This is a genomic window from Allobosea sp. Root670 (assembly GCF_001429415.1).
Classification (GTDB): Bacteria; Pseudomonadota; Alphaproteobacteria; order Rhizobiales; family Beijerinckiaceae; genus Allobosea; species Allobosea robiniae.
On record NZ_LMJU01000021.1, the window covers coordinates 55,165 to 168,900 of the forward strand.

The 113,736-nt window shown below is 67.5% G+C and carries 102 protein-coding genes, 2 tRNA genes and 2 pseudogenes (2 of these 106 cut by a window edge); 56 read left to right on the forward strand and 50 right to left on the reverse strand.

The window, feature by feature from the left end; all coding sequences use genetic code 11:
• On the reverse strand, positions 1-849 hold the 5' portion of the coding sequence (locus ASE61_RS25195) for a leucyl aminopeptidase family protein (protein ID WP_061971681.1). It extends 522 nt beyond the left edge of the window; the window shows 849 of its 1,371 coding nt (coding positions 1-849); the start codon lies at positions 847-849; the stop codon falls past the left edge of the window.
• Positions 850-1,025: 176 nt separating this feature from the next.
• Here ASE61_RS25195 and ASE61_RS25200 point away from each other — a divergent pair, with 176 nt between their 5' ends.
• Complete coding sequence (locus ASE61_RS25200; protein WP_061971682.1) at positions 1,026-1,913, forward strand: tetratricopeptide repeat protein; 888 nt, start codon at positions 1,026-1,028, stop codon at positions 1,911-1,913.
• A 290-nt stretch (positions 1,914-2,203) separates the two neighbouring features.
• Here the strand turns inward: ASE61_RS25200 and ASE61_RS25205 are convergent, their stop codons facing one another.
• Both ASE61_RS25205 and ASE61_RS25210 read right to left on the reverse strand, forming a co-directional pair.
• Positions 2,204-2,845: an NrsF family protein gene (locus ASE61_RS25205; RefSeq protein WP_061971684.1), complete on the reverse strand. Its 642-nt coding sequence runs from the start codon at positions 2,843-2,845 to the stop codon at positions 2,204-2,206.
• An 87-nt stretch (positions 2,846-2,932) separates the two neighbouring features.
• Entirely contained in the window at positions 2,933-3,505 is a 573-nt protein-coding gene (locus tag ASE61_RS25210; protein ID WP_061971685.1) for a sigma-70 family RNA polymerase sigma factor, read from the reverse strand.
• 154 nt (positions 3,506-3,659) lie between these two features.
• Here ASE61_RS25210 and ASE61_RS25215 point away from each other — a divergent pair, with 154 nt between their 5' ends.
• The 6 genes from ASE61_RS25215 to ASE61_RS25240 all read left to right on the forward strand — a co-directional run bounded on the left by ASE61_RS25215 (position 3,660) and on the right by ASE61_RS25240 (position 9,907).
• The gene (locus tag ASE61_RS25215; RefSeq protein WP_061971687.1) at positions 3,660-4,538 is read left to right on the forward strand and encodes an alpha/beta hydrolase family esterase; all 879 of its coding nucleotides are present in this window, start codon (positions 3,660-3,662) and stop codon (positions 4,536-4,538) included.
• A 96-nt stretch (positions 4,539-4,634) separates the two neighbouring features.
• Entirely contained in the window at positions 4,635-6,263 is a 1,629-nt protein-coding gene (locus tag ASE61_RS25220) for a thiamine pyrophosphate-binding protein (RefSeq protein ID WP_244493025.1), read from the forward strand.
• Positions 6,263-7,459, forward strand: a complete 1,197-nt coding sequence (locus ASE61_RS25225) for an OpgC family protein (RefSeq protein ID WP_061971689.1) — start codon at positions 6,263-6,265, stop codon at positions 7,457-7,459. The genes ASE61_RS25220 and ASE61_RS25225 overlap by 1 nt, the downstream gene beginning before the upstream one ends.
• A gap of 70 nt (positions 7,460-7,529) precedes the next feature.
• Positions 7,530-8,927, forward strand: a complete 1,398-nt coding sequence (locus tag ASE61_RS25230; RefSeq protein WP_061971690.1) for a tetratricopeptide repeat protein — start codon at positions 7,530-7,532, stop codon at positions 8,925-8,927.
• A gap of 19 nt (positions 8,928-8,946) precedes the next feature.
• Positions 8,947-9,432, forward strand: a complete 486-nt coding sequence (locus tag ASE61_RS25235) for a DUF6789 family protein (RefSeq protein ID WP_061971692.1) — start codon at positions 8,947-8,949, stop codon at positions 9,430-9,432.
• Between the two features lie 4 nt (positions 9,433-9,436).
• The gene (locus ASE61_RS25240; RefSeq protein WP_061971694.1) at positions 9,437-9,907 is read left to right on the forward strand and encodes a YHS domain-containing (seleno)protein; all 471 of its coding nucleotides are present in this window, start codon (positions 9,437-9,439) and stop codon (positions 9,905-9,907) included.
• A 205-nt stretch (positions 9,908-10,112) separates the two neighbouring features.
• On the opposite strand, the gene ASE61_RS25245 is transcribed toward ASE61_RS25240, so the two are convergent.
• The 9 genes from ASE61_RS25245 to ASE61_RS25285 form a co-directional block, all read right to left on the reverse strand.
• The gene (locus ASE61_RS25245; RefSeq protein WP_061971695.1) at positions 10,113-11,090 is read right to left on the reverse strand and encodes a type II secretion system F family protein; all 978 of its coding nucleotides are present in this window, start codon (positions 11,088-11,090) and stop codon (positions 10,113-10,115) included.
• Between the two features lie 8 nt (positions 11,091-11,098).
• Entirely contained in the window at positions 11,099-12,076 is a 978-nt protein-coding gene (locus tag ASE61_RS25250) for a type II secretion system F family protein (protein WP_061971697.1), read from the reverse strand.
• Positions 12,077-12,103: 27 nt separating this feature from the next.
• Positions 12,104-13,555 carry a CpaF family protein gene (locus tag ASE61_RS25255; RefSeq protein WP_061971699.1) on the reverse strand — a complete coding sequence of 484 codons (1,452 nt, stop codon included), beginning with the start codon at positions 13,553-13,555 and terminating at the stop codon, positions 12,104-12,106.
• A gap of 80 nt (positions 13,556-13,635) precedes the next feature.
• Entirely contained in the window at positions 13,636-14,901 is a 1,266-nt protein-coding gene (locus ASE61_RS25260; RefSeq protein ID WP_061971700.1) for an AAA family ATPase, read from the reverse strand.
• On the reverse strand, positions 14,901-15,647 hold the full coding sequence (locus ASE61_RS25265) for a CpaD family pilus assembly protein (RefSeq protein ID WP_061971874.1): 747 nt from the start codon (positions 15,645-15,647) through the stop codon (positions 14,901-14,903). The genes ASE61_RS25260 and ASE61_RS25265 overlap by 1 nt, the downstream gene beginning before the upstream one ends.
• Before the next feature lie 34 nt (positions 15,648-15,681).
• Entirely contained in the window at positions 15,682-17,121 is a 1,440-nt protein-coding gene (locus tag ASE61_RS25270) for a type II and III secretion system protein family protein (RefSeq protein ID WP_061971702.1), read from the reverse strand.
• Positions 17,118-17,891, reverse strand: a complete 774-nt coding sequence (gene cpaB, locus ASE61_RS25275) for a Flp pilus assembly protein CpaB (protein ID WP_061971703.1) — start codon at positions 17,889-17,891, stop codon at positions 17,118-17,120. Before cpaB ends, ASE61_RS25270 begins: the two co-directional genes overlap by 4 nt.
• Before the next feature lie 124 nt (positions 17,892-18,015).
• Positions 18,016-18,528: a prepilin peptidase gene (locus ASE61_RS25280; RefSeq protein WP_061971706.1), complete on the reverse strand. Its 513-nt coding sequence runs from the start codon at positions 18,526-18,528 to the stop codon at positions 18,016-18,018.
• Positions 18,529-18,668: 140 nt separating this feature from the next.
• Positions 18,669-18,848 (reverse strand): Flp family type IVb pilin, encoded by a 180-nt coding sequence (locus ASE61_RS25285; RefSeq protein ID WP_061971708.1) that lies wholly within the window; start codon positions 18,846-18,848, stop codon positions 18,669-18,671.
• Positions 18,849-19,263: 415 nt separating this feature from the next.
• Here ASE61_RS25285 and ASE61_RS25290 point away from each other — a divergent pair, with 415 nt between their 5' ends.
• From ASE61_RS25290 to ASE61_RS25300, 3 genes are all read left to right on the forward strand, one after another.
• A complete protein-coding gene (locus ASE61_RS25290) occupies positions 19,264-19,767 on the forward strand; it encodes a pilus assembly protein N-terminal domain-containing protein (protein WP_082617747.1) in 504 nt (167 codons plus the stop codon).
• A gap of 217 nt (positions 19,768-19,984) precedes the next feature.
• Positions 19,985-20,629, forward strand: a complete 645-nt coding sequence (locus ASE61_RS25295) for a TadE/TadG family type IV pilus assembly protein (RefSeq protein ID WP_061971711.1) — start codon at positions 19,985-19,987, stop codon at positions 20,627-20,629.
• A gap of 15 nt (positions 20,630-20,644) precedes the next feature.
• Positions 20,645-21,241, forward strand: a complete 597-nt coding sequence (locus tag ASE61_RS25300) for a TadE/TadG family type IV pilus assembly protein (protein WP_162260155.1) — start codon at positions 20,645-20,647, stop codon at positions 21,239-21,241.
• 121 nt (positions 21,242-21,362) lie between these two features.
• Here ASE61_RS25300 and ASE61_RS25305 read toward each other — a convergent pair whose 3' ends face one another.
• From ASE61_RS25305 to ASE61_RS25315, 3 genes are all read right to left on the reverse strand, one after another.
• Positions 21,363-21,890 (reverse strand): TIGR02281 family clan AA aspartic protease, encoded by a 528-nt coding sequence (locus ASE61_RS25305; protein ID WP_061971714.1) that lies wholly within the window; start codon positions 21,888-21,890, stop codon positions 21,363-21,365.
• Between the two features lie 133 nt (positions 21,891-22,023).
• Positions 22,024-22,944: a ribokinase gene (locus ASE61_RS25310; protein WP_061971716.1), complete on the reverse strand. Its 921-nt coding sequence runs from the start codon at positions 22,942-22,944 to the stop codon at positions 22,024-22,026.
• Positions 22,941-23,837 (reverse strand): 2-dehydro-3-deoxygalactonokinase, encoded by an 897-nt coding sequence (locus tag ASE61_RS25315; protein WP_162260156.1) that lies wholly within the window; start codon positions 23,835-23,837, stop codon positions 22,941-22,943. Before ASE61_RS25315 ends, ASE61_RS25310 begins: the two co-directional genes overlap by 4 nt.
• A gap of 231 nt (positions 23,838-24,068) precedes the next feature.
• Here ASE61_RS25315 and ASE61_RS25320 point away from each other — a divergent pair, with 231 nt between their 5' ends.
• Positions 24,069-24,953, forward strand: coding sequence for a hypothetical protein (locus ASE61_RS25320; RefSeq protein ID WP_061971719.1), 885 nt, complete (start codon positions 24,069-24,071; stop codon positions 24,951-24,953).
• Between the two features lie 3 nt (positions 24,954-24,956).
• On the opposite strand, the gene ASE61_RS26960 is transcribed toward ASE61_RS25320, so the two are convergent.
• The 6 genes from ASE61_RS26960 to trpA form a co-directional block, all read right to left on the reverse strand.
• Positions 24,957-25,652, reverse strand: a complete 696-nt coding sequence (locus ASE61_RS26960; protein ID WP_082617748.1) for a L,D-transpeptidase — start codon at positions 25,650-25,652, stop codon at positions 24,957-24,959.
• A gap of 133 nt (positions 25,653-25,785) precedes the next feature.
• A complete protein-coding gene (locus ASE61_RS25330) occupies positions 25,786-26,628 on the reverse strand; it encodes an aldo/keto reductase (protein WP_061971720.1) in 843 nt (280 codons plus the stop codon).
• Positions 26,629-26,642: 14 nt separating this feature from the next.
• Entirely contained in the window at positions 26,643-27,065 is a 423-nt protein-coding gene (locus ASE61_RS25335) for a hypothetical protein (protein ID WP_061971722.1), read from the reverse strand.
• 41 nt (positions 27,066-27,106) lie between these two features.
• Positions 27,107-28,429, reverse strand: coding sequence for a bifunctional folylpolyglutamate synthase/dihydrofolate synthase (locus ASE61_RS25340; RefSeq protein ID WP_061971724.1), 1,323 nt, complete (start codon positions 28,427-28,429; stop codon positions 27,107-27,109).
• Between the two features lie 39 nt (positions 28,430-28,468).
• Entirely contained in the window at positions 28,469-29,365 is an 897-nt protein-coding gene (gene accD, locus ASE61_RS25345) for an acetyl-CoA carboxylase, carboxyltransferase subunit beta (protein WP_061971725.1), read from the reverse strand.
• 103 nt (positions 29,366-29,468) lie between these two features.
• Positions 29,469-30,314 (reverse strand): tryptophan synthase subunit alpha, encoded by an 846-nt coding sequence (gene trpA / locus ASE61_RS25350; protein WP_061971727.1) that lies wholly within the window; start codon positions 30,312-30,314, stop codon positions 29,469-29,471.
• A 78-nt stretch (positions 30,315-30,392) separates the two neighbouring features.
• On the opposite strand from trpA, the gene hrpB reads away from it, so the two are divergent.
• Entirely contained in the window at positions 30,393-32,897 is a 2,505-nt protein-coding gene (hrpB, locus tag ASE61_RS25355) for an ATP-dependent helicase HrpB (RefSeq protein WP_061971729.1), read from the forward strand.
• Positions 32,898-32,899: 2 nt separating this feature from the next.
• Here hrpB and ASE61_RS25360 read toward each other — a convergent pair whose 3' ends face one another.
• The 3 genes from ASE61_RS25360 to aroA form a co-directional block, all read right to left on the reverse strand.
• Positions 32,900-33,706: a DUF1194 domain-containing protein gene (locus ASE61_RS25360; RefSeq protein WP_061971876.1), complete on the reverse strand. Its 807-nt coding sequence runs from the start codon at positions 33,704-33,706 to the stop codon at positions 32,900-32,902.
• Between the two features lie 116 nt (positions 33,707-33,822).
• Positions 33,823-34,476, reverse strand: coding sequence for a (d)CMP kinase (cmk, locus tag ASE61_RS25365; protein ID WP_061971732.1), 654 nt, complete (start codon positions 34,474-34,476; stop codon positions 33,823-33,825).
• Positions 34,473-35,816 carry a 3-phosphoshikimate 1-carboxyvinyltransferase gene (gene aroA, locus ASE61_RS25370; RefSeq protein ID WP_061971734.1) on the reverse strand — a complete coding sequence of 448 codons (1,344 nt, stop codon included), beginning with the start codon at positions 35,814-35,816 and terminating at the stop codon, positions 34,473-34,475. The genes cmk and aroA overlap by 4 nt, the downstream gene beginning before the upstream one ends.
• Before the next feature lie 216 nt (positions 35,817-36,032).
• On the opposite strand from aroA, the gene ASE61_RS25375 reads away from it, so the two are divergent.
• From ASE61_RS25375 to ASE61_RS25390, 4 genes are all read left to right on the forward strand, one after another.
• Complete coding sequence (locus ASE61_RS25375; RefSeq protein WP_061971736.1) at positions 36,033-36,431, forward strand: TIGR02300 family protein; 399 nt, start codon at positions 36,033-36,035, stop codon at positions 36,429-36,431.
• Between the two features lie 165 nt (positions 36,432-36,596).
• A tRNA-Ala gene (locus tag ASE61_RS25380) sits at positions 36,597-36,672 on the forward strand.
• A 317-nt stretch (positions 36,673-36,989) separates the two neighbouring features.
• Positions 36,990-37,271, forward strand: a complete 282-nt coding sequence (locus tag ASE61_RS25385) for a hypothetical protein (RefSeq protein WP_061971738.1) — start codon at positions 36,990-36,992, stop codon at positions 37,269-37,271.
• Positions 37,268-38,272 carry a pyridoxal-phosphate dependent enzyme gene (locus tag ASE61_RS25390; RefSeq protein ID WP_244493026.1) on the forward strand — a complete coding sequence of 335 codons (1,005 nt, stop codon included), beginning with the start codon at positions 37,268-37,270 and terminating at the stop codon, positions 38,270-38,272. Before ASE61_RS25385 ends, ASE61_RS25390 begins: the two co-directional genes overlap by 4 nt.
• Before the next feature lie 24 nt (positions 38,273-38,296).
• Here ASE61_RS25390 and ASE61_RS25395 read toward each other — a convergent pair whose 3' ends face one another.
• The 9 genes and pseudogenes from ASE61_RS25395 to ASE61_RS25430 form a co-directional block, all read right to left on the reverse strand.
• Positions 38,297-39,442: a Gfo/Idh/MocA family protein gene (locus ASE61_RS25395; RefSeq protein ID WP_061971740.1), complete on the reverse strand. Its 1,146-nt coding sequence runs from the start codon at positions 39,440-39,442 to the stop codon at positions 38,297-38,299.
• Between the two features lie 84 nt (positions 39,443-39,526).
• Entirely contained in the window at positions 39,527-40,507 is a 981-nt protein-coding gene (gene rocF, locus ASE61_RS25400; RefSeq protein ID WP_061971742.1) for an arginase, read from the reverse strand.
• A gap of 107 nt (positions 40,508-40,614) precedes the next feature.
• Positions 40,615-41,439 (reverse strand): iron uptake system protein EfeO, encoded by an 825-nt coding sequence (efeO, locus tag ASE61_RS25405; RefSeq protein WP_061971744.1) that lies wholly within the window; start codon positions 41,437-41,439, stop codon positions 40,615-40,617.
• A gap of 1 nt (position 41,440) precedes the next feature.
• Positions 41,441-42,760: an iron uptake transporter deferrochelatase/peroxidase subunit gene (gene efeB, locus ASE61_RS25410; RefSeq protein WP_061971746.1), complete on the reverse strand. Its 1,320-nt coding sequence runs from the start codon at positions 42,758-42,760 to the stop codon at positions 41,441-41,443.
• The gene (locus ASE61_RS26965; protein WP_244493034.1) at positions 42,757-43,698 is read right to left on the reverse strand and encodes a cupredoxin domain-containing protein; all 942 of its coding nucleotides are present in this window, start codon (positions 43,696-43,698) and stop codon (positions 42,757-42,759) included. The genes efeB and ASE61_RS26965 overlap by 4 nt, the downstream gene beginning before the upstream one ends.
• 57 nt (positions 43,699-43,755) lie before the next feature.
• Positions 43,756-44,571: pseudogene (efeU, locus tag ASE61_RS27335) on the reverse strand (iron uptake transporter permease EfeU); the annotation flags it as partial.
• Positions 44,572-44,869: 298 nt separating this feature from the next.
• Entirely contained in the window at positions 44,870-46,252 is a 1,383-nt protein-coding gene (locus tag ASE61_RS25420) for an aldehyde dehydrogenase family protein (protein WP_061971748.1), read from the reverse strand.
• A 35-nt stretch (positions 46,253-46,287) separates the two neighbouring features.
• Positions 46,288-47,943: an acetolactate synthase large subunit gene (locus ASE61_RS25425; protein ID WP_061971750.1), complete on the reverse strand. Its 1,656-nt coding sequence runs from the start codon at positions 47,941-47,943 to the stop codon at positions 46,288-46,290.
• A 142-nt stretch (positions 47,944-48,085) separates the two neighbouring features.
• On the reverse strand, positions 48,086-48,874 hold the full coding sequence (locus ASE61_RS25430) for a class II glutamine amidotransferase (protein WP_061971752.1): 789 nt from the start codon (positions 48,872-48,874) through the stop codon (positions 48,086-48,088).
• A gap of 261 nt (positions 48,875-49,135) precedes the next feature.
• On the opposite strand from ASE61_RS25430, the gene ASE61_RS25435 reads away from it, so the two are divergent.
• From ASE61_RS25435 to ASE61_RS25445, 3 genes are all read left to right on the forward strand, one after another.
• Positions 49,136-49,735, forward strand: coding sequence for a TRAP transporter small permease subunit (locus ASE61_RS25435; protein WP_061971754.1), 600 nt, complete (start codon positions 49,136-49,138; stop codon positions 49,733-49,735).
• A gap of 158 nt (positions 49,736-49,893) precedes the next feature.
• Complete coding sequence (locus ASE61_RS25440) at positions 49,894-51,567, forward strand: TRAP transporter large permease (RefSeq protein ID WP_082617760.1); 1,674 nt, start codon at positions 49,894-49,896, stop codon at positions 51,565-51,567.
• A gap of 14 nt (positions 51,568-51,581) precedes the next feature.
• Positions 51,582-53,003, forward strand: a complete 1,422-nt coding sequence (locus ASE61_RS25445; RefSeq protein WP_061971756.1) for a sodium:proton antiporter — start codon at positions 51,582-51,584, stop codon at positions 53,001-53,003.
• A 181-nt stretch (positions 53,004-53,184) separates the two neighbouring features.
• Here the strand turns inward: ASE61_RS25445 and ASE61_RS25450 are convergent, their stop codons facing one another.
• The 3 genes from ASE61_RS25450 to ASE61_RS25460 form a co-directional block, all read right to left on the reverse strand.
• The gene (locus tag ASE61_RS25450) at positions 53,185-54,195 is read right to left on the reverse strand and encodes a DUF4105 domain-containing protein (RefSeq protein WP_061971758.1); all 1,011 of its coding nucleotides are present in this window, start codon (positions 54,193-54,195) and stop codon (positions 53,185-53,187) included.
• Positions 54,196-54,231: 36 nt separating this feature from the next.
• The gene (locus ASE61_RS25455; protein WP_113586318.1) at positions 54,232-55,842 is read right to left on the reverse strand and encodes a phosphoenolpyruvate carboxykinase; all 1,611 of its coding nucleotides are present in this window, start codon (positions 55,840-55,842) and stop codon (positions 54,232-54,234) included.
• 255 nt (positions 55,843-56,097) lie between these two features.
• Entirely contained in the window at positions 56,098-56,859 is a 762-nt protein-coding gene (locus ASE61_RS25460; protein WP_061971762.1) for a HugZ family protein, read from the reverse strand.
• A gap of 141 nt (positions 56,860-57,000) precedes the next feature.
• Here ASE61_RS25460 and ASE61_RS25465 point away from each other — a divergent pair, with 141 nt between their 5' ends.
• The 13 genes from ASE61_RS25465 (at position 57,001) to trxA (ending at position 75,406) form a co-directional block, all read left to right on the forward strand.
• A complete protein-coding gene (locus ASE61_RS25465) occupies positions 57,001-57,702 on the forward strand; it encodes a response regulator transcription factor (protein ID WP_061971764.1) in 702 nt (233 codons plus the stop codon).
• Between the two features lie 67 nt (positions 57,703-57,769).
• Positions 57,770-59,569 (forward strand): stimulus-sensing domain-containing protein, encoded by a 1,800-nt coding sequence (locus ASE61_RS25470; protein WP_082617750.1) that lies wholly within the window; start codon positions 57,770-57,772, stop codon positions 59,567-59,569.
• A 7-nt stretch (positions 59,570-59,576) separates the two neighbouring features.
• Complete coding sequence (locus ASE61_RS25475) at positions 59,577-60,041, forward strand: HPr kinase/phosphorylase (RefSeq protein WP_082617751.1); 465 nt, start codon at positions 59,577-59,579, stop codon at positions 60,039-60,041.
• Between the two features lie 109 nt (positions 60,042-60,150).
• A complete protein-coding gene (locus tag ASE61_RS25480) occupies positions 60,151-60,552 on the forward strand; it encodes a PTS sugar transporter subunit IIA (protein WP_061971766.1) in 402 nt (133 codons plus the stop codon).
• Positions 60,553-60,570: 18 nt separating this feature from the next.
• Complete coding sequence (locus ASE61_RS25485) at positions 60,571-60,885, forward strand: HPr family phosphocarrier protein (RefSeq protein WP_061971768.1); 315 nt, start codon at positions 60,571-60,573, stop codon at positions 60,883-60,885.
• A gap of 222 nt (positions 60,886-61,107) precedes the next feature.
• Positions 61,108-62,514, forward strand: coding sequence for an adenosylhomocysteinase (gene ahcY, locus ASE61_RS25490; RefSeq protein WP_413813555.1), 1,407 nt, complete (start codon positions 61,108-61,110; stop codon positions 62,512-62,514).
• Between the two features lie 402 nt (positions 62,515-62,916).
• The gene (locus tag ASE61_RS25495; protein WP_061971772.1) at positions 62,917-65,397 is read left to right on the forward strand and encodes a sensor histidine kinase; all 2,481 of its coding nucleotides are present in this window, start codon (positions 62,917-62,919) and stop codon (positions 65,395-65,397) included.
• On the forward strand, positions 65,394-66,950 hold the full coding sequence (gene tsaE / locus ASE61_RS25500; RefSeq protein WP_061971774.1) for a tRNA (adenosine(37)-N6)-threonylcarbamoyltransferase complex ATPase subunit type 1 TsaE: 1,557 nt from the start codon (positions 65,394-65,396) through the stop codon (positions 66,948-66,950). Before ASE61_RS25495 ends, tsaE begins: the two co-directional genes overlap by 4 nt.
• Before the next feature lie 28 nt (positions 66,951-66,978).
• Positions 66,979-67,722: a nucleotidyltransferase family protein gene (locus ASE61_RS25505; protein WP_413813556.1), complete on the forward strand. Its 744-nt coding sequence runs from the start codon at positions 66,979-66,981 to the stop codon at positions 67,720-67,722.
• Positions 67,715-70,822: a double-strand break repair protein AddB gene (gene addB / locus ASE61_RS25510; RefSeq protein ID WP_061971776.1), complete on the forward strand. Its 3,108-nt coding sequence runs from the start codon at positions 67,715-67,717 to the stop codon at positions 70,820-70,822. The genes ASE61_RS25505 and addB overlap by 8 nt, the downstream gene beginning before the upstream one ends.
• Positions 70,819-74,313: a double-strand break repair helicase AddA gene (addA, locus tag ASE61_RS25515; RefSeq protein WP_061971778.1), complete on the forward strand. Its 3,495-nt coding sequence runs from the start codon at positions 70,819-70,821 to the stop codon at positions 74,311-74,313. Before addB ends, addA begins: the two co-directional genes overlap by 4 nt.
• Positions 74,310-74,969 (forward strand): DUF1345 domain-containing protein, encoded by a 660-nt coding sequence (locus ASE61_RS25520; protein WP_061971780.1) that lies wholly within the window; start codon positions 74,310-74,312, stop codon positions 74,967-74,969. The genes addA and ASE61_RS25520 overlap by 4 nt, the downstream gene beginning before the upstream one ends.
• Before the next feature lie 116 nt (positions 74,970-75,085).
• The gene (trxA, locus tag ASE61_RS25525) at positions 75,086-75,406 is read left to right on the forward strand and encodes a thioredoxin (protein WP_061971781.1); all 321 of its coding nucleotides are present in this window, start codon (positions 75,086-75,088) and stop codon (positions 75,404-75,406) included.
• 77 nt (positions 75,407-75,483) lie between these two features.
• Here the strand turns inward: trxA and ASE61_RS25530 are convergent, their stop codons facing one another.
• On the reverse strand, positions 75,484-75,870 hold the full coding sequence (locus ASE61_RS25530) for a DoxX family protein (protein WP_061971783.1): 387 nt from the start codon (positions 75,868-75,870) through the stop codon (positions 75,484-75,486).
• Positions 75,871-76,128: 258 nt separating this feature from the next.
• On the opposite strand from ASE61_RS25530, the gene ASE61_RS25535 reads away from it, so the two are divergent.
• Positions 76,129-78,291, forward strand: coding sequence for a transglycosylase domain-containing protein (locus tag ASE61_RS25535; RefSeq protein WP_061971785.1), 2,163 nt, complete (start codon positions 76,129-76,131; stop codon positions 78,289-78,291).
• A gap of 64 nt (positions 78,292-78,355) precedes the next feature.
• Here the strand turns inward: ASE61_RS25535 and ASE61_RS25540 are convergent, their stop codons facing one another.
• From ASE61_RS25540 to ASE61_RS25550, 3 genes are read right to left on the reverse strand one after another with little or no spacing between them, the layout of a single operon-like run.
• Positions 78,356-79,552: a multidrug effflux MFS transporter gene (locus ASE61_RS25540; protein ID WP_061971787.1), complete on the reverse strand. Its 1,197-nt coding sequence runs from the start codon at positions 79,550-79,552 to the stop codon at positions 78,356-78,358.
• A 56-nt stretch (positions 79,553-79,608) separates the two neighbouring features.
• A complete protein-coding gene (locus ASE61_RS25545) occupies positions 79,609-80,253 on the reverse strand; it encodes a glutathione S-transferase family protein (RefSeq protein WP_061971884.1) in 645 nt (214 codons plus the stop codon).
• A 20-nt stretch (positions 80,254-80,273) separates the two neighbouring features.
• Positions 80,274-81,458, reverse strand: coding sequence for a diaminopropionate ammonia-lyase (locus ASE61_RS25550; protein ID WP_061971789.1), 1,185 nt, complete (start codon positions 81,456-81,458; stop codon positions 80,274-80,276).
• A 104-nt stretch (positions 81,459-81,562) separates the two neighbouring features.
• Between ASE61_RS25550 and ASE61_RS25555 the strand changes: the two genes are divergently transcribed.
• Both ASE61_RS25555 and ASE61_RS25560 read left to right on the forward strand, forming a co-directional pair.
• Positions 81,563-82,042 (forward strand): Lrp/AsnC family transcriptional regulator, encoded by a 480-nt coding sequence (locus tag ASE61_RS25555; RefSeq protein ID WP_061971791.1) that lies wholly within the window; start codon positions 81,563-81,565, stop codon positions 82,040-82,042.
• Between the two features lie 115 nt (positions 82,043-82,157).
• A complete protein-coding gene (locus ASE61_RS25560) occupies positions 82,158-83,948 on the forward strand; it encodes a chloride channel protein (RefSeq protein ID WP_061971886.1) in 1,791 nt (596 codons plus the stop codon).
• 9 nt (positions 83,949-83,957) lie between these two features.
• Here the strand turns inward: ASE61_RS25560 and ASE61_RS25565 are convergent, their stop codons facing one another.
• Complete coding sequence (locus ASE61_RS25565; protein WP_061971793.1) at positions 83,958-84,473, reverse strand: hypothetical protein; 516 nt, start codon at positions 84,471-84,473, stop codon at positions 83,958-83,960.
• A gap of 123 nt (positions 84,474-84,596) precedes the next feature.
• Between ASE61_RS25565 and ASE61_RS25570 the strand changes: the two genes are divergently transcribed.
• The 12 genes from ASE61_RS25570 (at position 84,597) to ASE61_RS25625 (ending at position 95,319) form a co-directional block, all read left to right on the forward strand.
• Positions 84,597-85,712: an ABC transporter ATP-binding protein gene (locus tag ASE61_RS25570; protein WP_200959691.1), complete on the forward strand. Its 1,116-nt coding sequence runs from the start codon at positions 84,597-84,599 to the stop codon at positions 85,710-85,712.
• 15 nt (positions 85,713-85,727) lie between these two features.
• Entirely contained in the window at positions 85,728-86,858 is a 1,131-nt protein-coding gene (locus tag ASE61_RS25575) for an extracellular solute-binding protein (protein ID WP_061971795.1), read from the forward strand.
• A 140-nt stretch (positions 86,859-86,998) separates the two neighbouring features.
• On the forward strand, positions 86,999-87,835 hold the full coding sequence (locus ASE61_RS25580; protein ID WP_061971797.1) for an ABC transporter permease: 837 nt from the start codon (positions 86,999-87,001) through the stop codon (positions 87,833-87,835).
• Positions 87,832-88,647, forward strand: a complete 816-nt coding sequence (locus tag ASE61_RS25585) for an ABC transporter permease (protein ID WP_061971798.1) — start codon at positions 87,832-87,834, stop codon at positions 88,645-88,647. Before ASE61_RS25580 ends, ASE61_RS25585 begins: the two co-directional genes overlap by 4 nt.
• Before the next feature lie 178 nt (positions 88,648-88,825).
• Positions 88,826-89,566 (forward strand): GntR family transcriptional regulator, encoded by a 741-nt coding sequence (locus ASE61_RS25590; RefSeq protein ID WP_082617761.1) that lies wholly within the window; start codon positions 88,826-88,828, stop codon positions 89,564-89,566.
• A complete protein-coding gene (gene kduI, locus ASE61_RS25595) occupies positions 89,563-90,399 on the forward strand; it encodes a 5-dehydro-4-deoxy-D-glucuronate isomerase (RefSeq protein ID WP_061971801.1) in 837 nt (278 codons plus the stop codon). Before ASE61_RS25590 ends, kduI begins: the two co-directional genes overlap by 4 nt.
• A complete protein-coding gene (gene kduD, locus ASE61_RS25600) occupies positions 90,399-91,169 on the forward strand; it encodes a 2-dehydro-3-deoxy-D-gluconate 5-dehydrogenase KduD (protein WP_061971802.1) in 771 nt (256 codons plus the stop codon). Before kduI ends, kduD begins: the two co-directional genes overlap by 1 nt.
• 16 nt (positions 91,170-91,185) lie before the next feature.
• The gene (locus tag ASE61_RS25605) at positions 91,186-91,869 is read left to right on the forward strand and encodes an amino acid ABC transporter permease (RefSeq protein ID WP_061971804.1); all 684 of its coding nucleotides are present in this window, start codon (positions 91,186-91,188) and stop codon (positions 91,867-91,869) included.
• A gap of 7 nt (positions 91,870-91,876) precedes the next feature.
• Positions 91,877-92,536: an amino acid ABC transporter permease gene (locus ASE61_RS25610; RefSeq protein ID WP_061971806.1), complete on the forward strand. Its 660-nt coding sequence runs from the start codon at positions 91,877-91,879 to the stop codon at positions 92,534-92,536.
• Positions 92,511-93,239: an amino acid ABC transporter ATP-binding protein gene (locus tag ASE61_RS25615; RefSeq protein ID WP_061971808.1), complete on the forward strand. Its 729-nt coding sequence runs from the start codon at positions 92,511-92,513 to the stop codon at positions 93,237-93,239. Before ASE61_RS25610 ends, ASE61_RS25615 begins: the two co-directional genes overlap by 26 nt.
• Positions 93,240-93,298: 59 nt before the next feature.
• Positions 93,299-94,102, forward strand: coding sequence for a transporter substrate-binding domain-containing protein (locus ASE61_RS25620; protein ID WP_061971810.1), 804 nt, complete (start codon positions 93,299-93,301; stop codon positions 94,100-94,102).
• A 182-nt stretch (positions 94,103-94,284) separates the two neighbouring features.
• Positions 94,285-95,319, forward strand: a complete 1,035-nt coding sequence (locus ASE61_RS25625; protein ID WP_061971812.1) for an aldo/keto reductase — start codon at positions 94,285-94,287, stop codon at positions 95,317-95,319.
• Between the two features lie 3 nt (positions 95,320-95,322).
• Here ASE61_RS25625 and ASE61_RS25630 read toward each other — a convergent pair whose 3' ends face one another.
• From ASE61_RS25630 to ASE61_RS25665, 8 genes are all read right to left on the reverse strand, one after another.
• On the reverse strand, positions 95,323-96,597 hold the full coding sequence (locus tag ASE61_RS25630; protein ID WP_061971813.1) for a M20/M25/M40 family metallo-hydrolase: 1,275 nt from the start codon (positions 96,595-96,597) through the stop codon (positions 95,323-95,325).
• A gap of 43 nt (positions 96,598-96,640) precedes the next feature.
• Positions 96,641-97,573, reverse strand: a complete 933-nt coding sequence (locus ASE61_RS25635) for an acetamidase/formamidase family protein (protein ID WP_061971815.1) — start codon at positions 97,571-97,573, stop codon at positions 96,641-96,643.
• Positions 97,574-97,959: 386 nt separating this feature from the next.
• Positions 97,960-98,472, reverse strand: a complete 513-nt coding sequence (gene msrA, locus ASE61_RS25640) for a peptide-methionine (S)-S-oxide reductase MsrA (RefSeq protein WP_061971817.1) — start codon at positions 98,470-98,472, stop codon at positions 97,960-97,962.
• Positions 98,472-98,918, reverse strand: a complete 447-nt coding sequence (gene msrB, locus ASE61_RS25645; RefSeq protein ID WP_061971819.1) for a peptide-methionine (R)-S-oxide reductase MsrB — start codon at positions 98,916-98,918, stop codon at positions 98,472-98,474. The genes msrA and msrB overlap by 1 nt, the downstream gene beginning before the upstream one ends.
• 173 nt (positions 98,919-99,091) lie before the next feature.
• Positions 99,092-99,907, reverse strand: a complete 816-nt coding sequence (locus tag ASE61_RS25650) for an NAD-dependent epimerase/dehydratase family protein (RefSeq protein WP_061971821.1) — start codon at positions 99,905-99,907, stop codon at positions 99,092-99,094.
• Positions 99,908-100,048: 141 nt separating this feature from the next.
• Positions 100,049-101,758 carry a hydantoinase B/oxoprolinase family protein gene (locus tag ASE61_RS25655; protein WP_200959692.1) on the reverse strand — a complete coding sequence of 570 codons (1,710 nt, stop codon included), beginning with the start codon at positions 101,756-101,758 and terminating at the stop codon, positions 100,049-100,051.
• Positions 101,751-103,877, reverse strand: a complete 2,127-nt coding sequence (locus ASE61_RS25660) for a hydantoinase/oxoprolinase family protein (RefSeq protein WP_061971823.1) — start codon at positions 103,875-103,877, stop codon at positions 101,751-101,753. The genes ASE61_RS25655 and ASE61_RS25660 overlap by 8 nt, the downstream gene beginning before the upstream one ends.
• Before the next feature lie 97 nt (positions 103,878-103,974).
• Entirely contained in the window at positions 103,975-104,910 is a 936-nt protein-coding gene (locus ASE61_RS25665; RefSeq protein ID WP_061971826.1) for a LysR family transcriptional regulator, read from the reverse strand.
• A gap of 203 nt (positions 104,911-105,113) precedes the next feature.
• On the opposite strand from ASE61_RS25665, the gene ASE61_RS25670 reads away from it, so the two are divergent.
• From ASE61_RS25670 to ASE61_RS25680, 3 genes are read left to right on the forward strand one after another with little or no spacing between them, the layout of a single operon-like run.
• Positions 105,114-106,100 carry a TRAP transporter substrate-binding protein gene (locus ASE61_RS25670; RefSeq protein ID WP_061971828.1) on the forward strand — a complete coding sequence of 329 codons (987 nt, stop codon included), beginning with the start codon at positions 105,114-105,116 and terminating at the stop codon, positions 106,098-106,100.
• A 52-nt stretch (positions 106,101-106,152) separates the two neighbouring features.
• Positions 106,153-106,674: a TRAP transporter small permease gene (locus ASE61_RS25675; protein WP_061971830.1), complete on the forward strand. Its 522-nt coding sequence runs from the start codon at positions 106,153-106,155 to the stop codon at positions 106,672-106,674.
• Between the two features lie 9 nt (positions 106,675-106,683).
• On the forward strand, positions 106,684-107,988 hold the full coding sequence (locus ASE61_RS25680; RefSeq protein ID WP_061971832.1) for a TRAP transporter large permease: 1,305 nt from the start codon (positions 106,684-106,686) through the stop codon (positions 107,986-107,988).
• Between the two features lie 305 nt (positions 107,989-108,293).
• Here ASE61_RS25680 and ASE61_RS25685 read toward each other — a convergent pair.
• Positions 108,294-108,383 (reverse strand) — tRNA-Ser (locus ASE61_RS25685).
• A 180-nt stretch (positions 108,384-108,563) separates the two neighbouring features.
• On the opposite strand from ASE61_RS25685, the gene ASE61_RS25690 reads away from it, so the two are divergent.
• The 6 genes and pseudogenes from ASE61_RS25690 to ASE61_RS25705 all read left to right on the forward strand — a co-directional run.
• The gene (locus ASE61_RS25690; RefSeq protein WP_413813557.1) at positions 108,564-108,884 is read left to right on the forward strand and encodes a hypothetical protein; all 321 of its coding nucleotides are present in this window, start codon (positions 108,564-108,566) and stop codon (positions 108,882-108,884) included.
• 93 nt (positions 108,885-108,977) lie between these two features.
• A pseudogene (locus ASE61_RS26745) lies at positions 108,978-109,061 on the forward strand (peptide-methionine (S)-S-oxide reductase); the annotation flags it as partial.
• 115 nt (positions 109,062-109,176) lie between these two features.
• Positions 109,177-110,715 carry a YifB family Mg chelatase-like AAA ATPase gene (locus ASE61_RS25695; protein WP_061971836.1) on the forward strand — a complete coding sequence of 513 codons (1,539 nt, stop codon included), beginning with the start codon at positions 109,177-109,179 and terminating at the stop codon, positions 110,713-110,715.
• Positions 110,716-110,808: 93 nt separating this feature from the next.
• Positions 110,809-112,902 carry an ATP-binding protein gene (locus tag ASE61_RS25700; RefSeq protein WP_061971838.1) on the forward strand — a complete coding sequence of 698 codons (2,094 nt, stop codon included), beginning with the start codon at positions 110,809-110,811 and terminating at the stop codon, positions 112,900-112,902.
• Complete coding sequence (locus ASE61_RS27340; RefSeq protein ID WP_244493030.1) at positions 112,899-113,120, forward strand: hypothetical protein; 222 nt, start codon at positions 112,899-112,901, stop codon at positions 113,118-113,120. The genes ASE61_RS25700 and ASE61_RS27340 overlap by 4 nt, the downstream gene beginning before the upstream one ends.
• Positions 113,104-113,736: the 5' portion of a GNAT family N-acetyltransferase gene (locus tag ASE61_RS25705; RefSeq protein ID WP_244493031.1), read on the forward strand. The gene runs 219 nt beyond the window's last position; the window shows 633 of its 852 coding nt (coding positions 1-633); the start codon lies at positions 113,104-113,106; its stop codon lies beyond the right edge, outside the window. The genes ASE61_RS27340 and ASE61_RS25705 overlap by 17 nt, the downstream gene beginning before the upstream one ends.

Sequence of the window (113,736 nt, forward strand, 5' to 3'; positions counted from 1 at the left end):
GGACACGGAATTCTCGACGGCCGGCACCAGCAGCCGCAGCCGCACGGGCAGCTTCGCCAGCATGATCATCCGCGCCGCCGCGATCGCCGCGGCCGCGCCGCCCATGTCCTTCTTCATCAGCAGCATCGAGGCGTCGGGCTTGAGGTTGAGCCCGCCCGTGTCGAAGGCGACCCCCTTGCCGACGAGCGTGACCTTCGGATGGGCAGGGCCGCCCCAGACCAGGTCGACGAGCCGCGGCGCGCGTGTCGAGGCGCGGCCGACGGCGTGGATCATCGGGAAATTGCGGGCGATCAGGTCGTCGCCGACGATGCTGGCGACCGTCGCGCCGCATTCGGCCGCGAGTCCGCGGATCGCCGCTTCGATTTCGCCCGGCCCGAGTTCGTTGGCCGGCGTGTTGACGAGGTCGCGCGCCAGCATCGCGGATTCGGCGATCAGGCTGATTTCCTCGCCGTCGACGCCGTCGGGTACGACCAGCCGGGCGCGGGCCGGGTTCGGCTTGCGGTAGCGATCGAAGCGGTAGCCCTGCAGCAGCCAGCCCAGCGTCGCCAGTGCCGGATCGTCGATAGCGCCGGACAGCGTGTAGTCGCCGGCCGGCAGCAATGCGGCGAGGCGGCCCGGCGCGAACGGATCGGGTCGGCGCCCGGTGGTGTCGACGCCGAGCAGGACGGTCGCGATGGCCCCTTGCGGATCCGGCAGCAGGCAATGCTGGCCGGCACGGCCGGCGAAACCCTGGGCGAGGGCAAAGCTGCGGTTGGCCGGCGACAACTGGTCCAGACGGGCGGGCCATGTGCCGGTCGAGACGGCGTGAACGGGAATGCCTGCGGCGGTCGAGGTCAGGAGGCTGTGCACGAGCGGTGTTCGATTTCGAGCGGGAGCATCGGGGCGGCGATTAAGAATGCATTAGGGTTAACGCTTTATCACCGGACCGACCAGACAAACCCATCCAGACGACCCGTGTTCGGGAGGCGATCCGGCCCATGTCTTCTTCAGCCCGGCCCCATTCCTCAGTCCGCCTTGCAGCCTCGATGCAGCCCCTGTCCGCTCCCGTGGCCCATCGCGGCTCGCGGGCCGGCCTCGGCCTCGCGGTCTGCCTTGCGGCGCTCGTCCTGGCGGGCTGCCAGGGGCGCGGCGGCCCGGGCGACATCACCGGCTCGATCGGCCGCAGCCAGGCGAGCCAGCCGCGCACGGCGTCGGACTGGCAGGCTGACCGCGAAACCTGGGCGAAGCGCTACGACGCCAATCCGAAGGACCGGGACGCCGCCTTCTACTATGCGCGCGCGCTGCGTAGCCTCGACCAGAACGCACAGGCCCTGGCCGTGCTTCAGGGCGCCGTCCTGATCCACCAGAACGATCGCGAGCTGCTGGGCGCCTATGGCCGTTCGCTCGCCGATAACGGGCGCCTGCGGGAGGCGGACGACGTTCTCTCGCGGGCGCATTCGCCCGAGCGCCCCGACTGGCGCATCCTGTCGGCGCAAGGCACGGTCGCGGACCAGCTGGGCGACCACACCCGCGCCCAGCAGATCTACCAGTCCGCGCTGAAGCTTGCTCCCAACGAGCCGACGATCATGTCGAATTACGGGCTGTCGCTCGCCCTCTCGCGCAACCTGCCGGAGGCCGAGCGCGTCCTGGCCGAGGCCGCGGCCTCCGAGCGCGCCGATGCCCGCGTCCGTCAGAACCTCGTCCTGGTCCTCGGCCTGCAGGGCCGCTTCGGGGAGGCGGAGACCTGGGCGCGGCGCGACCAGAGCCCGGCCGAAGCCGCCCAGACGATCGCCTATCTCAAGCGCAGCGTCAGCCAGCGCAACAGCTGGGAGATGCTGAAGGGTGGCAAGAATGGCCAGTCCCAGTCGCCCGCCAGGCAGCCGCCGCCGGCGCGGGGAGCAGGTTCCCCGCCGGCCGCAACCCCGTCCGCCTGAACTGCCATTTCCAGGGGTCGGCGGGCTCAAAAAAAAAAGCCCGGCGCTGGTATCCGGGCCGTCTCGAAGACGCTGTCGAGACATGCTGAAACTGGCGATCGGAGCTTGGTGAGGCACGAAGCAGCGCTGCGAACGGTTGTTGCCCAGATGGCAGGCCTGTAAGGAAACAGGGCTGCACCGCGCCATAAGCAGACGCAGTTCTTCCGCACGCGTGCAGGGCCCTCCGTACCAGCGGCGACGACAATTGCTGGAAGTCAGAGCATCGTTTTGACGCACGGTGCGGATTTGCGTCACCAGCGCAGGAAACGTGGCAGGATGAGCGCGCCGAGCGTGGTCATGATCGCGGTCGCGATCGTGTACCAGGTCGCCAGGAAGGGCGCGGTATCGTCCGGGCAGTGCAGGCTGTAGGCGATCGTGGCGAGCCCGGCCGAGGCGAGGCCGGCGCAGGCCCCCGTCAAGACGCTGTCGACCGGAGCGCCGCGGCGAGCCAGCAGCAGAAGCACGACGAGCGGAAGCAGCGCGTAGAGCGGTACCGCAATGAGGCAGGCTCGCCAGTAGCGGCCGAAGATCAAGGCATGCCATTGCTCGGCCGGCGCCTGCGCCAGCGTCAGGAGGGCCCAGCCAGCAGCAGCCAGCAGCGGGAGCGCAACGAGCGGCAGGCGCCGCGCCGGCTTCAGGCCGGGGCGCAGGCTGCTCTGGAACAGCACGAGCGCAATGGCCGCGACGCTGGCGCCGAATGCGGCCTTGGCGATGACCGGCAGCGTCGTCCAGGCGCTCGCGAGGTCGGGCCTGGTTCCGAGCGTCAGCAGGACAAGCCCGGCCGTTGCCGCGAGCGCCGCGAATGCCGAGAGCCAGGTCGTGCGGCGCAGCCAGCCGGTATCGACCGGCCGGCTGTCCACGCTCATCAGGGAGATCAAATCGTCGGTCTGCATGTCCGATCTTCGAAGATGGTCCGGTTCAAGGGGAGTTCGCGCGGAGCCGGCGAAAGGTTACGGCGCGTCGATGCCTGATGCACATCGTCATGGTTGTTTCCTCCGTTTCGAGAGGAATTGTGCCATGGCCTGAAGGCCGCGATGGATCGCGACCTTGGCCGCCGTTTCCGTCATCCCGGCAGCGGTGGCGGCGTCGGCGACGCTGGTGCCCTGGAGCTTGACCTGATCGATCAGGCGCCGTGTGCGCTCCGGCAAAGCTTCCATCGCGCGTGCCAGATCGAGCCTTGCGTCGACCGCGGCACTCTCCGGAGGGCCTGCGAGCTGATGGGCTTCGTCCTCAAGCGGCAGGGCTCCGACATGGCGGCCGGAGCGGCGCAGATGATCCACCAGCTTGTAGCGCGCGATCGCATGCGCCCAGGCCGTCACCGGGCTCGCGGCGTCGTAGGTGTGGCGCGACAGGTGCAGCGCCAGCAGGGTTTCCTGCAGCACGTCCTCGGCCTCGCTCGCCTCGGTTCGACCGGCACGGGCCAGCATCTGGCGGAGATAGCCGCGCAGCCGCAAGCTGATCGTGTCGAGGAACAGGCGATAGGCCGCGGCATCGCCGGCAAGGGCCGCGAGGAAGATCGGTCGGAGCTGGGTTTCGAGCTCTTGCAGCGACACGTCTTGCGCTTGTTCGCAGGGGGATTCGCAACGCAAGTCCGTTGCATGGCCAGGGCCGGCTCACAAGCCCGCGATGGCCGGGTGAAGCGCCGGCGCGCTCCGGCTACGCTCGCGCGCAAGGGCAGGCTTCAGCGAAGCAGCGGAGAGATCGCAAATGGCATCGAGGCTAGGGCTCGTCGGTGCGCTGGCCGGCTTCGTCCTGATGGCGTCGGCCGCGGCGCAGACGTTCGCCCCGGTCCAGTCTCGCGATGCCTGCCCTGCGGATGCAGGCTGCAGCGTGGCGAGCGGCCGCTACCGCATCGTTCTGCCGTCGCAGGCGTCGGCAGGGCAGAAGGTCGGCGCGATCATGTACTTCCACGGCTATCAGGGTTCGGCCGACGAGGTGATCGCCGATGCCGGCCTCGTCGCTGTTACCCGACGTCTTGGCGTCGCGCTGATCGCACCAGACGGCGCCGGGCGCTCATGGTCCTATCCTGGCTCGCCTGCTCGTCATCGCGATGAGTTCGTCTTCGTCGGACAGGTGCTCGACGATGTCGCCGCGCGCTTTCCCATCGATCCCGGCCGCATCCTTGCGAGCGGTTTTTCGCAGGGCGGTTCGATGGTCTGGTATCTCGGCTGCCGGATGCCCGAGCGCTTTGCTGCCTTCGCGCCGATCGCGGGGGCTTTCTGGGAGCCGGTGCTGGAAAGCTGCGCAGGTCCGCGCCCGCCGCTGATCCATGTCCATGGCATGAGCGACACGACCGTGCCGCTCGCCGGCCGCACCCTGCGCCAGGGCTCCCGGCAGGCCGATGTCTTCAAGAGCCTCTCGGTCTTCGCGCCGGGCGGCTGTACCGCAGGCTGGGCGGAAGCTGCTCGCGCCGCTCTCAAGCCGGAAGGCTTGACCTGCCGCGTGGCGACCGGTTGTGGCGGCCCGGCGCGGCTGGAGCTCTGCCTGCATGGCGGTGGCCATGTCGCAGACGCTGCCTGGGTCGAACGCGCCTGGCGCCTGACGATGCGGCCGCCTGCCTCGGCTGCCGGTCTCACGTCTCCGTGATCGTGTAACCAAACCGGGCTCCCGCGCGATCTCTCCCGCAGAGCCGCTTTTGCGGCAAGGCGGAGAGAGACGATGCGTCACGAACGGATAGCGGCCGTGGAACCGACTGGAGCCGATCCGGAAGAATTCGTGACCGGCGCCAATCTCCTGGCGGCCCAGTTGGCGGCGGCCGGCGCGACCCATGCCTTCGGCATCCCCGGCGGCGAAGTGCTGGCGCTGGTCGATGCGCTTGAACGCGCTGGAATCCGCTTTCAGCTCGCGCGGCACGAGAACGCGGCCGGCTTCATGGCGGAAGGGCTTTGGCATGCGACCGGCGCGCTGCCCGTGCTGGTCGCGACGCTGGGTCCTGGCGTCGCCAATGCGGTCAATGTCGTCGCCAATGCCCAGCAGGACCGCGTGCCCCTGATCGTCGTGACCGGCTGCGTCGACCAGGCTCTGGCCGAGAGCTACACGCATCAGGTCTTCGATCATCAGGCCGTGCTGCGCCCGCTGGTGAAGGCGAGCTTCCGTATCGCGCCGGGCACCGAGGACCTTGTCGTGGCCAAGGCCGTCGCCACGGCCCGGCGCGGGCGGCCGGGACCGGTCCATATCGACCTGCCGATCTCGGTCGCGGAAGCCCGTACCACCAGGCGTACGGCGCCAGCCGTGCTCTCCGTGGCGCCTTCCGTCCCGGCCGATCTTCGGCCTGCGCAAGCGCTGATCGCCACCGCGCAGCGTTCTCTGGTGATCGCGGGACTCGATCTTGTCGGCCAGGACGGCGCAGCGGCTGCGCTCGACGAGTTCCTGACCCGCACCGGCGCGCCGCTGCTCACCACTTACAAGGCCAAGGGGCTGGTGCCGGAGGATGACCCGCGCGTGATCGGAGCCGTCGGCCTTTCGCCAAGGGCCGACGCAATCGTCCGCCCGCTGATCGAGGCCGCCGACCTGATCGTGCTCGCCGGCTATGACCCGATCGAGATGCGCCAGGGCTGGCGAAACCCCTGGCCGGCCGGCACGCCCGTTATCGATATCGTTGCGGAGGCGATCCAGCACGGCATGCATCATTCCAGCCTGTTGCTCGAAGGCGATGTCGGCATGACGCTGACGAGGCTCTCGGAAGAGCGGGTGGCGAAGGCAAGCTGGCCGGACGGCGAGCCTGCCGCGATCCGTAGGGCCTTCCGCGCCGCCTTCGCCGCTCCCGACGGATGGGGGCCGCATGCGGTCTTCGAGACGCTGCGCCGGGCTGCGCCGGCCGGCATCATCGCGACCGCCGACTCGGGGGCGCACCGCATCCTGCTCAGCCAGATGTGGGGCTGCGACGGCCCGCGCCGCCTGCTGCAATCGAGCGGATTCTGCACCATGGGCTGCGCCCTGCCGCTGGCGATAGGCGCGGCGCTGGGCTCCGGCCGGCCGATATTGTGCTTCGTCGGGGATGCCGGGCTCGAAATGGTGCTGGGCGAGCTGGCGACGCTGCGCGATCTCGGCCTGCCGGTGATCGTCGTCGCGCTCGTCGATCGGGCGCTCGGGCTGATCGCTCTGAAGCAGCGCCAGCTCGGCCTGGTCCGCGCCGGCGTCGATATCGGCGAGACAGATTTCGCCGCCATCGCCCGCGCAATGGGCGGGCACGGCGCCACGATCGACGACCGCGAAACGCTGGCGCGCGAGGCGGAGGCGGCCCTCCGCCGCGACCGCTTCACTGTGCTCGCCTGCCGCATCGACGCTTCCAGCTACGAGGGAGCGTTCTGATGGCCGCAGCCTCCACCGCTCCCGCGAAGCGGCCTCGCGACGAGCGACTCGACCTCTTTCGCGGCTTGACCATGCTGATCATCTTCGTCGCGCATCTGCCGGAGAACAGCTGGAACGGCTGGATTCCCGCGCGCTTCGGCTTTTCCTCCGGCGCCGAGCTCTTCGTCTTCTGCTCCGGCATCGCCAGCGCGCTCGCCTTCGGCAGCGTCTTCACGCGTCGCGGGTGGTGGCTGGGTACGGCGCGCATCGCCTACAGGATCTGGCAGGTCTACTGGGCGCAGATCGGCCTCGTGCTGGCGCTGATCGCGCTCGCCGCCGCGCTGGACCGGTTCCTCGGTCTCGCCGTGGTCGCGCAACAGTTCCAGCCGCTGCTCGCCGATCCCGAGAACGCTCTGCTCGGCCTTGCCACGCTCTCCTGGCAGCCGGACTATCTCGACATCCTGCCGATGTATCTCGTCATCCTGGCGCTCGTGCCCGTGATGATGCTCGGGCGTCGGCTCCATGCCGCCCTGCCGTTCCTGATCGCGGCAACCCTCTATGCCGCGGTTTGGGCGACCGGCTTCAATCTCTCCGGCAATCCGTGGAACGGCGCCGGCTGGTTCCTCAATCCGTTCGCCTGGCAGTTCATCTTCTTCATCGGCTTCTTCATCGCGATGAAATGGCTGCCGATGCCCCCGTTTGGTGACCGGCGATTGATGCTGGCGGCCGCGCTCTTCCTCCTGCTCTCGGTGCCGCTGTCCTTCTGGGGCATCCTGGAACACTGGCCGTTGGCGCAAGCGGCTCGCGATCTCGTCATCCCGGCCAGCGAGAAGAGCGACCTGCATATCCTGCGCGTGCTGCATTTCCTGGCGCTGGCTTATCTCGTGCTGAGCCTGATCGAGCCCTGGCGGGACCGGCTCGATCGCGGCGCAGGCCATCTGCTCATCCTGATCGGGCGGCAATCGCTCGCGTGTTTCCTGGCAAGCGTCGTGCTGGCGCGGCTGCTGGGCACGATCGCTGATATGGCCGGGCGCAGCGAGCCTGTCGTGGCGGCGCTCAATCTCACTGGCTTCGCGCTGATCCTCGCCACTGCGCTCGCGGTCGGCTGGTTCAAGAGTGCGCCATGGGCCGGCCCGGGGCGCAGGCCACTCGCCGGGCCGCGGAGCGAACCGGCCGCGCAGGTCCCGCTGACAACACGGGTCCGTGAAGCGAGTTGAACGCCGCTTGATCGCGCCGCTGCGAACTCCCTGACGAGCGCCCTTCACCGGCGCGGCAATGGAGCAGCCCATGTCTTATGCCGTTCATCACGACCTCTCCGGCGATCGCATCACCGTCTTCAACGACGCCGCGCGCCTCGCCTGGAACGACATGCTCGAAGCGCTGATGGCCCATGCCGCCGCGACGCCCGAGCATCTCGCCCGGGCGCTCGCCGCCGACCCGGATTTCGCGCTGGCCCATGCCGCCAAAGGGCTGATGCTGCTCTCGCTGGCCCGTGCCGAGCTCGTCGCCCCGGCCCGCGAGTGCCTGGCCAGAGCGCGCGCGGCGGCGCTGTTGCGGCCGGTGACGCGGCGCGAAACGATGATCGTCGAGGCCCTGGCGTTCTGGCTCGACGATCAGCCGCGCCGGGCGGCCGAACGGCTGGAAGCGATCCTCCTCGCCCATCCCTTCGACGTTCTGGCGCTCAAGCTCTCGCATGGGCTGCGCTTCATGCTCGGCGACCAGGGCGAGATGCTCGCGACGCTCAACCGTTTCGCGCCAGGCTTCGGCGAGAGCCATCCGCTCGCCGGCTTCGTCCATGGCTGCCATGCCTTCGCGCTGGAGGAGCGCGGCTTCTATGCGCAGGCCGAGCGTATCGGTCGCCGTGCCGTCGCCTTGAGCCCGCGCGACGCCTGGGGTCGCCACGCTGTCGCCCATGTGCTGGAGATGACGGGGCGCACCGACGAGGGCATCGTCTGGCTCGGCGACGGGCGCGAGGTTGCCCACGCCAACAACCTGCGCTTCCACATCTTCTGGCATCTCGCGCTGTTCCGTCTGGAACGCGGCGAGACCGCCGAGGTGCTGCGGCTCTATGACGATGAGATCCGGGCCGAGCCGACCGACGATTACCGCGACATCGCCAACGGCGCCTCGCTGCTCGCCCGGCTCGACTATGCCGGCGTCGATATCGGCGATCGCTGGGAAGAATTGGCCGCCAAGGCCGAGGGGCGCATCCATGACGGCCGCCTCGTCTTTGCCGATCTGCACTATGCGCTGTCCCTGCTCGGCGCCGGCCAGGCCAACGGGGCCGAGAGCATCGCCCGCAGCCTGATCGAGGATGCGGAAGCGCATCCCAGCAGCGAGCGGCGCGATGCTGCCCGTCATGGCGGGCTGGCTGCCTTCGGGCTGATCGCCTTCCATGAGGGCGATTATGACGAGGCCGCCCGTCTGCTCGGCTCAGCCCGCAACGGCTTGATCGCGATCGGCGGCAGCCATGCCCAGCGTGACCTGTTCGAGCAGGCCTATGCCGAGAGCCTGATCCGCGCCGACGAGCACGAGCGTGCCGCCGAAATCCTCACTGAGCGCCTCAGGCGCCGCGGCGGCTCCAATCTCTTCGCCGCCCGCCGCTTGGCGCAGTTGCACGGCAGCAGAGCCGGGCGGCTCGCAGGCCTCGCCATCGCTTCCACCCCGCTTGCCATCGCCCACTGACACCGGAAAGGACCCTGCCATGACCACCGCGACCATGACCCGCAGCTTCGCGCTGCCCTCGACCCGCACCGTCATCAACCTGGCTCTCGGCGGTTTTGCCGGCCTCGGCTTCTGGGAACTGTTCTCGGCCGTGCCGACCGCCTGGTTCGCCGAATTTCCGCTGGAACCGCCGGAGCTGGTGAAGTCGCTCTTCTATCATCAGCTCGGCCTGACGATCTCGACGCCGACGGCCAAGCTGCTGCACTTCGTCACCGGCTTCCTGTTCTATCCCCTCGGCTACTGGATCCTGACGCGCCGGGTGAAGAGCTTCGGTATGCCGGCCGATGGCTGGATCTGGGGCGTGATCACCTACTTCATCGCGCTCGCCTTCTTTGCGCCGTTGGCCGGGCAGCATTTCCTGCTGAACGACGTGCCGCGCCTCTCCTTCATGAGCCTCATCGGCCACGCGCTCTACGGCTATCTCGCGGCCTATGTCTTCGAGGCTCTGGAAGCGCGCGAGAGGTGACGCCATGCTCGACAGACGCGCCTTCATCGGTCTCGCCGCGGCGACGCTCGCTGCCGGCGGCGAGGTCCGCGCCGAGGCTCGACGCCCGGTCAACACGCTCGGCTCGCCGGATGGCGTCGCGATCCGCGGCTACGATCCCGTCGCCTATTTTCGCGACGGAGGTCCGCGGCTCGGCAAGCCGGAATTCGCGGCCCGTTATGGCGGTGCGACCTGGCGTTTCGTCAGCGCCGAGCACAAGGCACTATTCGAGGCCGATCCACAGCGCTACCTGCCGGCCTATGGCGGCTTCTGCGCCTATGGGACTTCGCGGGGGTATCTCGTGAAGATCGAGCCGGAAGCCTGGTCGATCGTCGATGGACGGCTCTACCTCAACTACGACCTGAGCGTACGGAAGACCTGGCTGGGGCGGACCAGGACCTATATCGCCCGCGCTGACGGCAGCTGGCCGCGCTTGACGACGAAGGATATCCGTTAGGTTGCATGAGAGCTGCGCGCCAGAAATCTCCTTCAAGACCTGATGCGTTTGAAATCAGGTCAACAACTGTAATTGCGGGAGTTTTTGGCGTGTACTAGCCGCATGTCGGTCTCACCCGCGTGAGATTCGCGCATGCTCCAGTCTCACCGTGAGCGAGACAGTCTCATCTTGAATGAGATCCGACAGGCATGGCGGTCGATCGACCTCACTTCCACTTGAAGACCTGAATCAGCGCGGGCGTCATGATGATGACGAACAGCACCGGCAGGAAGAACAGGATCATCGGCACCGTGAGTTTCGGCGGCAGCGCGGCCGCCTTCTTCTCGGCCGCGTTCATGCGCTGGTCACGGCTTTCCTGTGCGAGCGTGCGCAGTGCGGTTCCCAGCGGCGTGCCGTAGCGCTCGGCCTGGATCAGGGCCGTCGAGACCGACCGGACGCTTTCGAGGCCGGTGCGGAGCGCGAGGTTCTCGTAGGCGATGCGGCGGTCGGAGAGATAGGAGAGCTCGGCGGTGCATAGCGCGAATTCCTCCGCCAGCGGAACCGACTGGTTGCCGATCTCGCCCGAGACCTTCCGGAAGGCATGCTCGATCGACATGCCGGCTTCCACGCAGATCAGCAGCAGGTCGAGCGCATCCGGAAAGGCCTGGCGCATCGACGCCTGCCGCTTGCCGGCCTGGTTCGTCAGGAAGACCTCCGGCGCCTTGATGCCGATATAGGCGCCGGCGATGGCCATGGCGATCTTGACCGCGAAGGGCTGGCCGAAACCGTTGATGGCGAAGACGTAGAACAGTGTCAGCAGGAACAGCCCGACCGGCACGGCGAGACGGAAGAAAAGGAAGGTGATCTCGGCCTGGGGGCCGCGATAGCCGGCCATGGCGAGCTGCTTCTTGGCGTTTTCGGTGCCGAGCCAGTCGCCCAGCTTGAACCGCTCCACGATGCGCCGCATGTAGGCTTTCGGCTCCTGCCGCAGCGAGACCTTCTCGTTCTGCCGGTTGAGCCGTTCACGTTCGCGGGCGCGGATCTTTTCGCGTTCCGTCGCGACGTTCTTCATCCGCTTCTGGAGGCTGTTGCCCTCGGTCAGCGGAATCGCGATCGTCAGCACGGTCGCGGCTGCCGCGATGGCCGCCAGCAGGCCCATCATGAACTGCGGATTGGTGACGGCGCTGGCGATCTGGGAAATCATCGTCCGCCTCAGATCTCGAAATTGATCATCTTGCGCATGACCAGGATGCCGATCAGCATCCACAGGCCGCTCGCGACCAGCGCGACCTTGCCGGAATTGGTGATCCAGAGAAGCTCGATATATTTCGGGGTGGTGAGCCAGACGAGGAATGCCACGATCGGGGGCAGCGATCCGATGATCGCCGCCGAGGCCTTCGCCTCCGTCGACACGGCCTGGATCTTGTCGCGCATCTTGCGGCGTTCGCGCAGCACGCGCGAGAGATTCCCGAGCGTTTCGGACAGGTTGCCACCGGTCTTCTGCTGGATGGCGATGACAATTCCGAAGAAATTGGCCTCGGCACAGGGCATCCGCTCGAACAGCTTGACCGTGGCCTCCGACAGCGGCAGGCCCAGCGCCTGTCCCTCGATGATCATTCTGAACTCGCTCTTCACCGGCTCCACCGCCTCGTTGGCGATGATGCGCAGGCAGTCGTTGACGGGCAGGCCCGCCTTGATGCCACGCACGATGACGTCGAGCGCGTTGGGGAATTCGGCCCCGAACTTCTTCAGTCGCTTGATCTTGCAGCGTTTCAGGAACCAGGCGGGGATGCCGAAGCCGCCGATGAAGAGACCGGCGAGACCGAGGACCCAGGTTCCGCTCGCGAGCCACAGCGTGAGCCCGAGCACGGCCGCGACGCCCGCGCTGATCGCGTAATATTTCTTGGCGGTCCAGGTCAATCCGGCCTGGGCGATGCGCTGCTCGAGCGGGACCTTGTTGCGTGCGTTCTCGCGGTCCTCGAGTTCCTTGAGGCTCTGCGCGACCTGGCCGCGCTTCTGGCGCGCCTGTGCCTCCCGGTCGATGCCGCGAACCGTGCTCGGCCCGGCGAATTCCTTGCGTCGCTTCTCGGCGCGCTTCTGGCCGCTCAGCGTCGGATACAACAGCGCATAGACCACGCCGCCGACGGCGAACATGGCGAGCAGGGCGACGGCGAGCGTGCTCGTGTTCATGCCCCGCCTCCCGGTAAGGCCTTCCGCTCAGACGGCATTGCTGACGCCCGCATCTTCGAGCTGGTCGAGAGCGGCGGCGAGGCGCTGGTCCTCGTTGAAATAGCGCGCGCGCTCCCAGAAGCGCGGCCGCCCGACGCCGGTGGCGCGGTGCCGGCCGATGAGCTTGCCGGCGGCATCCTCGCCGACGATATCGTAGAGCATCAGATCCTGTGTCGTGATCACCTCGCCCTCCATGCCCATCACCTCGGTGATGTGGGTGATCCGGCGCGAGCCGTCGCGCAGGCGCTGGGCCTGGATGATGACGTCGACCGAGGAGCAGATCATCTCGCGCAGCGTCTTCGAGGGCAGCGAGAAGCCGCCCATGGTGATCATCGATTCGATACGGCTCAGGCACTCGCGCGGCGAGTTGGCGTGCAGCGTGCCCATCGAGCCGTCATGGCCCGTGTTCATCGCCTGGAGCAGGTCGAAGGCCTCGGGGCCGCGCACCTCGCCGACGATGATGCGTTCGGGGCGCATGCGCAGGCAGTTCTTGACGAGGTCGCGCATCGTCACCGCGCCCGTGCCTTCGAGGTTGGGCGGGCGGGTTTCGAGCCGCACCACATGCGGCTGCTGGAGCTGGAGCTCGGCGGCGTCCTCGCAGGTGATGACGCGCTCGTCATGGTCGATATAGTTGGTCAGGCAGTTGAGCAGCGTCGTCTTGCCTGAGCCCGTGCCGCCGGAGATGACGATGTTGCAGCGGACGCGCCCGATGATCTTGAGAAGCTCGGCGCCCGGCGGCGAGATCGCGCCGAACTTGACGAGCTGGTCGAGCGTCAGCTTGTCCTTCCTGAACTTGCGGATGGTGAGGGCCGGGCCGTCGATCGCCAGCGGCGGCGCGATGACGTTGACGCGCGAGCCGTCGGCGAGGCGCGCATCGCAGATCGGCGAGCTTTCGTCGACGCGGCGGCCGACCTGGCTGACGATGCGCTGGCAGATATTCATCAGCTGGGCGTTGTCGCGGAAGCGGATGTTGGTGAGCTGAATCTTGCCGGCGGTTTCGATGAAGGTCCGGCCGGCGCCGTTGACCATGATGTCGGCAATGTCGTCGCGTGCCAGCAGGGGCTCGAGCGGTCCGTAGCCGAGCACGTCGTTGCAGATGTCGTCGAGCAGTTCCTCCTGCTCCGCGATCGACAGCACGACATTCTTCAGCGAGATGATCTCGTTGATGATGTCGCGGATTTCCTCGCGGGCGGATTCGGCGTCGAGCTTCGCGAGCTGCGACAGATCGATGGCCTCGATCAGCGCCCCGAAGATCGTGCTCTTCATCTGGTAGTAGTCTTCGGATCGCGGGGCCGTCTCGGCGACGGGCGTGATCCTGCGCTCTTCCGCGGCGGTCTGAACCGGCTCGGGCTTGCTGCGCGGCGCAGCCGGCATGGCCGCGGGCGCCCTTGCGCTCAGATTGGGCGCGTGACCTGCGCCTGCGGATCGCTTGCCGAACATCTCGTCACTCTCCCGCCCGGTCCGGGCCGGTCTCTTGCCTGGTGAGCGGGCATCGTCCCGTCATCGTCGGTTCCTGCCCGTCACGAGGCCTTGCGGCGCTTCAGCTTCGCGACGAACGGTTCGAGCAGGCTGCGCCGGCCCCGCTTGGCTTCGCCGCGTCCGGTCAGGGCGCTGGCGATCTGGGTGAAGGCCTCGGTCGCCTTGCTCCCGGCCTGTACCTCGGCGATCATCTGGCCGTTGTTGGCGGCGGTGCCGAACAGGTGGGCGTCGAACGGAATCGTGCTGAGCACGTCGATACCGAGCGCCTTCGAGAACTCCCCGGCATTGATCTCCGGCCGTTTCGGGACACCGACCCGGTTGAGGACGAGCCGGGCGACGGCATCGTTCGGCCGCGTCGCCCGCGACAGGTCGATCAGGTTCTTGGCGTTGCGCAGGGAGGCGAGCTCCGGCTCGGCGACGATGACGATCTCGTCGGCGCTGAGCACCGTGCGCTTGACCCAGGCGCCCCACTGGTGTGGCACGTCGAGGATGATGCAGGGCACGCTGGCGCGCAGCAGATCGAGGAGCTGTTCGAGTGCCTCCTCGTCGAGATCGATCGTCCGGTCCAGCACGGCCGGGGCGGCGAGCAGCGCGAGGTTGTCGCTGCAGCGCGAGAGCAGCCGGTCAAGCAGGTTGGAATCGAGGCGCTCGGGTGCGAACACGGCTTCGGCGATGCCTTGCGGCGGGTCCTGGTTGAAGTTCAGGCCGGCCGTGCCGAAGGCGATGTCGAGATCGACGATGACGGTCGAGGCGTCGAGATTGCGGGCGATCGCCCAGGAGACGTTGTGCGCGACCGTCGAAGCGCCGACGCCGCCCTTGGCGCCCATCACCGCGATGACGCGGCCGAGATTGCGGGCCTCCGGGGCGACATAGAGCTCCGACAGGGTGCGCAGGACGTCGAGGGGCTCCAGCGGCGCGATCAGGTACTCGCTGACGCCGCGCCGGATCAGGTCGCGATAGAGCTGGACGTCGTTGACATGGCCGATCACGACGACCTTGGTGCCGGCGTCGCAGCTTTCGGACAGCGATTCGAGATGCGAGACCAGCGTCGCCGGGTCTGCCACGGCTTCGAGCACGATGATGTTGGGCGTCGGGGCCGAGCGGAAGGCCTCGACGGCGGCAGCCGGGCCGCCCATCTGGACGCGGGCGTGCGCCTTGTCCATGCGCCGGTCGGCGACCGCGGCCTGCATGGTCGCGGCAATGGCCGGCGTTTCGCAGAAGGCCTGCAGCGTGATGCGCGGCAACGGTGCGATGGTCTCGTCGCTGGGCAGCTCGATCGGCGAATTCTCGCGGGTTTCGGAATGCATCAGTTGCCGCCTCCGACCGTGGAGTTGATCTGCGGCGTCGCCTGCCGGTACTGGGTCGAGGGGTCCTTGCCTTCGCGGATCTTCGTGATGGCGCCCATGCGCTTGACGATGTCGGGGCGGCCTTCGTCGCGCGACCGGACGAGATCGATCGGATCGGCCACCTGTGCGGCCAGCGTCGCCTGCGAGGAGCAGCCGAGATTCCAGTAGGGTGCGTTCGAGGACGAGAACCTGAACTCGGAGCTGCCCAGGTCTGTCGGCCATTGTCCGCAGCGATGCGGCACGCTCGCCTGGAGCGAGGCGAAGGTCAGGCGGATCGGCGAGGCCAGGCCCGGGTCCTGAACCGGGTAGCTGCGGACGCTGAGGATGCCGGGCGAGACGCCGCCGCGCGACAAGGCCGCCCGGATGCCGTTCAGCGTATCCTGGGCCGCATGGTCGCGGTGGGCTCCGGTCGGGACCTCGGCCACCAGGCCGCCCTTGCCGGAGCGGCGGAATTCGCGGGCGAAGCTGGCGACATCCTCGGCCTGCCTGATATCGAGTCTGCCGCCGGAACGCCCGACGAAGACGTCGAGCGAACGGGGGGCGTCGCGCAGGACGATCGGGTGCCGCTCGCGCACGTCGTCCGGCCCGAAGGCGAGCGTGTCGCTCTCCGCCGTTCGCTTGGCGCAGCCGCCGAGGATGGCGCCGAGCGCCAGCACGGCGACGATCAGGCGCGGTCCTGTCGAGTCGTTCCGGTGGGAAACCGTCATGGTCGGGCCATCCATCATCGTTGTCGCCGGGCGCTCAGTCGGCGATGAAGCCGACGCGGCCCTTGTAGGCCTGGGGAATCGGGCCGCCGCCGCTGCCGTAGATCTTGTTCAGGCGGCCGAGCAGGATCGCCTGGGAGTCGTGCGTTTCGACGAAGCCGTCATCGGGCCGCTGGACCTCGGTCGGCTGCATCGGCTTGGCGATGTAGGGCGTGACCGTGATCATCAGCTCTGTCTCCTCGCGCTGGTAGTCGCGCGAGCGGAACAGCACGCCGATGATCGGCAGGTTCATCAGGCCGGGCAGGCCGTTGATCGAGCTCTTGGAGACGCGCTGGATCAGGCCGGCGGTGGCCAGCGTGCCGCCGGATGGCAGCTCGACCGTGGTGTCGGACTTGCGCACGCGGAAGGCGGGGACGGTGACGGTCGGCTGGCCGGCGCCGCCCTGGAGCACGATCTGGTTCTCGAAGTCGAGTTCGGTGACCTCGGTCGCGATGCGCATGCTGATCTTGTTGGCCGAGAGCACGATCGGCGTGAAGTTCAGGGCGACGCCGATGGGCTTGTAGGAGACGCCGAGCGAGCAGACGGCCTTGGACGGGTCGCAGGTGTAGCCGGTCGGGATCGGGACCTCGCCGCCGGCCGTGAATTTCGCGCTCTCGCCCGAGATCGCGGTCACCGTCGGTTCGGCGAGGACGCGCGCCATGCCGGCCCGTTCAAGGGCGCGCAGCGTGAAGTTCTGGGAGTTGCCGATGCCGGCGCCGATCGCCGAGGCGGACAAGGCCTGCGGCGAGAGCGAGAACGGGTTGTCGATCGAGGGCGTGATGGAGAAGTTGCCGAGCTTCCATTCGCCGCTGGAATTGATGCCGAGCTGCTTGATCGCCTTGCGCGAGACCTCGGACACCGTGACCTTCACCATCACCTGGTCGCGGTCGCGGATGGTCAGCGAGTTGATGACCGTCCCGCTCTTTCCTGTCGCGTCGCTGCCGACGAAGGCCTTGGCGATGTCGACGGCCTGGGTCGCATCCGAGGCATCGGGCACCGTCCCGACGAGCAGGATCGAATCGCCCGCCGGCTTGATCTCGATCTGCGCGTTCGGCAGCGCCGTGCGCAGTGTCTGCCTGAGAACGTTGAGGTCGCGCCCGACATTGATGTCGAGCGCGGTGATCTGCTGGCCGTCGCCATCCATCACGAACATCGAGGTCGCGCCGTCGGCGATGCCGATCACGAAAAGCTTGCGCGCCGTCCGGACGACCGCGTTGGCGACCTTCGGGTTGGCGACGAAGACCTCCTTGGCGTCGCGCGGCAGCTCGACGATGAGCGAGCGGCCGATCGAGAGGTCGAGCTTGCGGGAGATCGCGTTCTCGCTCGAGCCGACATTGATGACGGGAGCGGGGCCGCTCCTGCTCGACTGGGCGGCGACGCTGCCGGCGGCGAGGGCGAGGGCGAGAGCCGTTGCGATGCGGAGAGAAGATCTGATCATGGCTTCACGCTCTTCGAGGTCACACCGTAGCGCACGAGCGTCATGGAGTTGTCTGCCTGGGTCGGCGGCGCGGTTTCGTTGGCATCCTTGAGGCTGCGCAGGGCGAGTGAGAGCGTGCCCGTCTTCTGGGCCTGGACCAGGCTCTCGACCTGCCCTGGCTCGACTTGCAGCGTGGCGGTTTCGCCGACCACGACCTTCTCGCCGTTGCGCTCCTGCACGTTCTGGCCGATGGCCAGCACGCGGATGTTCCGCAGGATGACTTCGCTGGCGTAGGATTCCTGGCCGCCCGCCGCTTCGCCGCGCTCGGTGGAGATCACGTCGACGCGGTCGTTGGGAAGGATGAAGCCGCCGGCGGTGTTGGCGCCGCGGCTGTCGGTCGAGATCGCGACGGCGCGCATGCCCGCTGGCAGGACGGCCGAGAGAAAGCCGGTTCCGTCCGTCTTGATCAACTTCTCGCGGCGGATCGGCTCGGCGCCGAGGGTGGCGTAGCGCGACACCTGCCCGATGATCTCCTTTTCGGCTTCGGGCGCTTCGTCCTTGCGGATGACGCCGGCCGGTACGCTGGCCAGCGGCCAGTCGAGCCAGCGCAGGTCGTTGGCCGTCACCGTATTGCCGACGGGAATCTCGGCCGCCGCGACCAGGACCGGTACTGTCGGCGCCGGCTGGATCTTCGCGACGGGTGCGGGGGCCTTGGGGCTCTGGACGAGCAGTGCTGCACCCAGCCCTGCCAGGAGTGCGACCACGAGAATGATGATGCGTGCGGGACTCATTTGACGGTCGACCCTCAGCCAAGCGTGATTGGCTCTCGTCCCGGATCGTCGTCTGGAAACGTCAACTTATGGTTAACTGGGCGTATATTTTTGAAACTCGCTTCCGTTACGTCCGCAGCGCGCCTCAGAGGCCGATCGCGGCGTGCCAGATCGTCGTATCCGGCAGCACCAGCAGCGCGGCGAAGGCCAGCGCGATGCCGTAGGGGACGCCCTCGTTGGCGGCGTGCAGCCGGCGCATCCAGCTCCAGTTCTCGGCGAAGGCCGGCAGGGGGCGCGATCGCAGCCGCAGGACGAGGATGGTCAGCAGGCCGCCGAGGAAGGCTGCCATGAGCAGATAGGGCATCAATTGATCGAAGCCGAACCAGAGCGCGGTCGCGGCAGCGAGCTTGGCGTCGCCGCCACCGATCCATCCGGCCGCGAACAGGCCGAAGGCGATCACAAGGACAAGCCCACCCGCTGCGAGATGCCAGCCGATTGCGGCCGGGCTGAGGCCGAACAGGACGCAGCAGACCGCGAAACCCGCGACAAGGAACAGGCAGAGCCGGTTCGAGATCGTCATCGAGACCAGGTCGCTGGCGGCGGCATAGGCCATGGCGAAGGGAAACACGCCGAGCATGACGATGTGGGGCAGGGTCATGACACTTCCTCCGCTACGGAACGATGATGCCGCAAATGCCTCACCAAACCCTTACGGCGACCGCATAAAACGCAGCATGAAAAGAAAAACGCCCCGGGATGACCGGGGCGTTTGCCGACATATCGGTCAGGTACCGACGATCAGGAGACCGTGGTGTTCTGCAGCTTGTCCGCGATACGCTGGAAGATGCTGCTGAGCTCGGTGCCGAGATTGGTGGCGGCGATGATGATGCCGACGGCGATCAGAGCGGCGATCAGGCCGTACTCGATGGCGGTGGCGCCGGACTCGTCCTTGACGAAGCGAGCGAAAAGATTGGTCATGCTGGATCTCCTTTACACCACGGTTTGACGGCTGCCTGTGCTCTGAGGTGGCTTCGGTCAGCGACAGGAACGACATTAGCCCGCTCGCCTTGCTGATCGGTTAAGCGGATCGAAGAATTGGCTTGTTTCGCACTCGGTTTTTTCTGTGGTTAACACTCGATTTAGCAGGCTTAAGACCGCGGTGAGCTTATGAATAAAGCCGGGCGTGGGGGTTTTTATCGGTAAACAGGGTGTTTAATTGATCCTGACTCGTTGATTTATTTTTGAGGCGCTCGGCAATCGACGCTGGCGCCGGTCGCTGTTCCGTTGCGACAAGTTGTGCCTCGCGGCGTGAAATCGCTATTCGTCGCGCGCTTAGGGTTTGATTCATCATTTTCCGCTTTATTGGCACGGTCGCAGAGCTTGAGGCGCCGCCATGTTGATCATCCGTGCTCCTGAAGGGTGCCGCCGGCTTACGCGCCGGGTGGCCGCGACAAGCCTCGCGATCATCCTATGCGGCGCTGGTGCTGCTCACGCCGCGCCACGTGCGCCATCCGAGAGCGTGGTTGTCATGGTCGACCACGCCAAGGTCGTGCGGCTCCCGGAGAAGGCTCAAACGGTCGTCGTCGGCAATCCGGCCATCGCCGATGTCTCCATGCAGCGCAACGGCGTCATGATCGTCACCGGCAAGAGCTTCGGCGTGACCAACCTGATCGCGCTGGATGCCAGCGGGACGCTGCTGGCTGAATCACTGGTTCGGGTCGGTTCCGCCTCCGACGCGGTCCTGACGGTCCAGCGGGGCATGGATCGCGAAAGCTATGCCTGCAGCCCGGATTGCCAGCCCTCGGTCCAGATGGGCGATGCGAAGGATTACTTTGCCGGCGTCGCCGGGCAGGCCGCCGCGCGCAACATGCTCGCGACCGGGGGCCCGAAGAAATAGGGCCCCGGCTCGAACCCGGCGCGCGGTTCCCGGGAAAAGTCAAGGTTCTGGGGCGGAAGCTTAGCAGGTACGCGCGCGAGACCTCCGTTGCGCGCCGAACCCATGGTTAGCGAAAGCTTCACGCCGATTTCGGCTGACCGGCGACGTCCCTAACCGATCTGAAATTCTTTTGCCGTAGAGATTTCCGGCCTGGGCCGAAGCTCGATGGGGCAAACGGATGTTCGACCGACCGAAAAAGACGCCCTTGCCGAAGAACGGGTTGCCGCGCCGCGGCGTCTGTCGCCCGCTGCTCCGACGCTTTCGCCGCTCGCAGGACGGGGCGACTGCCGTAGAGTTCGCGTTCGTCGTCGTGCCGTTCCTGATGATCCTCTTCGCCATCTTCGAGACGGCCTTGATGTTCTGGACCAGCCAGGTCCTGGAAGAGTCGCTGTCGCAGGTCTCCCGTTCGCTGGTCACGGGGCAGTCGCGGACCCTCTATACCGGATCGACCGGCGCGGTGAACGCGAAGAAATTCCGCGACAATATCTGTGAACTCGCGCCGTTGGGATTGATCGACTGCTCGAAACTTTACGTCGACGTGCGGGTCTACGACAGTTTTGCCTCTACGGCATCCGCAGGCGATCCGCTTGCGGGCGGGAGCCTCGACACCTCCGGCTTCACCTACGTCCAGCCGCAGGGCAACGACATCGTCGTCGTGCGCGCGGTGCTCGACTACAAGCTCTTCCTGACGAGCTGGGCTTCCTCCGCGCTGGCCAATATCAAGCCCGCCGGATCGGGTCGGCGGGGCATCGTCGTGAGCATGGCTTTCCGGGCCGAGCCCTTCGTCTCGTCGGGCGCGACCCCTCCTCCGGCAGGTTCTTGATCGGGAATGATGGACATGCCGAAAAAGACAGGTCTCCGTATTTGGCGCCGCTTCTGCCGCAATCGGGACGGCGTGGCTGCGGTCGAGTTCGCCCTGCTGCTGCCGGTGATGCTCATCACCTATACGGGGATGGTGGATGTGGTGCAGCTCGTGATGGTCAACCGCAAGGTCACTCAATTGACCTCGGCTCTCAGCGATCTCACGGCGCGCGTCCAGTCGGTTTCGTCCACGGATGTCCAGAACATCTTCAATGCTGCGCGGTCGATCCTGATGCCGTATGACAGCGACAAGGTCACGATGGTGATCGCCAGTGTCGTCATCGATCCGGCGGGCGTTGCGAAGGTCTGCTGGAGCGAGCCGCGCGATGGCACTGCACCGGCCCGGGGAACCTCGATCACCATTCCCGACACCTACCGGGTTCCGGGCACCTCCGTCATCATGGCGCGCGCGAGCTACGAATACACGCCCATCGTCGGTTATGTCCTGACCAAATCCTTCACGCTCGGCGACAGCCCGATCTATGCACGCCCGCGTAATGGCGTGGCTGGCGGCACCAACAATATCGAACAGGTGGTGCGGACCGGCACCAATCCCTGCCCGCTCTACAATTGACGATCGTGCGATCATGCCGGCAGGGAGCTTCGCGCCTGGGCCGGCGCTCCCGATGTTGTCGGTCTTTGCCTTATCGCCTATTCGCTGATGCGAACCGGTGTTCGGTTAGCTCAGAAATGCCCTAGCCGCGCAGCACCATGCGCCCGGTCTGGACCTCGTAGCCCTGGAGCTTGCTGAGGAAGGAATTCCCGAGCAGGCTCATCGAGAGCGCGCGTTCGGGCAGGACGACGGCATCGACATTCCGCACGACGATATCGCCGAGCCGGATCTCCCGCAGCACGGTCCGGAAGCCCGTGACGGCGCCGTTGGCGGTGCTGAGCACGATCTTGCGTGACGAGGCATCGTTCCTGACACCGAGCGCGCGGGCATCGGCGGCCGTCAGTGCCACGATGCTGGCGCCGGTATCGACCATCATCTTGATGCGGTAGTTGTCGACCGAGGGGTGCACGATATAGTGCCCGCGATAATCGGCCGCGACGGCGAGCGTCGAGGGCATGCGGGGTCCTGGCGGTTTCTGTTCCGTCGCGGCCATGGCCGCGGAAGGCGCCTCGTCCGCCATGCGCGGGGCGAGAAACTGCGTATAGGACAGCGCTCCGGCGATCGCGATACCGGCGACGCTCAAGGCCCAGATCAGCGGTGGTGTCGTCACGGCGCTCCCCAACCCTTCCACAGCCCTTCCACGATGCGGAAGCGAGCCCTGACGAAGCGTGAAGAGCTTGCACGCATTTGCGTGCAAGCGGGGCGGGGAAGGCTGCCCGATTGCGGACAGGCTTAATCGAGGCTTACCGGCGCGGTCCGTTTGCAAGCGTGGCGGCCAATGCCGCGATCTCGGCTGCGCGGGGGATGCTCGGCTGGGCGCCCGGCCGCGTGCAGGCAAGCGAGCCGGCGGCGAGCCCGTCGTGCAGCGCCGCTGCCATGCTCTTCCCGGCCGCGAGGGCTGCGGCGAAGGCGCCGGTGAAGCTGTCACCGGCCGCGACCGTGTCGATGACCGCAACCTGCGGCGCTGCGAGGCGATGGCGGATGCCGTCGATCCAGGCGACGACCCCGGCTGCCCCCAGCGTCGCGATCGTGGCGATCTGCCGCTCACTGTCGAGCCGGCGCGCGATGGCGTCGGGATCGCGCTCCGCCCATCCGAGCGCCTGTGCCAGCACGATCGCTTCGTGCTCGTTGACGATCAGCATGTCGAGCTGCTCCAGCAGCGCGGGCGACGGCGCCTCGGCCGGAGCGAGGTTGAGGATCACCCGCCCGCCGGCCTGCTTCATCCTTCGGGCGGCCTGCAGGCAGGCTTCTTCAGGGACTTCGCGTTGCAGGAGCAGGATATCCTCCGCCGCGAGCTCGAGCTGCCGCAAGGCATCCGGGCGGACAGCAGCATTGGCGCCGGCTGCGACGATGATCTGGTTGGCGCCCTCGCGATCCGTCGCGATGAAGGCGGCGCCGGTCGGCTCGTCGACCTGTGCGACGTGATCGAGATCGACGCCGTCGGTGGAGAGCAGCGCCAGCGCGGCATCGCTGAATCGGTCCCGCCCAGTCGCGCCGACGAGCACGACATCCGCGCCGGCGCGGCGGGCCGCGAGTGCCTGGTTCGCGCCCTTGCCGCCCGGATGCAGGGCATAGCCCGGTCCGAGCACCGTTTCGCCTGGCCCCGGCAGGCGCTCGACCGGCGTGACGAGATCGATATTGATGGAGCCGAAGACAACGATCATGCAGAAAGATCCGCCGCGAGCCGCCTCACGCCGGCGACGAAGGCCGCCTCGGGCGTGACGAGTTGAATGGCATGTCCCCGCGCCTGCAAGCCGGCGCCGTAGCTCTCGGCCAAAGCCCCGTCTGCGACGAGATGGATCGTCTGGCCCTTGCCGAACAAGGCTTCGGCCCCGGCGATTTCCTGCCCGACCAGCAGCGCCGAGAGATAAGGCCCGACCGCACCACCCGCCATCCGCCCGGCGAGAACTTCGGTACGTGCGGCGAAGGCCGTGTTGAGCAGCCCTCCCGGCCGGCCGGCAGCCAGGCGACCGCGCGCGGCGCCATCAACCGTGTCAGCGTCCGAAGGCGCTTCGGCGAGCCGGGCGAGGATCGAGTCGTTGCGCAGCAGCCCGTAGATTTCGCCGGTCATGAAGCTGGCGAAGCGGGTGATGCGACCTCCCTTGATCTCGGCCCATTTCGAATGGGTGCCGGGCAGGCAGGCGATGCCATCGCTCAGGCCGAGGCCGACGATCAGGGTCTCCTCGCCGCGCATCACGTCGAAGGCGCCATCGTCGCAGCTCAGGCCGGGCAGGATGGTGGCGGTCGTCCCGGCATCGAGCGCGACCTGGATCGCGGCGGCCGCGATCTCGGCAGGGGAGGCCGGACAGGCGACGTAGCGCGCCTCGATCCAGCCGTTGCGGCTGCCGACCATGCCGGCGAGCACGATCGCGGCATCGGGCGCAGTCTCGCGGAAGTCGCCGGCGAGCTCTGCAAAGGTTTCAGGATAGCCGCCCGCCGGAACCGATTGGATGCCGCGATCGGCGATGCGCCGCTCCAGCACCTCGCCGGTCTCCGAGATCAGGAAGGCGCGCGCGCGGGTCGTGCCCCAGTCGAGCGCGATCAGAGGTTTGGGCATGGCAGGCTCCGGCAGCAGCATCGGACCGAAAAGTGGGAGCCACTTTTCGGTCCGATGCGACAGCAAATATATGGATCACTGCACGTCCGATAGGACGCGCGATGATCCAAGGCTGGCGACTGTCTCCGCCGCATTCCATCGGGTCAAGGGCCGGCGCCGAGGCCTTGTATATGGCTCGCCTTCGCGGCAACCCTGCTGGCCTTGGGTGCGAGAACGAATCGGACAAGCCGGATGCTCGAACTGCAAGTGGGGGGCCTCGACGCCGCCATCTCTCCCGAGGCGGGCGGGATCGTCTTCTCTCTGAGCTGGCGCGGGCCGGACGGGCGCAGCCATGACGTGCTCTATCCGCCGGCCGGGCGGCAGCCGGGCACGGCCTCGCCGAACTTCTTCGGGACCTGGGCACTCCTGCCTTTCGCCAACCGCGCCTTCGGCTGCGTCGTCGACGATGGCGAGCAGCGCTTCCTCGTTCCGCAGAACGATCCAGGCGGCGCCATTCACGGCTTCGGTTGGCAGGCCGCCTGGGATGTCCTGCGGTATGACCGCAGCCATACCGTCCTCGAACATCGCCGCACCGAGGGGGCGGACCCCTATCGCTACCGGGCAGTCCAGGAAGTCACCCTCGACGATGCCGGTATGACCATCCAATTGGCGATCACCAACGAGGCGCAGGCGGCACTACCGTTCGGCATCGGCCATCATCCCTGGTTTCCCTGTGCTGCCGATACGAGCCTCGTGATGCGCAGCAAGGGCGCGCTGGTCTTCGGCGAAGCCTTCCGCGCCACCGGCCAGCAGGCTTTCGCCGATGGCGGCCCCTATGCCGAAGCGCAGCCTTTCCGCGCGGAGAGCGTGACCGCCTGGAGCTTCCTCGGCTGGGGCGGCACGGCCCGGATCGAGACGCCTTCGACCGGTCTCGCCGTCACCCTGACCGCGAGCGACAATCTCGACTGCCCGGTGGTCTGGGCGCCGGCAGGCGCGGATTTCCTCTGCGTCGAGCCACAGAGCCATGCGATCGGCGCACCGAGCGAGCCGGCAGCGCGGGCCGCCGCGCCGCTCAAGCGCCTGGCGCCGGGCGAGACGCTGGAAGGCTGGCTCAGGATTGCGCCCGAGGCGATCTAACGCTCAGCGCCAGCCGTAGCCGCTCGGGTAATAGGGCTGGTAGCCATAGGCGCCGGCCGGCAGGGCGGGGCGCAGCAGGATTTGGCCGCGCGCCGCTTCCCAATCACCGCCGCGGCGTTGCTGCGCGATGGTCGTGGCCTGGCTGCGATGCTTCGCCTTGGCGATGTTGTGCTTGGACGAGCCGGCCTTCGCGACCTTGTGCTTGGACGAGGTCGTCTTCGCGAGCTTGGCCTTCGACGGCGAGGAGGCCTTGGCGAAGCGCGAGAGATTGTCGGGTGCAGCGCCGTGCAGCGCGATCCGGGTCTGGCTGGAGCCATGCTTCTTCACCAGGGCGAAGAGCTTGGCGGCGTTGGCGGGATGCAGCCGGATGCAGCCATGCGAGGCCGGGCGGCCGAGCGCGCCGACGGCCCCGGTACCATGGATCGCGTAGCCGCCGCGGAAGAACACGGCATGGGGCATCGCCCCGCCATATTTGCGCGAGTACCAGTTCTTCTCCAGCCGGGTCGGCCGGTAAACCCCGTTGGGCGAGCGGAAGCCCTTGCGGCCGGAGGAGATCTTCCAGTCGTAGACCTCGCCATCGGTCGTGGTCACCGTCATGCGCTGGGCGACGATGTCGACATTGACGCTGACGCCGGCATGGGCGGCGCCGGCGAAGGCCGACAGGACGAGGGCGGCCAGGAGGCCGAGAACGCGACGCATCACACTCACTCCGAAAGACGCAAGCTGCTGAATGAGGCGTTGTCGAGCTCTGACGGCCGCCGCCCTTGACTCTAGGAAAGCGCCGACGGCCTCGGCTTGTAAAGCCGGAAGGCGGAACGTGGTTTCCGGCCGCTCAGATCATCGGCAGCGAGGCGGGCTTGCGGCCGCGCGGGAAGGCCGCGTCGATCCGGGCGATCTCGGCATCGGACAGCGCGAGGTTCAAAGCCCCGGCATTGTCCTCCACATGGGGGACCCGGCCGGCCTTGGGGATCGTGAAGACGCTTTCGCGCCGCGTCAGGAAGGCGAGCGCGACCTGCCGGGGCGTCGCGCCATGGCTCGCGGCGATCTCGGCCAGGACCTTGCCCGGCGCGCTGCCGGCAGCCGGGAAATCGTCATGGCCGAAGGGGCTGTAGGCGGTGACGGCGACGCCATTGTGTTCGCACCACGGGATCACCGCATGCTCGATGGCGCGCTCGCGCAGATGATAGAGCACCTGATTGCAGGCGATCTTGCCGGGGCCTGCGGTCGCGAGCGCCTCGTCGAGATCGTCCTCGTCGAAATTGCTGACGCCCCAGGACAGGATCTTGCCCTCCTGCTTGAGCGCCTCGAAGGCGGAGAAGGTTTCCGCTAGAGGATGCGGACCGCGCCAGTGCAGCAGGTAGCAGTCGAGCCGGTCAGTCCTGAGGTGCTTCAGCGAGCGCTCGCAGGCGGCCTGCACGCCGCGTCGCGAGGCGTTATGCGGCAGGACTTTCGACACGAGGAAAACCTCGTCGCGCCGGCCTTCGATGGCCTCGCCGATCAGTGCTTCGGAGCGGCCGTCGCCATACATCTCAGCGGTATCGATATGGGAGAGCCCGAGATCGAGTCCGCGCCGGAAGGCGGCGATCGCCTCGCGCCGGTCACCCTGTTCGCTATACCAGCTGCCCTGGCCGATCGGCGGGACGGATGGCCCTGACGCTCCGAAGCTTCGCTGCATAACGTTTTCTCCAGCTAGTCGACGGTGATCTCAAAACGCTCGTAGCGGATCTCGCCGTCATTGTAGCGGATGCGCACGAGGAAGCTGTCGGCGCCGCGATAGCCGCGCTTCGAGGTATACTCGAACGCGAGAGACGGCCCGGCCCTGCCGTTGCAATGCCGGAATGGCCCCGGCCCGTATTCGGCCGCGGCCTTGCGGGTCGCCAGCCTGACCTTGCCATGCCGGGGCGGCTCGGTCAGCACGCCCTTAGGGCGCGGGATCGGCCGGCAGCGCTCGTCCATCGTCATGAAGGTCTTCTGCAGGAAGGTGCGCTTGCCGGATGCGACCCGCTCCGTGCCTTCGCTCTGCCCCTGTGCTGTTCCTTCGGTCGTGACGCAGCCGCCGAGCAGACTGCAGAGCAGGGCGGCGGCGAGGACGGTCAGTCCTGGAATGGGCATGGCTTTCCTCGATGGCAAGACAGATCGAGACGCGGAAAGACCTAGGTCGGCGGCGTGCCGTTGGCCGAGAGCACTTCGCCGGCGAGATAGAGCGAGCCGCAGATCAGGATGCGCGGCGGCGCCGGCCAGTCCCGTGCCGCGATCGTCCGCAGGGCCTGCTCGACCGAGCTGGAGGTCTCGGCGGCGAGCCCGGCGCTGCGGGCGGCCTCGGCGACCTCCTCGGCCGGGCGCGCGGCCAGCGAGTTCTGGATCGGCACGGCGTAGAGCGCCTGCGCCAGCCCCTTGAAATGCCCGAGCGTTGCAGCGGCGTCCTTGGTCGAGAGCAGGCCGGCGATCATCACCAGCGGCGCCGGATTGCGGTCGGCGAGATCGGCCATGGCCTGGGCGAGCACGCGCCCGCCATCGGGGTTGTGGCCGCCGTCGAGCCAGAGCTCGGCGCGCTCCGGCACGATCTCGGCGAGTGCACCGCGCGACAGGCGCTGCAATCGCGCCGGCCAGTCGGCATTGCGCATGCCGTCCTCGAAGGCGCTGGCTGGCAGGGCGCCATAGCCGGCGGCCCGCAGGGCCGCGATCGCCGTGCCGGCATTGATGTGCTGGTGCCGGCCGGAAAGACGCGGCAGCGGCAGGTCGAGCAATCCGTCCTGGTCCTCATAGACCAGCCGCCCGCCGGCTTCGTGGACGTTGAAATCCTGCGCGCCGATCAGGATTTTGGACGCGCCGGCGCGCTCGGCGGCCGCTTCCAGAACCGCGGTCGGCTCCGGTTCCTGCGGCGCGATCACGGCGGGCGCGCCGCGCTTGAAGATGCCGGCCTTCTCGCCGGCAATCTTGGTGACGGTGTCGCCGAGATATTCGGAATGATCCAGCGAGACCGGCGTCACCACCGTGCAGGCCGGATGGGCGATGACATTGGTCGCGTCGAAGCGCCCGCCGAGCCCGACTTCCAGCAGCAGGACATCGGCCGGATGCTCGGCGAAGAGCAGGAGGCCTGCCGTCGTCGTCATCTCGAAGAAGGTGATGGGATCGCCGGCATTGACGGCCTCGCAGCGCTCCAGCGCCTCGACCAGCTTGTCCTCTGGGACGAAGCGCCCGCCGCCGGGGGCGCCCAGCCGGATGCGCTCATGGAAGCGCACCAGATGGGGCGAGGTGTAGACATGGACCGACAGCCCGGCTGCCTCGAGGATCGCCCGCATGAAGGCGATGGTCGAGCCCTTGCCGTTGGTGCCGGCGACATGGATCACCGGCGGCAGCTTCTTCTGGGGATCGCCGAGTCGTTCGAGCAGGGTCAGGATGCGGCCGAGCGAGAGGTCGATCAGCTTGGGATGCAGCGCCATGAATCGCGCAAGCAATGCGTCGGAAGACCCCATGACGTGACGGCCCCCAGCCGTGAACTAACTCGGACCGCCTCAGACCGCCTCGGCCACCGGGCGCGCGGGCTCCGCCTCTTCCTTCGCGGCCGGCTGCTTCGTCAGCAGGCGGCCGAGCCGGGCGAGCGTCTCCGGCAGGTCGCGGCGATGCACGACCATGTCGACCATGCCGTGATCCTTGAGGTACTCGGAGCGCTGGAAGCCCTCCGGCAGCTTTTCGCGGATGGTCTGCTCGATCACGCGCGGGCCGGCGAAGCCGATCAGCGCGCCGGGCTCGGCGATGTGGATGTCGCCGAGCATGGCGTAGGAGGCGGTGACGCCGCCGGTCGTCGGGTTGGTCAGCACCACGAAATAGGGCAGGCCCGCCGCCCGCAGGCGCCTGACCGCGACCGTCGTACGCGGCAACTGCATCAACGAGAGGATGCCTTCCTGCATGCGGGCGCCGCCCGACGCCGCGAAGACGACATAGGGCGTCTTCTTGTCGAGCGCGGTCTCGGCGCCCTTCACGAAGGCCTCGCCCGCGGCCATGCCGAGCGAGCCGCCCATGAAGTGGAAATCCTGCACGGCCAGCGTCATCGGCAGGCCCTTGACCCGGCCATAGCCGATCTTGAAGGCGTCCTGCGCGCCGGTCTTGGCGCGGGCGTCCTTCAAGCGGTCGACATAGCGCTTCTCGTCGCGGAACTTCAGCGGGTCGACCGCGACCTCCGGCAGCGCGACGTCGAGCCACTTGCCGTCGTCGAAGGTCAGGCGCAAACGCTCCGGCGCGGTGACGCGCATATGGTGCTCGGAGCCGGGGATGACATAGCCATTGGCCTCGACATCCCTATGGAACACCATCTGCCCGGAATCGGGGCACTTGATCCAGAGGTTCTCGGGGCTCTCGCGCTTGAACAGCGTCTTGATGCGCGGCCGGACGACTTCGGAAATCCAGTTCATCGGATGAATCCCTGATGGGCTTTCGGCGCTTGCGCGCCGTCAGGCCTGAAATAGGTCGCGCCGGCCGATGGGCAAGCGGCGCGACCGTCGCATGAAACCGGGCTCAGGCCGCCTTGGCGACGGAGCGGATGCCCTGGGCGAGTTCGCTGACCAGCGAGGTGACAGCCGAAACCGTCTTTTCCGTGGCCTTGCCCTGGTCATCGAGCGAAAGGCGGACGCGTTCGACGAGCGCCGAGCCGACGACGACGCCGTCCGCCCGCTTGGCGATGGTGGCCGCATCCTCGGCGGTCTTGACGCCGAAGCCGACCGCCACCGGCAGGTCGGTATGGCGCTTGATCCGGGTAACGGCATCGCCGACCGCGCCGTAATCGGCGATGGCGCCGCCGGTCACGCCGGTCACCGAGACGTAATAGACGAAGCCGGAGGTGTTCTGCAGCACCTTGGGCAGGCGCTTGTCGTCGGTCGTCGGCGTCGCCAGCCGGATGAACGAGACGCCAGCTTGCAGCGCTGGCAGGCAGAGCTCCTCGTCCTCTTCCGGCGGCAGGTCGACGACGATGAGCCCGTCGATGCCGACGCGGCGGGCATCGGTCAGGAAGGCTTCGACGCCATAGGCGTAGATCGGATTGTAATAGCCCATCAGCACGATCGGCGTGTCATGGCCGGCCTTGCGGAAGCTCTCGACCATGGCGAGCGTCTTGCGCAGCGTCTGGCCGGCCTTGAGCGCGCGCTGGCCGGCGAGCTGGACGGGAACGCCGTCCGCCATCGGATCGGTGAAGGGCACGCCGAGCTCGATCACGTCGGCGCCGGCTCCGGGCAGGGCCGCGAGGATCGCGCTGGAGGTCTCGAAATCCGGGTCGCCGGCGGTGACGAAGGTCACGAGCGCCGCCCGGCCCTCGCGGGCGCAGGCCTGGAAACGATTCTGGATGCGGGTCTGGCCGGTCTCAGTCATGCCGCAGCGGTTAGCATGATGAGCGCCGGCTGGCGAGTGGCTTGCGTGCGGCACGCGCCTGCGCCACATCGGCCTGGCATGCGCGCCTTCGACACCGCCCTTCCGATCGATGCCGTCCTCGGCGATCTCGCCGCTTCCCTGTGCGCGAGGCCTAACGCTGTGCTGGTCGCCCCGCCGGGCGCCGGCAAGACCACGCGCGTGCCGCTCGCCCTGCTCGACGAGCCCTGGACCAAAGGCGGCAAGCTGATCGTGCTCGAACCGCGAAGGCTGGCGGCACGCGGCGCGGCGAACCGGATGGCGCAGACCTTGGGCGAGCGCGTCGGTGACACGGTGGGCCTGCGTGTGCGTCTCGGTTCCAAAATCGGTCCGAAGACACGCATCGAAGTCGTCACCGAAGGCGTCTTCGCCCGGATGATCCTCGATGATCCCGCGCTGGACGGCGTCGCCGCCGTGCTCTTCGACGAGTTCCACGAGCGCTCGCTCGATGCCGATTTCGGCCTCGCGCTGGCGCTCGATGCGCAGGGCGGCCTGCGCGAGGACCTGCGCATCCTCGTGATGTCCGCGACCCTCGACGGCGCCCGCGTCGCCAAATTGCTCGACGACGCTGCGGTGATCGAGAGCGAGGGCCGCGCCTATCCGATCGAGACGCGCTATCGCAGCCGCGACCCGCTGAAGCGCATCGAGGATCAGGTCACCGAGACGGTTCTGCTGGCGCTGAACGAGCAGCCGGGCTCGCAACTTGTCTTCCTCCCCGGACAGGGCGAGATCCGCCGCGTCGAGGAGCGGTTGCGCGAGAGATTGCGCGATCCGGCTGTCGAGATCGCTCCGCTCTACGGCGCGCTCGACCAGCGTGAGCAGGATCGTGCCGTGCTGCCGGCACCCGCCGGCAGGCGCAAGATCGTGCTCGCGACGGCCATCGCCGAGACCTCGCTGACGATCGAGGGCGTGCGCGTCGTGATCGATTCCGGCCTCGCCCGCGTGCCGGTCTACGAGCCGGATATCGGCGTGACCCGATTGGAGACCCGCCGCGTCAGCCGCGCCGCCGCCGACCAGCGCCGGGGCCGCGCCGGCCGTACCGAGCCGGGCGTGTGCTACCGGCTCTGGGAGGAGGCCGCGACCGGTGCGCTCGAAGCCTTCGCCCGGCCGGAAATCCTCTCCGCCGACCTCAGCCCGCTGCTGCTCGACTGCGCCGCATGGGGGGTGGGCGATCCATTGAGCCTCGCCTTCCTCGATCCGCCGCCCGCGCCTGCGCTCAAAGAGGCGCGCGCCCTGCTCAGCAATATCGGCGCGCTCGATGCCGATGGCCGTATCACGCCTGATGGACGCGCCTTGCAGGCCCTGCCCCTGCCGCCGCGCCTTGCCCGCATGGTCGTGGCTGCTGCCCGCTTCGGACAGGCGGACGCAGCCGCCGATCTTGCTGCCGTGTTGGTCGAGCGCGGTCTCGGCGGCGATGTGATCGATCTGGCCGAACGGCTGGAACGCTACGGCCGCGAGCGCGGTGGCCGAGCCGGCGATATGCGCCGTCTTGCCGAAGGCTGGGCACGAATCGCCGGGCGCAGCGTCGGCAAGGATCAGGCTTCAACCGACGATATCCTGTCGCCCGGGCTCCTGCTCGCCTTCGCCTATCCCGACCGTGTCGCCAAGGCCCGCGCGCCGGGTTCGGGCCAGTACCTCCTCGCCAATGGCCGTGGCGGCGCGCTGGAGCCGTCGCAGCGCCTGGCGCGCGAGCCTTACGTCGTCGTTGCGGAGATGACCGGCTCGGCCCAGCAGGCCCGCATCATGGCCGCCGCCGCGATCAGCGAAGCCGAGATCGCGGCGCTCGTCTCGCATGACCTCGCCCCCTTCGCCATCGCGGAGCGCGAGGAGGCGAGCTTCGATCGCACGGCGCGCGCCCTGCGCGTTCGGGCCGTGCGCCGTTACGGAGCGCTTTCTCTGTCCGAGCGACCCCTCTCCGTTGCGAACACGTCGGAGAATGCCGAGGTGTTGGCCAAAGGCATCGCCGCGCTCGGCATCGGTCTCCTGCCCTGGAGCAAGGGGCAGAACCAGTTGCGCGAGCGCACCGCCTTCCTGCGCAAGGCAGAACCGGAAGTTGGCTGGCCCGCCCTTTCCGATGAAGGCCTGTCGCAGGAGCCGGAGCTCTGGCTGGCGCCGCATCTCCTCGGGCGCGCCTCGCTCGCGGCGATTCAAGCGTCCGATCTCGATTCGGCGCTGGCGGGCCTCCTGCCCTGGGAGTTGAAGCGCCGGCTCGATCAGGAGGCGCCGACGCATTTCACTGCGCCGACCGGCTCCTCGTTCGCGGTCGACTATGCCGCCGAGGCCGGCCCGACAATCTCGGTGCGTGTGCAGGAACTCTACGGCCTCGCGATCCATCCGGCTTTGGCCGGCGGGCGCGTGCCGCTGGTGCTGGAACTGCTCTCACCGGCACACCGCCCGATCCAGGTCACCCGCGATTTACCCGGCTTCTGGCGCGGCTCTTGGACTGCCGTGAAATCCGAGATGAAGGGCCGCTATCCCCGCCATCTCTGGCCGGACGACCCCGCCGCCGCGCTACCGACGACGCGGGCGAAGCCGAGGGGGACGTAAATCTAATTCCCCATCCGGTCGCGCCATTGCCGCTCGCCGGCAAGGCAGGTCGCGATATTGCCGGACTGTGCCTTCTGGACCGTGGCATCGGCCGGCGCCTCGGCGATCTCGCGCAGCAGCTTCGTCTTCGTCGCCTCGACGAACTGGCTCTTCTCGCGGATTGGAATGACGAAGGCGCCGATCCCCGTGATGACGCAGTCGGTGTAGTAGGTGTCGAGATTGTCGATGTCGAAATAGCCTGCCTGTTTCAGCATCACCGGCAGGCCGTTGATGGCGATGCCCTTGGCACCAGCCTCGTCGCGCGCCGTGGTGACCGGGCGCCCGTCATTGTTGGCGCCGTCGCCGGAGATGTCGATCACGCGCCGCATCGCCGTCACGTTCGACTGCTCCAGCAATTGCACGCCGAGATCGATCGCGCCCGAGATCGAGGTGCGCCGGCCGCGTCGTGTCGGCGCCTCGCCGAGCTCTTCGGCGAAGGCCATCGCCGCGGCCGGGCCGTCGATCACCTTCCAGGGTCGGACGACGTACTGGAAACTGCCGCCGGCCCATTCGAAATAGGTCACGGCGATCTTGCCGATCGCGCCCTTGTCGATGGCGTCGTGAAGCTGCTTGGAGCGGAAGGCCTCGATATAGCCGTTGCGCTGCAAAGCGAGCTCGTCGAGATCCATCGAATAGGAAACGTCGACCGCCAGCACGAGCGCGACGTCGACCTCCTCGGGCGGTGGCGTCGCCGTCTGCGCTCGTGGCAGGGCGGGCTGCCAGAGCGCCGCCGCTGCCAGACATGAGAGACCGTACAGCCAGCGCCGCATCGCCACCTCCGTCGCGTTGTCGCGATGGGAGAGTGTGCGCTTGGGCGAGACACCCGCCAAGCCGGAAAATCCGGCTGACGGCGCCTGTTTCGATAGCAAATTCGCGAGCGGCGCTCTCAGGCGGCGCGGCGGCCTTCGACGATGCCGATCGCGGCGGAGGCCGCCTCCTCGACGGTCAGCGCCGAGGTATCGAGCACCACCGCATCCTCGGCCGCCTTGAGCGGGGCATCGCTGCGGCCGGAATCGCGCGCGTCGCGGCGGCGGATATCGGCGAGGATGCCGTCGAGGGTGACCGCCTCGCCGCGCCCGACCAGTTCCTTGTGCCGGCGTGCCGCGCGGACTTCCGGTGTCGCGGTGACGAAGAGCTTGGCCGGCGCTTCCGGGCAGATCACCGTGCCGATGTCGCGTCCGTCGAGCACGGCCCCACCCGCTTGCGCCGCGAAGCGCCGCTGCCGGGTGAGCAGGCCGGCGCGCACGGCCGGCATGGCCGCGACTACGGAAGCCGCCTCGCCGATCTCGCGGCCGCGCAGCCGCTCCTCGGGGAAGGCGGTCTCGTCGAAGCTATTGACGACCTGCTCGGCTGCGATGGCGTCGTGGATGTCGTGCCCGGCATCGAGCATGGCGCGCGCCACCATCCGGTAGAGCAGGCCGGTGTCGAGATAGGGCAGGCCGTAATGCACGGCCAGCCGGCGCGCGAGCGTGCCCTTGCCGGATGCGGCCGGGCCGTCGACGGCGATGACGAGGCGGCCGGGCCGCGTCGCCGCGCTCATCCGATCTGGCCTCCGAGCCCGTTCATCAGCGGGATGAAGCTCGGGAAGCTCGTCGCGATCATGGCGCCGTCGTCGACCACGACCGGCTGCTCTGTCGCCAGCCCGAGGACGAGGAAGCTCATCGCGATGCGGTGGTCGAGATGGGTCGCGATCGGCCCGCCGCCACGCACCGGTCCGCCACCCGAGCCTTCGACGACCAGGTCGTCGCCCTCGATCCGGCAGTTAACCCCGGCGGCCTTCAGCCCGGCTTCGACCGCGGCGAGGCGGTCGGATTCCTTGACGCGCAATTCCTGCAGGCCGCGCATCCGCGTCGTGCCCGTGGCGAAGGAGGCGGCCACCGCCAGCACCGGATATTCGTCGATCATCGCCGGCGCGCGCTCGGGGGGCACCGTCACGCCCTTGAGGCCGGAGGCGCGCACCCGCAGGTCGCAGACCGTCTCGCCGCCCTCGTTGGCCTCGCGCTCGATCGTGATGTCGGCGCCCATCTCGCGCAGCGTGGTCAGCAGGCCCGAGCGCAGCGGATTGGTCATCACGCTCTCGATCAAGATGTCCGAGCCCGGCACGATCAGCCCCGCCACCAGAGGGAAGGCGGCCGAGGACGGGTCCGCCGGCACGACGATCGGCGCCGCTTTCAGCTCCGGCTGGCCCTTCAGCACGATGCGCCGGCCATGTTCGCCCTCTTGCGTCACCGTGATCTCGGCGCCGAAATGAGCGAGCATCTTCTCGGTATGGTCGCGCGTCGCTTCCGCCTCGATCACCGTGGTTTCGCCGGGCGCGGCGAGCGCGGCCAGCAGCACGGCCGACTTGATCTGCGCCGAAGCGACAGGCGGGCGATAGACGATCGGGATCGCCTCCTTCGGACCGCGCAGCGTCAATGGCACGCGCCCGCCTTCCTGCTGCGAGACGACGACGGTGCCCATCTGTTCGAGCGGATCGAGAATGCGCCGCATCGGCCGCTTGCGCAGCGAGGCGTCGCCGTCGAAGGTCGTGGTGATCGGGTGCGAGCCGCAGACGCCCATCATCAGGCGCGATCCGGTGCCGGCATTGCCGAAATCGAGCATGCCGGCCGGTTCGCGCAAGCCGCTGACGCCGACGCCCTGCACGCGCCAGGCGCCCGGACCGTCATGATGGACGATGGCGCCGAGCGCGCGGGCCGCGGCGGCGGTGCGCATCACGTCCTCGCCTTCGAGCAGGCCGGTGACCTTGGTCTCGCCGATCGCCAGCAGGCCGAAGATCATCGCCCGGTGCGAGATCGACTTGTCGCCGGGCACGCGGACGCGGCCCTTGAGGGGGCCGCCTGCGCGGGCGGTGACGGGGACGGGTTCATGGTCGTGGGACACGGGGCGCGGTCTCTGCAAGCGGGCCGAAAAGGAATGCGCGCAAGGCCGTAGCATGGTCGCGCGCGGCGCGCCAAGACGCGCGCGGCGCGGTGCGCGAAACCGTCGCTTCGAGTTCCGGGTTTGACGCTCCCTGCAAATCAGTATTTGACAGCATCGCTCGCCCCGACTAACGGACGCGCCTGCTTTTCAGAACATGATAGTTGAAGGTCCGACGCAGTGGCGAAACCGGAACTCGGAACGAAGCGCGTTTGCCCGGTCACGGGGCGCAAATTCTACGACCTGAACAAGGACCCGATCGTCTCGCCCTATACAGGGCAGGCTTATCCCCGGGCGATCTTCGAGCCGCAGGCCAAGGCCGCGCCGGCGCCGAAGCCGGAGCCCGACGAGGAGGACGAGACCGAGTCCGCCGACAGCGCCGTCGAGATCGTTTCGCTCGACGAGGCCGATGCCGAGGCGTCGGAGAAGGAAGCCGTCGTCACCAGCGAGGACGATATCGAGGTCGAGGACGTCGGCGACGACGAGGACGACAACACCTTCCTCGAGGAAGATGAGGAAGGCGACGACGACGTCGCCGACCTGATCGATGGCGACATCGAGGGCGACGAGGACAACTGATCCTCAGCCTCTGAAAAAGATGACGACAAAGCGACATTAGGCGCTTGTGTCTTCCGCCCGAGCCGCCTATAGAGCGCTTCGTCGCCGCCGGGCGGCCCGGACGGAACCGCCGAGGCGGTACCAAAATCCGGTTGGTGATCGGTCCCCAAGCCGATCATCGCGAGTGGGGCCATAGCTCAGTTGGGAGAGCGCTTGAATGGCATTCAAGAGGTCGGCGGTTCGATTCCGCCTGGCTCCACCAAATCTCTTTCCTCCGCGAACGGCTGCCTTGGTTCGTTGCGGATCGACGCTTCGGCGCTCCCCAAATTGCGAACGGTCCGGGGCCGGCTGAAAGCGTGATGGAAGATCATCGCCGCGCCTGGCCTGATTCGTCCAAGCTCTGCCGCATATCGCGGATCGGCCGAGCCCGAGCGGCGGAATCGGCCAAGCGCTCCCTCCCTCTCGCCTCATCGACACGCTGGCGCCTCCCTTTGCTCCGCTGGAAGCCGCGAATCATCCCGGCGGCTTGCCGTGCGAGCGTCAGCGTGAGAGTTGCACGCTCCGGACAAGGAAGCAGGAATGGCCAAGCGCACGAAATCCAAAGCCCTCGATACCGAGTTCACCATGTTCGATGTCGTCTACGAGGACGGCTCGAGGACCTCGAACCGGCGCGTTCCGACGGCGTTGCTCGGCGGCCTGGACGGCGATGAGCCGGCCCGCACCGCCATCATGGAGCAGGATCAGGTCATTTCGGAAAAGTCGGGCAAGCCGCCCTTGGCGATCAAGACGCTCGCGCGGGCGTCCAAGTCGGCGGCCGAGCCGGATCCGCGCAAGGACGATCGCAAGAAGCGGTCGGCGTGACGTCGGGTTTGCAGAGCATTCTGCGCGAGCCGCGCTACGACCTGGTCAAGGCGCCGACGCCCTTGCAGCGGCTCTCCGGCTTCGAGCGAAAGCTCGGTCGTCCGGGCTTCTACATGAAGCGCGACGACCTGATGGAGATCGGGCTCGGCGGCAACAAGCTGCGCAGCCTCGAATTCTGGCTCGGCGCCGCGCTGCGCGAGCACGCCGACATCGTCCTCGTCGCGGGCGGGGCGACCTCGAATCTCTGCCGCCTCACCGCGGCGGCGGCCGCGATGGCCGGGCTCGATTGCCTGATCATCCACAATGCCGAGGACAGCCCTGCGAATCGCGAGCGCTCGTTCCTGAACCGGCTGTTCGGCGCGGAAACCCGCTTCATCGGCCCGGTCGGCGAGGAAGAGCGTGCGGCGGCGATGAAGGCCGCGGCCGCGGAGCTGATGCGGCAGGGACGGACGCCTTACATCGTCGGCGATGCCGTTCTGGGCGCGCTCGGCTATGTCCTCGCCGCTTTCGAACTGCATGAGCAGTCGCAGCGCGAATCGGCACCGCTCCGCCATGTCTTCCTGGCGGGCTCGATGGGGCCGACCGAGGCCGGCTTCATCTTCGGCAATGCCCTGCTCGGCCACCCCTTTCAGGTCCATCTCGTCAGCGTCGAATACGGGCAGGCGGAACTGGAGGAGCGCATCCGCCGGATCTACGAGGGCATCGGTGAGCGGACTGGCCTAGCGGTCGGTGATCTCGGCGAGGCTCCGCTGCACTATCACATGGCTCATCTCGGCGGCGGCTGGGGCGTGCCGACCCTCGAATCGGAAGCGGCGATCGTCGCCTTCGCCCGCACCGAGGGCATCCTGATCGAGCATGTCTACACGGCGAAGACCTGCGCCGGCTTCCTCGACCTCGTCGCCAATGGCACGATTCCGCAGGGCGAGCCCGCCTGCATCCTCCATACCGGCGGGACGGCCTCGCTGTTCTCGCAGCGCGAGCAGTTCAGGACTGTGAGCTGAGAGGCCCAGCCCTATCCGCCGCTCTCAGAAGCGCGAGCGTGGCCGATAGGGCTGGGCCAGGTCGCGGGCATTGTTGAGGGCGAGCGCAAGCTCCGTGATGTGCAGGGCGAGCGCGCCCGAGAAACGCGGTGGTTCGCCGCGCCGGATCGCCTCGGCCTGATCCGCCACGCCGCGCATGAAATCGATCTGAGAGGGGTAGCCGGGCAGGGCCTTGCTCATCGGCTGGGCCGGATAGGTCAGCTTGCGCCCCGGCGTCGGCTTCCACGGCAGCGCACGCCCGAGCTTGGCTTCGGCCCGCGTCAGAATGCGCCCGAGCCATGGTCGCGGCGCACCGGTCTCCTCGACATGGACCACGGAGCGATTGTCCCAGAGGTCGCGCACCGTCAGCGAGCCCTTCTCGGCGAAGACCTGTAGCGAGCGGTCGCGGGGCGCGGCAAGCCCGTTGGTCAGCCTTGCGACGACGCCCGAGCGGAAGGTCAGGCAGCCCACGGAGAAATCCGGCGCCATCGTGATCTGTTCGGTGCCCGGTCCCTTGTCGGGGAAGGTCACGGCGGAGAAGGCGGTCAGGCTCTCGACCGGGCCGAACAGCGTCACCAGCCAGGACAGCGCGTAGCCGGCATGTTCCAGCGTGCAGCCGATCTCGAACTCGTGCAGCCCCGGCCAGGGCGCGCCCGAGCGCGAGCGCCAGCTTGCCCATTTGTCGCGGAAGACCGGGCCGTCCTCCAGCGCGGCGTAGACCAAGCGAGGCGTCCCGATCCGGCCGGAGCGCAAGGCGTTCTCGACGAGGCGATGGGCATCGCTGAGCCCGTTGGCGGGCGCGGTGGCGAGCGTCAGCCCGGAGCCTTGCGCCTGCGCGACCAGCGCCTCGGCCTGCGCCAGCTCCATCGCCAGCGGCTTTTCGCAATAGACATGCTTGCCGGCCGCGAGTGCTCGACTCGTGATCTCGTAATGGCTCTCCGGCGTCGTCAGGTTGACGACGATCTGCACTGCGGCGTCAGCCAGCAGGGCATCGAGATCCGGATAGGCCGGAACATTGTGGAAGGCGCGGAAGGCTTCCAGCCGCGCGGCGTCGCGATCCCAGACGCCGGCGAGCGTGAGCGTCGGGTGGTTCGCCAGCGTGGTCATGTAGTAGTCGGCGACGAACCCCGTCCCGACGAGCGCGATCTTCATGCTTGAACCCATTCCATCGACCGAAAGCCGACGAAATGGCCTCTATCAGGCAAGGATGAAGATCGGCTTTCGCGGAAATGCGGCTTATGCCGCGCCGATCGCGTTCGACGGCGTCTGCCGATCGGTGATCTGCTGGCCGAACAGGCTGCCGGCGAGCTCCACCGCGAGGCGGGCCGTCTGGCCGCGATCGTCGAGGAAGGGGTTGAGCTCGACGATATCCATCGAGCGGACCAGCCCGGAATCGTGCAAGAGCTCCATCACCAGATGCGCTTCGCGATAGGTCGCGCCGCCCGGCACGGTGGTGCCGACGCCGGGCGCCAGTGGCGGATCGAGGAAATCGACGTCGAACGAGACGTGCAGAACGCCGTTTGCCGCGCGCACCTTCTCGATCACCTTGCGGATCAGCACGCCGACGCCATGCTCGTCGATGGCGCGCATGTCGGCGATGTCGACGCCGCGCGCCTTCACGGCGGCCTTCTCCAGCGGGTCGATCGAGCGGATGCCGAACAGGCTGAGCTGCTCATGCGAAATCGAGGCGCGCGGCTCGGAGCCCAGCAGGTCGTCGAGCCCGGCCTCGCCGCAGAGGAAGGCGGAGGACATGCCGTGCATGTTCCCGGAGGGCGAGATCGCCGGCATGTTGAAATCGGCATGGGCGTCGAGCCAGAGCACGAAGAGCTTGCGGCCCTGCTCCTGCCAGTGGCGGGCGACGCCATTGACCGAGCCCATCGACAGGCTGTGGTCGCCGCCGAGGAAGATCGGCGTGTCGCCGGAGCGGGCGAGCTCGTAGGCGCGGGCGCTGAGCGCGCGCATCCAGGCGGCGATCTCGTTGTAGAAGCGGGCATTGGCCGGGGCCGGGCCGTCGACCGTGGTCAGGTCGCGCGGCAGGATGTCGCCATGGTCGCTGACCGTGTAGCCGAGGCTTTCCAGCACGCTGACGAGGCCGGCGGTGCGCAAGCCGGCCGGGCCCATCAGGGCGCCGCGGCGCGAGGCGCCGACCTCGATGGGCGCACCGAGCAGGGCGATGCGGCCCTGGGAAGCGGGAGCGTTCGTGGTGGAGGCGGTCATGCTGGCGGTCCGTTGACAGGATTGCGAGGGGCGTCACGCGCCGATGCGCCGTCCATGGCGCATCGGCTCCCCCCTGTCGAGTGGCGCGCTTGCGTAACCGGTTGATGTCAGCCGAGGCCGAGCACGCCGCGCAGCTTCGAGAGATCCTCCGCCAGCGTCGTGATCATCGCGGCCAGCGCCTTGCGATCAGCCTCGCTCAGCTTGTCATAGGTCTCGAAGCCGCCATCCCCAAGCTTGTACTTGGCCAGCGTCTTGTCGACGGTCGCGAAATTGGCGTCGATCTTCCCGGCCAGCGCCTTGTCTTCCTTGACGACGAGCGGCCGCAGCAGGTCGACGATCTTCTTGGCGCCGTCGACATTGGCCTGGAAGTCCCAGAGATCGGTATGGCTGTAGCGGTCTTCCTCGCCGGAGATCTTGGTCGCCGCGACCTCCTCGATCAGCGCCGCCGCGCCACCGACCATCTTGTCCGGCGGAACCGTCAGGCCCTTGATGCGGCTCTGCAATTCGGTGACGTCGGCGATGAGCTTGTCGGCGAAGGAAGCAAGCCCTTCCGTGCTGTTCTTGGCGAAGAGCCCGTATTCGAGGCGATGGAAGCCGGTGAATTCCGGGTCCTCTTCCTTTTTCTCATGGTCGTCGGCGCGCGCGTCGATCTTGCCGTCGAGATCGCTGAACAGCTCGGCGACCGGCTCTATCATCTCGTAGGAGACGCGCGTCGGGGCATAGAGCGCCCTGGCCTTGGCGAGGTCTCCGGCCTTGACCGCGTCGGTGAAGGTCTTGGTGTCCTTCACCAGCTGGTCGACTCCCTTGGAGACATAGAGCTTGTATTCGGCGACCGGCGCCACGAGGTCGAGCGGCGAGGCGGCCTGCGCCGATCCGACGGTCACAGCGGCGATCAGGCTGGCTCCGGCCAGCCCTGCGAGACGCAAGCTCATATCAATCTCCTGTCTTGCGGGGGGAAGAGGTCGTCGAGGCCGGTGCGATGCCGCGCGCGGCCCGGATCAGCCCGGCGCCGAGATAGCTCCCGCCATCCGGCACGCCGGGCAGGGCAAAGAAATAGCCGCCGCCGACGGGCTTGATGTATTCCTCCAGCGGCTCGCCATCGAGCCGCTTCTGCACGGCGATGAAGCTGCGCTCGAGGTCCTGCTGGAAGCAGATGAAGAGCAGCCCCATGTCGAGCTGGCCGGCGCGCGTGACGCCGTTGGAATAGTTGAAAGGCCGGCGCAACATGCGGCTGCCTTCGGTCTCCGGCCGGCGCGGATTGGCGAGCCGGATATGGGCATCGAGCCTGGTGCGCTTGCCCTCGGGATCGTCGGCATAGACCGGTTCGTCATATTCGCGTCTGCCGCCGAAGGGCGCGCCGCTCGCCTTCTCGCGGCCCATGATCGCTTCCTGCTCGCCCAGCGGCGTGCGGTCCCAGCGCTCGACGAAATTCCGGATGATCCGGACGACCTGATAGCTGCCATTCGCGGCCCAGTCCGGCTCACTGGGTCCGGACTGCACCCAGACGAGATGATCCATCAGCGCGGTGTCGGCGGCGTCGGGATTGGCGGTGCCGTCGCGGAAGCCGAGCAGGTTGCGTGCGCTCTCGGCCGGTTCGCCCTGCTTCGGCTTGAGCACCGGCACCGTGCCCTCCTGCTTCCAGCGCAGCAGGAGCAGGTCCGGTGCGTTCTTCAGGATGTCGCGCAGCGCATGGATACTGGTATCGGCGGTGTTGCCGCAGAATTGCAGCAAGAGGTCGCCATGGCAGAGCGCGCCGTCGAGCGCATCGTTGCGGAAGCGTTTCATCCGCTGCAGATGCTTCGGCTTGAGCGGCCCGAGTCCGAAACGCTCGTCGAAGAGCGAAGCGCCGAGCGCGATGGTGACGGTGAGATTGTCGGGCGCGATGACCGGCCCAAGGATGCCGCTGTCGGGCGGCGGAAAGCCCGGATCGGCGGTCGGGGCTTCTCCGCCCTGCATCAGGAAGGCGATGCGCTCGCTGAGCAGCCGGAACAGCCGTTCGAGCTCGTCGAGCGAGGTCGCGGTGACGTCGAAGGCGGCGACGAGCCCGGTCGCCGGGCGCGGCGTGACGATGCCGGATTGATGGATGCCATGGAAGGGCTGGCGCTGGGCGGTCGTGCCGCTTTCCGGCGCAGCTGCCGGATTCTGGACCGGTTCGGTCGCTGCCTGCGCCAATGAGGCGTTACCGAGGGCGACTGCGCCGCCGGTCAGGAGCGCGCGTCGCGAGGGGGTAAAGGGATTGGTCGGCTTGGTCATGACTTGCGCTCCGCTTCGGGCAAAGCGAGCGCCTTGCGCATGGCCGCGAGATCCTCGGTCAGCGCCCGCAGCGCCCCGCCCGGCTTGGCGTCGTTGGGCAAGGCCACGAGGTCGGCCCGGACGCGCCCTGCCAGCTCGGGGTCGACGCGTGCTGTCAGCGGCAGCAGCAGCTTTGCGATATCGCGCGCGGCGGCGACATCCTCGGGCGAGCCGGTCTCGCTGTCCGGGGGCGACAGGAGGTTGATCGCGCCGGCCAGCATCGTATCGGGCAGGACGGTGCGCTGGGCGAGCGCGTTGCGGAAGGCCTCGGCATCCGCTGCCGTTGCATCGCCCGCCAGGGCCGCTTGCAGCTTGCCGAAGAGGGTTTCGAGCTCGGCATCGCCCGCCGCCGCGGGCCGGAGGGCGGGCAGCAGTACCGCGGCGTCGCGACGGGCCTTGTCCGCGGCCTGCGTATCGCCGGCGCCCCGTGCCTTTTCGAGGGCGTCGAGCGCGGTGCCGAGCGCGACCGAACGTTCGCTCAGGAAGGCGCGATATTCGGCGGCCGGCCCGACCACGTCCATCAGGGTCAGGGCCGGATGCGGCTGCGTCGTCGAAGCCTGCACGACCAGGCGGCCGCGCGGTGCGCTCAGTAATCCGCAGGTGATGGCGTATTCGCCCGGATCGAGCCGTGTCGTCAGCCGCCGCGACTGGCCGGGCGCGATATTTTCGCGTTCCTCCACGACCATGACGCCCTCGAGGATCTCCCATTCCAGCACGCGCTCGCTGCGATTGCTCACGATGAAGCTGGCCTTGCCGGCGGGGATCGTCAGCGATGCCGGCTGGCAGGTCCGGTCGGTGATCGCGATGGCGATATCGGCCGTGCCGGCCTGGGCCGCTCGCCGTGCGCCGGTGCCGGCCGCATAGATGAAGGCGCCGGCGCCGCCACAGACCAGCAGCAACGTGCCGATGCCCGCCAGTTTCAGGCGGGGCGAGCGCCGCGTTTCGAGGCGGGGCGCTGCGGCTGCCTGTTCCGGCCGGCCGCCGGCCAGGAACAGGGCAAGCATCGGGATCAGGAAGGCGAGATAGGCGATGACTTCGCCGAGCACCGCCCGCTCCTGATAGCCGAAGAAGCCGGAAAGGACTGTGCCGAGCGCGCTGTCGGCCGGCAGCACCGTACCGAGATCGTAGACGCTCCGCTGGAGATGGTTCCAGAGCCCGGCTTCATGCAGGGAACGCACCGCATTCGCGACGAGTCCGGCCGCAACGAACAGGATCAGGATGCCGGTCCAGCGAAAGAAGCTGCGCAGGTTGAGCTTCACCCCGAGCGCATAGATCGCATAGCCGATGATGGCCGCCAATCCGATGCCGAGTCCGGCTCCAATCGCAGGAGCCCAGCCGCTGTTCTGCTGGAAGGTGGCGAGCAGGAAGAAGACGGATTCGAGCCCCTCGCGCACGACGGCGAGGAAGGCGAGTCCGACCAGCGCGAGCCCCTGATGTGGGCCTGCCAGCGCCATATCGACGCCGGCCTGCAATTCGCCCTTGATCGAGCGCGCCGCCTTGCGCATCCAGAACACCATCGAGGTCAGCATCGCCGCTGCGATCAGGCCGATCACGGCCTCGAACAATTCCTGTCCGCGCTGGGGCAATTCACCGACGATGATGTCGAGCGCCGCGCCGGCCGCGAGGCTCACCGCGCAGGCGAGGCCGACGCCGATCCAGAGCGCCGGCAGCCACTCGCGCCGCCCGCTCCTGACCAGATAGCTCGCGACGATGCCGACGATCAGCGCGGCCTCGATGCCTTCGCGGAGCATGATGAGAAACGGTACGATCACGGCGAACCCGGCCCGGTTGCACGTCGCGATCAGGCTATTCGCGGCGCAGATCCTCCGTGCCTAGGCAGGCGCAGCGCAGGGGTCAACCAAATCCTGATAGTTTAGAATGATCGTAAACTATTGAGAATGCTCCGGATACTTGCGAGAGCATGGAGCTGCACGCGTCTCGGCGTTGTCGTCTTGCCGCTACCGTGATGCTCGCCCCGGTGGCGAGCATGACGTCTTGAACACCGCATCGGACAAGGGAAGACGTGGATGGCCGGGACAAGCCCGACCATGACGGCGAGACCAAAAAACCTCAGCGGCGCTTCAGCAGGATCATCTTCTCCTGCGTCATGTCGTGCATCGTGTAGGGGATGCCGCCAGTGCCGTAGCCAGAGACGCGCCGGCCGGCGAAGGGCATCCAGTCGACGCGGAAGCTGGTCGGGTCGTTGACCATGACGGCGGAGGCGTCGAGCCGGTTTGCCGCCCGCATCGCGACATCGATATCCTGCGCGAAGATGCTGGCCTGGAAGGCGACAGGCAGGGAATTTGCCCGCGCGATGGCGTCGTCGAGCTTGCTGTATCGGTAGATCGCGACGACCGGGCCGAAGACCTCCTCGCTGGAGATGCGCGCTGCCGGATCGGGGTCGATCAGCACCGTCGGCTCCAGCGTCGTCTCCGAGAGGCGTTTGCCGCCGGTGGCGAGCCGGGCTCCGCCCTTCACCGCCTCGTCGATCCAGGAGGCGACGCGGTCGGCCTCCTTCGGGATGATCAGCGGCCCGACCTCGGTGTCCTTCAGGGTAGGGTCACCGGTGCGCAGCTTCTTCACCCGCGCCACGAGCCGCTCGGTGAAGTCGTTGATAACAGCGTCATGGACATAGATGCGCTGGGTCGACACGCAGACCTGTCCGGCATGGTAGTAGCCGCCCTTCACGATCGGCTCGATGATCCCGTCGAGATCGGCGCTCCTGTCGACGATCGCCGGGGCGACGCCGCCATGCTCCAGCGCCGAGCGGGCGCCATGGGCGAGTTTCGAATGCAGGTACCAGCCGACCTTGGCCGAGCCGATGAAGCTCAGGAAGGCGATGCGCGGGTCAGTCGCGAACTTCTCTGCCAGCGCGGTCTCTGCGGGCACGAATGTCTGGCACCAGGCTTCCGGCAGGCCGGCCTCGTGCACCAGCTTGACGAAATCGATGCAGGAGAGTGGCGTCGTGCCGGCCGGCTTGACGATGACCGGGCAGCCCACCGCAATCGCCGGCGCGACCTGATGCACGATCAGGTTGAGCGGGTGGTTGAAGGCCGAGATCGCCGCGACGATGCCGATCGGCTCCTTGGTGGTGAAGGCCCAGCGATCGGCGGCCGCCGCCGAGAGCCCCATCGGGATCTCGCGCCCGGCGAAGTTCCGGAGCTCCTCGGCGGCATTGTAGACGCCGTCGACGGCCCGGTTCGCCTCGACGATGGCGTCCGGCAGTGGCTTCCCGCCCTCGCGCGCGATCTGCATGGCGAAATGGTCGCGCCTGGCTTCGAGGAGGCCGGCGAGCTTGCGCAGGATCGCAATGCGCTGATGCGGCTTCAGCCAGTTGTCGCGATCCTTGAAGACGGCCTCAGCCGCCTGGAGCTTGCGTTCGAGCGCGGCCTCGTCATCGGTCTCGATCTCGGTGATCGGAGCGCGGTCATAGGCTTGCACAACCTGGAGCATGGTCGTCTCCTTGAATTCGCTGGGATTGCCGAGGATCAGGCGAGATCGACGTCCGGCACCTTGTTTCTGAGCTCCTCAACGAGGACGCGGGTGTTCTCGGAATAGTCGATCGGGCAATCGACGAGATGGACGCCGCCGCCCTTGAAGGCGGCTTCCAGCGTCGGCACCAGTGCCTCGGCCGAGGTCACGCGCGAGCCCTTGGCGCCATAGGCCTTGGCATAGACGACGAAATCGGGATTGCCGAAGGTCATGCCGTAATCCGGAAACTGGTCGACGGCCTGTTTCCAGCGGATCATGCCATAGGCGCCGTCATTGAGGACGAGCACGACGAGGTTGAGCCCGAGCCGGACCGCCGTCTCCATCTCCTGCGAGTTCATCATGAAGCCGCCATCGCCGCAGACGGCCATGACGCGCCGTTCCGGATGCAGCATCGCCGCCATCATCGCCGAGGGCAGGCCAGCCCCCATCGTCGCCAGCGCATTGTCGAGCAACAGCGTATTGGCGACATGGGTGCGGTAGTTCCGCGCAAACCAGATCTTGTACATGCCGTTGTCGAGGCAGACGATGCCGTCCTCCGGCATCACCGCCCGCACGTCGTGGACGAGCCGCTGCGGCGTCACCGGGAAACGGTCCTCTTCCGAGCGGGCATTGATCTTCGCCAGGATCTTCTGGCGCAGTTCCAGCGTCTGCTTCTGCTCGGGCAGCTTGCCTTCCAGCCGCTCGGCGAGCCCCGTCATCGTGACGCCGATATCGCCGATCACCTCGGCGTCGGGGTGATAGACCTGCTCGACATTGGCTGACTGGAAGCCGAGATGGACCACCTTCGGCCCGCCGGCATTGCGCATCAGGAAGGGCGGCTTCTCGATCGTGTCGTGGCCGACGGCGATGATCAGGTCGGCTGCGGCGACGGCCTCATGGACATAGTCGCCCTCGGAGAGCGCGGCGGTACCGAGATAGAGGTTCGAGCCGCCGGTGACGGCGCCCTTGCCCATCTGCGTGTTGAAGAAGGGCAGGCCGATGCGGCGTACCGCGGCCGAGAGCGGCTCGACCAGGCGCGGCCGGTTGCCGGCCGCGCCGATCATCACCAGCGGGCGCTTGGCGGCGAGGATCATCTGTGCAGCCCGATCGATCGCTCCGGCCGGCGCGATCGGCCGGTCCAGCGGATGGACCGGGATCGCCGGAATGTCCTCGACCTCCTCGGCCGCCACGTCCTCGGGCAGTTCGAGATGGACGGGGCCCGGCCGCTCCTCCATCGCGACGCGGAAGGCGTCGCGCACCACCGAGGGAATGCTGGCGGGGCTGACGATCTGGCGGGTCATCTTGGTCAGCGGGCGCATCGAGGCGACGACATCGACGATCTGGAAGCGCGCCTGCTTCGCGGTCATGATCGCCTTCTGCCCGGTGATGAGGATCATCGGCATCGCGCCGAGATGGGCATAGGCAGCGCCGGTCGAGAAATTGAGCGCGCCCGGCCCGAGGGTCGCGATGCAGACGCCGGGGCGGCCGGTCAGGCGCCCATGTGTCGCGGCCATGAAGGCGGCGGCCTGCTCGTGCCGCGTCAGCACCAGCTCGATCTTCGATTTGCGCAGGGATTCGACGACGTCGAGATTTTCCTCGCCAGGAACGCCGAAGACGCGATCGACGCCCTCGTTCTCAAGCGCCTCGACCAGAAGATCGGAACCCTTCTTCATCGCCCGTGCCTTTCGCGGAGGAAGCCTCGCCGGACAGCAAGGCTAGGCTCTCGACGTAGGAACGCAACCGGGGGCGTGTCAGGGCGAGCGGCGCATGGCTGTTCTGCCCGCCAGCAGCTTGCGATGATGGGCTGATACCGGCTCAGGCCGCCTGTTTCAGCGCAATCTCGAAGGGCGAGAACGTCACCGCGCCGCCCCGCACCGTGACCAGCGTGTTGCAGGGCAGGGCCTGCCAGCATTCGCGCGCGGCATCGACTGGCTCCGAGGCGACGACGACGCTGTCGGGCCGTTCGCAGACATAGAGGCTAGGCGGCTTCGTGTCCGAGGACCAGCGGATGGCATGGATGCTGTCGCCGTCGGCCAGCGCCGCCGCGCAGCGCAGCGGCTCGCGGATGCCGGCCTGTTCCATCAGCGCGAGCGCATCGACAATCGCTGCGGCCAGCGCCTGGCCGGGCGCCATGCCCTCGGCCAGATGGGAAAGGGTGAGCAGGAACAGCGCTTCGGAATCGGTCGAGCCGGCGCGGGCGTCGTAGAGCGAATCCGGGATCAGGGCCTCCAGCCGCCGGCGGATCGCGCCATAGCCGCCGATCTGGCCGTTATGCATGAAGAGATAGCGGCCATGGACGAAGGGGTGGCAGTTCGCCCGGGTCGTCGCTGTGCCGGTCGCGGCGCGGACATGGGCGAAGAACAGATGCGAGCGCACCTGCCGTGCGATCGAGAGCAGGTTCTCGTCGGACCAGGCGGGCCTGACCTCGCGGTACTGGCCGGGCTCGGGCCGCTCGCCATACCAGCCGACGCCGAAGCCGTCGCCATTGGTGCCGGTCTTGGCTTCCTCGGCATGGAGCGACTGGTGGATCAGCGAATGGCAGGGCGAGGCGACGAAGTCCTCGAGGAAGACGGGAACGCCGGAATAGGCGAGGAAGCGGCACATCTGCGCCTCGAATCGATGGGGTGGAAGCAGCCGGGAGAATAATGTTCTCCGAAGATGAATGCGAACATAACGGATTATTCGCTTCGCTGCGGACGACACTCTCCCGCCATCTGCTGACGCGAAAACAGGCAGCCGCGACCCCGCCTTTCGTCCAATGGATAAGACCCGTACCGTCTTGCGTGGCGCGCATCCCTCCTATACCGATCCTGCCGACAAAGGGGCGGAAACGGCGCAGAATTGCGCCCTCACGGGAGCGGGAATGTGAAGGGTCTCCTTGCCATCAGCCGGGTCATCGACGCGGTCAACAGCCAGATCGGCAAAAAGATCGCCTGGCTGATCCTCGTCGCGGTCCTCGTGGCGGCGATCAACGCCATCATCCGCAAGGTCTTCAACGTCTCGTCGAATGCCTGGCTCGAACTGCAATGGATGCTGTTCGGCGCCGTCTTCCTGATGTGCGCGTCCTGGACGATGCAGGTGAAGGAGCACATCCGCATCGACATCGTGAACAGCATGCTGCCGCAGCGCGTGCGGCAATGGATCGAGCTCATCGGCCATGTGCTCTTCCTGATGCCGTTCTGCCTGCTGATCGTCTATCATTCCTGGCCGTTCTTCATGCGCTCCTACGCGATCAACGAGCAGTCGCTTTCGGCTGGCGGCCTGCCGCAATGGCCGGCCAAGGGGCTCGTCGTCATCGGCTTCGTGATGCTGACCTTCCAGGGTGTTTCCGAGATCATCAAGCAGATCGCGATCATGCGTGGCGACCTGGAGGATCACGAGGCGGCGCTCGGCCATGCGGCCGCCGCCGAGGCGGAAGCCCAGCGCCTGCTCGACCAAGCCAAGGAACAGGGCCTCGCCTCGTGAGCGGCCCGCAAGAAGTCCGGAACCGTCCCATGCACGCTCATCGCCTTCCGCGCGCCGCCGGCCTGCTGCTCGCGCTCACGCTCCTCGCCTTCTTCGGCCTCCATACCGGCGACGCCCTTGCCGCGGGCGGCGGTGTCGGCGATTTCCTGCGCGTCAACATGGCGCCGGTGATGTTCGCGGCGCTCGTGGTCTTCCTGCTGCTCGGCTATCCCGTCGCCTTCGCGCTGGCCGCCAACGGCCTGCTCTTCGCATTGATCGGCATCGAGCTCGGCCTGTTCCAGGAGAACTTCCTACAGGCGCTGCCGGAGCGCATCTACGGCACGATGAACAACGACGTGCTGCTGGCGGTGCCGTTCTTCACCTTCATGGGGCTGATCCTCGAACGCTCCGGCATGGCGGAGGACCTGCTCGACACCATCGGCCAGCTCTTCGGGCCGATCCGCGGCGGTCTCGCCTATGCGGTGATCTTCGTCGGCGCGCTGCTCGCTGCCACCACCGGCGTCGTCGCGGCCTCGGTGATCTCGATGGGCCTGATCTCGCTGCCGATCATGCTGCGCTACGGCTATGACCGGCGCCTTGCGTCAGGTGTCATCGCGGCCTCCGGCACGCTCGCCCAGATCATCCCGCCCTCGCTCGTCCTGATCGTGCTCGCCGACCAGCTCGGCCGCTCGGTCGGCGACATGTACGAGGGCGCCTTCATTCCCGGCCTCGTGCTGGCCTCGATGTATGCGGGCTATGTCTTCCTGATAACGATCGTCTATCCCAATCGCGCGCCCGGCCTGCCGCCGGAGGCGCAGACCCTGCGGGATGCCGATGGTAAGACCCGCCGTCTGTCGCTGCTTGTCGTCGCGGTCATCTCGCTCGTCCTCGCCTATGCCTACATGAAGCTCTTCACCAAGCTGCAGGCGGGCGCCGATTTCGTCGTGCTGACGATGTCGCTGATGGTGGCGATCTCCTTCGTCATCGCGCTGGTCAACAAGTTCCTCGGCCTCGGCCTGCTCTCGCGCATGGCCGAGCAGGTCGTCTTCGTGATGGTGCCGCCGCTGGCGCTGATCTTCCTGGTGCTCGGCACCATCTTCATCGGTGTCGCCACACCGACGGAGGGCGGCGCGATGGGTGCTGCCGGTGCGATTCTGCTCGCCTACGGCAAGAAGCGCATGACCTTCGATCTGCTGAAGCAGGCGACGGAATCGACCGCCAAGCTCTCGGCCTTCGTGCTCTTCATCCTGGTCGGTGCGCGCGTGTTCTCGCTGACCTTCTACGGCGTCAACGGCCATCTCTGGGTCGAGCATCTGCTGGTCGGCCTGCCGGGCGGCGCGACGGGCTTCCTGATCGTCGTCAACGTGATGGTCTTCCTGCTCGCCTTCTTCCTCGACTTCTTCGAGCTGGCCTTCATCATCGTGCCGCTGCTCGGACCCGCGGCGGAAAAGCTCGGCATCGACCTGATCTGGTTCGGTGTCATCCTCGGCGTGAACATGCAGACCTCCTTCATGCACCCGCCCTTCGGCTTTGCCCTGTTCTTCCTGCGCTCGGTCGCGCCGAAGAACGCCTACAAGGATCGCGTCACCGGCCGGATGATGGAGCCCGTCACCACCGGCCAGATCTACTGGGGCGCGGTGCCCTTCGTGGTGATCCAGTGCATCATGGTCGCCCTCGTCGTGTTCTTCCCGAGCATGGTGATGCACTACAAGGCCTCCGCGATTCAGCTCGACCAGAAGGCGATCGACAAGCAGTTCGATTCGATCCAGATCCCCGGCCTTGGTGCTTCGGGTCTGCCGGGTGGATTCGATCTGAACGCGCCGCCGGTCATCGGCGCGCCGCCGAAGCCGTAAGGGCGCGGGCCGTGATGGGGTTCGCCGGCCGGCTGATCGCAACGACGTCGCTTGCGCTCGTGGCGATGCCCGGTGCCGCCTGGGCGGCAGGCGATATCGGCGGCGCCAGCATGGGTGTCGGCTGGGCCCTGCCCTTCGCCGGCATGCTGCTCTCGATCGCGCTCGGCCCGGTGCTGTTCCCGCATCTCTGGGAGCATCACTATGGCAAGTTCGCCGCGTTCTGGGCCTTGCTGACGCTGGTGCCGCTGTTTCTGCTGCGCGGCGTCGATCCGGCTTTGGGGGCTCTGCTCCACACCGCGCTGCTCGACTACATCCCCTTCATCATCCTGCTCTTCGCGCTCTTCACCATCGCGGGCGGCATCCTGATCTCGGGCAACCTGCACGGCACGCCGGCGACCAATACGGTGCTGCTGGCGATCGGCACGGTGCTCGCAAGCTTCGTCGGCACGACCGGTGCCTCGATCATCATGATCCGGCCGGTGCTGCGGGCGAACGATGACCGGCGTTTCAATGTCCATGTCGTCGTGTTCTTCATCTTCCTGGTCTCGAATATCGGCGGTTCGCTGACGCCGCTCGGCGACCCGCCGCTGTTCCTCGGCTTTCTGCGCGGCGTCGATTTCTTCTGGACCACGAAACATCTGTTGCCCGAGACGGCCTTCGCCGTCGTCGTGCTGCTTGCCCTGTTCTACGCGCTCGACAGTTTTCTCTTCCGCAAGGAAGAGGGCTTTCCGAAGCTCAAGGACCCGACGCCGGACCGCGCCATCAAGCTCTGGGGCAAGGTCAACATCCTGTTGCTGGCCGGCGTCATCGTCGCGATCCTGATGTCGGCGAACTGGAAGCCGGGTGTCGCCTTCACCGTGCATGGCGTCCCCGTCGAGGGCCAGAACCTGCTGCGCGACGTCATCCTGCTCGCGCTTGCCGGCCTCTCGCTCAAGCTGACGCCCGGTCCCATCCGCGCCGGCAACGAGTTCTCCTGGGGGCCGATCAAGGAGGTTGCCAAGCTCTTCGCTGGCATCTTCATCTGCATCATCCCGGTTCTGGCGATGCTGCAGGCCGGCAAGGCGGGCGCCTTCGCGCCGCTGGTCGGGCTCGTCACCAATGCCGACGGCAGCGCCAACACGGTGGCCTATTTCTGGCTGACCGGCGCGCTCTCCTCCTTCCTCGACAACGCCCCGACCTATCTCGTCTTCTTCGAGCTGGCCGGCGGCGATCCGAAGGCGCTGATGACGACGGGGGCGCTGACGCTGGCGGCGATCTCGGCCGGCGCGGTCTTCATGGGCGCCAACAGCTATATCGGCAACGCCCCGAACTTCATGGTCTACGCCATCGCCAAGGACCGGAAGGTGAAGATGCCCTCCTTCTTCGGCTACATGCTCTGGTCGGGGGCGATCCTGATCCCGCTCTTCGTGGTGCAGACCTTCCTGTTCTTCCGGTAAAGCAGGGTGTCATCCCGTGCGCGCAGCAGCATGCCAATGCTGCGGCGCAGACACAGGACCGTCTCACGGAAGGGGCGCCTCGTTCTGCGCGCGCTCCGGAGAAGGCGCCCTATCTCGCACGCGGTCCCGTGTCTGCGCAGCGGCACTTCGCGCCGCGGCGCGCACGGGATGACAGCCGTGGTTACGGCCGCCCGGCCGGAACGCCCTCGCGGATCTTCGCCGAGAACTGCGGATCGTCGAGCGAGAGCGTGCGCGCGTGATCGCCGATGCGGGCGCGCCGGACCAGCTCCTCCAGCGGGATATCCTGCCGGATCGCGCCGATCTGCTGGAGATAGCCGGGCAGGTAGCCGGAGAGCAGCACGCGCGGATCGAGCGGCAGCGAGAATGTCCAGCCCGGCGCGACGCTGCCGACGAGATGGTAGACCACCGTCGTGCAATTGGTCGTCAGCGTGTTGTACCAGCGCGGCTTGGCGGCGAGGTCGTTGATATCCGCGATATAGGCGACGAGCAGGTCGCGGGCCTGCGTTCCCGAGGCGCTGAGCCGGAAGAGCCTTGCATCCTCGCGCCGCGCATGGGTGCGCAAGCCCACGATGTCGCGCTCGTCGGCCGCGACATAGGCCATCTCATAGCTGCGGAAGAAGCCGGCCAGCGCCGACCAGTCCTCGCCCTTCTCGCGCCGGACCTCGATCGAGATGGTGAGCGGCACCGAATCGGAAAAAGTGAAGCTGATCATCAGATGCGCGATCGCCTCGCCGGACCAGTAGGTCAGGAAGACATCGGCGCCGGTGACGGCTGCGAGATTGTAGCGCCGCGTCTCCCAGCGCTGGTCGAAATCCTCTTCCGTGCGCCAGCGGAAATCGCGCAGGTTGGAGACGGTGATCGCCTCGCCCTCGCGCGTGACGGTGGGCAGCCGCGCGAGCTCGGGAATCCAGTCGCGGTCATGCGAGGGCTGGAGGCTGCTCCACCACCCGAGCAGACCGACGAAGACCATGGCGAAGCCGAGCGACAGGCGCACGTCGCTGGTCCAGATGCCGACGAGCCCGGCCAAGGCCGCGATGCCGAAGCCGATCGCGGCGATTGTCGCGGTCGTGCCCGAGAGGCGGAACAGCAGGAGCCCCGCGCCCCAGGTCGCGGCGCCGAGAATGACGAGGGTGAGGAGAAGCTTCAGCACAATGAAAAAGAGGCGGCCCATGGCCGCCTCTCGTAGCACAGCCCGGAGGGCTTGGCGTCAGGCCGCGAGGTAATTCGTCGGCGCCGCCGCCTTCACGGCGTCGTCGACATGGTCCTCGAACTTGGCGAAGTTCTTGGCGAACATGCCGACGAGGTTCTTCGCGGTCTCGGCGAAGGCGGCCTTATCGGCCCAGGTCTTCACGGGGTAGAGGATATGCGGCTCAACGCCGGGCACCGAGCTCGGCACCGCGAAGCCGAAATAGGGGTCGCGGCGGAAATCGGCGCGGTTGAGCGAGCCGTCGAGCGCCGAGGAGAGCAGGCGGCGTGTGACGCGGATCGGCATGCGCCGGCCGGTGCCGTACTGGCCGCCGGTCCAGCCGGTGTTGACCAGCCAGCAATCGACATGGTGCTTGTCGATGAAGTCGCGCAGCAGGTTGGCGTATTCCGACGGATGCCGCGGCAGGAAGGGCGAGCCGAAGCAGGTCGAGAATTCCGGCTCGACGCCGGTCAGCCCACGCTCCGTGCCGGCGACCTTGGCGGTGTAGCCGGAGAGGAAGTGATACATCGCCTCGGCCGGGGTCAGCTTGGCGATCGGCGGCATCACGCCGAAGGCGTCGGCCGTCAGCATCACGATGTTCTTCGGGATGCCGGCGCGGCCGGTGCGCGAGGCGTTCGGGATGAAGTCGAGCGGATAGGCCGAGCGCGTGTTCTCGGTCTTGCTCTGGTCGTCGAAATCGACCTCGCGCGTCAGCGGGTCCATGACGGTGTTCTCGAGCACCGTGCCGAAGCGCAGCGAGGCCGCATGGATCATCGGCTCGGCCTCGGCCGAGAGGCGGATCGTCTTGGCGTAGCAGCCGCCCTCGAAATTGAAGATGCCTTCCTTCGACCAGCCATGCTCGTCGTCGCCGATCAGCGTGCGCTCCGGATCGGCCGAGAGCGTGGTCTTGCCGGTACCGGAGAGGCCGAAGAAGATCGCGGAATCGTCCTTCGGGCCGACATTGGCCGAGCAGTGCATCGGCACCACGCCCTTGGTCGGCAGGACGTAGTTCAGATAGGTGAAGACCGATTTCTTCATCTCGCCGGCATAGGCCGAGCCGCCGATCAGCACGATCTTGCGGGTGAAGTCGATCGCGACGACGGTCTCGCTGCGGCAGCCATGGCGCTTCGGGTCGGCCTTGAAGCTCGGCAGGTCGACGATCGTCATCTCCGGCACATAGGCGTTGATCTCGTCGCGCGGCGGCCGGATCAGCAGGTTGCGGATGAACAGCGAATGCCAGGCCATCTCGGTGAAAACGCGGGCCTTGACGCGATGGACGGGGTCGGCGCCGCCATAGAGATCCTGCGCGAACAGCTCCTTGCCCTCGGCATGGGCGAGGAAGTCGCCGAGCAGCGTCTCGAAATGCTCTGGGCTCATCGCCTGGTTGTTGTCCCACCAGACAGTGTTCTCAGTCAGCGCGTCGCGCACCGTGAACTTGTCCTTGGGCGAGCGGCCGGTATGGCTGCCGGTATCGGCGCAGAGCGCGCCGCCGCGGGCGAGCTGGGATTCGCCCCGGTGCAGCGATTCCTCGTAGAGCTGCGGCGCTTCCAGGTTCCAGTGCACGGCCTTGAGCTTGCGGAAGCCGAAGCCTTCGGCACCATGAGCGGCATTGAACTGACCGATAATGTCCACTGAATTCCTCCGGAGGCCGGCCATGCTGAGGGCGGCCCGTTGTCTTCACGAATGCGCTGGGGCCGGTGGCGAGGCCCAGGCGTCGAAGGCGAGGCCTTGCGGCCACGATGCTCTTTAAGGCGATGCGTCGCCTCGCTCAAGTCATTGAAAATACCCGACGTCGCCGCGAGGTTTTCTAAATCGATTGAATTTCAACCTGTGGTAAATGGCCGCGTGTCTTCGCCAGGGCCGGGCATGCCGGCGGCTTGCGGGATGTCACGTCGCCTGGGAACGCGCTTTGCCTGCCAGTTCGGCGAGGATGCGCCGCAGGCTGCCGGGGCCGTCCACAGAGGTCGGGAAAGGCAGGCGCAGCGCCGCGCTGCCGAGCGCCAGGTCGAGCCCGTCCGGATCGAGTCCGATAGCCCGCCAATCGCCGGCCTTCGCACCGAGCAATCGCGTGGCATAGAGGCCGATCGCCTCGGCATGATCCTCGTTCATATGGGCGACGGCGCCGGCTTCGACTTCAGCCAGCGCCGCGGCATGGGTCGGATCGCTCATGAGATCGGTCGGTGACGGCGCAAAGGCGCGGGCGAAGCCGCCGTTCAGGCTCGCGCCCTCGATCTCCAGTGCAAAGAAGCTGAAATCCGGGAAATCGGCATAGAGCGCCGATTTCGGCTGGCGCGCGAGATAGCGGCGGCGGATGCGCGCGCCTTCCTCGCTCTCGCGGTCGATCTTGCGGGCACGGACCTTCAGCGTGATCCGCGCATGGGCGAGCGGGTCGCCCTTGCCGCCGGGCGAGATCAGCAGCGAGGCGCGCGGATCATTGGCGAGATTGCTTGTATGCGCGGCGAGCCCGGAGATCAGGATGATCGGCGTGCCCTGGATGTCGGTGGCGAGCCCGACCAGGCTCGCGGAGGGATGGCCATCGGGACCGAGCGTGGCGAGCGCGGCGGAGCGGGCCTCGCGCAGCAGGCCCCTGGCCTCCTGTCGGACGGCTTCGTCCATCGGCTGAATCACGTCCTTGACATCCCTGGCCATGGAACCTCCCTGCGATTTCCGGCTTGTGATACGGGGACATAGGCAAATCGCCCCGCTCCGGCTAGATTGCCGCCATGCTTTGGCCTCTCTCCCGCGAGAGGGGAGCCCGTATATGCAACGAGAAAAAGAGACGAAGGCCTTATGCCAACGATTGCGCTGGTCGACGACGACCGCAACATCCTGACGTCGGTTTCGATCGCCCTCGAGGCCGAGGGCTATCGCATCCTGACCTATACCGACGGTGCCTCGGCCCTCGACGGGCTGAAGCAGAACCCGCCGGATCTCGCGATCTTCGACATCAAGATGCCGCGCATGGACGGCATGGAGTTGCTGCGCCGCCTGCGCCAGAAATCGGACTTGCCCGTGATCTTCCTCACCTCCAAGGACGAGGAGATCGACGAGCTCTTCGGCCTGAAGATGGGCGCCGACGATTTCATCCGGAAGCCGTTCTCGCAGCGCCTGCTGGTCGAGCGCGTCAAGGCGATCCTGCGCCGCGCCGGCGCCAAGGATGCGACCGCCGCCCCGCGCACCGAGGATGCCAAGGCTCTGGAGCGCGGCCTGCTGCGCATGGACCCCGAGCGCCATACCTGCACCTGGAAGGGCGAGCCGGTGACCCTCACCGTCACCGAGTTCCTGATCCTGCAGTCGCTGGCGCAGCGCCCCGGCGTGGTGAAGAGCCGCAATGCCCTGATGGACGCGGCCTATGACGACGAGGTCTATGTCGACGACCGCACCATCGACAGCCACATCAAGCGCCTGCGCAAGAAGTTCAATCAGGTCGATGCCGATTTCGACATGATCGAGACGCTCTACGGCGTGGGCTATCGCTTCAAGGAAACCTGAGGCAAGGAAGGCCGACGCGCGGCGGATTCGCCGCAGCCACCCTCCCGAGCGGAAGCAAGCCGCAGCCATGGCAACCGTCGACAACGAGGCTAGAGCGTCAGCACCGCCTGCCGGCTGGCGTGCCGTGCTGCGTCGCCGCACCGGCATCGCGTGGCGGCGCCTGGCGCGCGCGATTTCGCTGCGCGCCGCCTCCAGCCTGACGCGGCGCATCCTCGTCCTCAATCTCGGCGGGCTCGTCGCGCTGCTGATAGGCTTCCTCTATCTCAACCAGTTCCGCGAGGGCTTGATCGAGGCGCGCGTCCAGAGCCTGCTGACCCAGGGCGAGATCATCGCCGGCGCGATCGCGGCCTCCGCCACGGTCGAAATCGACACGATCACCATCGATCCCGACAAGCTGCTGCAGCTCCAGGCCGGCGAGAGCGCCGGCATTGCCGAGGACCCGCTCGATTTCTCGATCAATCCCGAGAAGGTCGCGCCGCTGCTGCGCCGGCTGGTGACGCCGACCAAGACCCGCGCCCGGGTCTACGACAAGGACGGCATGCTCACCATCGACTCGCGCAGCCTGTATTCGCGCGGCGACGTGCTGCGCCTCGATCTGCCGCGCGTCGGCGAGCCCGACGAGCCGCCGCTGCTGGAGCGCACCTGGAACATGCTGCGCAACCGGCTCGGCAAGGCCGATGTCCCGACCTATGACGATTTCGAGAACGCCAACGGCAAATCCTATCCGGAGGTCGCCCGCGCCCTGAACGGCGCGCCGGCGAGCGTCGTGCGCGTCAATACCCGCGGCCAGACCATCGTTTCGGTGGCGGTGCCGGTGCAGCGCTTCCGCACCGTGAAGGGCGCGTTGCTGCTCTCCACGCAAGGCGGCGACATCGATGCGGTGATCGCTGCCGAGCGTTTCGCGATCTTCCAGGTCTTCGCGGTCGCCGCCGGCGTGATGATCGTGCTCTCGATCCTGCTGGCGGGCACCATCGCCGAGCCGATCCGCAAGCTCGCGGATGCCGCCCAGCGCGTGCGGCGCGGCGTCAAGTCGCGCGAGCAGATCCCGGATTTCAGCAGTCGTCACGACGAGATCGGCCATTTGTCCGGCACGCTGCGCGACATGACCAAGGCGCTCTACAGCCGCATCGAGGCGATCGAGAGCTTCGCGGCTGACGTCGCTCATGAGTTGAAGAATCCGCTGACCTCGCTGCGCAGCGCCGTCGAGACCCTGCCCCGCGCCCGCAACGAGGATGCGCGCGGGCGCCTGATGGCCGTGATCCAGCACGATGTCCGCCGGCTCGACCGTCTGATCTCGGATATCTCCGATGCCTCGCGGCTCGATGCCGAACTCGCCCGCAACGATTCCGCCCCGGTCGATGTCAGCCAGGTTCTGGAGGCCGTGGTCACGATCCAGAACGAGACCCGCCGCGAAGGGCGGGCCCTGATCGAGCTGGGCAGCGATCGCCGCAACCAGCGCCTGGGCGACGATGCCTTCCTCGTGCTCGGCCATGATTCCCGCATCGGCCAGGTCCTGGTCAACCTGATCGACAATGCCCGCTCCTTCTCGCCGCCCGACAAGCCGGTGAAGGTCATGCTCTCGCGCGTTGCCAACGACGTGCTCATCACCGTCGAGGACGAGGGGCCGGGTATCGAGCCCCATGCGCTGGAGCGCATCTTCGAGCGCTTCTATACCGATCGTCCGAACGAGGGGTTCGGCCAGAATTCCGGCCTCGGCCTGTCGATCTCGCGCCAGATCATCGAAGCGCATCGCGGCTCGATCCGGGCCGAGAACCGGCTGGGGCCGGTCGGCCCGGATGGCGAGGCGCAGCGCCTCGGGGCCCGCTTCATCGTCTGTCTGCCGGCGGCTTATACCCATGCAGCCTGACGGTGGGATGGCTGCCGGGGCGCGCCCGCGAACGCGTATCCATGCGACCGTCGTGGCCGTCGGCGAGGCCGGCATCCTGATCCGCGGCGCTTCGGGAACCGGCAAGTCGACGCTCGCGCTGGCCCTGATCGCGCTCGCCGGACAGACCGGTCGCTTCGCCCGGCTGGTCGCCGATGACCGAACGGAGCTCGTCGCGACCGGCGATCGGCTGGTAGCGCGGCCGGTGGCGCCGCTGGAGGGCATCGTCGAGCGGCGCGGCCTTGGCCTAACGCCCGAACCCCACACCGGAGCGGTCGTGATCAGACTCGTCGTCGATCTGGCGGCCGAGGAGCCGGCGCGGATGCCCGAACCCGAGGATCTCGTCGACAGCCTCGCAGGCATCGATCTCCCTCGCTTGCGCATGACGGGTCGCGCCGGCGACGAGAGGCTTGCGTTGAACGCGCTCGACTTATTCACAGACGCCGGCCGCTAACCACGATTTCGACAAGTTTGACGGCCGATGGCTTGCGCATATCTCGCGTCTGCCGCATAACCCGCGACCTTGTCCGGGCGCCCGACGGCGCTCGCCGGTGCTGGATTGAATGATCGGACTGGTCCTCGTGACGCATGGGCATTTGGCGACGGAGTTCCGCGCTGCGCTCGAACACGTCGTCGGCCCCCAAAAGAACCTCGCGACCATCGCCATCGCTCCCGATGACGACATGGAAAGCCGACGCCGCGACATCATCGCCGCCGTCGAGCAGGTCGAGACCGACCGTGGCGTCATCATCCTGACCGACATGTTCGGCGGCACGCCCTCGAACCTGGCGATCTCGGTGATGGAGCCCGGCCGCATCGACGTCGTCGCGGGCGTCAACCTGCCGATGCTGATCAAGCTCGCCAGCGTGCGCGAGGAGAAGACCCTCGACGAAGCCGTCACCAGCGCGCAGGATGCGGGCCGGAAATACATCACCGTCGCCAGCCGCGTGTTGGCCGGCAAGTAACGGCGCCGAGAGGGGCGGATGGACGAAGACTGCGATTGCCCCGAAGTCGAAATTCCCGCCGGGGCCCTCTACGGTGAATTCCAGATCGTCAACAAGAAGGGGCTGCACGCCCGCGCCACGGCGAAATTCGTGCAATGCGCCGCCCGCTACGAGGCTGACATCACGGTCAGCCGCTGCGGCGAGACGGTCGGCGCGACCTCGATCATGGGCGTTCTGACGCTGGGCGCCGGCATCGGCTCGACGATCACCATCGTCGCGAAGGGGGCGGAAGCGAAACCGGCGCTCGACGCCCTCGCGGCCCTGATCGCCGACAGGTTCGGCGAGGGGGAGTAGGGGCGTAGCTCGGGCGTCACTCCCGAGCGCAGCGCCGATCCGGGAAACTCGTTCCAGATAGGCTGCGGGTCAATGGCGTCATCGTCATGAGATGCTCGGGTCAAGCCCGAGCATGACGGCGGCTGTGCAGGCTTCGGCAATCATATAAAGACATCTTTATATCTTTGATTGCCATTCGCTCCGTGCGCTGCTAGAGAGCGCGCCATCATTCAGGCTGAGCGATTGGAGCCACCCGTGTCGGATTACATCGTCAAGGACATCTCGCTTGCGGATTACGGCCGCAAGGAAATCAACATGGCTCAGGACGAGATGCCGGGCCTGATGGCGATCCGCGCCGAGCACAAGGGCAAGTTCCCGCTCAAGGGCGCCCGCATCGCCGGCTGCCTGCACATGACGATCCAGACCGCCGTGCTGATCGAGACGCTGAAGGATCTCGGCGCCGATGTGCGCTGGTCGTCCTGCAACATCTTCTCGACCCAGGACCATGCAGCCGCCGCGATCGCCGCGACCGGCACCCCTGTCTTCGCCATCAAGGGCGAGACGCTGGAAGAGTACTGGGAGTACGTGCTGAAGACCGCGACCTGGGGTGACGGCGGCACGCCGAACATGATCCTCGACGATGGCGGCGACCTGACCATGCTCATCATCCTCGGCGCCGAGGCCGAGGCCGGCAAGGCCGAGTTCCTCGACAAGCCGGGCAATGAGGAAGAGACGATCTTCTTCAAGCTGATCAAGCGCGAGCTCAAGGCCAATCCGGGCTGGTTCACCAAGACCCGCGCCGCGATCAAGGGCGTCTCGGAAGAGACCACCACCGGCGTGCACCGCCTGTACGAGCTGGCCAAGGCCGGCCGCATGCCCTTCCCGGCGATCAACGTCAACGACAGCGTCACCAAGTCAAAGTTCGACAACCTCTACGGCTGCCGCGAGTCGCTGGTCGACGCCATCCGCCGCGGCACCGACGTCATGATGTCGGGCAAGGTTGCGGCCGTCGCCGGCTATGGCGACGTCGGCAAGGGCTCGGCCGCCTCGCTGCGCCAGGCCGGCTGCCGCGTGCTGGTCACCGAGATCGACCCGATCTGCGCCCTGCAGGCGGCGATGGAGGGCTATGAGGTCGTCACCATGGAGGACGCCGCTCCGCGCGCCGACATCTTCGTGACCGCCACCGGCAACCTCGACGTGATCACCGTCGAGCATATGCGCGCGATGAAGCACCGCGCCATCGTCTGCAATATCGGCCATTTCGACTCGGAGATTCAGGTTGCCGGCCTGAAGAACTTCAAGTGGGACAACGTCAAGCCGCAGGTCGACGAGATCGAGTTCCCCGACGGCAAGCGCATCATCCTGCTCTCGGAAGGCCGCCTCGTGAACCTCGGCAACGCGACCGGCCATCCGTCCTTCGTGATGTCCTGCTCGTTCTCGAACCAGACGCTGGCCCAGGTCGAACTCTGGAACCATCACGCCAAGTACGAGAACAAGGTCTACACGCTGCCGAAGCATCTCGACGAGAAGGTCGCGGCGCTGCATCTGGCCAAGGTCGGCGCCAAGCTGACCGTGCTCAACGATGCGCAGGCGAAGTATCTCGGCCTGCCGGTGACCGGACCGTTCAAGCCGGAGCTCTACCGCTACTGACAAGGCGCCACGGCGCTCCCGAATGGAAGGCCCGGCGTTAGCCGGGCCTTTTTTCATGTCTGTGCCTTCCGGGAATCAGGCTTCGGGATACTACAAATTGTGCCTCGTCGGCTAACGGCATCTACTGCTTGACGATCCCCGGCAACGCGCCGGCTCGGCCGGCAAATCGAACGATTTACCTGCCATTAAGCACTTCCTGACGGACTCCAGCGATGATTAGAGTGGGACTGATTCGGTCGCCGCGATGCGCGGGCCGGATCGAAAGCTCTGATGTGATTGGCGTGGTAGCGAGCGTGGATCGGCCCCTCCGGAGATGGCAGCCCTGCCAGCTCCCCCGGCCGATTCCGACGGGCCCGATGGACAGGGCGGCTCAAGGCCGCCGGAGAGACGACGGACGCAGGGATGGCACGGGCGAGGCGACAGGAGCGAGATGGCGGCTGGCGACCGCGCGCATTGCTGCCCGCGCTGGCGGCGGCGTCGGTCACCGTTCCGACCATGGCGCGCAGCGAGTGGCTGGCACCCGTACCCTTCGATACCATGGGCTCGGGCGGGCTTTCGCTGGTCCTGGCGGGCCTGACCGTCTTCGCCACGACGACATCGCTGATCTATGTGCGCGAGCGGACGCGCTGGCAGAAGCGCGAGGCCAAGCTCGCGGCCGATCTCGAAGCGGCGCGCAGCCATCAGGAGCGGCTCTCGATCCTGCTCGCAGCCGATCCACAGGTGGTGGTGAGCTGGAAGGGCCGTGATGCCGAGCCCATCTTCGAGGGCGACAGCGGCTTCCTCGGGGCTCCCGGTGCGACGCTCGCTTTGGCTTATGGCAGCTGGGCGCCGCCGGTCGACGCCAAGCGTCTGGAACTCGCGACCGATGCGCTGAAGCAGCGCGGCGAGGCCTTCAATTTCACGCTGCGCAGCAAGGCGGGGCCTTTCATCGACGTCGAGGGCCGGCCCGTCGCCGGGCGCGCGGTGATCCGCTTCCGCGAGGTCACGGGCGAGCGGGCCGAGGTCATGACCCTGCGCGGCGAGCTCGAACGCGTGACCGTGGGCCATGCGGCGCTTTCGAGCCTGCTCGCCGGGCTGCCGCATCCCGCCTGGATGCGCAATGCCGATGGCCGCCTCACCTGGGTCAACGCCGCCTATGCCCGTGCGGTGGAAGCTGCTGATCCGGCCGCCGTCGCGAAGAGCGGGCTGGAGCTGCTCGACCGCACCGAGCGCGATGCCGCCTCGCGGGCGCGCCGGGAAGGCGCGACCTTCGCCCTGCGCGCGCCGGCCGTGGTTTCCGGACAGCGACGCACGCTCGACATCATGGAACTGCCGACGCCGACCGGATATGCCGGCTTCGCCACCGACATGAGCGAGCTCGAGGCGGTCCGGGCCGATCTCCAGCGCCAGATGGATGCCCATGTCCGCACGCTCGATCGGCTCAAGACGGCGGTCGCCGTCTTCGACGGCACCCAGCGCCTCGTCTATCGCAATTCCGGCTTCGATGCGCTCTGGTCGCTGGAAGCGGGCTTCCTCGACGGCCAGCCGACCGATGGCGAGATTCTCGACAAGCTGCGCGCCGAGCGGCGCCTGCCCGAGCTCGGCGATTACCGCAGCTGGAAGGCGGCGGCGCAGGCTGCCTATACCGCGACTCGCGCCAGCGAGGACTGGTGGTACCTGCCGGACGGGCGCACCGTCCATGTCGTCGCCAGCCCCAATCCGCAGGGCGGCGTTACCTATCTCTATGACGACGTCACCGAGCGTTTCACGCTGGAATCGCGCTTCAACGCCCTGTCCCGCACCCAGCGCGAGACGCTCGACTCGCTGCGCGAAGGCGTCGCGGTGTTCGGTTCGGACGGGCGGCTCAAGCTCTCCAACCCGGCCTTCGCCCAATCCTGGCGCATCCAGGGCGGCGACCTCGCGGCCAGCGCGCCGCATATCGATGAGGTCATCCGGCTCTGCCGGCCGCTCTTCCCGCAGGACGAGGTCTGGAGCGAATTGCACAGCGTCGTCACGGGCGTCCGTGATGCGCGCGAGGATTACAGCAGCCGCATCGAGCGGCGCGACGGCACGGTGCTCGACATGGCCGCAGCGCCCCTGCCGGATGGCGCGACACTGATCTCCTTCGCCGACGTCACGGCCAGCGTGAATGTCGAGAGGGCGCTGACCGAGAAGAACGAGGCGCTGGAGACGATCTCGCGGCTGCGCGAGGATTTCGTCCACCACGTCTCCTACGAACTGCGCTCGCCGTTGACCAACATCATCGGCTTCGCGCAGTTGCTCGGCACCGAGACGGTCGGCGCGCTCAATGACAAGCAGCGCGACTACACCTCCCACATCGTCCGCTCCTCCGGCGCACTGCTCGCCATCATCAACGACATCCTCGATCTCGCCACCATCGACAACGGCGCGCTGACGCTCGAAATCCAGGATGTCGACGTCGCCGACACGATCGCCCAGGCGGCGGCCGGGCTGCACGACCGGCTGACCGACACCAAGCTCGACCTCAAGGTCGAGATCGATCCGCGCACCGGCCCGCTGCGGGCCGACGGCAAGCGCCTGCGCCAGGTGCTGTTCAACCTGCTCTCCAACGCCATCGGCTTCTCCTCCGCCGGCCAGACCGTGACGGTGAACGCGACGCGCACAGGCGGGGACATCCGCATCACGGTTGTCGATCAGGGCCGTGGCATCCCGGCCGAGGTGGTGGAAAAGGTGTTCGAGCGCTTCGAGAGCCATTCGCTCGGCTCCAGCCATCGCGGCGTCGGGCTGGGATTGTCCATCGTCCGCTCGATCGTCGAATTGCATGGCGGCCATGTCGAGCTCGATTCCGTGCCCGGCCGCGGCACGCGGGTGACGGCCGTCTTCCCGGCACAGGGCGTGCCGCTCTCGGATGCCGCCGAATGACCGAAGAAGCCCGCAAGGCCGGGACGCACCGGCTCTCGCTGGCGGACGAGGCGGCGACGCTGCGCCTCGCTGCCGATATCGCCGCCATCCTCAAGCCTGGCGACATCGTCGCGCTCTCCGGCCATCTCGGTTCCGGCAAATCGTTCCTGGCGCGCGCCATCCTGCGCGAGCTCGCCGACGATCCGGCGCTGGAGGCGCCGAGCCCGACCTTCACCCTGGTCCAGAGCTACGAGACGGGCCATGGCACGGTGCTGCATGCCGATCTCTACCGCGTGCGCTCGCCCGACGAGCTCGACGATATCGGGCTGGTCGAGGATATCGATCGCCTGATCATGCTGGTCGAGTGGCCTGACCGGGCTGGCACCCGTCTGCCGGCGGCCCGCCGCATCGACATCGTGCTCGATGTCGACCCCGACAATCCGGAAACCGGCCGCATCGCCGATCTCTCGGGCGGTGTCCTCTGGAAGCAGCGCGTGGCCATTGCGGTGGCATCGCGCCGCCTCCTCGACGAGGCCGGCTGGGGCGAGGCCCGCCGCGACTTCATGCTCGGCGACGCCTCGACGCGCGCCTATGAGCGCCTGACCCGGCCGAACGGCGAGACCGCGGTGCTGATGATCTCGCCGCCGCGGCCCGACGGTCCCCCGGTCCGGCTCGGCAAGCCCTATAGCGCGCTCGCCCATCTTGCCGAGACGATCGAGGCCTTCGTCGCGATGGATCGCGGCCTGCGTTCGCTCGGCTATTCGGCGCCGGAGATCCTGGCGCAGGATCTGACGACCGGCCTGCTGGTGATCGAGGATCTGGGGGCTGAGGGCGTGATCGATGCCGAGCGCCGCCCGATCGCCGAGCGCTACGAGGCTACGGCGCAGCTCCTCGCCGATCTGCATCGTCACACCCTGCCGACGATCCTGCCGGTGGCGGAAGGGCGCGACCACACGCTGCCGCCATACGACCGCCAGGCACTCGCCATCGAGACCGAGCTGATCCTCGAATGGTATGCGCCGCATATCGCCGGCGTGACGCTTCCGGCCGTCACCCAGGCCGAGTTCGCGCGCATCTGGAGCAAGCTCTTCGACGAGATCCTCGCGGCGCCCCAGACCTGGACGATGCGCGACGTGCACTCGCCCAACCTGATCTGGCTGGAGCAGCGCCAGGGCCATGCCCGGCTCGGCCTGATCGACTTCCAGGATGCGGTGCTCGGCCATCCCGCCTATGATCTGGTCTCGCTCGGCCAGGATGCCCGCATCGACGTCCCCGCCTCGCTGGAACTGCGCTTGCTAGCGGCCTATGGCGCGGCGCGGCGCGGCGATGCCCCCGATTTCGATCTCGCCGGTTTCGCCCGCGCCTATGCGATCCTCGGCGCCCAGCGCAGCACCAAGATCGCCGGCATCTTCGCCCGGCTCGACAAGCGCGACGGCAAGCCCGACTATCTGAAGCATCTGCCGCGCGTCGAAGGTTATCTGCGCCGCAACCTCGAGCATCCTGCCCTGGAAGAGCTCAAGGCCTGGTACCAGGCGCATATGCCGAAGCTGTTCGAGACCGAAGCGGCGGACTAGTCTTAAGCCGATCACTACGGAGATTCGCGTGACCACAACCGCTTCGCCGCCGATCCGCCGGGCGATGGTGCTGGCGGCCGGGCTCGGGCAGCGCATGCGCCCGATCACCGACACGCTGCCGAAGCCGCTGGTCAGGATCGGCGGCAAGGCGATGCTCGACCATATGCTCGACCGGCTGGCCGAGGCCGGCGTCGAGGAAGCGGTCGTCAACGTCCACCATCTCGCCGGGCAGGTCGAAACGCATCTCGTGGATCGCACCCGCCCCCGCATCACCATATCGGACGAACGCGCGGAGCTGCTGGAGACCGGCGGCGGCGTCCGGAAGGCGCTGCCGTTGCTGGGTGCCGCGCCCTTCTTCCACGTCAATTCCGATGCGCTCTGGCGCGAGACCGGCCGGCCTGCGATGAAGGCGATGGCCGCGGCCTGGGACCCCGCGCGGATGGACATGCTGCTCCTGCTCGCCGATCGCGAAACCAGCCTCGGCTTCGATGGCGCCGGCGATTTTGTCCTCGCCGATGACGACCGCCTGTCCCGCCGGGGCAGCGCCGCGAGCGCACCTTACGTCTATGCCGGCGTCGCGATCCTGAAGCCGGAGCTCTTTGCCGATACGCCGGAAGGGCCGTTCTCGCTCAACCTGCTCTTCGACCGTGCCATCGCGCGCGGCCGCCTGTTCGGCGAGCGGCTGGAAGGCCGCTGGCTGCATGTTGGCACGCCCGAGGCGATCGCGCCGGCCGAGACCGCCTTCGCTGCTGCCCTGCCGGTCGATGCCTGAGCTCAACCTGTTCAGCATCCCGGCCGGCGCGCCGTTTCTGGAGGTGCTGGCGCAGGCGATGCTCGACGGGCGGCTGGGGCCGGTCCATGACCCCGCCGATCCCGCAGCGATGGCGCGCACGACGCTCTACCTGCCGACGCGTCGCGCCGCCCGTGCCTTCGCCGCGATCCTCGCCGGAAAGCTTGGTGGCAGGCCCTTGCTGCTGCCGCGCATCGTCCCGCTCGGCGATGTCGACGAAGCCGAAACGGCGCTGATCGGCGCCGGTGCCTGGGCAGAAGAACGCGTCTCTCCGATCGCCCCGCTCGAACGCCGCATGCTGCTGACGCGGCTGGTCGATGCCTGGGGCCGCACAGCCAATCGCAGCCATCTCAAGCTCGATCCGGCCGAGCCCGCGCTGGTGCCGGCGACGCTGGCCGAGGCCTATGGGCTCGCCGGCGACCTCGCGGCCCTGCTCGACCAGATGCAGACCGAAGGCGTTTCGGTCGAACGACTCGCCTCGCTCGATGCCGCCCGTTTCGATCGCGTCTGGCAGCTCAATGCCGGCTTCCTAGCCATTCTCGGCGAGGCCTGGCCCGAAATCCTCGTCGAGCGCGGTGCCTGCGATCCGGCCGCCTTTCGCAATCGCATGCTCGCGGCTGAGCGCGACAGGCTGGTCGGCGGCGGGGCGAGCGGGCCGATCATCGCCGCCGGCTCGACCGGTACGGTTCCGGCCACGGCACGGCTGCTCGCGGCCATCGCCCGGCTCCCGAACGGAGCGGTGGTCCTGCCCGGCATCGATCTCGGATTGGCGGCTCGCGCCTGGGATGCGATCGCGAAGGAGCCGGCCCATTCGCATCCGCAGGCCGCCCAGCATCACCTGATGGAGACCCTCGAAGCGGATCGCGACGATGTTCGCGAGCTGGCGCAGCCCGCCGCCGCGCGCGAAGCCCGCGCCGCGCTGCTGCGCGAGGCGATGCTGCCGGCCTCGGTCACCGAACTCTGGTCCGACCTCGGGGCGCGTGTTCCGGCAGGGATGGCGGCGGAGGGCTTCCAGGGCCTGCGCGTCGTCGAGGCTGCGGATGAGCGTGAGGAGGCGCTCATCGTCGCCATCGCCCTGCGCGAGACGCTGGAGCGGCCCGGCGCCCATGCAGCCTTGGTGACGCCGGATCGCGGACTGGCCGAGCGCGTCGCAGTCGAGCTCAGGCGCTGGGGCGTCGAGGTCGACGATTCCGCTGGCCTGCCGCTGGGGCGTTGGCCGGCCGGTTCGCTGCTGCGCCTGATCCTCGAAGCGGTACTGGCCGAGATGGCGCCGGTCGCGCTTGTGCCGTTGCTCGCCCACCCGCTCTGCCGGCTCGGCCTCGGGAAGGCGGCGCTGACACACGGCGCTGCCGCGCTCGATATCGGGACATGGCGCGGGCAGGCGGTGGGCCGGGGGATGCCGGGGCTGGAAGTCGCGCTCGCAAACTGGGAGGCGATCCGCAAAAGCGGGCACGCTCCGCGTCCGCGCGCCCGGCTGGCGGCGGAGGACCAGGCGGCCGCCGCTGCCGTATTGCGTGGGCTCGGGGCAGCAAGCGCATCCTTGCGCGAGGCATTCGCCGCCGCGACGCCGTCATTGGCCGCCGTCGTCGTCGCAGCGCGCGAAGCTGTCACCGCCTTCAGCCAGAGCGAGGCGGGCACGCCGCTCGCCTTCGTCGGGTCGGATGGCGAGGCCCTGTCAGGGCTCTTCGACGAACTCGCGGCCGCCGAGGCCGTCATGCCGCCGGATGGCACGGCGCGGGACTTCGTCGCCATCCTCGACGAGCTGCTGGCCGAGACCGTGGTCAAGCGTGCAACGCCCGGCTATCCGCGCGTCGCGATCTGGGGGCTGCTCGAAGCGCGCCTGCTGGAGGCCGACCATGTCGTGCTCGGCGGGCTCAACGAGACCGTCTGGCCGCCGCAGACCACGACCGATTCCTTCATCAATCGGCCGATGCGCACCGAGCTCGGCCTGTCGCCGCCGGAGCGGCGCGTCGGCCAGACTGCGCATGATTTCGTCATGGCGGCGCTGGCTCCGCAGGTGACGCTGACGCGTCCGCGCAAGGCCGGCGAGGCCGAGACCATCGCTTCGCGCTTCTGGCAGCGCCTGCAGGCGGTGACGCCGCAGCCGGTCTGGGCGAAGGCCGTTGACGAGGGGGCGAAGCTGCGGGCTTTGGCCGGTGTCCTGAGCGCTCCCGCCGATGCCAGGCCGATCGCCCGTCCGGCGCCGTGCCCGCCGCGCGATCTCCAGCCGCTCTCGCTCAGCGTTACCGAGGTCGAGACGCTGTATCGCGACCCCTACCAGATCCATGCCCGCAAGATCCTGAAGCTCGACGCGCTCGACGATCTCGTGGCGGACCCGACCGCGCAGGATCGCGGCAAGCTCTTGCACGGCATTGTCGAGGAATTCACCACGACCTATCCCGAAGGGCTGCCGGCGGATGCGCTCGGCCAATTGGTCGAGATCGGCGCCCGGCTCTTCCGCGCCTATGACGACGTGCCGGAGGTCAAGGCCTTCTGGTGGCCGCGCTTCCTGCTGACGGCTGGCCATTTCATCCGCTGGGAGGAGCGCCGACGCGGCGATATCGGCCGCATCGGCGTCGAGCTCTTCACGGCCGCGAGCTTCCCGCTTGCCGATGGCAGCGAATTCCGCTTGAGCGGCAAGGCCGACCGGATCGAGCTGACGCGAACACCTTCGCTGCGCATCGTCGATTTCAAGACGGGTGCGCCGCCCTCCAGGAAGCAGGTCGAGAAGGGCTTTGCACCGCAATTGACACTGGAAGCCGATCTGGCTGCGCGCGCCGGCTTCAAGGGGCTGGCCGGGCCGCTGCCGGTCGACGACGTGCTCTATATCAAGCTCCACCACGATCCCAAGAGCTGGGGAGCGAGCACGCCGCTCAAGTTCGGCGACGAGTCTTTGGCCGATGTCGCCGCGCTTCATCTCGAACGTCTGCTCGAATATCTCGACGCCCTGCGCTCGGGCCGCGAGCCCTTCGTCTCGCGCCGCGCGCCCGACTATATCCGCTATGCCAGCCCCTATGACCACCTCGCCCGCGTCAAGGAATGGTCGGCGGCGCCCGGTGGCGACGAGGGGGGCGAGGCATGAGGCCCGGCTGGATCGTCCCGTCGCTGACCAACCAGCGCCAGGCGCAGGCCGCCGATCCCGGCCTTTCCGCCTGGGTCTCGGCCAATGCCGGCTCGGGCAAGACCCATGTGCTGGTCAACCGCGTGCTCAGGCTTTTGCTCGACGATGTCGCGCCCGGCCGGATGCTCTGCATCACCTATACCAAGGCGGCGGCCGCCAATATGGCCAACCGCATCTTCAGGGCCTTGAGTGCCTGGGCGACGCTCTCCGACGAGGCGCTCGCCAAGGAGCTGGCGAACCTCACCGGCCGGGCACCGAATGCGGCCGAGCGAGCCAAGGCCCGCCGCCTTTTCGCGCAGGCGCTGGAGACGCCGGGCGGTCTGCGCATCGAGACGATCCACGCCTTCTGCACGCGGGTGCTGCAGGCAGCCCCGTTCGAGGCGAATGTGCCGCCCCGCTTCGAGGTCGCCGACGATCTGGCGCAGGCCGAGATGCTGCGCGCCGCGCGCCGCGAATTGCTCGCCCTCGTCGCTGCCGAGCCGAACGGGCCGGAAGCGCGCGCACTCGACCTGCTCGCAAGGCTCGCGGCGCAGGACTCGTTCGAGACCATGTTCCAGGAGGCTTTGCGCCAGCGCGCCCTGTTCAGCGACGAGAATGGCCGCGCTCGTGACGCTGGGGCAGTGAAGGCCAGCATCGCCGCCTTCCTCGGCATCGCGCCGGATCTCACGCCCGACGAAATCAAGACGCGCTTCCGCGCGGATTTGTGGGCGCTGCCAGGGCTTCATGCCCTGATCGAGGCGCTTCAGGCTGGCAGCGCCACTCGCCAGACTTGCGCGGCGAACCTGCGAACGCTCCTCGCCGGGCAGGATGACGGCGACCCCATCGGCTTCTGCCGGCGCGGCCTCATCACCGAGGCCGGCACGGTCAACGCCAATATCCGCGGCAAGGGCAAATCCGAGTTCGACGGTGCCGTGCTCGCAACGCTGGAGGACCTTGCCGCCTGTCTGCTCGGCGCCGCCGAACAGGTGAACGCCGTCGCGATCCGCGATCGCAGCGCGGCGCTCGCCTTGCTGGTGACGCGGATGCTCGCCTCCTACCAGCGTCAGAAGAGCCTGCGCTCGCTGCTCGACTATGACGACCTGATCGCACGCACACGCTCGCTGCTGGAGCGGGTCGAGGCGGCCTGGGTGCTGTACAAGCTCGATGCCGGTATCGACCACATCCTGCTCGACGAGGCGCAGGACACCGGCGAGGCGCAATGGGCGATCCTGCGCAAGCTTGCCGAGGAATTCACCAGCGGCGGCGATCTCCGGGCGAAGCCGCGCACCATCTTCGTCGTCGGCGACGAGAAGCAGTCGATCTACGGCTTCCAGGGCGCTGCTCCCGCAGCCTTCGGCGAGGAACGCCGGGCGCTCGAGACGCGGGTTACGGCCGCGAAACAGGATTTCGAGGCGATCAGCCTCAACACCTCCTTCCGCTCGGCGCCCGACATCATGCAGGCGGTCGATGCCGTCTTCGCGCTGCCCGAGCACGCGCGCGGCCTCGTCTTCGACGGCGCGACGCGGCCGGAAATCCACGACACGGTCCGTCGCAACGCACCCGGAACCGTCGATATCTGGCCGCTTGCCGCGAACGATACCGGCGAGCCGCCCGATGCCTGGACGACGCCGGTCGACGCACCCGAGCGGCGCAGCGGCACGGTGAAGCTCGCCGAGCGAATCGCGCGCACCTTGCGGCGCTGGCACGACGCCGGCCGCGACGATCTCGGCCATCCCTTCGCGGCGGGCGACGTCATGATCCTGCTGCGCCAGCGCGGTGCGCTGTTCGAGGCGATCGTCAAGGCGTTGAAGGATGCCGGGGTCCCCGTCGCCGGCCGCGATCGCCTGACGCTGGCCGAGCATCCGGCGGTGGAGGATCTCGTGGTGCTCGGCCGCGCCCTGCTGCTGCCCGACGATGACCTGACGCTCGCCACCGCGCTCAAGACGCCCTTGATCGATCTCGACGACGACGATCTCCTGCGCCTCGCGCCCGGTCGCAAGGGCTCGCTGCGCGCCGCTTTACAAGAAGCCGCAGCGGAAGAGCCGCGTTACGCCGCCGCCGAGGCGAAGCTCACCCACTGGACGCGGGAGGCCGGGCGTTGCGGGCCGTTCCGCTTCTTCGCCGACCTGCTTGGCCCCGGCGGCGGGCGCAATCTCGCCCTGGCCCGGCTGGGCGCCGAGTCCGGCGACGCGCTCGATGCCTTCCTCAACGCCGCGCTCGATCACGAGCGCCGCTACGGCCCCTCGCTCGCCGGTTTCCTCCAGCATGTCGCCGGCAGCGCCGCCGATGTGAAACGCGATCTCTCGGCCAGCGCCGGTGAGGTCCGCGTCATGACCGTGCATGGTTCGAAGGGGCTGGAGGCGAAGATCGTCATCCTCGCCGATCTCGGGCCTGAGCCTGGTGCGAGGCGCCTGCCGAAGATCCTGGCCGTGCCGTCGCCCCATGGTGAGCTCGTGCCGCTCTGGCCACCCGCCGCCGCGGAGGACGTATCGGCGACCGCTGCGGCCAAGGCCGTGGTGGTCGCCCAGATGGTCGAGGAGCATCATCGCCTGCTCTATGTCGCGATGACCCGCGCCGAGGACCGGCTGATCGTCTGCGGCGTGCAGGCCAAGGGCGAGGCGCCGCCCGGAAGCTGGTACGCGATGATCGAGCAGGGGCTGATGCGGTCGGATGCCGGCCTGAAGCTGATCGGCGACGGCGACGAGGCGACGTTGCGCTTCATGATCTCTGCGCCGTCATCGGCAGAAGAGGAAACCGGCCGGATACAAGGAGAGGCCGCGCCTTCCGCCGTGCCGTCCTGGCTGTCCGAGCGGGTCGCGCGCGAAGCCGAGCCCTTGCCGCCGCTGAAGCCGTCGAGCGCGCTTGCCGCGGCTGATGGCGAGGAGCGGCCGGGCGACGGTCCTTTCCTCGCCGAAGCGGCGGCGGCCGGCCGGCTGGCGCATTTGCTCCTGCAGGTCCTGCCGGGCGTCCCGGAGGCGCGCCGCCCGGCGACGGCGGCGGCCCTGGCGCAGGCGCGTGGCGGAGCCCTGCCGCCCGAAAGGCGGGCAACCATCGTCACGGACGCCCTGCACCTGCTGGCCGCCCCGGCGCTGGCCGGGCTCTTCGCACCGGATGCCCTGGCGGAAGTCCCCGTCGCGGGTTCGATCCGCCTGGCGGATGGCGCGGCGCGGGCCGTATCCGGGCGGATCGACCGGTTGGCGGTGACCGCCGAGAGCGTCGTCGTCGCCGATTTCAAGACCACGGCCCGACCCCCGCGCGAGGCCGATGCGATCCCGGTCACAACGATCGCCCAGCTTGCCGCCTATGCCGCGCTGATGCGGGAGATCTATCCGGGGCGGGAGGTTCGGGCTCTGGTGATCTATACGGCGAGCCTCGCCTGTTTCGAACTGGATGCTGGCCGCCTCGACGCCGCGCTCGCGGCCCTGGCCGCCGGTGAGGAAGCCGCTTCCGCCGAGGGATCGTTCCCGCCATGAAATTCGTGCCGCATTCCCTCGCTCTGCGCCCGCGTCTGCTGATCGCTCTGGCCGCGGGCGCCTTGCTCGCCATGCTGTTGCCGGGCGACTGGCGCTGGGCGACGCGCCTGCTGGTCGCCTGGGATGCCGGCGCCGTCCTCTATCTCGGCCTTCTGGCGGCGACGATGTTTACGGAGACGGTCGATCAGATCCGGGCGCGGGCGGAGCAGCAGGACGAGGGCGCCGTCGCCATCCTCGTCATATCCTGCCTCGCGGCGACGGCGAGCCTTGCGGCCATCGCGGTCCAGCTCACGGGCATCGGGGCGGTGCCGGCGGCTGAGCGCGGCGCCCATCTCGCGCTCGGCGGCGTCACGATCCTGTGTTCCTGGACGTTGCTGCACGCCTTCTTCACCCTGCACTATGCCGGCATCTATTATCGCGGCGGCAAGACCGAGCCCTGCCTCGATTTTCCTGGCAGCGGCACGCCGAACTATGTCGATTTCCTGTATTTCTCCTGCACGATCGGCTGCACCTCGCAGACCTCGGATGTCGGCGTGACCACGCGCCGCGCGCGCGGCGTCGTGCTTGTGCATTCGATCCTGGCCTTCGTCTTCAACACCTCGATCCTGGCGATGGCGATCAATGTCGGGGCGAGCCTGGTCTCGGGCGGGTCGTGACGCGCCGGCCTCACCTCCGCCCTGCGGTGCACGCGCCTTGACCGGAGGGGCCGGCGTTCATAGCTTCGCTGGCGAAGGGCGACGATGCCGCCCATGGATTCGAAAGGCAGCCAGTCATGGCAACGAGCAAGGTAACCGACGCGAGCTTCGAGGCCGATGTCCTGAAGTCGTCCGAGCCGGTCGTGGTGGATTTTTGGGCGGAATGGTGCGGTCCCTGCCGCATGATCGGCCCGGCGCTCGAGGAAATCGCGACCGAGCTCGGCGGCAAGGTCAAGATCGTCAAGATGAATGTCGACGAGAACCAGCAGATTCCGGCTCAGTTCGGCATCCGCTCGATCCCGACGCTGATGCTGTTCAAGGACGGCAAGCTCGCCTCCCAGAAGGTCGGCGCCGCCCCCAAGAGCGATCTCTCGCGCTGGATCTCCGCGGCGGTCTGATCCGCCTGCTTCAGACATGAAAAAAGGCCCGCTTCCGCTAAGGAGGCGGGCCTTTCGTCGTCATGCGCCGTCGAATGTCAGTTCTTGCGGGAATCGAGCGCAAAGGCGCCGGGGCCGGCGGTCGCGATGTAGAGGAAGATGAAGCAGAACAGCATCGCCGCCTCGCCGCCGTTCAGCAGCGGATAGAAGCCCTTCGAGCCATGGGCCATCCAGTAGGCGACGGCCATCAGGCCAGAGAGAACGAAGGCGGCCGGCCGGGTGAAGAACCCGACGAGGACGAGCGCGCCGCCGACGATCTCGATCACGCCGGCGGTCCAGGGCAGGCTCATGGCGGAGGGCAGGCCCCAGGACGGAGCAGCCGGGAAGCCGAACAGCTTCTGCGTGCCGTGCGAGATGAAGCTCAGCGCGGCGAAGATGCGAAGCAGGCCGAGTGCATAGGGCTGGAAGCGCGACAGAAACTGCATGCGGTGGTCCTTGGTTGGGGAGAACTGCGGATGGCTCAGGTGTTCAAGTTCCGGGTTCTAGGCGAGCCTCCTGAATTTGCGCAATATCCGATTTGATGACGATTTCGTTTGCGTGTTTGCAAGTTCGATCACGTTTGCGCGACGGCTGTGTCCTTGCCGCCGCAGTGCACGCTTTACGAACCCTTAAAAGCGCCATGTTTGAATCCTGTGTGACCTGACCGCATTGCGAGGCGGCATGGCGGCCGAAAACGGGGCAGGATGAACGACCGGATTGCACGAGGCGAGCGGCGCGAGCCCTCCTTTGGATATGAGCGTGGCGAAGGCCATGTGGACGGTGACATGCGCCTTTCTCCAGACGATCGCCCCTCGCGTTTCCGGAACGCTCCGGCACAGCCCGAGCCGAGCCGGCAGCTCCGCAACCCGCCCAAGCGCGGCAACAAGCGTAGCGGTGGCGGCGGTGGGGGCAAGCGCCGTGGCCGGCATCGCCGCCGCTCGTTCCTGGGCGGGCTGTTCTACTGGACGATGGTGCTCGGCCTCTGGTGCGTCATCGGCCTTGGCGGGCTCATCGCCTATCATGCATCGCAATTGCCGCCGATCGACCAGCTCACCGTGCCGAAGCGGCCGCCGAACATCGCGATCCTCGCCGCCGACGGCTCGCTCCTCGCCAATCGCGGCGAGACCGGCGGGCGCACCGTCACCATCGGCGAGATCCCGCCCTATCTGCCGCGGGCCTTCGTCGCGATCGAGGACCGGCGCTTCTACGAGCATTTCGGCATCGATCCGATCGGCATCACCCGCGCGCTCGTCACCAACCTGCGCGGGCGCGGCGTGGCGCAGGGCGGCTCGACCCTGACCCAGCAGCTCGCCAAGAACCTGTTCCTGACGCAGGAGCGTACCGCCGCCCGCAAGATCCAGGAGGCGATCCTGGCGCTCTGGCTGGAGCGGACCTACACCAAGGACCAGATCCTCGAGCTCTACCTGAACCGCGTCTATTTCGGCTCCGGCGCCTATGGCGTCGAGGCTGCCGCCCAGCGCTATTTCAACAAGTCGGCGCGCTCGGTGACGATCGCGGAGGCGGCGATGCTGGCCGGCCTCGTCCAGGCGCCGTCGCGCCTGGCGCCCAACCGCAATCCCGAGGCGGCCGAGAAGCGCGCCCAGCTCGTCATCGCCGCGATGGCCGACCAGGGCTTCATCACGCAGGCCGCGGCCAAGACCGCGCTGACGGCGCCGGCCGAGGTGCCGGAGCGCGTCGGGGCGGGCTCGGTCAACTACGCCGCCGACTACGTCATGGACGTGCTCGACGATTTCATTGGCGCGGTCGACGGCGATGTCACCGTCCTCACCACGATCGATTCGAAATTGCAGGCGTCGGCCGAGACGATCCTGGTCGATGCGCTGTCCGCGCAGGGCGCCAAGCTTAACGCGTCTCAGGGCGCGGTCGTCTCGCTCGCGCCCGACGGGGCGATCCGCGCCCTGATCGGCGGCCGCGACTATACCAAGAGCCAGTTCAACCGCGCCACGGCGGCGCGCCGCCAGCCGGGCTCGTCCTTCAAGCCCCTCGTCTATCTCACGGCGATGGAGAAGGGCCTGACCCCCGACACCATCCGCGACGACGCCCCGGTCTCGATCAAGGGCTGGGAGCCGGAGAATTATTCGCGCAACTATCGCGGCCCGGTGACGCTGGCGACGGCGATGCAGCATTCGCTCAACACGGTCGCCGCCCGGCTGATCCAGGAGGTGACGCCCAAGGAGGTCGTCCGCACCGCCCAGCGCCTCGGCATCTCCTCGGCCCTGCAGCCGAACCTGTCGCTGGCGCTCGGCACCTCGGAAGTGACGCCGCTGGAGATGACCGCGGCCTACGCGACCTTCGCCAATGGCGGCCAGTCGGTGTTGCCCTATGTCATCCGCGAGGTGCGCCAGACCACTGGCAAGGTCGTGTATGCCCGCAAGGCAACGAGCCTCGGCCAGGTCATCCAGCCGCAATATCTCGCGATGATGGATACGATGTTCACCGGCGTGATGAATGGCGGCACCGGCAGCAAGTTCAACATCCCGGGCTGGCAGGTCGGCGGCAAGTCCGGCACGACGCAGGATTACGGCGACGCCTGGTTCGTCGGCTTCACCGCCAAGCTCGTGACCGCCGTCTGGGTCGGCAACGACGACAACTCGAAGATGAAGCGCGTCACCGGCAGCGGCCTGCCCGGCGAGATCTGGGGCAAGTACATGAAGGCCGCCCATGCCGGAGCGCAGCCGATTCCGTTGCCCGGCGGCTTCTGGCAGGGCGCGCCGCGGCCGCTCGATCTGGGCGCGCCAGTCGCCGAGGCCCGCCAGCCGGAGGCGCCCCCGCCGACCAGTGATCGGGCCTGGGTGCCGCCGGCGCCGCAGGAGAAGAACTTCTTCGAGCGTCTTTTCGGCGGCTGACGAACCCTGTCGTCATTCTCGGGCTTGATCCCGAGAATCTCTTGCCGGGTGAGAAGCGGGTCCTTTAGCTCTTCGCCGCGCGGATGCCCCGCGTCGCGCGGAACAGGACGAGGGCGGCGACGCCCAGCGCCGACATCACAAGCGGCAGCGGCAGCGCCGCGTTCTTCAGGAGATGCCCGACGAGCAGCCCGACGCAGGCCGAGAGCAGCATCTGGCACAGCCCGTTGAAGGAGGAGGCCGCGCCCGCCCGATCCGGAAAGGGCATCATCGCCGAGGCCTGGGCTTGCGGCATGGTCAGCCCGACGCCGCAGGCATAGAGCGCCATCGGCACGACGACGCCGGCAGGCCCGCCGAATCCGGTGAGCACTCCGACCAGCATGGCAAGCCCGCCGCCGGCGAGGCAGGCGACGCCGATGGCGATGACCCCGTCCATGCCGCGCCGTCCGACCAGCCGCTGGGCGATGATCGTGCCGGTGATGTAGCCGAGCACGCCGAAGCCGAAGGAGAAGCCGTATTCGACCGGCGTCAGCCCGTAGACGCCGATCAGCACGAAGGACGAGCCTGAGATGAAGGCGAAGAGCCCGGCATAGGCCAGCGCCGTCAGCGCGACATAGACGCGGAAGGCGCGGTTGTGCAGCAGCGTGCCGAACCCCTTGAAGATGCTGACAAGCGAGAGCGGCTGCGGCGAGCGCGCCCGCAGCGTCTCCGGCATTACGGTGATGATGACCACGGCGAGCACCAGCCCGAAGGCGAGCGAGGCGAGGAAGGTCGAGCGCCAGCCGAAGGCGACCTGCAGCACCCCGCCGATCACCGGCGCGACCGCCGGCACCAGCCCCATGATCATCCCCATCCGGGCGAGTTCGCGCCCGGCGCGCGGCCCGTCATAGAGATCGCGGACCATGGCGCGGCCGAGCACGATCGGCCCGGACGCGCCGAGCGCCTGGAAAGCTCGCGCCAGCGTCAGCGCGCCGATCGAGGGTGCGAAGGCACAAGCCAGCGTCGCGATTCCGAACAGGGCAAGGCCCGCGAGCAGCACCGGCCGGCGCCCCAGCCGATCCGAGAGCGGCCCCCAGAAGATCTGCCCGGCGGCGAAGCCGAACAGGAAGGAGGAGAGCGTCGCCTGCGCACCCGCCACATCCGTCTCCATCACCCGCGCGATCTCGGGCAGGGAGGGCAGGTAGAAATCGGTCGAGAGGGGCCCTAGCGCCGTCAGCATGGCGAGGACGGCGGTCATCGCCAGCGTATCGGGACGAAGCTTCATGCACGGCCTCCGGCGCAGCCGGAAGGGCCGCGCTGCCCTGCTACGACGTCAGCCGGTCATCCGGCAATGGTCCGGGCCGCCGGCCGATCCTGCGTCTCGCCGTGATAGGCGGTCGCCTGCATGGAGGGGCGCGCCGAGAACGCCTCATGCCAGCGCGTCAGCCTCGGCCGTCCGGTCCGGAAATCCGGGAGGCTGCGGAATTCCAGCCAGGCGAGCGCCGTGGCCAGCCCGATATGGCCGATATGGACGGGCTCGTCGAAGCTTTCGCTGCGTTCCAGCAGGTCGAAGGATTCGACGAGCTTCGCGGTCTGTCCCTCGCTCAAGGGCGGATAGCGCAGGTGCTCCGGCCGTCGCAACGTCTCCCAGCGCAAAGCGATGCCGGCATCGCAGAGCCCCTGCGCGATCGCATGCAGGCGCAAAGCCTGCCAACGGGCTTTGCCCTCGGCCGGGATCAATCGACGGCCGTCATGAAGCCCGTCGAGATAGTCGCAGATCACCAGCGAGTCGAAGATCGCGCCGGCTTCCGGCGTGATCAGCACCGGCACCTTGCCGAGCGGATTGACCGCGAACACGTCCGGGTTGCGGTTGGTCGGGCTGGTCTCCTGGTCGATGATTGCGAGCCGCTCGGCGATGCCCGCCTCATGCGCGAAGACGATGGTCTTGCGCGCATAGGGCGAATGGCTCTGCGAATGCAGCGTCAATCGCTCGATGGCTTGCGTGGTCACGCGACCGCCTCCGGCTTGAGGCCGACGAGCTCGGCATAGCGCGCGGGGTCGGTCGCGCCTTCGGTATTGACGAGGAAGACACGGGACTTGCTGTCGAGCTTCAGCGCTGCACGGGCCTGCGGGTCGCGCAGGGTCGCCAGCAAACCGGCAAGGCCGGCCGAACCGCTTTCGCCGGCGACGATGGCCGGGTCGCCGCCGGTCGGCCGTGCCAGGCGGTTCATCGCCTCGACGGCATCGGAATCCTCTGCCGTCATGAAGGCGTCCGCCGCGCGATAGAGCACCCGCAGCGCCAGCGGCGATGGGTCGTAGCATTCGAGCATCGCCATCACGGTCGGTGCGCCATGCGGGATCTTGCCGGGCTTGCCCTGCTTCGCCGCCTCGAAGATGCAGGCAGCACGGGACGGCTCGACCACTGTGAAGAAGGGCCGCTCCTCGCCAAAGCTCGTTTGCATTTGGGCGGCGAGCGCGGCGGCGATGCCGCCGACGCCGGCCTGCACGAAGACGTGGCTCGGCCGTTCCGGCACCTGCGCCAGCCCCTCCCGGGCGATGGCGGTGTAGCCCTGCATGACGAGGCCGGGGATGCGCTCATAGCCGTCCCAGGAGGTGTCGGAGACGATCGTCCAGCCGCGCTCGGTCGCGACACGCGCCGCCTCGACCACGGAATCGTCATAGGTACCGTCGACGCGCACCATCTCGGCGCCGAAGCGGGCGATCGCCGCGACGCGCTCGTCGCTGACGCCGCCATGCACGAAGATCACGGCCTTCGCGCCGAGCAGTTGCGCGCCCTGCGCCACCGAGCGTCCATGGTTGCCGTCGGTCGCGCAGGCGAAGGTCATGCCGGCCGCCACCGCGCGGACGGCGGGATCGTTCATGTCGGCATCGGCGAGCTGCCGGCCGAGCTTTTCGGAAGCCGCTTCGAGCGCAAGCCGGATCACAGCATAGGCGCCGCCGAGTGCCTTGAAGCTGCCAAGTCCAAGGCGCTGGCCCTCGTCCTTGATGGAAAGCGCGCCGATGCCGAGCGCAGCGGCGAGGCCTGGCAGGTTGTGGAGCGGCGTCGGCACATGGTTCGGGCGCACCGCCAGATGCGCCGCGATCGCATCGGCGCCGGCCGGCCCCAGCGTCGCGACATCCTCCGGATGCAGGGCCGAGCGGTAATCCGGATGATGGTTGAGCAGGAACATGGCGGCCTCGTCTGGCTGGGTTGCCTGAATGGATATTGCATCCTAGGTGAAAAAGGCGCTGGATTTGTCCCATGTCCTTGCAAGTTTCTTTCTCGGGATGAGGCATGGCCGAACCGACCGCTCATCAACTCGACGCTTTCGACCGTGCGATCCTTGCGATCCTCCAGCAGGACAACACCACGCCCCAGCGGGTGATCGGCGAGCGCGTTAATCTGTCGGCGCCGGCGGTGCAGCGCCGCATCCGCCGGATGGAGGCGACGGGTGTCATCCAGGCCAATGTCGCGGTCGTCGATCCCGCCGCGCTCGGCCATCCGATCACGCTCTTCGTCGAGATCGAGCTGGTCAGCGAGACGGCCCCCGATATCGATGCGGCCAAGAGCGCTTTCCTCGCCGCGCCGGAGGTGCAGCAATGCTATTACGTCACCGGCGAGGTCGATTTCATGCTGGTCGTGCTGGTGCCGAGCATGGCGGCCTATGAGGGGCTGACGCGGCGCCTCTTCTTCGCCGATCCCAATATCCGCAAGTTCCGCTCCTTCGTCGCCATGGACCGGGTCAAGACTGGTCTCGCGGTGCCGATTTCGTAGCCGCCCTGCGGCACAGGCGGGGCCGCTATCGCCGAGCCGTCTTGTTCCGGCCGCTGCGATATGCGACCGCGGACGGACGTGACGAACGAGCCTGACGGGCCTTGCCGTGATCACCGTGAAAGCCACCGAAACGCCGGCCGGGACAGGCGATGCGCCGCAGGGCTGGCGCGCGCTCGTCCGCTCCAGCGAAATCGGCATCGTGGTGCTGGCCTGTGTGGTCGGCGTCCTCGCGGGGCTCGTCGTGCTGGCGATGTCCTTCACGACGCAGCTCCTGCATGAGATGATCTTCGGGTTGCCGCATACGCAGCGGCTCTCGATCACGACCACGATCCCGCCCTGGCGCGCGCTCGCCGGACCAGTCCTCGGCGGCCTCGTCATCGGCTGCGCCTCCTGGCTGTTCTTCCGCCGCCGCAAGCAGCCGATCGATCCGATCGAGGCCAATGCCCTGCATGGCGGGCGCATGTCCTTCCGCGACAGCGTCTTCGTCGCGCTGCAGACGATGGGCTCCAGTGGTGCGGGTGCCTCGGTTGGACTCGAAGCCGGCTACACGCAGGCGGCGAGCGGGCTCGCCTCGCATATCGGCCGGCGCCTGCGCCTGCGCCGCGCGGATATGCGCCTGATGGTCGGCTGTGCCGCCGGCGGCGCCATTGGTGCCGCCTTCGATGCGCCCCTGACCGGCGCCTTCTATGCCTTCGAACTGATCCTCGGCAGCTATTCGATCGCGGCCTTCGTGCCGGTGATGGCCGCGACCTTCATGGCGACGGTGACCCACAGCGTACTCGCGCCCGCATTGCTCGCGGTCGAGGTGCCGCCGATCGGGTCGATCACGGTGGCGGATTTGCCGCTCGTCGTCATGCTCGGCGCCGCCTGCGGGCTCGTCGGCATCGTCGTCATGCGCGCCGCCGCCTTTGTCGAGGCGGGCTTCAGGCGCTCGCGGATCCCGACCTGGCTCCGGCCTGCTTTCGGCGGCCTCGTCGTCGGCGCGCTGGCGGTCTGGAACCCTTCCGTCTTCTCGGCCGGCCACGGCGCGATCAATCTCTATCTCGGCATCGATGCCAGCCTCATGCTGTTCGCGCTGGTGCTCGTCGCCAAGGCGCTGGCCTCCTCTGTCTCGATCGGATCGGGCTTTCGCGGCGGCTTGTTCTTCGCCTCGCTCCTGCTCGGCGTGCTGACGGGCCGCCTCTTCATCGGCGTGCTGACGCTCGCCTTCCCCAACCTCGCCGGGCACGAGACGCTGTTTGCGCTGGTCGGGATGAGCTCGCTTGCGGTCTCGATCGTCGGCGGCCCGATGACGATGACGCTGCTCGCGCTCGAGATGACCGGCGATCTCAAGCTGACGCTCGCCGTGGTCGGTGCGGCCGGCGCGGCCTCGCTGGTGACGCGCCGCCTCTTCGGCTTCTCCTTCGCGACCTGGCGCTTCCACCTGCGCGGCGAAAGCATCCGCGGCGCCCATGATGTCGGCTGGATGCGCGATCTCACGGCCGGCAGCATGATGCGCATCGAGGTGCCGAAGATCGCGGCCGATGCCACCATTGCCGAAGCGCGGCTGAAATACCCGCCCGGCTCGACCAGCTATCTCGTCGCCGTCGGCCCGGGCGATGCCTATGCCGGCATGGTGCCGCCCGGTGCGCTCTACGAGCCCGATCCGGCACTGGACGAGGAAGCGGCAGCAGAGCCCGCCCCCCGCACCGTTCGCCATCTCCTGCGCAACACGGATCGGATGCTGCTCGCCGACATGTCGGTGCGCGACACGCTGAAGCTGTTCAATGAGGCGGAAAGCGAGGCCTTGCCGGTCGTCGCCGATCGCGACAGCCGCCGCCTTGTCGGCATCCTCAGCGAGGCGCATGCGATCAAGCGCTACAGCGACGAGGTCAGCCGTCGCAATCGCGAATTGACCGGAGAATAGCCGGAAGGCTCAGGCCGAGCGCAGTGCGACGCTCGCCACGACCTGCCAGTCGGCGATCGGCACATCCTGTCCGGAGGTCACGATGCCCACGCGGTCGAAGCGGATGGCGCGCCCGGCGAGGCGGGCATTGATCTCGGCGATGGCTGCAGCCTTCGCACCCGCCTCGACCTCCCCATAGAGCAGCGAGACATGCGGCATGAAGCTCGCGAAGCCGTCGGGATCGAGCGCCTGCTTCAGCTTCGCCAAAGCGGGCGAGACGGCGAAGCGGGCATAGAACGAGCGGAAATAGGCGTCGCTGCCTTCGACGACGGAGACCGGCTCCGCGAAGGCCTCGACCGCTCCGGTTGCCGCGGTGATCGCCTGCCTCAGCAGCTCGGGCGTCGTCTCGGTGTCGCCCTGCAATGTCAGGTGCGGGGCGAAGAGCGGCGTGCCGAAACGGCCCGACAGCTCGCCGATGATGCCGGCCAGCATCGCTTCGTCCGCAGGCGCCGGCATCAGCCAGAGAGAATGAATCCGCACTGTCATCCGCCTTTCACAAAGCTCTTGCATAGACTGCGCCCCGTGCGTAACGTTTATTTCAACTGAGCCGATTGTGGAAGAAATATTCCATTGTCAGGCGATAAGAGCAGAACCGGGGGAGTAGGCGCCTTGCAGCCGGAAACGCAAGCCAGAGCGGGTAGCGGCGCAGCCATCGGCGTGCGCGGTCTCAAGGTCGCCTATGGCGGCACCCGCGTGCTGCACGGCATCGATCTGGACTTCACGCCCGGCAGCTTCACCGCGCTCCTCGGCTCCTCCGGCTGCGGCAAGACCACGCTGCTGCGCTCGCTCTCCGGTTTCGTTCCGGTCGAGGAAGGCTCGATCGTCGTCGGCGGCAAGGATGTCGCCGGGCTGCCGCCGGAAAAGCGCGGCATGGCGATGGTCTTCCAGTCCTATGCGCTCTGGCCGCATATGACCGTGCTCCAGAATATCGGCTACGGCCTCAAGCTGCGGGGCAAGTCGAAGGCCGAGATCGCTGCCAAGGTCGGCCAGATGCTGGGTTTTCTCGGCCTTTCCGGCTACGAGGACCGCAAGGTCACGGCCCTCTCCGGCGGCCAGCGCCAGCGCGTTGCGCTCGGCCGGGCGCTTGCGATCGATCCCGGCATCCTCCTGCTCGACGAGCCGCTCTCCAATCTCGACGCCAAGATCCGCATGACCATGCGCCACGAGATCCGCGCCATCCAGCAGCGGCTCGGCCTGACCGCCGTCCATGTCACCCATGACCGCGAGGAGGCCATGACCATGGCCGACCGGCTCGTCATCATGCAGGCCGGCCGGGTCGCTCAGGTCGGCACGCCCGAGGAGGTCTATGATCGCCCGGCCAGCGCCTTTGTCGCCAATTTCATGGGCGCGGAGAACGTCCTGCCGCTCAGCATCAACCGCGAGGAGGGCCGGGCTTCCGTCGCGGCCGGCGAGGCCCGTGCGACGCTTGCAGGCGCTGCGGCAGCGGAGCTGCCGAACGGCGATGCGCTCGCCTATTTCCGCGACGACGTCGCGAGCCTCGGCGCCCTTGATGCGGCGGCGGCCGGCGGCGATCTCGTCGTCCCCGGCACGATCGCCGCGCGCGCCTATCCCGGTGGCATCTACCGCTACAAGGTCGAAGCCGCCGGCCGCCAGATCACGGTCGACGATACCGGCCGTCACGAACTCGGAACGAAGGTCGGGCTGCGCATTCCGCTGCAGCGCCTTCACATCTTCCCGGCGACCGAGGCCGGGATTGCCGCCTGACAGGGAGTCAGACCCATGCGCATCATCACGCTTGCCTGCTCGCTTGCTGCGCTGATCGTGGCATCGCCGCTATCCGCGCAGACCCTCAATGTCGCCTCCGCCGGCGACCAGAACATGGTCGACTACGTCAAGGACTATCTCGGGCCGATGTTCGAGAAGGCCCATCCCGGCGTGAAGGTCGTCTCGGTCGGCACCGGCCCGGGGGATTCCGGCTCGCAGAAGATCTACGAGAAGCTCGACGCCCAGAAGGGTGCGGCCTCGACCGATTTCGACGTGCTCGTCATCCACCAGAAAGCGGCCGGCCAGATGGTCAAGGAAGGCCTGCTGAACAAGTATACGGCCAATGTCGAGACGGCGAAGCTCGCCACCGGCGACTCCGCGAAGAATTCGCTCGGCACCGATGTCAGCGGCTTCGTCATTCCGATGTTCCAGTCGCAGACCGCGCTCGCCTACAATGCCGACATGGTCAAGACGCCGCCGGCAACCTTCGCCGAGCTCGCCGATTGGGCCAAGAAGAACCCCAAGCAGTTCGGCTATAACGGCATCAAGGGCGGCATGTCCGGCGTCTCCTTCGTCGCCGGCTGGGTCTATGCCTTCGGCGGCGACGCCGAGAAGCTGATGAAGGGCCCCTATGACGCGGCCACCAAGACGAGCTGGGACAAGGCCTTCGCCGATCTCAAGGCCTTCAACGCCAATGTCGTCATCACCCCCGGCAATGCCGGCACGCTCGACATGCTGAACCGCGGTGAGATCGCGATCGGCCCGGTCTGGGTCGATATGTTCTATTCCTGGCAGGCCGACGGCAAGCTGCCGCCGAACATGAAGCTCAAGCTCGTCTCGCCCGGCATGCCCGGCCAGCCGATGTATTATGCCGTGCCGGAGAAGTCGGCCCAGAAGAAGCTGGCCGAGGCCTTCATTGCGCTCGCGACCAGCCCCCAAGTCCAGGCCGACGGCATCGTCAAGAAGTTCAACTGGTATCCGGGCATCGACGCCAAGAACCTCGAGGGCAAGCTCGACAAGGCCGCCTGGGACAAGCTCTTCACCGACGTCACCCCGGCCGAACTCGCCAAGAACGGCAAGCCTTTCCCGATCGCGCCCTACTTCAACGACATCCTCGAGGGCTACGAGAAGAAGGTCGCGAACTGAGGTTCGTCCCGAGAGACCGTCATCCTCGGGCTTGACCCGAGGATCTCGCGACCAGCTCGCGCTGGTTGAAGAGATGGCCGGGTCAAGCCCGGCCATGACGACCCTTCCAGCCCAACGCGATTGGTTAGCCGGAACCGAGAATGTCCCTTTCCCAACGCAATCTCGCCTTGCTGCTGATCGCGCCCGGCCTTGCGCTCGTCGCGGCGCTGTTTCTCTATCCGCTCTGCTTCTCGCTGATCTCGGCCTTCACCGGGCCTGAGGGAGGCTTTTCGCTGCAGGCCTTCGGCAAGGCGTGGGAGCTTTATTCCGGCGATGTCGTCTTCACCGTCATCATCGTTCTGTCGTCCTGCCTGCTGACCGGGCTTGCCGCCATCGTCATCGCCGGCACGCTGACGCTCGGCGAGAACCGCTGGATCGTCGGCACGCTGAAGGCGCTCTATCGCTGGCCGCTCTTCATCCCCTTCATCGTCGCGGCGCAGTGCATGCGCACCTTCCTCGCCAAGAACGGCTTGATGAACAACACCTTCGTCTCGCTCGGCCTGATGGAGCCGCTGCAGGCGATGAGCTTCCTCGATTGGCGCGGCATCATCGCGACCTTCGTCTGGAAGCAGACGCCCTTCGTCGCGCTGCTGCTGGCCGGCGCGCTCGCCGCGCTCGACCGCGCCACGCTGGAGGCCGGCCGCAATCTCGGGGCGTCGCGGATGCGCGTTCTCGTTGAATTGGCTCTGCCCCAGGTGATGCCGCAGCTCCTCGTCGCGCTCGTCCTCTCCTTCGTGACGATGCTGTCGGTGCTCTCGGTGCCGATGATGGTGGCGGGGTCGCAGCCGACCATGCTGACCGTCGACATGGCCTTCCGCATCAACGCCTATGGCGACTACGCCACGGCCAATGCGCTTGGCGTCATCACCTATCTGATCTCGGCCGGCGCGGCGATCATCTACCTCAAGCGCGGCATGGCGAAGGAGAACGCGCCATGATCCGCGCCGTCTCCGGCTTGCGCATGGTCCTTGCGGCCTTCGCGCTCGCGGCCTTCGCCTTCTTCCTGATCGGGCCGCTGGTCAATCTGGCGCTCTGGTCCGTCGCCGAGCGCTGGTACACGCCCTACAAATTGCCGGTCGTCTACGGCACGCGCTACTGGGAGCAGGTCTTTCGGCCGACCGGCGACGCCATGGCCTCGCTCGGCACCTCGGTCTGGATCGCGGTTCTGACGGTCCTCGTCGCGCTCGCGCTTTCCATCCCCGCCGGCTACGCGCTGGCGCGGTTGAAGCTGCCGGCGCGCGCCTTCTTCATGGTGCTGTTCCTGCTGCCGCAGGCCTTCCCCTCGGTTGCGATCTACATCAACGTCGCCCGCGTCTTCTATTCGCTCGGCATCAACGGGACCGTTTTCGCCGTGGTGCTCGTCCATGCCGCGCACGGGCTCGTCTATTCCGTCTGGATCGCGGCCGCGGCCTTCGCCGCCGTCGACAAGGATCTCGAACTCGCTGCCCGCAATATCGGCGCGTCGCCGCTCAAGGCCTTCTTCTCGGTGACGCTGCCTCTGGCTGCGCCCGGCATCATCGCCAGCGGCATCTTCGTCTTTCTTGAGTCGCTCGACGAGTTCACCGGCACCTTCTTCGTCGGCGTGCCGCAGGTCACGACCCTGCCGCTCCTGCTCTACAGCGCGGCGATGGGCGGCAATTATCAGGTCGCCTCGATCACGGCGCTGATCCTGCTCGTGCCCTCGGTGCTGTTCATGCTGTTCATCGAGCGCTTCCTGCGTGCCGATGTGCTCGCCAAGGTCGGCGCCTGACCTCGGCCGTCTGAAATCACGCGATAGTCTCGCTGGTCGCATCAGGGCCGCTGCCGCCGCAGCGGCCCTGATGCATTTGCGCGCCCTTCCGAAAATCGGCTTGATCGCAACTAATATACTAGTATATGAATCGCGAAACAGAGCCTCGGGAGGGCGCGCATTGACGGTCGGCGGCATCATGGCTGCGGGTTCGGGTTCATCGGGACGGCGCACGGCCGCTGCGGTGATCCGCGACGCGCTGCGCGCCGAGATCGTCTCGCTCGCCATTCCGCCCGGTACCCCGATCGTCGAGAAGGACATCGCCGAGGCCCATGCGGTCAGCCGCACGCCGGTGCGCGAGGCCCTGCTGAAGCTCGCCGACGAGGGGCTGGTCTCGATCTTCCCGCAGTCGGGCACTTTCGCCGCGCTGATCCCGTTCCGGGCCCTGCCCGAGGCATTGGTGATCCGCCGTTCGCTGGAAGAGACCTGCGCGAGGCTCGCAGCCCAACATGGCGCCGGCCGGGCCGATGGGCTCGCCCGCATCATGGATGAACTGGCGGCGCGGGCCGATCGCGGCGAGCGCGAGCTCTTCCACCAGTCCGACGACGCCTTTCATGCCGGCATCGCCGAGCTTGCCGGCTATCCCGGCATCTGGCGCTTCACCCAGCAGGTGAAGCTGCAGATGGATCGCTTCCGCCGGCTTACCCTGCCGCAGCAGGGCCGCATGGAGCGCGTGCTGCGCGAGCATGGCGCGGTGGTCGAGGCGATCCGCCGCGGCGATGCGGAAGCCGCGGCCCACGCCATGGGCGAGCATCTCGGCAAGCTCTTCGACGACCTCGACGCGGTCGCCGCCCTCAACAGCCCCTATTTCGACATGGGCGACGGTTCGGAGCGGCCACGGCGCGTTGCTCCGCCGGTCGCGCGACTGGAGACGACATGACCATCGACATCCGCCAGGTTTCGCATCCCGAGGCCGTGAAGGGCTTCGACACCGCCGAATTGCGCCGCCATTTCCTGATCGAGACGCTGTTCGTTTCCGGCGAGGTCAAGCTGACCTATAGCCATCTCGACCGCGTCATCGTCGGCGGCGCCATGCCGGCGGCGAAACAGGTCGTGCTGCCGACGCCGAAGGCGGTCGGGACCGATGCCTTCCTGAAGCGGCGCGAGCTCGGCATCGTCAATGTCGGCGGCCCCGGCAAGGTCTCGGTCGGCGGCAAGGATTACGCTCTGGCCAAACGCGATGCGCTCTATGTCGGCAAGGAAGCCGGCGAGGTTTCCTTCGCCAGCGACGATGCTGCGAATCCTGCCAAGTTCTACCTGCTCTCCACCCCGGCCCATGCCGTGCACCCGACCAAGGTGATCCGCGAAGCGGATGCCAAGACGCTGCATCTCGGCGAGCAGGCCACCGCCAACAAGCGCACGATCCGCCAGTACATCATCCCCGGTGTCTGCGAGACCTGCCAGCTCGTCATGGGCGTGACCACGCTGGACGAGGGCAGCATCTGGAACACGATGCCCTCGCACACCCATGACAGGCGCTGCGAGATCTACCTCTACTTCGACGTGCCGGCCGATGCCCGCGTCTTCCACCTGATGGGCGAGCCGCAGGAGACCCGCCATCTCGTCGTCGCCAACGAGCAGGCAATCCTGTCGCCCGGCTGGTCGATCCATTCCGGTGTGGCGACGCGGGCCTATTCCTTCATCTGGGGCATGGGCGGCGACAATGTCGACTACACCGATATGGACATGGTCGCCACCGGGGACCTGCGCTGATGGCCTCGCCCTTCGACCTGACCGGCCGCACGGCGATCGTCACCGGCGCCAATACCGGGCTCGGCCAGGCGATTGCGGTCGCCATGGCTCAGGCGGGGGCCGGCATCGTCGCGGTCGGTCGTTCCAGCATGGCGCAGACGAAGGCGCTGGTGGCGGAAACCGGCAAACCTTTCCATGAGATCACCGCCGATCTGGCGACGCTGGAGCCGATCGCCCGCATCGTCGAGCAGGCCGACGCCGCCGCGAAGGCCGATGGTTCGCGGCTCGACATCCTCGTCAACAATGCCGGCATCATCCGCCGCGCCGATGCCATCGACTTCACCGAGGCCGACTGGGACGCGGTGATGGACGTCAACCTGAAGTCGACCTTCTTCCTGACGCAAGCGGTGGCCAAGCGCATGCTCGCCGACGGCAAGGGCGGCAAGGTCATCAACATCGCCTCGCTGCTCTCCTTCCAGGGCGGCATCCGCATCCCCTCCTATACGGCCTCGAAGAGCGGGCTCGCCGGGTTGACGCGTCTGCTCGCCTGCGAATGGGCGGGGAAGGGCATCAACGTCAACGCGATCGCGCCGGGCTATTTCGTCACCAACAACACGGAAGCCCTGCGGGCCGATGCCGCTCGCAACGAGGCGATCCTCGCGCGCATCCCGGCCGGGCATTGGGGCAAGCCGCAGGAAATCGGCGGCGCCGCCGTGTTTCTCGCCTCCGATGCTGCTGCCTATGTCCACGGCGTCGTTCTGCCGGTCGACGGCGGCTGGCTCGCGCGCTGACGGGGAGGGCCGGACGATGCGCTACAAATTCGATTTCGGCGCCCTCGTCGAGCATTGGCCGGAATTCCTCAGCGGCGCGCTGACCACGCTGCAGATGACGGCCTTCGCCGTCGTCTTCGGGCTGGCGATTGGCATTCTCTGCGCCATTGGGCGGCGCAGCGCCTCGCCCGCCCTGCAATGGCTCTGCGGCTTCTATGTCGAGACGATCCGCAACACGCCCTACCTGATCCAGATCTTCTTTATCTTCTTCGGGCTCTCGAGCATCGGCATCAAATTGCCGATCCTGGTCGCCGCGGTCCTGACGCTGGTGATCAATGTCGGCGCCTATACCGCCGAGATCGTCCGCGCCGGCATGGACACGATCCATCCCGGCCAGATCGAGGCGGCGCAGGCGCTCGGCCTGTCGCAGCCGCAGATCTACTGGGACGTGATCCTGCGCCCGGCGCTGGAACGGGTCTATCCGGCGCTGACCAGCCAGTTCGTGCTGATGATGCTGGCCTCCTCGATCACCTCGCAGATCTCGGCCGAGGAGCTGACGGCGGTCGCCAACAACATCCAGTCCTTCACCTTCCGCGCCTTCGAGACCTACATCGTCGTCGCCGTTCTCTATCTCCTTCTCGCCGTCCTCCTGAAGCTCGCCTTCTACGGTTTCGGCCAGATCATCTTCCCGCGCCGCCGGCGCCTCGGCACGGCTCTGTGAGGGCGTGATGGGCGGCTTCACCCTCGTTCACTTCGTGTATCTGCTGCAGGCGACGCTCTGGACGGTCGTGCTGACCGTGCTCGCCTTCGGGCTCGGCAGCCTCGCCGGTTTCGTCGTGATGCTGGCACGCACCGCGCGGACCCGCTGGATCCGGGCGGTGTCGATGATCTATGTCGACATCATCCAGGGCACGCCGCTGCTGATCGTGCTGTTCCTGATCTATTTCGGCCTCGCCGTGGTGGGGATCGAACTGCCGGCGCTGCTCGCCGCCGCGATCTCGCTGATGATCTATTGCAGCGCCTTCCTCGGCGAGATCTGGCGTGGCTGCGTCCAGTCCGTGCCGCGCACCCAGAGCGAGGCGGCCGAATGCCTCGGCCTGACGCGCTGGCAGACGCTGGTCGACGTCATCCTGCCGCAGGCGATGCGGATCGCGACGCCGCCGACGGTCGGCTTCCTCGTCCAGGTGCTCAAGAACACCTCGCTCGCCTCGGTCGTCGGCTTCGTCGAGCTGACCCGCGCCAGCCAGGTCATCAACAACTCGCTGTTTCAGCCCTTCCTCGTCTTCGGCATCGCAGGCGCCCTCTATTTCGCGCTCTGCTACCCGCTGTCGCGGCTCAGCCGGGCGCTCGAAAGGAAACTCAATGTCGGCCGCCGTCAGCCTGCGTGACGTCCACAAGCGCTTCGGCGAGGTGGAGGTCCTGAAGGGCGTCTCCTTCGACGTGGCGCCGGGCGAGGTCGTGGCCGTCATCGGCCGCTCCGGCTCGGGCAAGTCGACCGCTCTGCGCTGCGTCAACCGGCTGGAGACCATCCAGTCCGGCGAGATCGAGGTCCATGGCCGGCGCGTCGACGATCCCCAGCTCGACCTGCGCGCCTTGCGCCGCGATGTCGGCATGGTCTTCCAGAGCTACAACCTCTTCCCGCATCTGACGGTGGCCGAGAACATCACGCTGGCCCCCCGGCGCGTGCGCAAGACGCCGCAGGCGGAAGCCCGCCATATCGCCGTGGAGGCGCTCGCCCGCGTCGGCCTCTCCGACAAGATCGACGCCTATCCAGAGCAGCTCTCCGGTGGCCAGCAGCAGCGGGTCGCCATCGCCCGCTCGCTGGCGATGGAGCCCAAGGTCATGCTGTTCGACGAAGTCACCTCCGCGCTCGATCCGCATCTCACCGGCGAGGTGCTCAAGGTCATGGAAGCGCTGGCGAAGGGCGGCATGACCATGCTCGTCGTCACCCACGAGATGGCCTTCGCCCGGCGCGTCGCCGACCGCGTCATCTTCATGCACACCGGCAAGGTCTGGGAGACCGGCGCCGGCGAGATGCTCGCTAATCCTCAGACCCCCGAGCTCAGGGAATTCCTCGCCAACGGGCTCTGACGATCCTGCGGCCGATCGGCCGCCCGACGACCATAACGACAACGAAAAGGGAAACGACCATGACCACGATCACCCGCCGCTCTGCCCTGGGTCTCGCCGCGACCGCCGGCGCCTTCCTTGCCCTGGGCAGCGCAGCCCATGCCGATCAGCTCGCCGACATCAAGAAGGCCGGCAAGATCCGCGTCGCGGTCGCGATGGGCGTGCCGCTCTTCGCCTTCGTCGACGGCCAGCTCAAGCCGACCGGCTCCGATGTCGAGACGGCCAAGCTCATCGCCAAGGATCTCGGCGTCCAGCTCGAACTCATCGAGATCACCAATGCCGCGCGCGTGCCGACGATCCAGACCCGCAAGGCCGACATCCTCGTCGCCAATCTCGGCATCACCGCCGAGCGCAAGAAGGCTGTCGACTTCTCCGTGCCCTACGCGACACTGAACATCATCGTCGCCGGCCCCGACAACGTCGAGATCAAGGATTACAAGGACCTGACCGGCAAGCGCATCGCGGTCACCCGCGCCACCGTCAACGATCAGATGGTGACGCAGAATTCCAAGGGCGCCGAGATCGTCCGTTTCGAGGATGACGCGACGCTGATCACCGCCGTCGTCTCCGGCCAGGTCGACATCGTCTCGACCCAGACCGCCGTGCTCTCCGCGATGAACGAGAAGCGCAGCGGCGCCAAGCTCGCGACCAAGTTCGTGCAGCAGGAGCTCAATCTCGGCATCGCCCTGCCGCAGGGCGAGACGGAATTGAAGTCGTGGCTCGACGGCTGGATCAAGAAGAAGGTCGCCGATGGCGAGCTCAACACCGTCTTCAAGAAGTTCCACAACCGCGACCTGCCGGCTGACCTGACCCAGCGCGGCTGATCTGCGCCCGCGATCGGCGGTGGGCTTGCGCGCCTGCCGCCGATCCGCAACTCTGCCGGCCAGAGCATCGGCCCGAAAAGTGGCCCGCGGTTTTCGGACAAGGCCGATGCAAAACCAAAGACTGAGAGGATCGGACTGAATAGGATATTCACTCCGATCCTCTCGTCTGAAACGGGTCTTCCATGGCGAACGCGGCTGCTTTGTCCTCTCCCGTTCCGCCGGGCCGTCCCTTCGCGGGTCTCATCCCCAGCCTGATCGGCTTCGGCGGCGCACCGCTCGGCGATCTCTATGGGCATCTCGACGAGGTGACGGCGCAGGGCACGGTCCGCGCGGCGCTCACAGCCGGCATCAATCTCGTCGACACCTCGCCGCTCTATGGCCATGGCTTGTCCGAGCATCGCATCGGTGCCGCGCTCCGTAGCGTGACGCGCGAAAGCGTGATCATCTCGACCAAGGTCGGCCGCTGGATGCAGGCCGGCGATCCGAAGCGCGACGGCTCGGGCTATGCCGGCGGCCTGCCGCACCCGGCGGTGATCGACTATACCTATGATGGCGCGATGCGCTCCTTCGAGCAGTCGCTGCTCAGGCTCGGCACCGACCATATCGACATCCTGCTGATCCACGACGTCGATGTCTGGACCCATGGCGACAGGATGGAGCAGCGCTTCACGGAAGCCATGGACGGCGCCTATCGCGCGCTGGAGAGGCTGCGCGCGTCCGGCGCGGTCAAGGCGATCGGCGTCGGCGTCAACGAAGCCGAAATGTGCGTCCGCTTTGCCCGCGCGGGCGATTTCGACGTGATGATGCTGGCTGGCCGCTATTCGTTGCTGGAGCAGGGCGCGCTGCCTGAGTTCCTGCCGTTGGCGCTGGAGAAGAAGATCGCGGTGATGCTGGCCGGCGTCTTCAATTCCGGCATCCTCGCCACTGGCGCCAGACCCGGTGCTTTCTACAACTACAAGCCGGCGCCGCCGGAGGTACTGGCGCGCGTCGCCCGGATTGAGGCGGTCTGCGCCAGCCATGGCGTCGCCCTGCCGCAAGCGGCGCTCGCCTTCTGCGCCGCTCATCCGGCGGTGGCGACGATCGTGCTGGGCGCGGTGACGCCGCAGGAGGTCGCCCGCAATCTCGACCTCGTCGCGCGGCCGGTACCGGCCGCGCTCTGGCGCGATCTCAAGGCCGAGGGCCTGCTGGCCGAAGAGGCGCCGGTCCCCGAGGCCTGAGCTTTACTTGGCCGCCGGCCCCGTTGAGCCGAGATAGTCGACCGCGCAGGCAACATGCAGCTTCATCACCGCGATAGCCTCGTCGATGGTGACGTGCTCCTCGTCTGTGCCCATGCTGATCGGCGATGGCCCGCAGATCAGCGCAGGAACCCCGCGCCAGCGCCAGTAGCGGGTGTCGGTGCCGCCCAGGCTTGAGACTGGCGGTGCGTCATGGCCGAGCAGCTCGCGGATATTGCCGCGCAGGATGTTCGCCATCTCGCTGAACGGATCGGTCAGGCTCGCCGGATAGCTGTGGTCCTCGTTGACCACCATCTCGCAATCGGCCTCGCGGGCGAGGGTTTCGAGATCGGCGCGGATCGCGTCGCGGTCGGAGCCGATCGGGATGCGCATGTCCAGATGGGCGACGCAATGTGTCGGGATCTGCGTCGCCTTCTGCCCGCCCTGCAGGATGCCGACATTGACGGTGATCCGCCGTGCGACATCGCCCGCGCCCTTGCCGAGGTTGAGATCGGCCGCGGCGATCGTCTCGGCCGAGGTCAGAACCGCATCGATCTCGGGCGGCAGCGCCGCCAGCTTGAGATGGTAGCGGTCATAGATCGCGGTCACGAGCCGGCTCACATCCGCGATCGGGTTGCGCGCCCGGTGGGCATAGCCGCCATGGCCGCCGATGCTTTTCGCCGAAAGCGAGAAGCGCAGCGTGCCCTTCTCGGTGAAGCGTAGATTGGCGAGGCCGCTCGGCTCGCCGTTGAGGCAGCAATCGGCCTCCATCTCGTCGCCGAATTCATCGAACAGGAATTTGGTGCCGTAGCGCCCGCCCGATTGCTCGTCCGAAACCACGGTCAACGACAGCGCTCCATTGAGCTTCTCGCGATGCGGATAGAGCTGGCAGAACGCGAGGATCGAGGCGAGCGTCCCGGTCTTCATGTCGGAGGCGCCGCGGCCCATGATCTTGCCGTCGATGATCTCGGCGTCCCAGAGCTTCTCGTTGGTGACCGGGAAGATGTCCATATGGCCGTTGAGCATGAGATGACGGCCGGGCTGGCCCGCCTCCCAGCGGCTGATGATGTTCGGCATCTCCGGCACGAAGGCCTCGGTGCGATGCGCCACGCCGGCGGCATCAAGCAACTCGCGCACGAAGGCAGCGGCCTCGCGCGTATCGCCCGGCGGGTTGACGCTCCTGATGCGCAGGAAGCGTTGCAGCAGCGCGACGATCTCGTCGCGGCGTTGATCGATCGCCTGAAGCAGTTCGGCCTTCAGGGCGGCGGTAGTCTCGGACATGGTCGTGGTCTTCTTGGACGGCGTTTCGAAAAGGATGGAGTGCTTAGCTACGGGCGCGGAACGACATCGCCCGCGTGAGCTCGGTCTTCTCCAGCCGCGCGGCGACGCAATAGGCGGGGTTGAAGACATTGGCGATGTCGTAGCGCACCGCCTGCCCGAGCAGATGGCTCGCCTCGATCGGATCGACGCCGAGAGCCTCGCCGACCCAGCGCAGCAGTTCCGTCGTGGCGAATTGCAGGGGCTGGTCGAGCGGGCGCCCGCTGGCGATGACGAGCAGATCGGTCTCGGTCTCGCAGCGCGGCCAGCGCAGGCCCTGCTTCTTGACCAGCTTCACCGAGAATTCGACCTCGAACGAGGTCTCGACGCCGGTGCCGGCGATCTCGCCATCGCCCTGGCAGGCATGGCCGTCGCCGAGGAAGAACAGCGCCCCGTCGACGAAGACCGGGAAGGCGATGGTCGCGCCCGGTCCGAACACGCGATAGTCCATATTGCCGCCATTGGCGCCGCTGGTCGCGGTCGAGATCGCCTGGCTACGTTCCGGCGCGACGCCGAAGCAGCCGAGCATCGGCGCGAGCGGGAAGCTCCAGTCCTTGATCCGGGCGGAGGGCTCGAGCAGCTTCACCGTGCCGGCCTGCGCGTCGATCGCCCATTCATAGCGCTCGCGCTTCGGCAATTCGTGCAGCATCGCGGGGTCGAGCACGCCGGGTGCCAATGGCGAATAGGTCCAGCCGGTCTTCCGGTTCGGCGTCATCCGCTCGATCGTGACGAGCAGGGCATCGCCCGGCTCGGCGCCGGCAACGAAGAACGGTCCGGTCATCGGGTTGCCGCGCGGGGCATGCTGCGCGCCGTCGCCGCCGAAGCCCGCCGCATCGAGCGTGGTCGTGACGACACTGTCGCCGCTGGCGATCTCCAGCACCGGCGGCAAGGTGGCGAGCACGTTCGAATATTGCGTGGGAGCAAAGTGGTGGCGCGCCATGGAAACCTTCCTGAGCGGGATTTGCGTCTGTGTCCTGCGGTGACCGTAGGAGCAAGCCGCCGGCTTGAGAAGCACGCGCGGGCGAAGGGGCGCCCTGCATGCTGGTCAGCAGGCGCCGGCGCTGGACAAGACATGTCGATGTCAGGAAATGGCGGGCAGGGCGCCCGTCGCACTATCGCCCGCCGCGATCATCGTGGTTCGGAAAGCGCTGTATTTGTAGCCGCTTGCCGCAGGTTTCGTTCAAATCGAGCGGCCTTGGCCCGGATCGATTCGCGCCCGATGTCTGGTCGTATCCGGGTGAGGCGAGGCGTGCGCGATGGCGCGATCGACCAACAGGCTCTCCGCGCCGAGCCGAAACCGGTTGGACGCGAAGAGCCCTGGATTTGTCAGGCTGCGGCACCTGTCCTGCGCGGCAACACCCAGTCCGGGCGGATGAAATGGCAGGTATAACCGTGCGGAATGCGTTCGAGGTAGTCCTGATGCTCGGGCTCCGCCTCCCAGAAATCACCGACCGGCTCGACTTCGGTGACGACCTTGCCCGGCCACAGCCCCGACGCCTCGACATCCGCGATCGTATCGAGCGCAACAGCCTTCTGCTCATCGCCGCTGAAATAGATCGCCGAGCGGTAGCTTGTGCCGCGGTCGTTGCCCTGGCGGTTGAGGGTGGTCGGATCGTGGATCTGGAAGAAGAATTCGAGCAATCGGCGATAGCTGGTCTGCGAGGGGTCGAAGGTGATCTCGATCGCCTCGGCATGGGTGCCGTGATGGCGGTAGGTCGCATTCGGCACGTCACCGCCGGAGTAACCGACCCGGGTCGAAACCACGCCGGGCAGCTTGCGGATGAGATCCTGCATGCCCCAGAAGCAGCCCCCGGCGAGAACAGCGCGTTCGGTCGTCATCAGATATCCTCCACCTGGTCGAGATAGTCTCTGTAACCCTGCTCGATCATCTCGTCGCGTGGCACGAAGCGCAGCGAGGCCGAGTTGATGCAGTAACGCAGGCCACCGCGATCGCGGGGGCCGTCCGGGAAAACATGGCCGAGATGGCTGTCGCCATGGGTCGAACGCACTTCCGTACGGACCATGCCGTGGCTGTCGTCGCCCAGCTCATTCACGTTCGCCGGTTCGATCGGCTTGGTGAAGCTCGGCCATCCGCAGCTCGACTCATATTTGTCTGACGATGCGAACAGCGGCTCACCCGAGACGATGTCGACATAGATGCCGGGTTCCTTGTTGTCGAGAAGTGCCCCGGTTCCAGGGCGCTCGGTCCCATTCTGCTGGGTGACCCGATATTCCTCGGGCGACAGCCTGGCGATCGCAGCTTCTGTCTTCCTGTAGGCTGACATGGATCTCTCCTTCGAACTCAGGCCCAAGAAATGGGTATTCGTTCCGAAGCTGTCCAATGCACCGCGCCTATAATTTCGATGCTGTCACCGGCGCACCCGCGCAGTTCATGACCACGCATAACGCCCGAGCAGCAATCGAAGCTGCCCTGCGGCGGCTTGACGGGGGATGGCCTTCAGCCTTTCGCTTCGTCATCCGGATGCGGCATTTCGCAGAACTTGCCGCCGAGATAGCGTCCCGCGGGCGATAGCGGGTCGAGTGCCGGGGAGCTGGCTTCGACCTTGGCCCGGAACGGCTCCGAGTTGTCCTGCGGGTGATAGCCGAGATGGCCGGCACCGCTATTGTCCACCGCCTTCACCGCGTTGTCGGAGGTGCCGAAGGCGATCGTGTGCCCGACGAAGGGCGCGCTCAGCGCCGCCGTGACGAGGCGCACGCAATCGGCGAAGGACAGATAGGACCAGAGCATCCGGCGATCGGCCGGCTCCGGGAAGGACGAGAAGATGCGCAGGCACGCCGTCTCGATGCCGTGCTTGTCCCAGTAGAGCCGGCTGAGGCTCTCCACGAAGGTCTTGCCGACGCCATAGAGGCAGTCGGGCCGCACCGGCGCATCGACGGGGATATGCGCGCCGATCTCGTGGAAGCCGATCGCGTGGACGGACGAGGCGTAGACGATGCGCTTGATCCCGTGTTTCCGCGCGCCCTCATAGATGTGATAGGAGCCGCGGATACTGGAATCGAGGATCACCTGCCACTCACGTTCGGTCGGCGCGCCGCCGAAATGGACGATGGCATCGCATCCTTCGGTCGCGGCGATTGTCGCTTCCATATCGGCGAGGTCGAAGATCGCCTCCTCCTCGTGGGCGGCAAGCGGGCCGAGTGGCTCGCGATCGGCAAGGCGGATCACCCCGGCGAGCGGAGCAAGGCCGGCGCGAAGCTGCGAGCCGAGACGCCCGGCCGCGCCGGTGATCAGGATGCGGTTGTAATGCGGCATGCTATCCTCGCGTCTGGCGGCCTCGTCGTGCCAGTGCGGCTATGTTCGGGCCATCCCGGTCGAAGGCCGCAGTGAGGCATCGACGGGCGATCGCTGACAAGCCGCAGCACTGCGCAGGCCGCCATGCCGCTGCCTCTGCCGCTAACGGGGCAACTCGCCGCGCCGGGACGCGGCCAGCACATCGGCCACCCGCTCCTCGGACAGGCCATAATCGGCGCGGGCCGCCTCCGCCGAGACATAGCCCAGGGCGAGGTCGCGCTCCACGCTGCTTGCGGGCCGCTCGGCGGATGCGCCATAGCCCGCGCCCCCCGGGAAGGCCATGACAACCTTGCGGCCATGCGGCACGAACTGCTTGCCCTTGCCCTTCATCGCCGTGCCGTCGTCGAGCGCGATGGTGGTCGGCGCCCCGCCGCCGCCGCCGCGCCGGCCGCGGGCGGGATGGTGGACCCGGTCGAACATCGCCTGGATGTCGAACTCGTAGCCCTCCCAGGCGCCGACCTCCATATGCTGCCCGAGGCCGCCGCGATGCTGGCCCTTGCCGCCGGAATCGGGCCGGAGCTCCTTGCGCCAGACGATCACCGGGCCGACCTGCTCGGTCGCCTCGACCGGCATCGTCATCACGCCGGAAGGGAAGGCGGTGGCGTTCATGCCGTCGAGCGCCGGCCGGGCACCGGAGCCGCCCGAATTGAAGGTCAGGACCTCGGCGCGCACGGGATCGGCGGGCCAGGGGCCGTCGCTGCGCGGCCGGAGCGAGACCTGGAAGTTGCAGAGGCTCCCGGCGCCCTCGGCCGGGACGAGGCCGGGCAGGAGCTTGTCGAGCGCGTCGTAGATCGTGTCCGGCACCATATGGCCGATGATGTGGCGCAGGGCCACCGGCGCCGGCCAGACGGCGTTGACGATGGTGTGCTCCGGCGCCGTAATGCGGAATGGCTCCAGCGAGGCGGCGTTGTTCGGGATTTCCGGCGCGATGGCGCATTTCAGCGCGTAGCAGGTATAGGCCTTCGTATAGACCAGCGGCACGTTGATGCCGTTCTTGTCGACGCCGGAGGTGCCGGCCCAGTCGCAGAGCACGCCGTCCGGCTCGATCGAGATCTTCACCTTGAGGTCGATCGGCCGGCTGTAGCCGTCGATCCGCATATGGCCCTCGGCCTGCCCACGCGGCAGCGCGGCGATCTTGTCGAGCGTCGCCTGGCGCGAATTGGTCAGGATGAAATCGGAGATGCCGGCGAGGTCGGCGAGCCTGAACTCGACCATCATGTCGACCAGCCGGCGATGGCCGATCTCGTTGCAGGTCGCGAGCGCATAGATGTCGCCGACGAGTTGGTCGGGCTCGCGGACATTGCCGCGGATGATCGTGACCAGCGTCTCGTTGACCGTGCCGCGGTCGACGAACTTCATGATCGGGATATGCAGGCCTTCCTCGTAGACCGAGTTGGCGTCGGCACCGAAGCCGCGCCCGCCGATATCGACGATATGGGCGGTGCAGGCGAAGAAGCCGACATGGCGGCCCTGGTGGAAGGACGGGCTGACGACCGTGATATCGTGCAGGTGGCCGGTGCCCTCCCAGGGGTTGTTGGTGATGTAGACATCACCCTCGGCGATGCTCTCGCGCCCGATCCGGCGGATGAAATGGGCAACGGCATCGGCCATGGCATTGACGTGGCCGGGCGTGCCGGTCACCGCCTGCGCCAGCATCTCGCCTTTCTCGTTGTAGACGCCAGCGGAAAGGTCTCCCGCCTCGCGCACCGAGGTCGAGAAGGAGGTGCGGATCAGCGCCTGGGCCTGTTCCTCGACGACCGAGATCAGGCGGTTCCACATGACCTGATAGGCGACCTTGGAGATCTCAGACATGGGCGGGCTCCTTCCGCGCGGCGACGGCAGCGGCGGGTGCGGCTTCGGCAAGGCGGATGTCGATGCAGCCGTCGTTCAGCGTGACGGCGAAGCGGCTCGACGGCAGGATGATGGTGGTCTCGTCCTCGGTGACGATGCCGGGGCCGCTGATCCGGCTGCCGGCGGGCAGGGCGGTGCGGCTATGGGCTTCAGCCTCGACGCGGCGGCCGAGCCCGGCATCGAAGACGGAGCGGCTGCCCTCAGCCGGGGCTTCGCGCATCTGCGAGACCGGAGCGACCGGAGCAACCGCCTCCTGCGGCGTATGCGCGTTGACCGACCAGACGGTGATCTCGGCCGCGAGACCCTTCACCGTGCGCCCGAAAAGATTGGCGTATTCGTGCTCGAAGCGCTGGAGGATGACCGCCGGATCGGCGGCGCGAGCCTCTTCCGGCGTCAGGATCACCGGGATTTCCCAGCCCTGGCCGGCATAGCGCATGTAGATCTTGTACTCGGCCTGGATCGCGCCGGCCCAGCCGCAGGAGCGCACCACCCGCGTCGCTTCCTCTTCCATCTCGTCGAAGAGTTTGGTGACGCGCGCCGTGTCGAACTGGGCGAGCCGCATGAACAGCGTGCGGTTGGCCTCGAAGCTGAACGGTGCTCGCAGGAAACCGATGGCCGAGCCGACGCCGGCGCCGGGCGGCACGAGGCAGCGCGCAATCCCGAGCTTCTCGCAGAGCCGGCCGGCATGCAGCGGGGCGGCGCCGCCGAAGGCGATCATCGTGTATTCCGAGAGGTCCTCGCCGTTCTCGACGGCATGGACGCGGGCGGCGTTGGCCATGTTCTCGTCGACGACCTCGGCGACACCCCAGGCGCTTTCCTGGGCGTCCATGCCCAGCCTGCCGCCGATCTCCGACGTCAGCGCCGCAGCCGACTGGTCGGCGAAGAGGGGGATCGTGCCGGCTGCAAAGTTGTCAGGATCGATCTTGCCGAGGATGACGTCGGCATCGGTCACGGCCGGGCGTTTGCCGCCGCGGCCGTAGCAGGCCGGGCCGGGCTCGGAGCCTGCGCTTTCCGGCCCGACGCGGATCTGGTTCATCGAGTCGACATGGGCGAGGCTGCCGCCGCCGGCCCCGATCTCGACCATGTCGATCACCGGAATCGAGATCGGCATGCCCGAGCCCTTCTTGAAGCGATAGGTCCGGGCGACCTCGAAGACGCGGGCGGTTTTCGGCGTATAGTTCTTGATCAGGCAGATCTTGGCGGTGGTGCCGCCCATGTCGAAGGAGAGCACCTTTTTCAGTCCGTGCCGCGCCGCGATGTCGGCTGCGAAGACGGCGCCGCCAGCCGGGCCGGATTCGACGAGGCGCACCGGGAATTCCGATGCGCTCTCCAGCGAGATGATGCCGCCGCCCGAATGCATCAGGAAGATCGGGCAGGAAGCGCCCTCGGCTGCCAGTCGCCCCTTGAGCCGGACGAGATAGCTTTTCATCAGCGGCTTGATGAAAGCGTTGGCGATCGTCGTGTTGAAGCGCTCGTATTCCCGCATCTGCGGCGAGACTTCCGAGGAGAGCGAAACCATCGCGCCCGGCAGGCGCTCAGTGAGCACCTCCTGGATCAGGCGCTCATGCGCGTCGTTCACATAGGAATGCAGCAGGCCGACCGCCACGCTCTCGTAGCCGGCTTCGCGCAATTCATCGACGAGGGTCTCGACAGCGGCGCGATCAAGCGGGATCAGGACGTTGCCGCGCGCATCCATGCGCTCCTTGACCGTGTAGCGGCGGTTGCGCGGCAGCAGCGGTTCCGGCAGCGTCAGGTTGAGGTCGTATTGCTCGAAGCGGCTCTCGGTGCGCATCTCGATGACGTCGCGAAAGCCTTCGGTGGTGATGAGCGCGGTCTTGGCGCCGCGCCGCTCGATCAGCGCATTGGTCGCCAGCGTCGTGCCATGGATGATCTGCCCGATCGCCGAGGCCGCGATGCCGGCCTTCTCGCAGACACGGTGCATGCCTTCGATGATCGCATCCTCAGGGGCAGTATACGTGGTCAGAACCTTGGTCGAGAACCGCTGTCCGCCCTGCTCGAGCACGACATCCGTGAAGGTTCCCCCGATATCGACGCCCAGTCGGGCCCCGAGAATGGACATGGCTTACGCGCCTCCGTTGTCTGATGAGGCGAGGATGGAATGCGGCATCGATGTCGTCGAATTATTATTATCTATGATATTTGATAAAGAGGCTTTATCAGTTGGATCCACGCTCGGCGTGTTCGGCGGGCCGCCGGGCGTCGCCCTGACGATGCCGCGCGGCCCGCTCGCTGGCGAGTTCGGCCGCCCGCTTGAGCAGAAAACTGGCAGGAGTATGGGCATATGAGGCCGTGAAGATCAAAGCGCTCGGCTTCCATTCATAGGGGAACTCCACAAGCTCTCCGGTGTCGAGAAGCTTCTCCACCAGCGTCCGCGACATCGGCGCGATCCCGAGGCCGTCGATGGTCATCTGCAGGCTGGCCGCGAGGCTGCTCGACGGCACGATCCGGACCGGCCTCTCCCAGTTGTCGCGGAAATGCGCCGAGAGCTCGACGAAATGGCGCGTGTTGCGCGCATGGGTCAGGATCGTGTGCGAGGCCATCGTCGCCAGTTCGGAGCCGGTGAGCCCAAGCTGCGGCGAGGCCACCCAGAGATAGGGCACGGAGCCGAGATCGACATTGGTGATGTTGAAGTTCGAGATCGGGCCGTTCAGAAGGCACAGGTCGAGCGACCGCGACACCAGCTCCTCGCGCAGGTTGATCGTCAGGTCGACCCGGAGTTCGACATCGACATTCGGAAAGACCTGCCTGAGGTCGAGCAGATAGTCGCGGAGCCAGGTCTGGGCGATGAGCTCGGCGACGCCGAGCCTGAGGATGCCGATCTGCTGGTCGGAGCGGATCGATTGCTGCGAGAACTCCTCCGAGGCCTGCAGCACCCGCTCGGCTTGGCCGAGCAGCGAATGGCCGATCGGCGTCAGCGCGACCGAGCCGGAATCGCGGTGGAACAGCCTGACGCCAAGCACGGATTCGAGCTGCGATATACGCACGGAAATGTTCGGCTGGGTCGTGTTCAGGCGCTCGGCCGTCGCCCGGAAACTGCCGAGCTTGGCCACCCAGACGAAACTTTCGAGCTGCTTCAGCGTCCAGTTCGGCATCGCTTATTTCCGGCAAAGCCGCGCGAGCAGATAATGGCGGCATATCATCGATAAAGAAAATGCATCGCGAAAACAGCAAAATTCAATTGGCTGCTATCGGCGGAACGCGGTGGACTATCGTTAGCCGTCGATCGGGCTTCGGCACGGCTCCGGCTCCAAACGCGCATGGATGTCTCCACAGCGCGACAAGAACGAGGGGAACCATGAACCGCAGAGCTTTGATCGCCTCCGCCGCCCTTGCCCTGAGCATCGGGCTCGCCGTTCCCGCCAGCGCCCAGACGAGCTGGACCATGGCCTCGGGCTATCCGGAGAGCAGCTTCTTCACCCAGAACATCCGGGAGATGATCAAGGAGATCGAGGAGAAGAGCGGCGGCAAGCTCAAGATCGACCTGCGCTCGAACGACAGCCTGATCAAGCTCGACGCGGTCAAGCGCGCTGTCCAGTCCGGCCAGATCCAGATCGGCGAGATCCGCCTCGGCGTCTACGGCAACGAGGCGGCGATGTACAATCTCGACAACATCCCCGGCGTCGCCACGACCTATGACCAGGCGACCAAGCTGACGGATGCCCAGCGCCCGTTCTTCGAGGCGATGTTCAAGAAGAGCGGCCTGCGCGCCATCACCTATGTCGCCTGGCCGGGGCAGGGCTTCTATACCAAGGCCGAGCTCAAGGGGCTGGCGGACCTGAAGGGCCAGAAGCTGCGCATCTATTCGAAGCAGACGCAGATCATGGGCGAAAAGCTTGGCATGGAAGCGCTGATCCTGCCCTTCGCCGAAGTGCCCCAGGCCTTCTCGACCGGCATGATCCAGTCGCTCTGGACCAGCGCCCAGACCGGCACCGACGTCCAGATCTGGGATTACATCAAGCACTTCACCTATACCGGCACGATGCACAACAAGAACGCGATCCTGGTCAACGAGCGCGCCTTCCGCCAGCTCGACGCCGCGACGCAGAAGGTGGTGCTGGAGGCCGGCGAGGCTGCGACCAAGCGCGGCTGGGAACTCTCCAAGAAGGCCGGCGAGGAACGCGAAGGCGTGCTGAAGAGCCATGGCGTGACGATCGCCCAGTCTCCGAAGGACATCCTCGACGCCATCGAGGCGGCCGGAAAGGGCATGGTCACCGACTGGCTGGGCACCGCCACGGCCGAGGAGAAGGCCGTCTATGAAAACTACCAGAAGAGCCTGAAGTAACCGGCTTCCGCGCGCCACTCTTTCAATCAAATCATGGCCAGTGGGGTGACCGGTGATACGCGGAATTCTCGACAGGTTCTATGAAGCGTGCGGCTACATCGCCGCCGCCTTCATGGTCGGCATCGGGCTGGCCATCGTCACCCAGATCGTGGGGCGCATGCGCGGCGTCACCGTCGACGCGACCGAAGCGGCGGGCCTGTGCCTGGCGGCCTCGACCTTCTTCGGCCTCGCCCATACCTTCCGGCGCGGCGGCCATGTGCGGATCAACCTGATCGTCGACCGCCTGCCGCAAGGCTGGCGGCACGGCGTCGAGATCTTCAACTGCCTGCTCGGCACGGTGGTGGTCTCGTTCCTCGCCTGGCATGTCGCATCGCTGGCGCTGCAATCGCGCGAGTTCAACGATGTCAGCCCCGGCCTGCTGGCGATGCCGTTCTGGATTCCGCAGACCGGCGTCGCCATCGGCATCGCCGCCCTGGCGATCGCCTTCATCGACGAGCTGATCTGGCTCCTCGCCGGCGGCAAGCCGCGCTACGAGGCGCCCGACGAAGTCGAGCTCGACAGGCCGGTGGCATAGGGGCCGATCATGGACACGACCGTTCTCGCCTCGCTGGTCCTCGCCAGCTCGCTCCTCCTGCTGCTCGCCAGCGGCGTCTGGGTCGCACTCTCGCTCCTCACCGTCGGCATGGTGATGATGGGGCTCTTCACCACCGCGCCGATGGGTTCGCTGATCGCGTCCACGCTCTGGGATTCGAGCTGGGGCTGGGCGCTGACCTCGCTGCCGCTCTTCATCTGGATGGGCGAGATCCTGTTCCGCTCGAAGCTCTCGGCCGACATGTTCCAGGGGCTCGCGCCCTGGGTCTCGCGGCTGCCGGGCCGGCTGCTCCATGTCAACGTGCTCGGCTGCGGCATCATGGCGGCGGTCGCCGGCTCATCGGCTGTGACCTGCGCCACGATCGGCCGGATCAGCGTGCCCGAGCTGGAGAAGCGCGGCTATCCGCTCAACATGACGATCGGAACGCTCGCGGGCTCCGGCACGCTCGGCCTGCTGATCCCGCCCTCGATCATCATGATCGTCTACGGCGTAACGGCAGAGGTCTCGATCGCGCGGCTCTTCATCGCCGGCGTCCTGCCCGGCATCCTGCTGATGGCGCTGTTCATGGGCTACACGGCAATCTGGAGCCTGCTCAACCCGGACAAGATGCCGCCGGCCGAGCCGCCGGTGCCGTTCCTGGAGAAGATCTACCGCTCGCGGCGCCTGATCCCGGTGGCGTTGCTGATCGCCTCTGTCGTCGGCTCGATCTATGGCGGCATCGCCACCCCCACGGAGGCCGCGACCATCGGTGTGATCGGGGCGCTGATCCTGGCGGCGGTCGGCGGCGGGCTGACGCGTGCGAGCTTCATGGACGGCTTGATGGCAGCCATGCGGACCTCCTGCATGATCTCCTTCATCATCGCCTGCGCCGCCTGCCTGACGATCGCCGTCGCCTTCGTCGACATTCCCCGCTCGCTCGCGGGCTGGGTCGACGCGATGCATCTGTCGCCCTACGCGCTGCTGGCGGTGCTGGCCGTGTTCATGCTGATCCTCGGCTGCTTCCTCGAGGGCATCTCGATCATCGTGCTGACCTCGTCGGTGATGCTGCCGATGGTGCAGGCGGCCGGCATCGACCTGCTCTGGTTCGGCATCTTCGTGGTGATCCTGATCGAGGCGGCGCAGATCACCCCGCCCGTCGGCTTCAACCTGTTCGTGCTGCAGAGCATCACCGGCAAGGACATCCTTGCCGTGACGAAGGCGGCGATCCCCTATTTCTTCGTGCTGATGCTGCTGCTGGTCCTGATCACGGCGTTCCCGCAGATCGTCACCATCCTGCCGAAGATGATGACGGGATAAATCCGGGGCAAATGCGATGATCCGCTCCTGGCCGCCCACGGCGGCCAGCTTCAGGGATAACGCAAGCTGACGGCTGACATCCGAATGGCGGCAAGAGCGGACGTCGCGCGCCGGAACCGTCGGCGTCAGCTTGTGGCGAAGTCCCAGGGTCGGCTTCCGGTGCAAAGCCGAATTGCGCCTTCTCGAAGGATGGTTCCTAACCGGAACGCTTTCGAACGCCAATGATAGTCGGGCAATTGCTGGGGGCAGCACGACACTGAGCTATCGATGCCGTCATCGAAACATATGCTGAGTGTCGAAATGCATGGCGGACAGGGCGGGATTCGAACCCGCGATACGGTTTCCCGTATACACACTTTCCAGGCGTGCGCCTTCAACCACTCGGCCACCTGTCCGGCGCGCTGCTTATGACTGCCGGCCCGTGATCTTTCAAGGGCCGAGATGCAGGGTTTTGCACAATCCCGGTAAATCGCGGGTCATCGGTTGCGATCTGCGGCCAGCATGGTCACATCTGGGCACCGAAGCGGTGCGCCGGCCGGACGTTTTGCGGCGTGGATTGCGATAGGGAGCGGATGGTGAGGTTTCTTCTCCGGTTGATCGGCTATGTGTTCGTCGCGGCCGGCTTCGTCGCGCTGGTGATCGACGGTGCCCGCTCGATCGCGAATGCCGGATTGCGCTTCATGCCGGTCAGCGAGGCCCTGATCGCTCTCGTTCAGGAGCGCTACCAGCTGATCCAGCCGGCGATCGAGCGCAACATTCACCCCTGGCTCTGGGACCCGCTGCTGTTGACGGTGTTGCGGGCGCCGGCGGCGGTCGTCGCCCTCCTGCTCGGCTTCGCGCTGCTCTGGCTCGGACGGCGCCCGGAGGCGGCCATCGGCATCGTCACGCGTCGGTGATGGCGCCCCTTGCGCCCAGGCCCCCGTGATAGCGAGAGACGCAGGCTTTAAGCGTCGAGCTCGAACGAAACGGAACGAATGACGTTCTCCCTGCGCTATCGGGCGAAGAACCCGGCCGGCTATTGCGGCCTGGGCGGTACCGGCGTGGCCTGCCAGATCGGCCTCGGCGTAGCCTGACGACAAGGGGAGGCAACGCCTCCCTTCTTTTCGATCTGCTGAGTTCCTGATATGTTCTTGCGTTGCCGCCAAAGCTTCGCTAGCCTTCCCAAGCGGTAAGGGAGCGGGGCGCAAGATGGTGGCGCGAGTCGCGACGGTGGCGTTCGAGGGCATCGAGGCGCGCGCCGTCGACGTTCAGGTCCAGGTCGCGCCGGGCGGCGTCGCCTTCGTGCTGGTCGGGCTGCCCGACAAGGCCGTTGCCGAAAGCCGCGAGCGGGTCCGCGCCGCGCTCCTCGCCTCGGGGCTTGCGCTGCCGGCCAAGCGCGTCACCGTCAATCTCGCCCCGGCCGACCTGCCCAAGGAGGGCAGCCACTACGATCTGCCGATCGCGCTCGCCGTCATGGCCGCGATCGGAGCGATCCCCGCCGATGCCCTCTCCGGCTATGTGGTCCTCGGCGAGCTCGCACTCGACGGCTCGACTACCCCTGTTGCGGGCGTCCTGCCGGCCGCGATCGCAGCTTATGCCAAGGGGCAGGGGCTGATCTGCCCGGCGGCTTCGGGGCCGGAGGCGGCCTGGGCTGCTGCCGATATCGACATCCTGGCGCCGCGTTCGCTGATCCAGCTCGCCAATCATTTCAAGGGCACGCAGGTCATGGCCCGGCCCGAACCCGCGGTCGCGCGCCAGGCTGGCCCTCTGCCTGACCTCGCCGACGTCAAGGGCCAGGAAAGCGCAAGGCGCGTGCTCGAGATCGCGGCGGCGGGCGGGCATAATCTCCTGATGAACGGCCCCCCCGGCGCCGGCAAGTCGATGCTGGCGAGCCGCCTGCCCTCGATCCTGCCGCCGCTCTCGCCGCGCGAGCTGCTCGAGGTCTCGATGGTTCTGTCCGTTGCCGGCAAGCTCGCCGACGGTGCCCTGACCGACCGGCGGCCCTTCCGGGCTCCGCACCATTCGGCCTCGATGGCCGCGCTCGTCGGCGGTGGCTTGCAGGCCCGGCCGGGGGAAGTCTCGCTCGCCCATCACGGCGTGCTCTTCCTCGATGAACTGCCGGAATTCCAGCCGCAGGCGCTCGATGCCCTGCGCCAGCCGATGGAGACCGGCGACGTCCTGATCTCCCGCGCCAACCACCGCGTCGTCTACCCCGCGCGCTTCCAGCTCGTCGCCGCGATGAACCCGTGCCGCTGCGGCCGGGCGACCGAGCCCGGCTTCGCCTGCCGGCGCCAGCCGAACGACCGCTGCATGGCCCAATATCAGGCGCGGGTCTCCGGCCCGCTGCTCGACCGGATCGATATCGCGATCGATGTGCCCGCGGTGACGGCGGCAGATCTCATTCGCCCTGCCGCAGGCGAGAGCTCGGCGACGGTCGCGGCGCGCGTCGGAGCGGCCCGCCGGCTTCAGGCGGTACGGTTCGAGAGCCTCGGTTTCGGTCACGTCATGACCAATGCCGCCTGTCCCGTGCCGGTGATCGAGGAGGTCGCGCGGCCGGACAATGCCGGGCTCGCGCTGCTGCGGGATGCGGCGGAGGCGCTGCGATTGACCGCGCGCGCCTATCATCGCGTGCTGAAGGTCGCCCGCACCCTCGCCGATCTCGATGAGGAGGCGAAGGTCGGCCGGCGTCACCTGGCCGAAGCCTTGTCCTACCGGGCGCGCGGGGAGGACCTCGTTCAAGCCGCCTGAGGTGGCAGGGTTAACCGATCCTCTCACTCGACCGATCGAATTCGCACTATTCGCAGGCGGCTTTTTCAAGGCGTGCTGCGTAGATCGAAGGGCATGGCTTCTTCGATCTGGTCATGGTTCGCCCTTGCCTTCGCGGCTTTGCTTCTCCCGGCTGCGGGGGCCGTGCTGTGGCTGCTGCGCCAGCGCGGTGACCTCCGCCGGCAGGTGGCCTCGCTCGCCCATGATGCCGAAGCTCTCAACGACCGGCTCTGGACTCTCGCCGATAGCGAGGAACGCTATCGCAGCCTGATCGAAGCCCAGGGCGACCTGATCGTCCGACGCGACGGCGCGCGGATCGTCTATGCCAACCGGGCCTACGCCGCCCTGTTCGGGGCCGGGGAGCAGGATCTCGTCGGCAGCCGGATGCTGCTGCCGCAGCTCGCCAGTCGCCCGCTCGTGCTGCTGGAAGGCGGCGCCCGCAGCTTCGACGAATGCCTCGCGACCTATGAAGGCGAGCGCTGGATCTCCTGGATCGAGACCGTCGTTCCCGGGCCCGACGGGCGTACGCTGATCCAGCGCGTCGGCCGCGACATCTCGGCGCGCATCGCCGGCGAGGATGCGCTGGTCGAGGCTCGGGCCCGCGCCGAGGCGGCGAACGAGGCGAAATCACGCTTCCTGGCGACCGTCAGCCACGAATTCCGCACGCCGCTCAACGGCATTCTCGGCATGGCCGATCTCCTCACCGATACCGGTCCCGATGCCGAGCAGGCGACCTATGTGGCCGCGCTGCGCACCTCCGGCGAGGCCTTGCTCGCGCTGGTCGACGACATCCTCGATTTCGCCAAGGTCGAGGCCGGCAAGCTCGAACTGGTCGAGGAACCCTTCGATCCGGCCCAGCTCGTCGAGACCGTCGCGGAATTGATGGCGCCGCGCGCGCAGGCCAAAGGCATCGAGCTCGCAGCCCATATCGCGCCCGACCTCCCGGCAAGGCTTGTCGGCGATCGCGACCGGTTGCGCCAGGTCCTGCTGAACCTCGTCGGCAATGCCGTGAAGTTCACGGAAGCCGGAGGCGTGGGCTTGAGCATGGCCTGCACCGATGATCGCCTGGAGATCGCCGTTGCCGATACCGGGCCGGGCATTCCGGCCGACCGGCTCGATACCATCTTCGGTGAGTTCGAGCAGCTCGACCCTGGCATCGACGCCCGGCAGACGGGCACCGGCCTCGGCCTCGCGATCGTTCGCCGCCTCGCGCGCCTGATGGGTGGCGAGGTGCGGGCCGAAAGTCGATTGGGCGAGGGCGCGACCTTCCGTGTCACCCTGCCGCTGGTCGCGGCAATCGATGCGCCGGAGGCACGGATTCCACACTGGCCGGGGCAGCATGTCCTGCTGGTCTCGCCGGCTCCCTTCGCCGCGCGCTTCCTGGCCGAGACGATCCGGACGACCGGAGCGTCGATCTCCATCGCCGGCACGGCCGAGGCTGCGCGGGTGAAGCTCGCCGGGGACATCCCGGTCACGGCGGTGCTGGTCGACCATGCACTCGGCGATGAGCCGGCCAAGCAGCTCGCGGCGGCGGTTGCGGCGGCCGGCATTCGGGATTGCCTGATCCTGCTCTCGCCCCATGCACGCCGGCAGTTCGGATCGCCGCAGGCGGCGGGTTTCTCCGGCTTCCTGATCAAGCCGGTGCGGACACGCTCCCTCTATGAGCGCCTGGGCACCGGGCTTCCGCCCGGGGCGGCCGCGATCGGCGAGGCTCCGGCGCCGGCGTCGATGCCCACGCGCCAGCCGGGCACGGGGCTGACGGTGCTGGTCGCCGAAGACAACGAGATCAATGCCCTGCTCGCGACGCGCACCTTGGAGCGTTTCGGTTGCACAGCCATCTGGGCGCGTGACGGGGGCGAGGCGTTGAAGCGGGTCGAGGCTAGCTTTGCCGGCACGGCGCCGCCATTGGCGCTTGCCTTGCTCGATGTCCGGATGCCGGTGATGACCGGGCTCGATTGCGCCCGTGCCATCCGCGCCCTGGAAAGGCGGCTCGGCCGTGCCGCGACGCTGCCGCTGGTGGCGGTCACCGCCAATGTCTCGGCGGCCGACCGGGCCGCGGCCTTTGCCGCCGGGATGGATGATTGCCTGGCGAAACCACTGGAGCGCGAGGCCCTGCTGCGCTGGCTGGAGCGCCTGTCGCAGAACGCGGCCGGCAGCCTGACGGCTTGACGACCGTCATCGCTCCGACGCAGTTTCGTCGCGAAGTTGTAAGATCATCGGAGCAAGCCTACCTCATGCCGGTAGCGGCAGGAGATGAGAAAAGCGATGGCACTGCACGTTTCTGGAAGCAAGAACGCGCTGCCTGGCCGGTCGTCAGCCGGCAATCCATTCTCGCGATTCGCGCCGTTGATGCTGATGAGGGGCGGATCCATGCGCCGCGCCGGTGACGGGATCGGCGAGACGCCGCTGCTGTCGGGCACGCTCGGCCGGCTCGGCTCGCTCGAGGTTCGGCTGGCGCGCGGCCCGCGCGAGATCTGGCGGGCGCAGCGCCTGCGCTACCGGGTCTTCTATCAGGAGATGTCGGCCAAGCCCGATGTTGTCTCCCGCATGTTCCGCCGCGATGCCGATCGTTTCGACAAGGCCTGCGACCATCTTCTCGTCATCGATCATGCGGCGCGCGGCCGCTTCGGCGGCATCAAGCCCAAGGTGGTCGGCACCTACCGTTTGATGCGCCAGAGCGCGGCCGAGCGGCTTGGCGGATTCTATACGCAGGGCGAATTCGATCTCGGCCCGATGCTGGCGCGCCATCCCGGCCAGCGCTTCCTCGAGCTCGGCCGCTCCTGCGTCCTGAAGCCCTATCGCACCAAGCGGACGGTGGAGCTGCTCTGGGCCGGTATCTGGGCCTATCTCCAGCATCACCGCATCGATGCGATGTTCGGCTGCGCTTCCTTCGACGGCACCGATCCCGATGCGCTGGCGCTGCCGCTGAGCTTCCTGCACCATCAGGCCCGCTCGGAAGGCGACTGGGCCGCGATCGCGCATGCCGAGCATTTCGTCGGCATG

Excerpts from the sequence above, each read along its gene's own strand:
- ASE61_RS25530 (WP_061971783.1), bottom strand. The coding sequence starts at position 75,870 with ATGCAGTTTCTGTCGCGCTTCCAGCCCTATGCACTCGGCCTGCTTCGC.
- ASE61_RS25320 (WP_061971719.1), top strand. The coding sequence starts at position 24,069 with ATGCTCGAACTGCAAGTGGGGGGCCTCGACGCCGCCATCTCTCCCGAG.
- ASE61_RS25635 (WP_061971815.1), bottom strand. The coding sequence starts at position 97,573 with ATGGCGCGCCACCACTTTGCTCCCACGCAATATTCGAACGTGCTCGCC.
- ASE61_RS25315 (WP_162260156.1), bottom strand. The coding sequence starts at position 23,837 with ATGCCCAAACCTCTGATCGCGCTCGACTGGGGCACGACCCGCGCGCGC.
- ASE61_RS25655 (WP_200959692.1), bottom strand. The coding sequence starts at position 101,758 with ATGTCTGAGATCTCCAAGGTCGCCTATCAGGTCATGTGGAACCGCCTG.
- ASE61_RS25335 (WP_061971722.1), bottom strand. The coding sequence starts at position 27,065 with ATGCCCATTCCAGGACTGACCGTCCTCGCCGCCGCCCTGCTCTGCAGT.
- ASE61_RS25230 (WP_061971690.1), top strand. The coding sequence starts at position 7,530 with ATGTCTTATGCCGTTCATCACGACCTCTCCGGCGATCGCATCACCGTC.
- accD (WP_061971725.1), bottom strand. The coding sequence starts at position 29,365 with ATGAACTGGATTTCCGAAGTCGTCCGGCCGCGCATCAAGACGCTGTTC.
- addA (WP_061971778.1), top strand. The coding sequence starts at position 70,819 with ATGAGGCCCGGCTGGATCGTCCCGTCGCTGACCAACCAGCGCCAGGCG.
- ASE61_RS25580 (WP_061971797.1), top strand. The coding sequence starts at position 86,999 with ATGTCCCTTTCCCAACGCAATCTCGCCTTGCTGCTGATCGCGCCCGGC.
- ASE61_RS25615 (WP_061971808.1), top strand. The coding sequence starts at position 92,511 with ATGTCGGCCGCCGTCAGCCTGCGTGACGTCCACAAGCGCTTCGGCGAG.
- ASE61_RS25535 (WP_061971785.1), top strand. The coding sequence starts at position 76,129 with ATGAACGACCGGATTGCACGAGGCGAGCGGCGCGAGCCCTCCTTTGGA.
- efeO (WP_061971744.1), bottom strand. The coding sequence starts at position 41,439 with ATGAGCTTGCGTCTCGCAGGGCTGGCCGGAGCCAGCCTGATCGCCGCT.
- ASE61_RS25520 (WP_061971780.1), top strand. The coding sequence starts at position 74,310 with ATGAAATTCGTGCCGCATTCCCTCGCTCTGCGCCCGCGTCTGCTGATC.
- ASE61_RS25310 (WP_061971716.1), bottom strand. The coding sequence starts at position 22,944 with ATGATCGTTGTCTTCGGCTCCATCAATATCGATCTCGTCACGCCGGTC.
- ASE61_RS25680 (WP_061971832.1), top strand. The coding sequence starts at position 106,684 with ATGGACACGACCGTTCTCGCCTCGCTGGTCCTCGCCAGCTCGCTCCTC.
- ASE61_RS25465 (WP_061971764.1), top strand. The coding sequence starts at position 57,001 with ATGCCAACGATTGCGCTGGTCGACGACGACCGCAACATCCTGACGTCG.
- ASE61_RS25225 (WP_061971689.1), top strand. The coding sequence starts at position 6,263 with ATGGCCGCAGCCTCCACCGCTCCCGCGAAGCGGCCTCGCGACGAGCGA.
- ASE61_RS25395 (WP_061971740.1), bottom strand. The coding sequence starts at position 39,442 with ATGAAGATCGCGCTCGTCGGGACGGGGTTCGTCGCCGACTACTACATG.
- ASE61_RS25475 (WP_082617751.1), top strand. The coding sequence starts at position 59,577 with ATGGCTGCCGGGGCGCGCCCGCGAACGCGTATCCATGCGACCGTCGTG.
- ASE61_RS25540 (WP_061971787.1), bottom strand. The coding sequence starts at position 79,552 with ATGAAGCTTCGTCCCGATACGCTGGCGATGACCGCCGTCCTCGCCATG.
- msrB (WP_061971819.1), bottom strand. The coding sequence starts at position 98,918 with ATGTCAGCCTACAGGAAGACAGAAGCTGCGATCGCCAGGCTGTCGCCC.
- ASE61_RS25665 (WP_061971826.1), bottom strand. The coding sequence starts at position 104,910 with ATGCCGAACTGGACGCTGAAGCAGCTCGAAAGTTTCGTCTGGGTGGCC.
- ASE61_RS25565 (WP_061971793.1), bottom strand. The coding sequence starts at position 84,473 with ATGACAGTGCGGATTCATTCTCTCTGGCTGATGCCGGCGCCTGCGGAC.
- hrpB (WP_061971729.1), top strand. The coding sequence starts at position 30,393 with ATGCGCGCCTTCGACACCGCCCTTCCGATCGATGCCGTCCTCGGCGAT.
- ASE61_RS25620 (WP_061971810.1), top strand. The coding sequence starts at position 93,299 with ATGACCACGATCACCCGCCGCTCTGCCCTGGGTCTCGCCGCGACCGCC.
- ASE61_RS25200 (WP_061971682.1), top strand. The coding sequence starts at position 1,026 with ATGCAGCCCCTGTCCGCTCCCGTGGCCCATCGCGGCTCGCGGGCCGGC.
- ASE61_RS25385 (WP_061971738.1), top strand. The coding sequence starts at position 36,990 with ATGGCCAAGCGCACGAAATCCAAAGCCCTCGATACCGAGTTCACCATG.
- ASE61_RS25420 (WP_061971748.1), bottom strand. The coding sequence starts at position 46,252 with ATGCTCCAGGTTGTGCAAGCCTATGACCGCGCTCCGATCACCGAGATC.
- ASE61_RS25695 (WP_061971836.1), top strand. The coding sequence starts at position 109,177 with ATGGTGGCGCGAGTCGCGACGGTGGCGTTCGAGGGCATCGAGGCGCGC.
- ASE61_RS25300 (WP_162260155.1), top strand. The coding sequence starts at position 20,645 with ATGCCGAAAAAGACAGGTCTCCGTATTTGGCGCCGCTTCTGCCGCAAT.
- ASE61_RS25630 (WP_061971813.1), bottom strand. The coding sequence starts at position 96,597 with ATGTCCGAGACTACCGCCGCCCTGAAGGCCGAACTGCTTCAGGCGATC.
- ASE61_RS25460 (WP_061971762.1), bottom strand. The coding sequence starts at position 56,859 with ATGGCCAGGGATGTCAAGGACGTGATTCAGCCGATGGACGAAGCCGTC.
- ASE61_RS25555 (WP_061971791.1), top strand. The coding sequence starts at position 81,563 with ATGGCCGAACCGACCGCTCATCAACTCGACGCTTTCGACCGTGCGATC.
- ASE61_RS25590 (WP_082617761.1), top strand. The coding sequence starts at position 88,826 with ATGGCTGCGGGTTCGGGTTCATCGGGACGGCGCACGGCCGCTGCGGTG.
- ASE61_RS25485 (WP_061971768.1), top strand. The coding sequence starts at position 60,571 with ATGGACGAAGACTGCGATTGCCCCGAAGTCGAAATTCCCGCCGGGGCC.
- cmk (WP_061971732.1), bottom strand. The coding sequence starts at position 34,476 with ATGAGCGCGGCGACGCGGCCCGGCCGCCTCGTCATCGCCGTCGACGGC.
- ASE61_RS25240 (WP_061971694.1), top strand. The coding sequence starts at position 9,437 with ATGCTCGACAGACGCGCCTTCATCGGTCTCGCCGCGGCGACGCTCGCT.
- kduI (WP_061971801.1), top strand. The coding sequence starts at position 89,563 with ATGACCATCGACATCCGCCAGGTTTCGCATCCCGAGGCCGTGAAGGGC.
- ASE61_RS25270 (WP_061971702.1), bottom strand. The coding sequence starts at position 17,121 with ATGATCAGATCTTCTCTCCGCATCGCAACGGCTCTCGCCCTCGCCCTC.
- ASE61_RS25235 (WP_061971692.1), top strand. The coding sequence starts at position 8,947 with ATGACCACCGCGACCATGACCCGCAGCTTCGCGCTGCCCTCGACCCGC.
- ASE61_RS25550 (WP_061971789.1), bottom strand. The coding sequence starts at position 81,458 with ATGTTCCTGCTCAACCATCATCCGGATTACCGCTCGGCCCTGCATCCG.
- ASE61_RS25470 (WP_082617750.1), top strand. The coding sequence starts at position 57,770 with ATGGCAACCGTCGACAACGAGGCTAGAGCGTCAGCACCGCCTGCCGGC.
- ASE61_RS25625 (WP_061971812.1), top strand. The coding sequence starts at position 94,285 with ATGGCGAACGCGGCTGCTTTGTCCTCTCCCGTTCCGCCGGGCCGTCCC.
- efeB (WP_061971746.1), bottom strand. The coding sequence starts at position 42,760 with ATGACCAAGCCGACCAATCCCTTTACCCCCTCGCGACGCGCGCTCCTG.
- ASE61_RS25425 (WP_061971750.1), bottom strand. The coding sequence starts at position 47,943 with ATGAAGAAGGGTTCCGATCTTCTGGTCGAGGCGCTTGAGAACGAGGGC.
- ASE61_RS25290 (WP_082617747.1), top strand. The coding sequence starts at position 19,264 with ATGTTGATCATCCGTGCTCCTGAAGGGTGCCGCCGGCTTACGCGCCGG.
- ASE61_RS25245 (WP_061971695.1), bottom strand. The coding sequence starts at position 11,090 with ATGATTTCCCAGATCGCCAGCGCCGTCACCAATCCGCAGTTCATGATG.
- ASE61_RS25585 (WP_061971798.1), top strand. The coding sequence starts at position 87,832 with ATGATCCGCGCCGTCTCCGGCTTGCGCATGGTCCTTGCGGCCTTCGCG.
- ASE61_RS25440 (WP_082617760.1), top strand. The coding sequence starts at position 49,894 with ATGGCGCCGGTGATGTTCGCGGCGCTCGTGGTCTTCCTGCTGCTCGGC.
- ASE61_RS25255 (WP_061971699.1), bottom strand. The coding sequence starts at position 13,555 with ATGTTCGGCAAGCGATCCGCAGGCGCAGGTCACGCGCCCAATCTGAGC.
- ASE61_RS25605 (WP_061971804.1), top strand. The coding sequence starts at position 91,186 with ATGCGCTACAAATTCGATTTCGGCGCCCTCGTCGAGCATTGGCCGGAA.
- kduD (WP_061971802.1), top strand. The coding sequence starts at position 90,399 with ATGGCCTCGCCCTTCGACCTGACCGGCCGCACGGCGATCGTCACCGGC.
- ASE61_RS25650 (WP_061971821.1), bottom strand. The coding sequence starts at position 99,907 with ATGCCGCATTACAACCGCATCCTGATCACCGGCGCGGCCGGGCGTCTC.
- ASE61_RS25575 (WP_061971795.1), top strand. The coding sequence starts at position 85,728 with ATGCGCATCATCACGCTTGCCTGCTCGCTTGCTGCGCTGATCGTGGCA.
- cpaB (WP_061971703.1), bottom strand. The coding sequence starts at position 17,891 with ATGAGTCCCGCACGCATCATCATTCTCGTGGTCGCACTCCTGGCAGGG.
- ASE61_RS25430 (WP_061971752.1), bottom strand. The coding sequence starts at position 48,874 with ATGTGCCGCTTCCTCGCCTATTCCGGCGTTCCCGTCTTCCTCGAGGAC.
- addB (WP_061971776.1), top strand. The coding sequence starts at position 67,715 with ATGCCTGAGCTCAACCTGTTCAGCATCCCGGCCGGCGCGCCGTTTCTG.
- tsaE (WP_061971774.1), top strand. The coding sequence starts at position 65,394 with ATGACCGAAGAAGCCCGCAAGGCCGGGACGCACCGGCTCTCGCTGGCG.
- rocF (WP_061971742.1), bottom strand. The coding sequence starts at position 40,507 with ATGACCGCCTCCACCACGAACGCTCCCGCTTCCCAGGGCCGCATCGCC.
- ASE61_RS25295 (WP_061971711.1), top strand. The coding sequence starts at position 19,985 with ATGTTCGACCGACCGAAAAAGACGCCCTTGCCGAAGAACGGGTTGCCG.
- ASE61_RS25265 (WP_061971874.1), bottom strand. The coding sequence starts at position 15,647 with ATGACGGTTTCCCACCGGAACGACTCGACAGGACCGCGCCTGATCGTC.
- trxA (WP_061971781.1), top strand. The coding sequence starts at position 75,086 with ATGGCAACGAGCAAGGTAACCGACGCGAGCTTCGAGGCCGATGTCCTG.
- ASE61_RS25285 (WP_061971708.1), bottom strand. The coding sequence starts at position 18,848 with ATGACCAATCTTTTCGCTCGCTTCGTCAAGGACGAGTCCGGCGCCACC.
- ASE61_RS25445 (WP_061971756.1), top strand. The coding sequence starts at position 51,582 with ATGGGGTTCGCCGGCCGGCTGATCGCAACGACGTCGCTTGCGCTCGTG.
- ASE61_RS25330 (WP_061971720.1), bottom strand. The coding sequence starts at position 26,628 with ATGCAGCGAAGCTTCGGAGCGTCAGGGCCATCCGTCCCGCCGATCGGC.
- ASE61_RS25670 (WP_061971828.1), top strand. The coding sequence starts at position 105,114 with ATGAACCGCAGAGCTTTGATCGCCTCCGCCGCCCTTGCCCTGAGCATC.
- trpA (WP_061971727.1), bottom strand. The coding sequence starts at position 30,314 with ATGACTGAGACCGGCCAGACCCGCATCCAGAATCGTTTCCAGGCCTGC.
- ASE61_RS25450 (WP_061971758.1), bottom strand. The coding sequence starts at position 54,195 with ATGGGCCGCCTCTTTTTCATTGTGCTGAAGCTTCTCCTCACCCTCGTC.
- ASE61_RS25280 (WP_061971706.1), bottom strand. The coding sequence starts at position 18,528 with ATGACCCTGCCCCACATCGTCATGCTCGGCGTGTTTCCCTTCGCCATG.
- ASE61_RS25660 (WP_061971823.1), bottom strand. The coding sequence starts at position 103,877 with ATGTCCATTCTCGGGGCCCGACTGGGCGTCGATATCGGGGGAACCTTC.
- msrA (WP_061971817.1), bottom strand. The coding sequence starts at position 98,472 with ATGACGACCGAACGCGCTGTTCTCGCCGGGGGCTGCTTCTGGGGCATG.
- ASE61_RS25250 (WP_061971697.1), bottom strand. The coding sequence starts at position 12,076 with ATGAACACGAGCACGCTCGCCGTCGCCCTGCTCGCCATGTTCGCCGTC.
- ASE61_RS25480 (WP_061971766.1), top strand. The coding sequence starts at position 60,151 with ATGATCGGACTGGTCCTCGTGACGCATGGGCATTTGGCGACGGAGTTC.
- ASE61_RS25215 (WP_061971687.1), top strand. The coding sequence starts at position 3,660 with ATGGCATCGAGGCTAGGGCTCGTCGGTGCGCTGGCCGGCTTCGTCCTG.
- ASE61_RS25610 (WP_061971806.1), top strand. The coding sequence starts at position 91,877 with ATGGGCGGCTTCACCCTCGTTCACTTCGTGTATCTGCTGCAGGCGACG.
- ASE61_RS25360 (WP_061971876.1), bottom strand. The coding sequence starts at position 33,706 with ATGCGGCGCTGGCTGTACGGTCTCTCATGTCTGGCAGCGGCGGCGCTC.
- ASE61_RS25495 (WP_061971772.1), top strand. The coding sequence starts at position 62,917 with ATGGCACGGGCGAGGCGACAGGAGCGAGATGGCGGCTGGCGACCGCGC.
- ASE61_RS25260 (WP_061971700.1), bottom strand. The coding sequence starts at position 14,901 with ATGCATTCCGAAACCCGCGAGAATTCGCCGATCGAGCTGCCCAGCGAC.
- ASE61_RS25700 (WP_061971838.1), top strand. The coding sequence starts at position 110,809 with ATGGCTTCTTCGATCTGGTCATGGTTCGCCCTTGCCTTCGCGGCTTTG.
- ASE61_RS26960 (WP_082617748.1), bottom strand. The coding sequence starts at position 25,652 with ATGCGTCGCGTTCTCGGCCTCCTGGCCGCCCTCGTCCTGTCGGCCTTC.
- ASE61_RS25340 (WP_061971724.1), bottom strand. The coding sequence starts at position 28,429 with ATGGGGTCTTCCGACGCATTGCTTGCGCGATTCATGGCGCTGCATCCC.
- ASE61_RS25205 (WP_061971684.1), bottom strand. The coding sequence starts at position 2,845 with ATGCAGACCGACGATTTGATCTCCCTGATGAGCGTGGACAGCCGGCCG.